The sequence below is a fragment of the Solirubrobacter soli DSM 22325 genome, from assembly GCF_000423665.1.
In the GTDB taxonomy this organism is placed as follows: Bacteria; Actinomycetota; Thermoleophilia; order Solirubrobacterales; family Solirubrobacteraceae; genus Solirubrobacter; species Solirubrobacter soli.
Map to the genome: position 1 here is coordinate 337,335 of NZ_AUIK01000009.1, position 113,904 is coordinate 451,238.

Annotated in this window: 107 protein-coding genes and 1 pseudogene (2 of these 108 running past the window's edge); 58 read left to right on the forward strand and 50 right to left on the reverse strand. The window is 71.8% G+C overall.

Annotation, left to right across the window (positions count from 1 at the left end; translation table 11 throughout):
• Together G569_RS46705 and G569_RS0108690 are read right to left on the reverse strand one after the other, a co-directional pair.
• Window positions 1-162 carry the beginning of an RNA polymerase sigma factor gene (locus G569_RS46705; protein WP_169542101.1) on the reverse strand. The gene continues 324 nt to the left of window position 1, outside the view, so the window shows 162 of its 486 coding nt (coding positions 1-162); it begins with the start codon at window positions 160-162; its stop codon lies beyond the left edge, outside the window.
• Between the two features lie 280 nt (window positions 163-442).
• Window positions 443-1,489, reverse strand: coding sequence for a phosphotransferase family protein (locus G569_RS0108690; RefSeq protein ID WP_037495339.1), 1,047 nt, complete (start codon window positions 1,487-1,489; stop codon window positions 443-445).
• 136 nt (window positions 1,490-1,625) lie between these two features.
• Here G569_RS0108690 and G569_RS0108695 point away from each other — a divergent pair, with 136 nt between their 5' ends.
• From G569_RS0108695 to G569_RS57540, 3 genes are all read left to right on the forward strand, one after another.
• On the forward strand, window positions 1,626-2,972 hold the full coding sequence (locus tag G569_RS0108695; protein ID WP_028063130.1) for a cellulase family glycosylhydrolase: 1,347 nt from the start codon (window positions 1,626-1,628) through the stop codon (window positions 2,970-2,972).
• A 120-nt stretch (window positions 2,973-3,092) separates the two neighbouring features.
• The gene (locus tag G569_RS0108700) at window positions 3,093-3,428 is read left to right on the forward strand and encodes a PRC-barrel domain-containing protein (RefSeq protein ID WP_157591910.1); all 336 of its coding nucleotides are present in this window, start codon (window positions 3,093-3,095) and stop codon (window positions 3,426-3,428) included.
• A gap of 23 nt (window positions 3,429-3,451) precedes the next feature.
• Window positions 3,452-3,925 (forward strand): SixA phosphatase family protein, encoded by a 474-nt coding sequence (locus tag G569_RS57540; RefSeq protein WP_053226060.1) that lies wholly within the window; start codon window positions 3,452-3,454, stop codon window positions 3,923-3,925.
• Window positions 3,926-3,940: 15 nt separating this feature from the next.
• On the opposite strand, the gene G569_RS0108710 is transcribed toward G569_RS57540, so the two are convergent.
• Window positions 3,941-5,065 (reverse strand): M20/M25/M40 family metallo-hydrolase, encoded by a 1,125-nt coding sequence (locus tag G569_RS0108710; protein ID WP_245602453.1) that lies wholly within the window; start codon window positions 5,063-5,065, stop codon window positions 3,941-3,943.
• Window positions 5,066-5,090: 25 nt separating this feature from the next.
• On the opposite strand from G569_RS0108710, the gene G569_RS0108715 reads away from it, so the two are divergent.
• The 6 genes from G569_RS0108715 to katG all read left to right on the forward strand — a co-directional run bounded on the left by G569_RS0108715 (window position 5,091) and on the right by katG (window position 11,914).
• Window positions 5,091-5,948: a DNA-formamidopyrimidine glycosylase family protein gene (locus G569_RS0108715; protein ID WP_028063133.1), complete on the forward strand. Its 858-nt coding sequence runs from the start codon at window positions 5,091-5,093 to the stop codon at window positions 5,946-5,948.
• Window positions 5,949-5,996: 48 nt separating this feature from the next.
• Window positions 5,997-7,208, forward strand: a complete 1,212-nt coding sequence (locus G569_RS46715) for an FAD-binding oxidoreductase (RefSeq protein WP_037495609.1) — start codon at window positions 5,997-5,999, stop codon at window positions 7,206-7,208.
• A 5-nt stretch (window positions 7,209-7,213) separates the two neighbouring features.
• Window positions 7,214-7,945 carry a helix-turn-helix transcriptional regulator gene (locus tag G569_RS0108725; protein WP_157591911.1) on the forward strand — a complete coding sequence of 244 codons (732 nt, stop codon included), beginning with the start codon at window positions 7,214-7,216 and terminating at the stop codon, window positions 7,943-7,945.
• A 65-nt stretch (window positions 7,946-8,010) separates the two neighbouring features.
• Window positions 8,011-9,234, forward strand: coding sequence for a glycine-rich protein (locus G569_RS57545; RefSeq protein ID WP_053226063.1), 1,224 nt, complete (start codon window positions 8,011-8,013; stop codon window positions 9,232-9,234).
• Window positions 9,235-9,279: 45 nt separating this feature from the next.
• Entirely contained in the window at window positions 9,280-9,723 is a 444-nt protein-coding gene (locus G569_RS0108735) for a Fur family transcriptional regulator (RefSeq protein WP_028063135.1), read from the forward strand.
• Window positions 9,716-11,914: a catalase/peroxidase HPI gene (katG, locus tag G569_RS0108740; RefSeq protein WP_028063136.1), complete on the forward strand. Its 2,199-nt coding sequence runs from the start codon at window positions 9,716-9,718 to the stop codon at window positions 11,912-11,914. Before G569_RS0108735 ends, katG begins: the two co-directional genes overlap by 8 nt.
• On the opposite strand, the gene G569_RS0108745 is transcribed toward katG, so the two are convergent.
• Window positions 11,911-12,798, reverse strand: coding sequence for a LysR family transcriptional regulator (locus G569_RS0108745; RefSeq protein WP_028063137.1), 888 nt, complete (start codon window positions 12,796-12,798; stop codon window positions 11,911-11,913). The two genes, katG and G569_RS0108745, sit on opposite strands and share 4 nt — an antisense overlap.
• A gap of 74 nt (window positions 12,799-12,872) precedes the next feature.
• Between G569_RS0108745 and G569_RS0108750 the strand changes: the two genes are divergently transcribed.
• Window positions 12,873-13,385 carry a cysteine dioxygenase family protein gene (locus G569_RS0108750; RefSeq protein ID WP_028063138.1) on the forward strand — a complete coding sequence of 171 codons (513 nt, stop codon included), beginning with the start codon at window positions 12,873-12,875 and terminating at the stop codon, window positions 13,383-13,385.
• On the opposite strand, the gene G569_RS0108755 is transcribed toward G569_RS0108750, so the two are convergent.
• Window positions 13,376-14,797 (reverse strand): MFS transporter, encoded by a 1,422-nt coding sequence (locus G569_RS0108755; RefSeq protein ID WP_028063139.1) that lies wholly within the window; start codon window positions 14,795-14,797, stop codon window positions 13,376-13,378. The two genes, G569_RS0108750 and G569_RS0108755, sit on opposite strands and share 10 nt — an antisense overlap.
• 70 nt (window positions 14,798-14,867) lie before the next feature.
• Between G569_RS0108755 and G569_RS0108760 the strand changes: the two genes are divergently transcribed.
• The 4 genes from G569_RS0108760 to G569_RS46725 all read left to right on the forward strand — a co-directional run bounded on the left by G569_RS0108760 (window position 14,868) and on the right by G569_RS46725 (window position 17,065).
• Window positions 14,868-15,503, forward strand: coding sequence for a winged helix-turn-helix transcriptional regulator (locus G569_RS0108760; RefSeq protein ID WP_028063140.1), 636 nt, complete (start codon window positions 14,868-14,870; stop codon window positions 15,501-15,503).
• Window positions 15,504-15,543: 40 nt separating this feature from the next.
• The gene (locus G569_RS0108765; RefSeq protein ID WP_037495342.1) at window positions 15,544-16,338 is read left to right on the forward strand and encodes a hypothetical protein; all 795 of its coding nucleotides are present in this window, start codon (window positions 15,544-15,546) and stop codon (window positions 16,336-16,338) included.
• Window positions 16,339-16,457: 119 nt separating this feature from the next.
• On the forward strand, window positions 16,458-16,790 hold the full coding sequence (locus G569_RS0108770) for a hypothetical protein (RefSeq protein WP_028063142.1): 333 nt from the start codon (window positions 16,458-16,460) through the stop codon (window positions 16,788-16,790).
• Window positions 16,790-17,065, forward strand: coding sequence for a helix-turn-helix domain-containing protein (locus tag G569_RS46725; protein ID WP_053226064.1), 276 nt, complete (start codon window positions 16,790-16,792; stop codon window positions 17,063-17,065). Before G569_RS0108770 ends, G569_RS46725 begins: the two co-directional genes overlap by 1 nt.
• Here the strand turns inward: G569_RS46725 and G569_RS0108780 are convergent.
• From G569_RS0108780 to G569_RS0108795, 4 genes are all read right to left on the reverse strand, one after another.
• Complete coding sequence (locus G569_RS0108780) at window positions 17,062-18,093, reverse strand: isopenicillin N synthase family dioxygenase (RefSeq protein WP_037495346.1); 1,032 nt, start codon at window positions 18,091-18,093, stop codon at window positions 17,062-17,064. The two genes, G569_RS46725 and G569_RS0108780, sit on opposite strands and share 4 nt — an antisense overlap.
• Before the next feature lie 24 nt (window positions 18,094-18,117).
• Window positions 18,118-20,487: an alpha/beta hydrolase-fold protein gene (locus G569_RS0108785; protein WP_028063144.1), complete on the reverse strand. Its 2,370-nt coding sequence runs from the start codon at window positions 20,485-20,487 to the stop codon at window positions 18,118-18,120.
• A gap of 73 nt (window positions 20,488-20,560) precedes the next feature.
• Window positions 20,561-21,958: an eCIS core domain-containing protein gene (locus G569_RS0108790; protein WP_028063145.1), complete on the reverse strand. Its 1,398-nt coding sequence runs from the start codon at window positions 21,956-21,958 to the stop codon at window positions 20,561-20,563.
• Window positions 21,959-22,074: 116 nt separating this feature from the next.
• Window positions 22,075-25,293, reverse strand: coding sequence for a S8 family peptidase (locus G569_RS0108795; protein WP_028063146.1), 3,219 nt, complete (start codon window positions 25,291-25,293; stop codon window positions 22,075-22,077).
• Window positions 25,294-25,528: 235 nt separating this feature from the next.
• On the opposite strand from G569_RS0108795, the gene G569_RS57550 reads away from it, so the two are divergent.
• The 6 genes from G569_RS57550 (at window position 25,529) to G569_RS0108825 (ending at window position 29,402) form a co-directional block, all read left to right on the forward strand.
• On the forward strand, window positions 25,529-26,731 hold the full coding sequence (locus tag G569_RS57550) for a TP0910 N-terminal domain-containing protein (RefSeq protein WP_053226065.1): 1,203 nt from the start codon (window positions 25,529-25,531) through the stop codon (window positions 26,729-26,731).
• Window positions 26,732-27,238: 507 nt separating this feature from the next.
• Window positions 27,239-27,709, forward strand: coding sequence for a thioredoxin-dependent thiol peroxidase (gene bcp, locus G569_RS0108805; RefSeq protein ID WP_028063147.1), 471 nt, complete (start codon window positions 27,239-27,241; stop codon window positions 27,707-27,709).
• The gene (locus G569_RS0108810; protein ID WP_211232930.1) at window positions 27,687-28,277 is read left to right on the forward strand and encodes a cupin domain-containing protein; all 591 of its coding nucleotides are present in this window, start codon (window positions 27,687-27,689) and stop codon (window positions 28,275-28,277) included. Before bcp ends, G569_RS0108810 begins: the two co-directional genes overlap by 23 nt.
• 36 nt (window positions 28,278-28,313) lie before the next feature.
• Complete coding sequence (locus G569_RS0108815) at window positions 28,314-28,628, forward strand: ArsR/SmtB family transcription factor (protein ID WP_028063149.1); 315 nt, start codon at window positions 28,314-28,316, stop codon at window positions 28,626-28,628.
• On the forward strand, window positions 28,621-29,016 hold the full coding sequence (locus G569_RS57555) for an SRPBCC family protein (RefSeq protein WP_053226066.1): 396 nt from the start codon (window positions 28,621-28,623) through the stop codon (window positions 29,014-29,016). The genes G569_RS0108815 and G569_RS57555 overlap by 8 nt, the downstream gene beginning before the upstream one ends.
• The gene (locus G569_RS0108825) at window positions 29,013-29,402 is read left to right on the forward strand and encodes a VOC family protein (RefSeq protein WP_028063150.1); all 390 of its coding nucleotides are present in this window, start codon (window positions 29,013-29,015) and stop codon (window positions 29,400-29,402) included. Before G569_RS57555 ends, G569_RS0108825 begins: the two co-directional genes overlap by 4 nt.
• 1 nt (window position 29,403) lies before the next feature.
• Here G569_RS0108825 and G569_RS0108830 read toward each other — a convergent pair whose 3' ends face one another.
• The 6 genes from G569_RS0108830 to G569_RS0108855 are packed head-to-tail and all read right to left on the reverse strand — an operon-like array spanning window position 29,404 to window position 37,183.
• Window positions 29,404-29,859, reverse strand: coding sequence for a hypothetical protein (locus G569_RS0108830; RefSeq protein WP_028063151.1), 456 nt, complete (start codon window positions 29,857-29,859; stop codon window positions 29,404-29,406).
• Window positions 29,860-29,916: 57 nt separating this feature from the next.
• Window positions 29,917-32,502 (reverse strand): CocE/NonD family hydrolase, encoded by a 2,586-nt coding sequence (locus G569_RS46740; protein ID WP_084284515.1) that lies wholly within the window; start codon window positions 32,500-32,502, stop codon window positions 29,917-29,919.
• A gap of 34 nt (window positions 32,503-32,536) precedes the next feature.
• Entirely contained in the window at window positions 32,537-32,941 is a 405-nt protein-coding gene (locus tag G569_RS0108840) for a hypothetical protein (protein ID WP_028063152.1), read from the reverse strand.
• Window positions 32,938-33,330, reverse strand: coding sequence for a cupin domain-containing protein (locus G569_RS0108845; protein ID WP_028063153.1), 393 nt, complete (start codon window positions 33,328-33,330; stop codon window positions 32,938-32,940). Before G569_RS0108845 ends, G569_RS0108840 begins: the two co-directional genes overlap by 4 nt.
• A gap of 5 nt (window positions 33,331-33,335) precedes the next feature.
• Window positions 33,336-33,995 (reverse strand): DNA alkylation repair protein, encoded by a 660-nt coding sequence (locus G569_RS0108850; RefSeq protein WP_028063154.1) that lies wholly within the window; start codon window positions 33,993-33,995, stop codon window positions 33,336-33,338.
• Window positions 33,992-37,183: a M36 family metallopeptidase gene (locus tag G569_RS0108855; protein WP_028063155.1), complete on the reverse strand. Its 3,192-nt coding sequence runs from the start codon at window positions 37,181-37,183 to the stop codon at window positions 33,992-33,994. Before G569_RS0108855 ends, G569_RS0108850 begins: the two co-directional genes overlap by 4 nt.
• Window positions 37,184-37,406: 223 nt before the next feature.
• On the opposite strand from G569_RS0108855, the pseudogene pepT reads away from it, so the two are divergent.
• A pseudogene (gene pepT / locus G569_RS0108860) lies at window positions 37,407-38,558 on the forward strand (peptidase T); the annotation flags it as partial.
• Here the strand turns inward: pepT and G569_RS65195 are convergent.
• Window positions 38,518-39,408 carry an EamA family transporter gene (locus tag G569_RS65195; RefSeq protein ID WP_371683459.1) on the reverse strand — a complete coding sequence of 297 codons (891 nt, stop codon included), beginning with the start codon at window positions 39,406-39,408 and terminating at the stop codon, window positions 38,518-38,520. The pseudogene pepT and the gene G569_RS65195 overlap by 41 nt on opposite strands.
• A gap of 21 nt (window positions 39,409-39,429) precedes the next feature.
• Here G569_RS65195 and G569_RS0108875 point away from each other — a divergent pair, with 21 nt between their 5' ends.
• Window positions 39,430-39,924, forward strand: coding sequence for an Lrp/AsnC family transcriptional regulator (locus G569_RS0108875; protein WP_084284517.1), 495 nt, complete (start codon window positions 39,430-39,432; stop codon window positions 39,922-39,924).
• Here G569_RS0108875 and G569_RS0108880 read toward each other — a convergent pair.
• A complete protein-coding gene (locus G569_RS0108880) occupies window positions 39,889-40,329 on the reverse strand; it encodes a hypothetical protein (RefSeq protein ID WP_028063158.1) in 441 nt (146 codons plus the stop codon). The two genes, G569_RS0108875 and G569_RS0108880, sit on opposite strands and share 36 nt — an antisense overlap.
• A gap of 21 nt (window positions 40,330-40,350) precedes the next feature.
• On the opposite strand from G569_RS0108880, the gene G569_RS0108885 reads away from it, so the two are divergent.
• From G569_RS0108885 to G569_RS46750, 3 genes are read left to right on the forward strand one after another with little or no spacing between them, the layout of a single operon-like run.
• Window positions 40,351-41,463, forward strand: a complete 1,113-nt coding sequence (locus tag G569_RS0108885) for an MFS transporter (protein WP_028063159.1) — start codon at window positions 40,351-40,353, stop codon at window positions 41,461-41,463.
• Window positions 41,464-41,468: 5 nt separating this feature from the next.
• Entirely contained in the window at window positions 41,469-42,461 is a 993-nt protein-coding gene (locus G569_RS46745; RefSeq protein ID WP_053226069.1) for a lysylphosphatidylglycerol synthase transmembrane domain-containing protein, read from the forward strand.
• Entirely contained in the window at window positions 42,458-43,525 is a 1,068-nt protein-coding gene (locus G569_RS46750; protein ID WP_053226070.1) for a DNA-3-methyladenine glycosylase family protein, read from the forward strand. The genes G569_RS46745 and G569_RS46750 overlap by 4 nt, the downstream gene beginning before the upstream one ends.
• A 46-nt stretch (window positions 43,526-43,571) precedes the next feature.
• Here G569_RS46750 and G569_RS0108900 read toward each other — a convergent pair whose 3' ends face one another.
• The 3 genes from G569_RS0108900 to G569_RS46760 form a co-directional block, all read right to left on the reverse strand.
• Window positions 43,572-44,033, reverse strand: coding sequence for a hypothetical protein (locus G569_RS0108900; RefSeq protein ID WP_028063160.1), 462 nt, complete (start codon window positions 44,031-44,033; stop codon window positions 43,572-43,574).
• A complete protein-coding gene (locus tag G569_RS46755; RefSeq protein ID WP_037495351.1) occupies window positions 44,030-44,353 on the reverse strand; it encodes a PadR family transcriptional regulator in 324 nt (107 codons plus the stop codon). Before G569_RS46755 ends, G569_RS0108900 begins: the two co-directional genes overlap by 4 nt.
• Window positions 44,354-44,711: 358 nt before the next feature.
• The gene (locus G569_RS46760; RefSeq protein ID WP_053226071.1) at window positions 44,712-45,635 is read right to left on the reverse strand and encodes a LysR family transcriptional regulator; all 924 of its coding nucleotides are present in this window, start codon (window positions 45,633-45,635) and stop codon (window positions 44,712-44,714) included.
• 71 nt (window positions 45,636-45,706) lie between these two features.
• On the opposite strand from G569_RS46760, the gene G569_RS0108920 reads away from it, so the two are divergent.
• Both G569_RS0108920 and argS read left to right on the forward strand, forming a co-directional pair.
• On the forward strand, window positions 45,707-46,675 hold the full coding sequence (locus G569_RS0108920) for an aldo/keto reductase (protein ID WP_028063162.1): 969 nt from the start codon (window positions 45,707-45,709) through the stop codon (window positions 46,673-46,675).
• 10 nt (window positions 46,676-46,685) lie between these two features.
• On the forward strand, window positions 46,686-48,407 hold the full coding sequence (gene argS, locus G569_RS0108925; RefSeq protein WP_084284522.1) for an arginine--tRNA ligase: 1,722 nt from the start codon (window positions 46,686-46,688) through the stop codon (window positions 48,405-48,407).
• Here the strand turns inward: argS and G569_RS0108930 are convergent.
• Complete coding sequence (locus G569_RS0108930) at window positions 48,385-48,798, reverse strand: pyridoxamine 5'-phosphate oxidase family protein (protein ID WP_037495353.1); 414 nt, start codon at window positions 48,796-48,798, stop codon at window positions 48,385-48,387. The genes argS and G569_RS0108930 overlap by 23 nt on opposite strands.
• 79 nt (window positions 48,799-48,877) lie before the next feature.
• Here G569_RS0108930 and G569_RS0108935 point away from each other — a divergent pair, with 79 nt between their 5' ends.
• The 5 genes from G569_RS0108935 (at window position 48,878) to G569_RS0108955 (ending at window position 53,591) form a co-directional block, all read left to right on the forward strand.
• Complete coding sequence (locus G569_RS0108935; RefSeq protein WP_028063165.1) at window positions 48,878-49,759, forward strand: LysR family transcriptional regulator; 882 nt, start codon at window positions 48,878-48,880, stop codon at window positions 49,757-49,759.
• An 86-nt stretch (window positions 49,760-49,845) separates the two neighbouring features.
• The gene (locus G569_RS0108940) at window positions 49,846-50,820 is read left to right on the forward strand and encodes a lysylphosphatidylglycerol synthase domain-containing protein (protein WP_306765001.1); all 975 of its coding nucleotides are present in this window, start codon (window positions 49,846-49,848) and stop codon (window positions 50,818-50,820) included.
• A gap of 35 nt (window positions 50,821-50,855) precedes the next feature.
• Window positions 50,856-51,608, forward strand: a complete 753-nt coding sequence (locus tag G569_RS57560) for a potassium channel family protein (protein ID WP_053226072.1) — start codon at window positions 50,856-50,858, stop codon at window positions 51,606-51,608.
• Between the two features lie 64 nt (window positions 51,609-51,672).
• Window positions 51,673-53,034: a hypothetical protein gene (locus G569_RS0108950; RefSeq protein WP_028063167.1), complete on the forward strand. Its 1,362-nt coding sequence runs from the start codon at window positions 51,673-51,675 to the stop codon at window positions 53,032-53,034.
• Window positions 53,035-53,129: 95 nt separating this feature from the next.
• Entirely contained in the window at window positions 53,130-53,591 is a 462-nt protein-coding gene (locus G569_RS0108955) for a COG4315 family predicted lipoprotein (RefSeq protein WP_084284528.1), read from the forward strand.
• Here G569_RS0108955 and ppk2 read toward each other — a convergent pair.
• The 3 genes from ppk2 to G569_RS0108970 are packed head-to-tail and all read right to left on the reverse strand — an operon-like array spanning window position 53,588 to window position 56,271.
• Window positions 53,588-54,391: a polyphosphate kinase 2 gene (gene ppk2, locus G569_RS46770; protein ID WP_211232932.1), complete on the reverse strand. Its 804-nt coding sequence runs from the start codon at window positions 54,389-54,391 to the stop codon at window positions 53,588-53,590. The genes G569_RS0108955 and ppk2 overlap by 4 nt on opposite strands.
• Before the next feature lie 42 nt (window positions 54,392-54,433).
• A complete protein-coding gene (locus G569_RS0108965; protein ID WP_028063169.1) occupies window positions 54,434-54,892 on the reverse strand; it encodes a hypothetical protein in 459 nt (152 codons plus the stop codon).
• Window positions 54,889-56,271 (reverse strand): hypothetical protein, encoded by a 1,383-nt coding sequence (locus G569_RS0108970; RefSeq protein WP_028063170.1) that lies wholly within the window; start codon window positions 56,269-56,271, stop codon window positions 54,889-54,891. Before G569_RS0108970 ends, G569_RS0108965 begins: the two co-directional genes overlap by 4 nt.
• On the opposite strand from G569_RS0108970, the gene G569_RS62365 reads away from it, so the two are divergent.
• Window positions 56,260-56,436 carry a hypothetical protein gene (locus tag G569_RS62365; protein ID WP_211232933.1) on the forward strand — a complete coding sequence of 59 codons (177 nt, stop codon included), beginning with the start codon at window positions 56,260-56,262 and terminating at the stop codon, window positions 56,434-56,436. The genes G569_RS0108970 and G569_RS62365 overlap by 12 nt on opposite strands.
• 248 nt (window positions 56,437-56,684) lie before the next feature.
• Here the strand turns inward: G569_RS62365 and G569_RS46775 are convergent, their stop codons facing one another.
• The 4 genes from G569_RS46775 to G569_RS46780 all read right to left on the reverse strand — a co-directional run bounded on the left by G569_RS46775 (window position 56,685) and on the right by G569_RS46780 (window position 60,028).
• Complete coding sequence (locus tag G569_RS46775; RefSeq protein WP_053226074.1) at window positions 56,685-57,755, reverse strand: amidohydrolase family protein; 1,071 nt, start codon at window positions 57,753-57,755, stop codon at window positions 56,685-56,687.
• Between the two features lie 37 nt (window positions 57,756-57,792).
• On the reverse strand, window positions 57,793-58,056 hold the full coding sequence (locus G569_RS0108990) for a hypothetical protein (protein ID WP_028063172.1): 264 nt from the start codon (window positions 58,054-58,056) through the stop codon (window positions 57,793-57,795).
• Between the two features lie 3 nt (window positions 58,057-58,059).
• Window positions 58,060-59,145: a lysylphosphatidylglycerol synthase transmembrane domain-containing protein gene (locus G569_RS0108995; RefSeq protein WP_028063173.1), complete on the reverse strand. Its 1,086-nt coding sequence runs from the start codon at window positions 59,143-59,145 to the stop codon at window positions 58,060-58,062.
• Window positions 59,146-59,245: 100 nt separating this feature from the next.
• Entirely contained in the window at window positions 59,246-60,028 is a 783-nt protein-coding gene (locus G569_RS46780; protein WP_211232934.1) for a LysR family transcriptional regulator, read from the reverse strand.
• A gap of 85 nt (window positions 60,029-60,113) precedes the next feature.
• Here G569_RS46780 and G569_RS0109005 point away from each other — a divergent pair, with 85 nt between their 5' ends.
• Complete coding sequence (locus G569_RS0109005; RefSeq protein WP_028063174.1) at window positions 60,114-60,815, forward strand: glutamine amidotransferase-related protein; 702 nt, start codon at window positions 60,114-60,116, stop codon at window positions 60,813-60,815.
• Here the strand turns inward: G569_RS0109005 and G569_RS46785 are convergent.
• Entirely contained in the window at window positions 60,781-61,206 is a 426-nt protein-coding gene (locus tag G569_RS46785; RefSeq protein ID WP_053226076.1) for a CBS domain-containing protein, read from the reverse strand. The two genes, G569_RS0109005 and G569_RS46785, sit on opposite strands and share 35 nt — an antisense overlap.
• 27 nt (window positions 61,207-61,233) lie before the next feature.
• Between G569_RS46785 and G569_RS0109015 the strand changes: the two genes are divergently transcribed.
• The 5 genes from G569_RS0109015 (at window position 61,234) to G569_RS0109035 (ending at window position 66,436) form a co-directional block, all read left to right on the forward strand.
• On the forward strand, window positions 61,234-61,419 hold the full coding sequence (locus tag G569_RS0109015; protein ID WP_028063175.1) for a hypothetical protein: 186 nt from the start codon (window positions 61,234-61,236) through the stop codon (window positions 61,417-61,419).
• Window positions 61,420-61,429: 10 nt separating this feature from the next.
• The gene (locus tag G569_RS0109020; RefSeq protein WP_028063176.1) at window positions 61,430-62,326 is read left to right on the forward strand and encodes a hypothetical protein; all 897 of its coding nucleotides are present in this window, start codon (window positions 61,430-61,432) and stop codon (window positions 62,324-62,326) included.
• 86 nt (window positions 62,327-62,412) lie between these two features.
• Entirely contained in the window at window positions 62,413-64,383 is a 1,971-nt protein-coding gene (acs, locus tag G569_RS46790) for an acetate--CoA ligase (RefSeq protein WP_053226077.1), read from the forward strand.
• Between the two features lie 119 nt (window positions 64,384-64,502).
• Window positions 64,503-64,850, forward strand: coding sequence for a DUF485 domain-containing protein (locus tag G569_RS46795; RefSeq protein ID WP_053226078.1), 348 nt, complete (start codon window positions 64,503-64,505; stop codon window positions 64,848-64,850).
• A gap of 14 nt (window positions 64,851-64,864) precedes the next feature.
• On the forward strand, window positions 64,865-66,436 hold the full coding sequence (locus G569_RS0109035; protein ID WP_028063177.1) for a solute symporter family protein: 1,572 nt from the start codon (window positions 64,865-64,867) through the stop codon (window positions 66,434-66,436).
• On the opposite strand, the gene G569_RS0109040 is transcribed toward G569_RS0109035, so the two are convergent.
• The 7 genes from G569_RS0109040 to G569_RS0109070 are packed head-to-tail and all read right to left on the reverse strand — an operon-like array spanning window position 66,426 to window position 77,041.
• Entirely contained in the window at window positions 66,426-68,156 is a 1,731-nt protein-coding gene (locus G569_RS0109040; protein WP_028063178.1) for a hypothetical protein, read from the reverse strand. The genes G569_RS0109035 and G569_RS0109040 overlap by 11 nt on opposite strands.
• Before the next feature lie 53 nt (window positions 68,157-68,209).
• Window positions 68,210-72,394, reverse strand: a complete 4,185-nt coding sequence (locus tag G569_RS46800; protein WP_053226079.1) for a GH92 family glycosyl hydrolase — start codon at window positions 72,392-72,394, stop codon at window positions 68,210-68,212.
• A 36-nt stretch (window positions 72,395-72,430) separates the two neighbouring features.
• Window positions 72,431-74,110 carry a sodium/solute symporter gene (locus G569_RS46805; protein WP_053226080.1) on the reverse strand — a complete coding sequence of 560 codons (1,680 nt, stop codon included), beginning with the start codon at window positions 74,108-74,110 and terminating at the stop codon, window positions 72,431-72,433.
• Window positions 74,107-74,406 (reverse strand): hypothetical protein, encoded by a 300-nt coding sequence (locus G569_RS46810; protein ID WP_053226081.1) that lies wholly within the window; start codon window positions 74,404-74,406, stop codon window positions 74,107-74,109. Before G569_RS46810 ends, G569_RS46805 begins: the two co-directional genes overlap by 4 nt.
• Window positions 74,403-75,104 (reverse strand): LytR/AlgR family response regulator transcription factor, encoded by a 702-nt coding sequence (locus G569_RS0109060; protein ID WP_028063179.1) that lies wholly within the window; start codon window positions 75,102-75,104, stop codon window positions 74,403-74,405. The genes G569_RS46810 and G569_RS0109060 overlap by 4 nt, the downstream gene beginning before the upstream one ends.
• A gap of 19 nt (window positions 75,105-75,123) precedes the next feature.
• Window positions 75,124-75,876, reverse strand: a complete 753-nt coding sequence (locus tag G569_RS0109065) for an NHL repeat-containing protein (RefSeq protein WP_169542102.1) — start codon at window positions 75,874-75,876, stop codon at window positions 75,124-75,126.
• Between the two features lie 31 nt (window positions 75,877-75,907).
• Complete coding sequence (locus G569_RS0109070) at window positions 75,908-77,041, reverse strand: sensor histidine kinase (protein ID WP_028063181.1); 1,134 nt, start codon at window positions 77,039-77,041, stop codon at window positions 75,908-75,910.
• Window positions 77,042-77,111: 70 nt separating this feature from the next.
• On the opposite strand from G569_RS0109070, the gene G569_RS46815 reads away from it, so the two are divergent.
• From G569_RS46815 to G569_RS0109125, 11 genes are all read left to right on the forward strand, one after another.
• On the forward strand, window positions 77,112-77,786 hold the full coding sequence (locus G569_RS46815; RefSeq protein WP_157591915.1) for a hypothetical protein: 675 nt from the start codon (window positions 77,112-77,114) through the stop codon (window positions 77,784-77,786).
• Between the two features lie 16 nt (window positions 77,787-77,802).
• On the forward strand, window positions 77,803-78,027 hold the full coding sequence (locus G569_RS63725; RefSeq protein ID WP_028063182.1) for an SH3 domain-containing protein: 225 nt from the start codon (window positions 77,803-77,805) through the stop codon (window positions 78,025-78,027).
• Window positions 78,024-79,202, forward strand: a complete 1,179-nt coding sequence (locus G569_RS57565) for an RNA polymerase sigma factor (RefSeq protein ID WP_169542103.1) — start codon at window positions 78,024-78,026, stop codon at window positions 79,200-79,202. The genes G569_RS63725 and G569_RS57565 overlap by 4 nt, the downstream gene beginning before the upstream one ends.
• 162 nt (window positions 79,203-79,364) lie before the next feature.
• The gene (locus tag G569_RS46825; protein ID WP_028063183.1) at window positions 79,365-79,637 is read left to right on the forward strand and encodes a hypothetical protein; all 273 of its coding nucleotides are present in this window, start codon (window positions 79,365-79,367) and stop codon (window positions 79,635-79,637) included.
• Between the two features lie 25 nt (window positions 79,638-79,662).
• Window positions 79,663-80,175, forward strand: coding sequence for an Rv0361 family membrane protein (locus tag G569_RS0109095; RefSeq protein WP_028063184.1), 513 nt, complete (start codon window positions 79,663-79,665; stop codon window positions 80,173-80,175).
• Between the two features lie 335 nt (window positions 80,176-80,510).
• A complete protein-coding gene (locus tag G569_RS0109100; RefSeq protein ID WP_037495368.1) occupies window positions 80,511-81,389 on the forward strand; it encodes an ABC transporter substrate-binding protein in 879 nt (292 codons plus the stop codon).
• Window positions 81,390-82,244: an amino acid ABC transporter permease gene (locus G569_RS46830; RefSeq protein WP_053226083.1), complete on the forward strand. Its 855-nt coding sequence runs from the start codon at window positions 81,390-81,392 to the stop codon at window positions 82,242-82,244.
• Window positions 82,241-82,993, forward strand: coding sequence for an amino acid ABC transporter ATP-binding protein (locus G569_RS46835; protein ID WP_053226084.1), 753 nt, complete (start codon window positions 82,241-82,243; stop codon window positions 82,991-82,993). The genes G569_RS46830 and G569_RS46835 overlap by 4 nt, the downstream gene beginning before the upstream one ends.
• Before the next feature lie 19 nt (window positions 82,994-83,012).
• Complete coding sequence (locus G569_RS0109115; protein WP_028063186.1) at window positions 83,013-83,519, forward strand: hypothetical protein; 507 nt, start codon at window positions 83,013-83,015, stop codon at window positions 83,517-83,519.
• Window positions 83,444-85,369, forward strand: a complete 1,926-nt coding sequence (gene nhaA, locus G569_RS46840) for a Na+/H+ antiporter NhaA (protein WP_245602454.1) — start codon at window positions 83,444-83,446, stop codon at window positions 85,367-85,369. Before G569_RS0109115 ends, nhaA begins: the two co-directional genes overlap by 76 nt.
• 113 nt (window positions 85,370-85,482) lie before the next feature.
• Window positions 85,483-87,081, forward strand: a complete 1,599-nt coding sequence (locus G569_RS0109125) for an alpha/beta hydrolase family protein (RefSeq protein WP_028063187.1) — start codon at window positions 85,483-85,485, stop codon at window positions 87,079-87,081.
• Here the strand turns inward: G569_RS0109125 and G569_RS0109130 are convergent.
• The 3 genes from G569_RS0109130 to G569_RS0109140 form a co-directional block, all read right to left on the reverse strand.
• A complete protein-coding gene (locus tag G569_RS0109130; RefSeq protein ID WP_157591918.1) occupies window positions 87,065-88,405 on the reverse strand; it encodes a hypothetical protein in 1,341 nt (446 codons plus the stop codon). The genes G569_RS0109125 and G569_RS0109130 overlap by 17 nt on opposite strands.
• Before the next feature lie 62 nt (window positions 88,406-88,467).
• Window positions 88,468-89,490 (reverse strand): alcohol dehydrogenase catalytic domain-containing protein, encoded by a 1,023-nt coding sequence (locus G569_RS0109135; protein WP_028063189.1) that lies wholly within the window; start codon window positions 89,488-89,490, stop codon window positions 88,468-88,470.
• Between the two features lie 2 nt (window positions 89,491-89,492).
• Window positions 89,493-92,384 carry a helix-turn-helix transcriptional regulator gene (locus G569_RS0109140; protein WP_028063190.1) on the reverse strand — a complete coding sequence of 964 codons (2,892 nt, stop codon included), beginning with the start codon at window positions 92,382-92,384 and terminating at the stop codon, window positions 89,493-89,495.
• 79 nt (window positions 92,385-92,463) lie between these two features.
• On the opposite strand from G569_RS0109140, the gene G569_RS62370 reads away from it, so the two are divergent.
• Both G569_RS62370 and G569_RS0109150 read left to right on the forward strand, forming a co-directional pair.
• Window positions 92,464-92,706 (forward strand): hypothetical protein, encoded by a 243-nt coding sequence (locus tag G569_RS62370; RefSeq protein ID WP_028063191.1) that lies wholly within the window; start codon window positions 92,464-92,466, stop codon window positions 92,704-92,706.
• 15 nt (window positions 92,707-92,721) lie between these two features.
• Entirely contained in the window at window positions 92,722-94,263 is a 1,542-nt protein-coding gene (locus G569_RS0109150; RefSeq protein WP_028063192.1) for an MFS transporter, read from the forward strand.
• Here G569_RS0109150 and G569_RS46845 read toward each other — a convergent pair.
• Together G569_RS46845 and G569_RS0109160 are read right to left on the reverse strand one after the other, a co-directional pair.
• Entirely contained in the window at window positions 94,214-95,350 is a 1,137-nt protein-coding gene (locus tag G569_RS46845; protein WP_084284537.1) for a sensor histidine kinase, read from the reverse strand. The two genes, G569_RS0109150 and G569_RS46845, sit on opposite strands and share 50 nt — an antisense overlap.
• 5 nt (window positions 95,351-95,355) lie before the next feature.
• Window positions 95,356-96,450 carry a sensor histidine kinase gene (locus G569_RS0109160; RefSeq protein WP_028063193.1) on the reverse strand — a complete coding sequence of 365 codons (1,095 nt, stop codon included), beginning with the start codon at window positions 96,448-96,450 and terminating at the stop codon, window positions 95,356-95,358.
• Between the two features lie 612 nt (window positions 96,451-97,062).
• On the opposite strand from G569_RS0109160, the gene G569_RS66300 reads away from it, so the two are divergent.
• The gene (locus G569_RS66300; protein WP_028063194.1) at window positions 97,063-97,722 is read left to right on the forward strand and encodes a response regulator; all 660 of its coding nucleotides are present in this window, start codon (window positions 97,063-97,065) and stop codon (window positions 97,720-97,722) included.
• Here the strand turns inward: G569_RS66300 and G569_RS0109170 are convergent.
• The 3 genes from G569_RS0109170 to G569_RS46850 form a co-directional block, all read right to left on the reverse strand.
• Window positions 97,715-97,921, reverse strand: a complete 207-nt coding sequence (locus G569_RS0109170) for a hypothetical protein (protein ID WP_028063195.1) — start codon at window positions 97,919-97,921, stop codon at window positions 97,715-97,717. The two genes, G569_RS66300 and G569_RS0109170, sit on opposite strands and share 8 nt — an antisense overlap.
• A 50-nt stretch (window positions 97,922-97,971) precedes the next feature.
• A complete protein-coding gene (locus G569_RS0109175; RefSeq protein ID WP_028063196.1) occupies window positions 97,972-98,277 on the reverse strand; it encodes a hypothetical protein in 306 nt (101 codons plus the stop codon).
• Between the two features lie 168 nt (window positions 98,278-98,445).
• Window positions 98,446-99,573, reverse strand: a complete 1,128-nt coding sequence (locus G569_RS46850) for a GAF domain-containing sensor histidine kinase (RefSeq protein ID WP_169542104.1) — start codon at window positions 99,571-99,573, stop codon at window positions 98,446-98,448.
• 75 nt (window positions 99,574-99,648) lie between these two features.
• Here G569_RS46850 and G569_RS0109185 point away from each other — a divergent pair, with 75 nt between their 5' ends.
• The 4 genes from G569_RS0109185 (at window position 99,649) to G569_RS57570 (ending at window position 108,164) form a co-directional block, all read left to right on the forward strand.
• The gene (locus tag G569_RS0109185) at window positions 99,649-102,156 is read left to right on the forward strand and encodes a hypothetical protein (RefSeq protein WP_028063197.1); all 2,508 of its coding nucleotides are present in this window, start codon (window positions 99,649-99,651) and stop codon (window positions 102,154-102,156) included.
• 79 nt (window positions 102,157-102,235) lie between these two features.
• Complete coding sequence (locus G569_RS0109190; RefSeq protein WP_028063198.1) at window positions 102,236-104,122, forward strand: hypothetical protein; 1,887 nt, start codon at window positions 102,236-102,238, stop codon at window positions 104,120-104,122.
• 33 nt (window positions 104,123-104,155) lie between these two features.
• Window positions 104,156-105,709 (forward strand): acetate--CoA ligase, encoded by a 1,554-nt coding sequence (locus G569_RS0109195; RefSeq protein ID WP_028063199.1) that lies wholly within the window; start codon window positions 104,156-104,158, stop codon window positions 105,707-105,709.
• A 34-nt stretch (window positions 105,710-105,743) separates the two neighbouring features.
• Window positions 105,744-108,164: a transglutaminase-like domain-containing protein gene (locus tag G569_RS57570; protein ID WP_028063200.1), complete on the forward strand. Its 2,421-nt coding sequence runs from the start codon at window positions 105,744-105,746 to the stop codon at window positions 108,162-108,164.
• A 10-nt stretch (window positions 108,165-108,174) separates the two neighbouring features.
• On the opposite strand, the gene G569_RS0109205 is transcribed toward G569_RS57570, so the two are convergent.
• Together G569_RS0109205 and G569_RS57575 are read right to left on the reverse strand one after the other, a co-directional pair.
• On the reverse strand, window positions 108,175-108,582 hold the full coding sequence (locus tag G569_RS0109205) for a nuclear transport factor 2 family protein (RefSeq protein WP_028063201.1): 408 nt from the start codon (window positions 108,580-108,582) through the stop codon (window positions 108,175-108,177).
• A complete protein-coding gene (locus tag G569_RS57575) occupies window positions 108,579-109,238 on the reverse strand; it encodes a lysophospholipid acyltransferase family protein (protein ID WP_053226087.1) in 660 nt (219 codons plus the stop codon). The genes G569_RS0109205 and G569_RS57575 overlap by 4 nt, the downstream gene beginning before the upstream one ends.
• Window positions 109,239-109,266: 28 nt before the next feature.
• On the opposite strand from G569_RS57575, the gene G569_RS0109215 reads away from it, so the two are divergent.
• Entirely contained in the window at window positions 109,267-109,674 is a 408-nt protein-coding gene (locus tag G569_RS0109215) for a VOC family protein (RefSeq protein WP_028063202.1), read from the forward strand.
• Here the strand turns inward: G569_RS0109215 and G569_RS0109220 are convergent.
• The 4 genes in view from G569_RS0109220 to G569_RS46870 are tightly spaced (at most 41 nt apart) and all read right to left on the reverse strand, a layout consistent with a single transcriptional unit that may run on beyond the window.
• Window positions 109,658-110,647 (reverse strand): zinc-binding dehydrogenase, encoded by a 990-nt coding sequence (locus tag G569_RS0109220; RefSeq protein WP_028063203.1) that lies wholly within the window; start codon window positions 110,645-110,647, stop codon window positions 109,658-109,660. The genes G569_RS0109215 and G569_RS0109220 overlap by 17 nt on opposite strands.
• Window positions 110,644-111,828: a hypothetical protein gene (locus G569_RS0109225; RefSeq protein WP_028063204.1), complete on the reverse strand. Its 1,185-nt coding sequence runs from the start codon at window positions 111,826-111,828 to the stop codon at window positions 110,644-110,646. The genes G569_RS0109220 and G569_RS0109225 overlap by 4 nt, the downstream gene beginning before the upstream one ends.
• A gap of 41 nt (window positions 111,829-111,869) precedes the next feature.
• Window positions 111,870-113,447 carry an NADH-quinone oxidoreductase subunit N gene (locus G569_RS46865; protein WP_053226088.1) on the reverse strand — a complete coding sequence of 526 codons (1,578 nt, stop codon included), beginning with the start codon at window positions 113,445-113,447 and terminating at the stop codon, window positions 111,870-111,872.
• Window positions 113,444-113,904, reverse strand: partial view of a complex I subunit 4 family protein gene (locus G569_RS46870; protein WP_037495687.1) — the 3' portion only. The gene runs 997 nt beyond the window's last position; only the last 461 of its 1,458 coding nucleotides appear in the window; the start codon falls outside the window, past its right edge; it ends in the stop codon at window positions 113,444-113,446. The genes G569_RS46865 and G569_RS46870 overlap by 4 nt, the downstream gene beginning before the upstream one ends.

Sequence of the window (113,904 nt, forward strand, 5' to 3'; positions counted from 1 at the left end):
CCAGGCCACGAAGGGGGTGCCGCTCACCCGGTAATGGGTGAGGGCGCGTGGCAGGCGCGCGAAGACCTCGCTGGTGATGTCCTCCGCATCGTGCTCGTCGTGGACGATCGCCAGCACGTAGCCGAAGATGTTGTCCGCGTAGAGCAGGTACAGCAGGCGCAAAGCGTCCTCATCGCCCTCACGGGCCCGGGCCGTGGCGGCGCTGACCAACGCCTCCGCGTCCGGCGGGTGATCGAGTTGACGGCGGCGACGGTATCCAGACCGTGCCGCCGTCGCCTCGAGACGGTCCGCCGCTCGGCGAACCGCCACCTGTCCCATTCCTTGAGAGATGAGCAACCTTGCCCTTGTCCGAAGTTCCCCGACTTTCCTTGCCGGAGTACAGGCAGGGTCCCACTGTCCGTGCTCGAACTGAAGTCAGACATGCGTCCAGTGGACGCCTGTCCTATTCAGGATCCAGGGCGGTGCGCCGAGCGCGCTCGGCGATCTCGGGCACACCGTCTTTGAGGCGATCGAAGAACGGGTCTTCGGTGGTTCCCGCCAGGCGGCGCTTGTAGGACCCTTCGAGGAACACCGCGGACTTCCACAGGGCGAGGGTTGTGTACCAGGTGACATCTGTCATCGATCGGCCCGAACGTTGCTCGTATCTGGTCACAAGGTCGGCCCGTGTGGGAAATCCGGGTTGACGAGTAACAGTTGTCAATGACGCGACGGTGCTGTCCGGGTCGCCGGGCTGCGCGTAGGTCGCGAGCAGGTAGCCGATGTCGGCCAGCGGGTCGCCGATCGTCGCCAGCTCCCAGTCGAAGATCGCGCTCAAGCGATCGCCGGTGAACATCACGTTCCCCAGCCGGTAGTCGCCGTGGACGATCGTCGCGGGACCGGACTCCGGGAGCTGCGACGCGAGCCAGCGCCCGACCTCCTCCAGCGCCGGGATCTCGCGCGTCTTGTTGTGCTCCCACAGCCCGCCGAAGCGGCGCAGCTGGCGCTCGAGGTAGCCGGTCGGCTTGCCGAAGCCCTCGAGGCCGGCTGCCTGCCAGTCGGCGGCGTGGACCTCCACCAGCGCGTCGATGAGCTCCTCGCCGATCCGCGCCGGCTCCATGCCCGCCGGCAACGTCGCTTGCAGCACGACGCCGTGCACGCGCTCCATCACGTAGAACGGCACGCCGAGCAGCGACTCGTCCGCGCAGGTGGCGAGCACCTTCGGCACACGCACGCTCGTCCCCTCGAGCGCCCGCAGCAGCAGCGCCTCGCGCAGGACGTCGTGCGCGCTGGGCGGGAGCGGTGGGCGCGGCGGGCGGCGCAGCACCCATTCCTCGTCCCCGCGCCGGATCACGTAGGTGACATTGGAGTGTCCGTCGCCGACGGGCTCGGCTTCGAGCGGCCCGCTGCCGAGGCCGTGCTCGTCCAGGAACGCTTCGAGCGGCCGCCGGATCAGCAGCGGCGGAAGGTCGAGTGCGGCGGCCTCTTCGTGGGTATCGACGATCGAAGTCACGCCGTTCGATCGTAAAGTGTCAATAAGAGGCGCGACGAACCGCCGCCGGGCGCGTTCAAGTAGTGAGCCGGCATTCCCCCTTACGGCCGGCCCCCAAAATCCCATGCGACGACTGATCCCGATACTTCTCCTGGCCTTGCTGTGGCCCGCGGCCTCCGCCGCGGCCTCCCCGCGCCAGATCGTCACCTTCGAGGCACCGCGCGAGCTGCTGTCCGCGTCCTCGCGCGAAGCCACGCTGGACCAGATCACCGGCTTCGGCGTCACCCACGTCCGGCAGCTCGTCTACTGGCGCGACTTCGCGCCGGACCCGGACTCCAAGACCAAGCCGGACTTCGACGCCTCGGACCCCAACGCCTATCCAGCGGACAAGTGGGACAACCTCGACGGCCTGATCGCCGCCGCGAAGGCCAAGAACGTGCAGGTCACCCTGACGCTCACCGGCCCGGTTCCGAAGTGGGCGACCAAGAGCAAGAAGGACAACTTGACCGACCCGGACCCGAAGGAGTTCGGTGCGTTCGCGACGGCGATCGGCCGCCGGTACGGCGCCGACGTGAGCACCTGGTCGATCTGGAACGAGCCCAACCAGCCGCAGTTCCTCAAGCCGCAGTACAAGAGCGGCAAGCCCGAGTCGCCGAAGCTCTATCGCAAGCTCTACCAGGCCGCCTACGCCGGTCTGCGCTCGACGCCGGCCAACGCGGACGACACGATCCTGATCGGCGAGACCTCGCCGCGCGGCAACCAGAACGTCGTGCACCCGTTGGCGTTCCTGCGCGGGATGCTGTGCCTGGACTCCAAGTACCGCAAGTCGAAGTCCTGCGGCGAGTTGGAGGCCGACGGCTACGCGCACCACGCGTACACGACCAGCGCCGGGCCGCGGTTCAAGCCCTCCGATCGCGACGACGTCACGATCGGCGTGCTCTCCCGGCTGACCGGCGCGCTCGACAAGGCCGCCGACGCGGGTGCGCTGCCCAAGCACCTCCCGGTCTACCTGACCGAGTTCGGGATCCAGTCCACGCCGGACAAGGTCTCGGGCGTGTCGCTGGCCAAGCAGGCCGCCTACATGGCGATCTCCGAGCACATCGCGTACGTGAACCCGCGCGTGGTCGCGTTCTCGCAGTACCTGCTCAGCGACGACCCGCCGCGCTCGGAGGGCTACAAGTACGGCGGCTTCGAGAGCGGCCTGCGCTCCGCCGACGGCAAGCCCAAGCCGGCCTACGAGGGGTTCCGCCTGCCGCTGGCGGTCGAGGTCTACGGCACCAGCGACGTGCTCTGGGGCCTCGTGCGCCCGCAGCGCGCGGTGAGCAAGGTGACGATCGAGCGCAAGCCGAAGGGCAAGGCGTGGCGGGTGCTCAAGACGCTGAACACGACGTCCACCGGCGTTTACAGCGTCAAGACCACGCACCAGAAGGGCCAGACCTACCGCGTGCAGTGGACCGCCCCCGACGGCAAGACCTACACGGGTCCTGCCGTGCAGGGATACTGAGCCCCGCCCCGCCACCCCCCACCGGTCACCCTGGGATAGGGTCCCGACCCCACCCAATTTTCCTGTGTCTAGGGTCCTGACCCGGTGCACTCGCCGTGGTCGCGTTCCGATGTTTTGAGCATGAGGAAGCGTTGGACACGATGGAGCGTTCTGGGTCACGAGGTGATTGACGGGAGCGGCCAGACGGTCGGCAAGATCGTCGACACATGGCCCTTCGACGGCGGCGAAGTGGAACTCGTCGTCGTGCGCCTGGCAGGCGCGTTCGGCGGCCGGCGAATGCTCGCCGTCGAAGACCTGTGGTCGGATGGCTTCTTCCTGCGCACCCCATTCGCCGCGTGGCAGGTCGAGGACTCCCCCCAGCTCAGCCACAGCCGCCACGCCGCCGAGGACCCATACCGCGCCCGCAGCTACTGGCGCTTCGCCGAGCCGGAGACGTTTTACGCCGCCGCAGCGTGATTTGCCCGTAAGCTGAGCGCCGTATGGCGCAGCAGTTGTGGATGCTGCGGCACGCGGATGCCGTGCCGCATGGCTCGAAGCCGGACCCTGAGCGGGAGCTGACCCCGCACGGTCGGGAGCAGGCCGACGCCGCCGGCCGCGCGCTCGCGGCGCTGAACGAGACCTTCGCGGCCTGTTACACCAGCCCGAAGGTCCGCGCCCGCGAGACCGCCGAGCTGGCCTGCTCGCACCTCGGCGTCGAGCCGATCGACGACGACGCGCTCGCCGACGGCTTCAGCCGCGTCGACGCGCTCACGCTGCTCGACGCCCACGACGCCGACGCGCACATCCTCGTCGTCGGCCACGAGCCGAGCTTCTCCCAGGTCGTCTACGACTTCACGGGCGGCCGCGTCGACTTCAAGAAGAGCGGCATCGCCGCTCTGCGCGCCTCGCGCGCGGCCGGCGAGCTGCTCGTGCTGCTGCGCCCCCGCGAGATCGAGGCGCTCGCCCGAACCTAAAGGGGTCAGGCCCCTTTAAGTAAGCGCGGCCAGGATCACGGCGATTGCGACCTCGGCGCGTGGTTGCAGCGACGCCTCGAGGACGAACTCCTCGGGGTTGTGCGCCTTCCCGCCGCGCGGGCCGAGGCCGTCGACGGTGATCGGGATCGTCGCCGCGAAGTGGCTGGCGTCGGACGCGCCGCCGCGTGAGGCGGGCACGATCGGGCGGCCCAGCGCCTCGCTCGCCCGCGCGAGCACCGGCGCCATCGCGGCCTCGGAGTGCATCCCCGGCCAGCGGCGGATCAGCTCGGCGTCGAGCCGCACCTCGTCGATTTCGGCCGGCAACGTGGCCAGCACGGCCTCGATCGCGTCGAGGTCGTCGGCGCGGACGTCGCAGAACAGCTCGCCCGCGCCGGGGACGACGTTGAAGGCGTCGCCGGAGCGCAGCACCGTCGGGACCGCGGTCAGGTGGGCGGGGCCGTGCGGGTCGTGGGCGGCGGCGACCAGCTGGGCGGCCTTCGACAGGGCGAGCAGCGCGTTGCGCCCGCGGTCGGGCGCCGAGCCGCTGTGGGCGCTGCGGCCGGTGGCGGTGACGTGGATCGTTCCCGCCGCCTTGCGGCGCACCACGACGCCCTCGTCGCCGCCGGCGAGCTCGCCCGCCTCGAAGCACAGGCACGCGTCGAAGCCCTCGAAGCGCGGCACGTGGGAGAAGTCGTTCGTGCGCCACTCCTCGTCGCACACGAGCAGCAGCGCGAGCTGCTCGTAGAGCTCGGGGCGCTTGGCGAAGGCGCGCAGCGCGCCGATCGCGAGGATGTCGCCGCCCTTCATGTCGACGCTGCCCGAGCCGAGGAGCTGCTCGCCGACGCGCTGCAGCGGGCGATGCTCCTCGTGCGCGACCACCGTGTCCACGTGGCCGACCAGCAGCGCCTTCCCGCGGCCGGTGCCGTGCAGGCGGGCGACGAGGTCCTCCGCGTGGCCGGGCGAGGAGCACGGGACGCGCTCGATCGTGGCTTCGTCGGGCAGGAGCGCCGCGCACACCGAGGCGCATTCGTTCGCGCCGTGCACGTCGCCGCTCGGGCTCGACACGGCCACGAGCGCCTCCATCTCGCGCGGCGCGCGCTTGGCGATCTCCGCCGCCGCCTCCCTGATCCACGGATCCACCCGGGGCAGGCTAACGTGAACGTTCGTGCCCGAGCTGCCCGAGATGGAGATCACCGCCCGTCGCCTGGCCGCCGAGCTGCCGGGCCAGCCGATCGAGTCGATCCTGACGCCGGGCATCAACGTCCTCAAGACGTTCGACCCGCCGCTGAGCGCCTTGGACGGCGCGCCGTTCACCGACGTGCGCCGGCGCGGGAAGCTGCTGCTGCTCGAGGCCGAGACCGCCTCGCACGGCCCGCTCACGCTGCTGGTCCATCTGATGAGCGCCGGGCGGCTGATGCTCTACGACAAGCGCGGCTCGCTGCGCGACAAGACCTCGCGGGTGCTGATCCGGCTGCCCGAAGACCGCGAGCTGCGGCTGCGCGAGTTCGGGACAAAGCAGGCGGCGTGGGTGAAGGTGCTGACGCTCGACGGCCTCGAAGAGGAGCCGGCGCTGAAGACCCTCGGCCCCGAGGCGTGGCCGGACCCGCCCGACCTGGGCGAGGTCCTGTCGAGCGCGCGGCCGCTGCACTCGCTGCTGCGCGACCAGCAGGTGATCGCGGGGATCGGGCGCACGTGGGTCGACGAGATCCTGCACGCCGCGAAGTTGTCCCCGTTCAAGCGCGGCGATGACCTCTCGGAGAAGGAGGCCAAGGCGCTGCGCGAGGCGATGGTCTCCGAGCTCGGACGGGTGCTCGACGTCTACGAGGACAAGGTCAAGCTCCCGCTGCCGGAGAAGTTCCCGAAGCCGACGCGGGTGCACGCGCAACAGGGCGAGCCGTGCCCGCGCTGCGAGACCGTGCTCGAGGCCGTCTTCTACGAGGACTACGTCATGAGCTATTGCCCGCACTGCCAGACCGAAGGCCGGATCCTCAAGGACCGCCGGCTTTCGCGTTTGTTGAAGTAGTCGGTTTTGTTCAAGACCGGGCGCCCGCTGCGCCCGATCCTGGGCGGCATGACCTTGTTGATGGATGGCGTGGTGCGGCCCGGCGACCCCGGCTGGGACGAGGCCCGGCGCTCCTGGAACCTGGCGGTCGACCAGCGCCCCGACGCGGTGGTCGTGGCCACGAGCGTCGAGGACGTGCAGGCCGTGCTGCGCTCCGGCGCCCGCGTGGCGCCGCAGGCCACCGGCCACGGCTCCGAGCTGCTCCCCGAGCTCGACGGCGCGGTGCTGCTGAAGACCTCGCTGCTGAACGCGGTGACCGTCGGCGGCGGCGTGGTGCGGGCGGGCGCCGGCGCGTTGGCCGGCGACATCGCCGCGGCCGCGGGCGAGCAAGGGCTCGCGCCGGTGCTTGGCCTCGCGGCGGGCGTCGGCGTCACCGGGCTCACGATCGGCGGCGGGACCGGCTGGCTGAGCCGCGCGCACGGGCTGGCGTGCAACAACGTGCGCGCGTTCGAGGTCGTGCTCGCCTCGGGCGACCGGCTGCGCGTCGACGCCGACCACGAGCCGGAGCTGTTCTGGGCGCTGCGCGGCGGCGGGAGCTTCGCGGTCGTGACCGCGGTCGAGCTCGAGGCGCATCCCGTTTCGGAGGTCTCGGCGGGCATGCTCGCGTGGCCCGCGGAGCGCGCGGCCGAGGTGCTCGAGCAGTTCCGGCGCTGGACGTGGGACCTGCCGGAGTCGACCGGCGCGGTCTTCCGCTACCTCGCGGCACCCGGCGGCTCGCCCATCGTGGCCGTCGTCGCCGCCCACCTGGGCCCGCACACCGACGGCGAGCGCGTGCTGGCCCCGCTGCGCAACGGCACGCTCATGGACACGTTCGGCCCGATCGGTCCCGCCGGTCTCGTGCACGTCGCCGGCGATCCCGTCGAGCCCCTCCCGACCCGCGGCGACAGCGTGCTGCTGCGCGAGCTCGACGTCGACGCGATCGCCGGACTGCTCGACGACCTCTCTCCGCTCGGCGCGCTCGAGGTGCGGCTGCTCGGCGGCGCCCTGGGGCGGGCGCCACGCGGCCACGGCGCCCTGGCGAAGCTGGATGCGCCGTTCTCGCTGTTCGCCGGCGGTCCCGCGCCCGACCCCGCGGCCGAGGCGCGGCTGGCGGAGGTGCGCGAGCGGCTGACGCCGTGGGCGAGCCCCGCGCGGGCGTTCGACGCCGCCACGCTGGATCGGCTCCGCGCCGTGCGCGAGGCCTACGACCCCGACCAGCGCTTGGTCTCGGCGTACGCTTGAGCATCGTGGGCGCCTACGTCGAGATCGCTCCACCGCCGGGACTTCGGCCCTTCGTGGAGTGCCTGTGGGTGCACGCACTCGACGCGCCTCGGCCCGCCGACGCCCGGCGGCTGCTCCCGAGCGGCCGGGCCGACATGGTCTGGGGCGCCGGCCTGGGCGTGTACGTCGCGGGCCCGCAGACGCGCTACACGCTGGCGATGGACCTGCCGCGGATGCTCGTCTTCGGTGCGCGCTTCCGCCCCGGCGCGGCGCCGTATCTCCTGCGCACGTCCGCCAAGGAACTGGTCGACAGCACCGTGCGACTCGACGCCATCGACCCTCGCCTGGCGCGACGGCTCGACGACCGCCTCGGCGACGCGGGCGACGCCACCAGCGCCTTGACCGTCTTCGGCGCCGAGCTCGAACGCCGCGTGCGCAGCACCGACCCGCCGTCCCCCGCCGTCCGCGAGGCCGTCCGCATGCTCGACGGCTCGGCGACGGTCGCGGAGACCGCCGCGCGCACGTTCGTGTCCGAGCGCGCGCTGCAGCGGCGCTTCGCGCAGGACGTCGGCTACGGGCCGAAGGTCCTGCAGCGCGTGCTGCGCTTCCAGCGCTTCATGCGCGAGCTGGCGACGCCCCAGATCGGGCTCGCCCGCGCCGGGGCGCTCGCGGGCTACGCCGACCAATCGCACCTCACGCGCGAGACCCGCCGTCTCGCAGGCCTGAGCCCGAGCCAACTCACCGGATACCGGCACTAGCCTCATCGTCCACTCATGAGCCGAGGGGAGGCTCGCGACGGGAGGCGGACCTTGAGGAGGTCGCTGTGCACCGGTTCGGAGTCGTCGCGGTCAGCTGTGCGGCAGCGCTTGCCGCCTATCCGGGCGTCGCGCACGCCACGGGCTTCACCTTCACGGGAAGCGAGCAGGCCTACACGGTTCCGGGTGGCGTGACCCAGGTCACGATCAGCGCGATCGGCGCCGCGGGCGGCATGCCGCCCGCGGGGAGCGGGTTGTCCGGCGGCCGCGGCGCGCAGGTGGCCGGGGTCGTGGCGGTCACGCCCGGCCAGGTGCTCTACGTCCACGTCGGCGGCACCGGCGAGCAGCCGGGCGGCGGCTACAACGGCGGCGGCGCCGGCGGGGTGACGCAACAGGGCGGGATGGCCTGGGGCGGCGGCGGTGCATCCGACGTCCGCACGGTCGCCGAGATGGCCGGGGCCGGCTCGCTCGAGTCGCGCGTGATCGTGGCCGCGGGCGGCGGCGGGTCCGCGGGCATCGCGGCCGGGGGCGGCGACGCCGGCGCGCCGGGCGGGTGCTGCGGGGCGGCCGGCACCGGCCCGGACACGGCTCAGCCGGGAACGCAGACCGCGGGCGGCGCCGGCGGGTGCGGCGGGGCGGTCTGCGGCGCGGCGGGCGTGCTCGGCCGCGGCGGTGCCGGCAGCGCGTCCGGCATGGACGCCGACCAGCGGGCGGGCGGCGGCGGCGGCGCAGGTCTCTACGGCGGAGGCGGCGGCCCCGGGAGCCTGTTGAACACCGGCGGTGGCGCGGGCGGCTCGTCGAAGGTGCCGTCGAACGGGAGCATCACGCTGACCCAGGCCGCCGCGCGCGTGGACATCGACCCGTACACGCCGCCACCGCTGCCAACCGCCACGCCGGTGCCGACCCCGACGGCCACGCCCGCCCCGCCCAAGGCGATGGCGACGACGCTCGTCTTCACGGCCGTCAGCAAAAAGCGCTCGACCCGCTTCACGAAGGTCCGCCTCCGCAACATCCCGGCCGGCTCGACGGTCACGGCCCGCTGCGTGACGTGCAAGAACGGCGGCACCTTCACGACATCGCCCACGCGCGCCGAGGTCGGGCTCAAGCGCTTCCAGCACGTCTTCCCCGTCGGCACCCGCCTGGAGGTCGTCATCTCCAACCCGGCCTACATCACCCAGATCCACACGCTCGCCGTCCGCCGCAACCGGCCGCCGCGGCTGACGACGCTCTGCCGCCCGGTGGGCTCGTCCAGGCCCACGCGCTGCCCGGTTTCGCGGATGTTGCGAAGGTGAGGCTTTTTCTGGATCGATTCCAGAACGTATGCCAGACTGCTCCGCGTGCCGGCGAACTCGGAGCTCGAGCGGATCCTGCGCGGGGCCTCCCTGCGCATCACGCGTCCGCGCGTGGCCGTGCTCGCCGCGGTGCACGACCATCCCCACGCCGACACGCACTCGATCATCGGTCGTGTGCGCGACGAGCTGGGCAACGTGTCGCAGCAGGCCGTCTATGACGTGTTGCAGGCGCTGACCGACGCGGGGCTGGTGCGGCGGATCCAGCCGCCCGGCTCGGTGGCGCGCTACGAGGCGCGGGTCGGTGACAACCACCACCACGTCGTGTGCCGGTCCTGCGGCGCGATCGAGGACGTCGACTGCGCGGTCGGCACCGCACCCTGCTTGACCCCGTTCGACGATCACGGGTTCGTGATCGACGAGGCCGAGGTCGTCTACCGGGGCCTGTGCCCCGATTGCCTAACTCGAGGAGGAAAGGGTTCCCTTGTCTGAGAAGCCAGACGCCGTCGTCGGCGAGATGAACCACCCGGTCGAAATGGCCGGCTGTCCCGTCGCCCACGATCGCGCCCCGCATCCGACCCAGGGTGGGGGGAACCGGGGCTGGTGGCCCAACCGGCTCAACCTCAAGATCCTGGCGAAGAACCCGGCCGTGGCGAACCCGCTCGGAGAGGAGTTCGACTACGCCGAAGCGTTCAAGACGCTTGATCTCGACGAGGTCAAGAAGGACATCGAGGACGTCCTGACGACGTCGCAGGACTGGTGGCCCGCGGACTTCGGTCACTACGGCCCGTTCATGATCCGGATGGCGTGGCACAGCGCGGGCACGTACCGCATCTCCGACGGCCGCGGCGGCGCCGGGGCCGGGCAGCAGCGCTTCGCCCCGCTCAACAGCTGGCCGGACAACGGCAACCTCGACAAGGCTCGCCGCCTCCTGTGGCCGGTCAAGAAGAAGTACGGCCAGGCGCTCTCGTGGGCGGACCTGATGGTCCTCACGGGCAACGTCGCGCTCGAGTCGATGGGCTTCAAGACCTTCGGCTTCGCGGGCGGGCGCCCGGACGTGTGGGAGCCGGACGAGGACGTCTATTGGGGCCCGGAGACCGAGTGGCTGGGCGATGCCCGCTACACGGGTGAGCGCCACCTCGAGGAGCCGCTCGGCGCCGTCCAGATGGGCCTGATCTACGTCAACCCGGAGGGCCCGAACGGCAACCCGGACCCGCTCGCCGCGGCGGTCGACATCCGCGAGACGTTCCGCCGGATGGCGATGAACGACGAGGAGACCGTCGCGCTGATCGCCGGCGGCCACTCGTTCGGCAAGACCCACGGCGCGGCCGACCCGGACGTCTACGTCGGCCCCGAGCCCGAGGGCGCGCCGCTGGAGGCGCAGGGCCTCGGCTGGATCAACTCGTACGGCACCGGCAAGGGCGCCGACGCGATCACGTCCGGCATCGAGGTCACCTGGACCGCCACGCCGACGCGGTGGAGCAACAACTTCTTCGAGAACCTGTTCGGCTACGAGTGGGAGCTGACCAAGAGCCCCGCGGGCGCGAACCAGTGGCAGCCCAAGGACGGCGCCGGCGCGGGCGCCGTGCCCGGCCCGGCCCCGGACTCCGACCGCCGCCCGCCGACGATGCTCACGACCGACCTCTCGCTGCGCTTCGACCCGATCTACGGGCCGATCTCGCGTCGCCTCATGGAGAACCCGGACGAGCTCGCCGACGCGTTCGCCCGCGCCTGGTTCAAGCTCACGCACCGCGACATGGGGCCGATCCAGCGCTACCTCGGGCCCGAGGTTCCGGCGGAGACGCTGATCTGGCAGGACCCGGTCCCGGCCGGCCCGGCCCTCGGCGCCGACGACGTGACCGCCCTGAAGGCGCAGATCCTCGACTCGGGCCTCAGCGTCGCGGAGCTGGTGAGCGTCGCCTGGGCCTCGGCCTCGACGTTCCGCGGCAGCGACAAGCGCGGCGGCGCCAACGGCGCCCGCATCCGCTTGGAGCCGCAGAAGGACTGGGAGGTCAACAACCCGGCGCAGCTGCAGAAGGTCCTCGGCGTGCTCGAGGGCATCCAGGCCGGGTTCGGCAAGCCGGTCTCGCTCGCGGACCTGATCGTCCTCGGCGGCTCCGCGGCCGTCGAGAAGGCCGCTCGCGACGCCGGCGTCGACGTCGAGGTCCCGTTCACCGCGGGCCGCGGCGACGCGACCGCGGAGTGGACCGACGCGGAGTCGTTCTCCGCGCTGGAGCCCACCGCCGACGGCTTCCGCAACTACCTGCGCAAGGGCCACCAACTGCCGGCCGAGTACCTGCTGCTCGACCGCGCGAACCTGCTCACGCTGAGCGCGCCCGAGCTGACGGTGCTGGTCGGCGGCCTGCGCGTCCTGGGCACGAACTGGGACGGGTCCTCGCTGGGCGTCCTCACCGACAAGCCCGGCACGCTGACCAACGACTACTTCGTGAACCTGCTCGACCTGGGCACGCAGTGGACGGTCTCCGGCGACCAGTACGAGGCCCGCGACGCCTCCGGGGCCCTGCGCTGGACCGGCAGCCGCGCCGACCTCGTCTTCGGCTCGAACTCCGAGCTGCGGGCGCTCGCCGAGGTCTACGCGTCCGACGACGCGCGCGAGAAGTTCGTGCACGACTTCGTCGACGCGTGGGCGAAGGTCATGGACCTGGACCGCTACGACCTCTAGGTCGTGCTGAGTGCCGGCCGCTCCGCGCGGCCGGCACCCACCAGCGCCTCCAGCAACGCCGCGGTCGCGGGCGGGTCAGGTGGCTCGCCGTAGGTCGCGGCGTAGACGTGTCGCGCGGCGGGGAGCTGCGTCGCCGTGATCCCCTCGGCGCGGTGGGCGCGCAGAGCCAGGCCCGGCATCGTCGTCACGCCGAGGCCCGCGGCGACCAGCGCCTGCATCAGGACCATGTCGTCGGAGCTGTAGCCGATCCGCGGCTCGAAGCCCGCCTCGTCGCACAGCGTCAGCAGATGGCTGCGGCAGCGCTCGCAGCCCGCGACCCACGTCGCGTCACGGAGCTCGTCCAGCGTGTTCGGCCCGCCTGGCGTGAGCAGATACAGCGGGTCGTCGAGCAGGTGATGCAGGCGGATGCCGGTCGGCTCGGGCTCCGTGTCGTCGTAGCGGAAGATCACCGCGACCTCGGCCTCGCCCGTGCGCAGCAGCTCGATCGCCTCGGGCGGGTGGGTGTCGACGAGGCCGATCTCCAGGCCGGGATGGCGCTCGCTCAGCTCCGCGACGGCCGGGAGCACGAGCGCCTTGATCGCGGAGGCGAAGCCGGCCAGGCGCACCCGCCCCGCGCTCAGGCCGACGTGGGCGGCGAGCTCCGCGTCGGCGGCGGCGATGCGCCCGATGATCTCGGCCGCGCGGTCCGCCAGCAGTTGCCCGGCCGGGGTGAGCCGGATCCCACGGCCCACGCGCTGCAGCAGCTGCGCGCCGGTCTCCGCTTCGAGGCGGGTGATGTGGTGGGTGACAGACGGCTGCGAGTAGTGCAGCTCCTTCGCCGCCGCCGTGACGGACCCGTGGCGCGCGACGGCATCGATCACGCGCAGGCGGTTGACGTCCAGCATGGATCAACTCTATCTATGGGTCAGAACGAAAATCCATATTGGACGTATGAGTCGCTGACCCGCACCCTGTGGTCATGACCGCCACCCAGACCCTCCCCGCCGCCCAGCTCGCCCCGCTCGTGGATGCCGTTCGTGATGCCGTCGGCGCCCACGCCGACTGGTCCGAAACGGCCGAGCTCGTCGCCGAACGGCTCCGTGAGCACCTGCCCACTCCAGAGGTGCTCACGCCGCAGCAGCGCGAAGGCTGGGCCGACACGTACGGCAGCCACACGCTGTGGGTGGAGCCCGACGGCTCGTTCTCGATCATCGCCGTGATCTGGCGCCCCGGCCAGGTGACCCGTGTCCACGACCACACGTCGTGGTGCGTGTTCGGCGTGATCCAGGGCATCGAGCACGAGGAGCTCTTCGACGCCGACCTCAACCTGGTGGGTGAGGCCGACAACCACGTGGGCGACGTCAGCGGCTTCGCCCCGCCCGGCGACATCCACCGCGTGAACAACGTCACGGGCGAGACCGCGATCTCGATCCACATCTACGGGACCGACGTCACGCGGCTCGGCGGGAGCGTGCGCCGCTACTACGACTGAGGCAGCGGCTCCGGGACCGGGAGGCGCAGCTTCCCGAGCAGCCCGATCGCGACGGCGAGGCCGATCGCCGCGAACACGATCGCGGTGGCGAACGCGGACTGGAACCCGTTGGTCGCAGCCGCGAGCGGGTCCGCGCCGTCGGCGTAGGACACCGCGACCGTCGAGACGATCGCGACGCCGACCGCGCCGCCGATCTGGAACGACGAGTTGTTCAGGCCCGAGGCGAGGCCGGCGTCGGACTCGGCGACGCCGGCCAGCGAGCCGATCGATCCGGCGACGTAGACCGCGCCGAGGCCGGGACCGAAGACCAGCAGGCCGAAGAAGATGTCGCCCAGATACGTGCCGTCGACGGACACCTGGGTCAGGAGCAGGCAGCCGAGGCCGGTGAGGATGAACCCGGCCGTGGCGACCGTGCGCAGCCCGCCCTTGGTGGCGATCGCCTGCCCGACGATCGACCCGAGCGCCGCGGTGACCGGCATCACGACCGACGCGAGGCCGAACTTCAGCGGCGAGTAGTGCAGGACGCCCTGCGCGTACTGGGTGAGGATGAACGGCATCCCGAAGGCGAGCATGCCGAGCGCGAACAGCGCGAGGTTGCCGCCGACCAGCGCGCGTGAACGGAAGACCCGCAGCGGCGCCAGCGGGGAGGACGAGCGGGCTTCGATGGCGACGAACAGGCTCACGAGGATCGCCGACGCCGCGAGCAGACCGAGCGTCTGCGGGTCGCCCCAGCCCTGCCTCGGCGCCTCGACGACGGCGTAGACGAGCGCGACGAGCGCGGCGGTGATCGTGATCGCGCCCGGGAGGTCGAAGCTGCGGCCGTGGGTGGTGTCGCGGCTCTCGCGCAACACGGTCGGGCTGAGCGCGGCGACCACGAGCGCGACCGGGACATTGACGAAGAAGATCCACTCCCAGCCGAGGCCGTCGGTGATCGGGCCGCCGACCAGCCACGCGGCGGTCGCGCCGATGCCGCCGATCGCGGCCCAGATGCCGAGCGCCTTGTTGCGCTCCGGACCCTCCGCGAAGGTGGTCGTCACGATCGAGAGCGCGGTCGGGGTCATGATCGCCGCGGCGACACCCTGGATCACGCGCGCCGCGATCAGCGCTTCGGTGGTTCCGGAGAGTCCGCACGCGAGTGAAGCGAGCGCGAAGAGCGCCGTGCCGGCCATGAACACGCGGCGGCGCCCGAGCAGGTCCGCCGCGCGCCCGCCGAGCAACAGCAGACCGCCGAAGCTCAGCAGGTAGGCGCTCAGCACCCACTGCAGGTCGCCTTCCTTGAAGTGGAGGTCCGCGTTGATCGACGGCAGCGCCACGACCACGATCGCCGAGTCGAGGATGACCATGAAGAACGCGGTGCACAGCAGCGCCAGCGCCTTCCAGCGTCGCGGGTCAGGAGATGGGGAGGTTGTCATTGCGCAACCATACGATCTAGTCCTAGAAAAGGAGTACGGCTATCTACACCAGGACTAAACTTGGTCGACGATGCGAACGTACGGCGATGGATGCGGGATCGCGCACGGGCTCGACCTGCTCGGGGAGCGGTGGGCGCTGCTGGTCGTCCGCGAGCTGCTGCTCGGCCCGAAGCGCTTCACCGACCTGCGTGAGGGGCTTCCGAACGTCAGCCCGAACGTGCTGTCGCAGCGGCTGCGCGAGCTCGAGGAGGCCGGCGTCGTCCAGCGCCGCAAGCTCCCGCCGCCCGCCGCGTCGATGATCTACGAGCTCACCGACTGGGGCCGCGAGCTCGAGCCGATCCTGCTGACGCTGGGCAAGTGGGCGGTGAGGTCACCGGCGTTCACGGGCGAGGCGCCGGTGGGGGCGGACTCGGTGATCCTCGGGCTGAGCACGTTCTTCAACGGTGCTCTGGCGGGCGATCTCGACGCCCGCTTCGAGCTGCGGCTGGACGAGCGCGTGTTCTTCCTGCGCGTCGTCGACGGCACGATCGACATCGGCCGCGATGTCCCGGAGGCGCCCGACGCCGTCATCTCGACCGACATCGACACGTTGCGCGCCCTGCTCTGGAACCAGCGCGGGCTCGAGGACGCGCTGGCGGCGGGCGACATCACGATCGACGGCTCACGCGACGCGGTCGTGCGCCTGTTGGCCGTGTTCCCGCAGTGATGCCTGTGCGCTAAGGACATCCAGACGCTAGTGTGCGCGTGTGTCCGACCATCTGGCCCGCATGCTCCTCATCCAGGGCACGGCTCCGTCCAAGCTCGAGACCGCGCTGCTGCATCAGGCGCTCGTCACACGGCGCGTACCCGGCACTCTAAGCGCGAGCACCGTTTGGCAATGCGCGATGGCCGACGGCCAGGTGGCGTTCCACAAACCGCTGGTCCCGATGTCCACCCCGCACCCGCACCTCGGGATGCCCGTGTATGTCTGGTACGGCCATGCCGAGCCTGCGGCGGTTGCGGTCAACGAGGCCGCCGCCTGGCGCCTCGCGCGAGCGCTGGGAGCGCCATACGACACCCTGGTGGCAACGTCCGTCATCCGGTGGCTGCCCGGTGAGCCGGGAATCGCCGCCGACTGGGGATCTCTGACACGCGAGGGTGCCGGTCCGTCCGGTCGTATCGAGCCGCTGAGTACCGGAAGCCTGTGTGATCCTTCGGCGTTCTTCGACTGCCTGATCGGCCAGCAGGACCGGCACGCCGGCAACTTCCGCTTTGATCCGGCGACGGGAATCCTCACGCTGATCGATCACGGATACAGCTTCCCCGGGGGTGCGTGGCGAATGAACGACAGCGCGTTCCTGCGCCGGCGTCATGCTGAGGGTCGTGCTTCGCTCCGGCCGGCCGAGGTCGCCCTGCTGAACCGGCTGCAGGGAGACGCGGTGTGGGCCGAATTGCGGGCAGTGCTGCGCGATGATCAGTTCGACGCCCTCGAACGCCGACGCGGGGCGATGCTCACTCGAGGCGAGTTGCTTCAACCTACGAGCACGGATTTCTCGCCGTGAACTCAGACGAAGGGAACGTATGTTCGTACCGTCAACGCGCCAGCTTTCGGCCTGCCATTGAAACCGATTTACCTCTTGGGTTAACTCATCGCCGATCGGCGTCGATACCTAGGACACGCATGCAGCGCATCACGATCACCCAGTTCGCCTATTCGCCCGCCGCGCAGGACTTCGTCGGCACCGTCACCGGCGTCATCGACTATGACGGGCGCGAGGTCCACCTGCGTCATGGCGGTGAAGCATGGCTGCAGCTGCGCGTGCCCGACCCGACGACCGGGGAATCGCTGGGCGTGGAAGACGATCCGCAACGCTGGGTGGAGCTGTTCCCCTCATTCGTCGGTGGCGGAGACACCGACGTGACCGTCGCGTCGTTCATCCAAGGCGAACGGCCCGCGATGCACGATGTCACTCCGGCTATCGCTGCTCTGGCCGCCGCCGTACACGCTGAGTGATGCCGCGCACGACCACGTCCCCGGTCGACGCGGAAGCGGTCGGCCGGCGCATCCGTGCGACTCGCGAGGCTCTCGGGCTCTCGCAGGCCGCGCTTGCTGATCGTCTCGACGTCTCCCCCGCCTACCTCAACAAGCTCGAGGCGGGGCGGGGGAATCCGACCATCGGCTCTCTCGCTCGCATCGCGACCGCGCTGGGCTGTCGGCTCGCCATCGACTTCGAGCTCATGCAGCAAACCGGGTCGAGCGCGGTCGACGTGCTTGCCGGTGCTCCCTAACCTCGATCGGTTTGCGCTACGAGGTCGGCGTGGTGGCGTGCGGCCACGTCGGGGTGGGCGCGCAGCCGGACCTTCAGGGTGTTGAAGCCGTAGTAGGAGAGGATCGGGTTGTCGGGGTCGGCGCTCGCGCCCCCCGGCGCCTCGGCGGCGAGTGCGGGCGGGAGCGTGACCGGCACGATCCTGGCCTCGAACCTCGGGTTGAAGAAGTAGGCGATCGAGAGGCGCTGGATGCCCTTGGGCGGGCTGACCACCCGGTGAGGCGTGGCGCGGAAGTAGCCGCTGCTGACCAGCTGGAGCAGCTCGCCGATGTTGATCACGAACGACCCCGGCAGCGCGGGGACGGCGACCCACTCGCCGTCGACCTCGGCCTCGAAGCCGCCGACGGTGTCCTGGTGCAGGAGCGTGAGGAAGCCGGCGTCGGTGTGCGCGCCGACGCCCTGGTCGGTCGAGAAGGTCTCGCTCGGCGCCGGGTAGCGGATGATCTTCGTCAGGACCTCGGGCGGGTCGACCAGGTCGTCGAAGTGGTCGGCGGACTGGCCGAGCGCGAGGGCGACCGCGCGCATCAGCGTGTGTCCGGCCGCTTCGACCGCCGCGTTGTACTCGCTGACGACCGTGCGGAACTCCGGCAGGCCTTCCGGCCACAGGTTCGGCCCGCGCAAGCGCAGCCAGTCCGGGTCGTCGGGCCCGATCTCGGGAGCCGGCTGCTCGCGGCCGACGTCGACCTGGTCGCGGAGGTCGCGTCGTCCGTTGGTGTGCTCGGTGCCCAGGCGCGTGTAGCCGCGGAACTGCGGCGAGTGCACGTTCTCGATCTCCAGCCGCTCCTCCTCGGGAAGGGCGAAGAACTCCTCCGCGACCCGCCGGACGCGGGCGATGAGCTCGTCTCCAACGCCGTGGCCGACGAGGTACGCGGCGCCGATGCCGTGGAAGGCGTCGCGCAGCGCCTCGACGAACGCCGCGCCGGTGGGGCCGTCCGGATCCGTGCGGAAGCCGGAGATGTCGAGGACGGGAAGTGGGGACGGTGCGGTCACCGTCCCCAGCTTATGTGTCCCGGCTTACGGGGCCGTCGTCGCGAGCGTGAACGTCAGGGTCCTGGCGTAGGGGCCGGTGCGCAGCGCGTCACTCGCGTTCACCTGTTGCTTGAAGGTGATCGTCACCGCGTCGTTGGAGACCGGCGCGGCCCAGCTCGACTTGCTGAACGCGACCTGCAGCGGCGCCGGCAGCGTGAAGGCGCCGTTGGCGAGATGGCCCGGGTCGCTCACGCTCAGCGTCGCGTCACCCGCCGTGGAGGTCACGGTCGCGGTCGTCGTGGCCGTGTACTCCTTGGCCAGGCCCGGCGTGAACGCGCCGAACGAGGCGGCGCCGCCAAGCGTGAGCGACAGCGTCGCCGGCACGGTGCCGCCGACCTGACCCGGGACGTCGGTCGTCTTCGGCGTCACGGTGAGCGGGTCGCTGGTCTGGGTCGTCGTGTCGTAGCCGAGCTTGGAGCCGGTGACCGCGACCGTGATCGCGTGGCCGACGTCCGCGGTGACCGTCGTGTACGTGGAGCCGGTGGCGATCGCGGCGCCGTCGCGCTTCCACTGGAACGCGAAGGACATCCCGGAGTCCCAGTCGCCGGGGTTGGCGGTGAGGGTCGAGCCGACGGCCTTGTCGCCAGTGATCGTGGGGTGCGCGGGGACGCGGGTCGCGCAACTGTGCGCCGACACGTCCGCCCAACGGTTCCCGCGGGTGGCGCTCAGGTCGGGGTCAGGCTGCCCGGCGGGCGGCGTGTGCGTCGAGATGTAGCTGAGGATGTCGGTGAGCATCGCCTGCGTCGACGCGTACGGCGTGTAGCCGTGCGGCTGGCCGGCGCCGTAGGTGAACGTCGCGTAGCTGGTGCTCCCGCTCAGCCGCTCGACGGTGTCCTGGAACGCCTTCACGCCCTCGTTGAGGTAGTACGTGTCCTGGGTGCCGACCCAGATGTGCAGCTTGTCCCTGAGGACCGGGCCGAGCGTCGCCCAGTGGTCGGTGAGGACCTCGCTCATGTCCATCCCCTTCCACTTGTCGACCGCGCCGTGGTCGATCGCGCCGTCGACCTTGTTCCACGGCTCGAGCGGGTAGCAGTTGGCCCCCTGGGCACCGAAGGCCGCGTTCCAGATGTCCCACTGGCCGACCTGGGAGCGCGTGCGGTTGCCGACCGCGAGCTCGTAGTGGTTCTCGTTCGGCATCGTCAGCGTGACGGTGTCGACCCCGGTCGCGATGTTGTAGTTGTGCGACGACGGGATCACGTCCCCGTTGTCCTCGACGTAGGCGCTTCTGGCGTTGTAGAGGTCGACGGTCTGGTGGGCGTTGAAGTCGAGCGAGTCCGGGTAGCCGGACCAGGCCGAGCCGAAGACGTCCGGCCGGAAGATCATGTTCGCGACGGTGATCCACCCGCCGGTCGAGCCGCCGGTGAGGGCGCGGGCGTACGGCCGCGCGATCGTCCGGAACATCGCGTCGAGCTTCGGGATCAGCTCGTCGTTGATCGCATCGCCGTACGGCCCGAGGTTCGGCGAGTTCACGACGTAGGAGTCGTCGTAGAACGGGTTCTCGGTGCGGAACGAGACGCCGATCATCTTTGGGTTCGCGGGGTCGCGCCACCAGCCGGACAGGCCGGTCGTCGCGGTCTCGCTGAAACCGAACGGGTTGCTCGTCGAGTAGTGACCCTGCGAGTAGACCACCGGGTAGCGCTTGCCCGCGTTGGCCGGGTCGTCGTAGTCCCACGGCAGCAGCACCGTCGCGGCGACATACATGTCCCGACCCCAGAACCTGCTCAGCAGCTCGCTCTTGATCTTGACCTGCTTGACGTGGGCCGACTCGGCCGGGTTGCCCTGCTGGCACGTGCCGCCCGCGGGCACCGTCTGGGAAGGCGTGAGCTTCTCGGCGAGCGTCAGCGCGAGGCTGGTGTCCTGGTTGCGGTCGATCGTGACCGTCTGCATCGCGCTACGCAGGTTCCCGGGCGACGAGAACGGCCGTCCGCCGTCACCGCACGGGAAGTGCATGTCGACGGTCGAGCCGTCCGAGCGGTGCGCGACCTCATACACGTTGAAGAACGCGCGCGCCGTGTACGTGCCCGACGGCAGGTCGTCGAGCGACGCCTTCGGGTATCCGTAGACCCCCTCGAACCCATTCCCGCCGCCGGACAGCGAGACCGACTGCCCGGGCGCGACGTCGGCGATGTCCTTGCCGAAGACGAGCGTTGACCCGGTAGCGCTCACGGAGCTCAGCGGGTCCGCGGTTCCGGGACGGAGCAGCAGGTACACGCGCCCATGCAGGTGCGAGTCGACGACTGCGTTGCCGAACGTGATGTCGGCTTCCAGCGGTGCGGCGGCTTGCGCGGTTCCGGGCGCGGCGAGCAATGCGGCCGTGGCGAGAGCACCCGCGAGCGCGGGGCGGAATGACGGCATCAGGCAGACCCTCCTTCTGCTGTTGCGTAGGACTTGCCCCGCACTCTGTCACGATCGACGCGAGCGACCTCCACTAGGGCTCGTAGGCGACGTTGCGGGCCTTGAGCTCGCGTTCGATGGCCAGGACGTCGAACTGCTTGCCGGCCATGTCGGAGAGCAGGGTCGCGTCGGCGTCGGCGCGCGCGGCCGTGAGCCGGCGGATCAGTTCGGCGGTGCTCAGGGACCCGAGGTCGGATGACTCGATCGGGAGGTCGACCGTCTCCTCGCCGTTCACCGTCGAGCGGTTCCACTGCTTCGCGGCGTCCATGAACTCGGCGCTCGGCGGGCCCTGGCGCACCACGGTCAATGGGTCGAGCGTGACGACGCCGCCCTCGCAGCGGAACCCCCACGCGACCGATCCGAGGTACTTGTTCGCGAGCGCCCCTTCGAGGACGAGCGCCGTGACCTCGAACGTCTTCTCCCACTCCTGTTCGTCGAACTGGCGCCGGAAGGTGGGTTTGTCGGTCAGGATCGCGCGCTGGACGAAGTCCTCCTCGTCCGGCCGCTGCTTGGCCCGGCGGAACCCATGCTGGTTGCCCTTCTTGGTCGCCTCCGATTCCTCGAGCGTGGTCGCGTCCTCGCCTGAAGAGGCGTAGATCGGGCTTGTGTCCGTGCTGTATTGCGACGGCTGGTCGATCGCTCGGCCCGGGTGGCTCGACATCTCCGGAAGGGCCAGTGCCGCATTGGTCGTGCTGACGAAGTGGGGTGTGGCGACGGCGGGGTCCTGCTCGGTCGACTTGAGCGTCCTCACCGTCTGGACGAGCGCGATCCGCTCCGACACGACCGGGTGCGTCGGCTCGAAGTGCAGCGTGATGGCCGCGCCGAACAGGTTGCTGGCGGGGTCGTGGGGTAGCAACGCATAGCTCTTGGTCTCCCAGATGCCGCCGGTCGTCGTCGCCTCGGCGAGCTGGATGCCGCCCGCCGCCGCGACGCCGACGTCGCCCACGGGCCTGCCGGCGGCGACGGCCGCGCCGGCCGCCCGCGCCGCGCGCTCGGCGTCCGTGCTCGGTCCGGTGTCGCACGCCACCCCTTCCGCGCCGCGCCGCTGCTGGACGACGTGCGCGAGCTCGTGCGCGACGAGCTCGTCCGTCGGGGACGCGTCACGGAACGCGATCTGCGTTCCGCGCGCGGCGGCGCTCGCGCCAAGTGCTCCCAGTCCGGCTTCTGCGGCCGGCCCGCCGAGGTAGGCGCGGACGTCGCCGAAGCCGGTGCCGAAGGCCGCCTCCATCGCGCGCCGCCGCGGCACCTCCACCGGCTGTCCCGACGTCGCCTGCGCGAACGCCTCTGACCGCCCGAGCGCGCGGCTGGCCGCCTGGTTTCCGGCTGTCCGCTGCAGCGCGATCAGAGCGGGCGCGGCGAGCGGCAGCTCGGCGCGCTCGGAGTGGGTGAGCGGCAGCGTGTCGTCGTACGCGGCCGCGTGGGCGAACGTCATGCCTCACACGACGGGAGCCCACCGAAACACCTTCCCTCATCGGGGCCCTTGCCATACCCCTTGCGCGAACAGGCCGCGCGAGGTCCGGGGGGACCTCGCGCGGCCGCCGCGATCGATCAGCCGAGCTTGTAGGCGTACGGGATCGTCGTCACCTTGTCCCCGCCCAGCGAGGCGAGGTTGAACGTGTCGACGTCGATGAACCCGCGCTGCACCTTCCCCTTGTGGCCGGTCCAGTTGAACGTGAGCGTGATCGTCCCGGTCTGTCCCGGGGCGAGGCTCAGCGGCGCGTAGGGCGCGTTCGGGTCGACGCTCTGCCGCCACACGTCCCCGCTGCTCGCGGTCACGTTCGTGTCGAACGGGTTGCTGTCCGCGATCCCCACGAGGTCCGCGGACGATCCGGCCGGGACGCCGGTCGGCCCGAAGGGCCCGGTCGGCTCAGGCAGGTCGAAGTAGAACCCCGGAGCGAGCTCCGGCGCGGTCACCCTCGCCGCCGACGCGTTCCCGATCGAGCCGCCGAGCACGTCAGGGTCGCCGGAGAAGTACGAGATCTCCGTCGTGATCGGGATGGTGCCCTTGGCGAGCACGGCGAACGCGTCGGTGTTCGTCGGCACCAGCCAGTTCGGCTGCGCGTTCAGCGATAGAGGCAGCCCGACGTCGTTGGCGCCGCTGCCGAGCAGGATCTGTTGCGTCTTCCCGTTCAACCGGGCATCGGCGAAGAAGTCCTTGCGCACGCTGCCGGTGTTGGTGATCTTGATCGTCGCCGTCACCGGATGCCCGGGCTTCACCACGCTCGGGATGCCGCTGCTCGTCACCGGCGGCCCCGCGAACGTGATCGCGCCGGTGAACGGCTCGCGCAGGTGCTGCCCGGCGACCGGGCCGGACACCAGCAGGGTGAGCGTCCACAGGCCGCCTTGCGGCGAGCCATGGAAGAACTGCATGCTCCGTCCGAAGCCGAGCAGGTTGTCGCTCGCGTCGAAGACCGCGTTGGACTGCTCGGACACCGCCTGGCCGTTGGGGTCCACCAGGTAGCCGGTCAGTTGGTAGTTGTTGTCGGTGAGCTGGAGAGCCGCGTTCAGGGACGGCTCGCCGTTGGGCACGTTGAACTGATAGGTGAACTGCTGACCGGCGTTGCCGGTCGAGCCGCCGCCGGTCAGCGTCCCGGCGAACGTGCCTCCCGCGCGCCCCAGCGGGACGAGCGAGCGGATGATGATCGGGATGCTGCCGTCGTCGGCGCCGCCCGTGCCCATGTGCAGACGCAGGCCCTCGTCACCGGCCTGGCCGGCGCCGACGGTCACGTTGAACGCGCCGGTCTGCCCGGGCGCGAGCGTCTGCGCGGCGGGCGAGACCGAACCCACGGCGTGGAAGGCCTGAGCCTCGTAGTTGAACTGGACCTGCCCGCTGTAGACGGCGGCGTTGTTGACGGTGAAGATCACCGCCGTCCACTTGCCGGCGTTCGGCTTGCGGACCTCGACATGGCCGAAGCCGCTCTGGTCGGCGCCGATCAGCGAGTACGCCGCGACCTGGCCCTGTGGGTCGAACAACGTCTCGAACACCGCCGTTCCCTTGGAGAAGGCGTTCCAGGTGATGTCGCCGGTGAGGTAATCCGCCCCGGGTCCGACGTTGAACGTGTGCACCGCGTAGAAGTCGGTGTTCCCCTCGCCGTCGATGTAGGTCGGCGACGCCGTGGAGAGCGTCACCGCGCCGGTGTCGTCCGAGAGCGGCGTCGGGCGGCCGAGCACCGACGGCGAGACCGTCTGCGGCGCGGTGCCCTCGTTGGTCGCGCGCACCGTGAAGGTGTGCGACTGCCCGGCGTTGACCGTCGCGTTGAGCGACTTCTGATCGAGCAGCAGCGTCTGGCCCTGGTTGGCGCCGCGATCGATCGACTCGGCGAGCTGCACCGCCTTGAGCGTGTTGACGAGACCGGCGCCCTGGCGGTCGGCGGGGGCGCCGAGGTCGGTGGCCGTGCTCGTGATGATCTGCTCGACCTGCGCCGGCGTGGGCAGGCGGCCGCCGTGGGTCTTGGCGTAGGCCTGGAGGACCAGCGCCGCGGTCCCGGAGGTCTCCGGCGCGGACGCGCTCGTGCCGCCGGCCGCCCAGATCGGCGGCGGGTTCGCTCCCTTGTCGATGTCGGCGCAGCCGAAGAACGTCTTCGTGTCGCTGCTGCACAGCGACCAGCCGCGGTCACCCGGCGCGACGACGTCGACCGTGTCGGGGTTGAACTCGTCGATGCCGTCCGAGCTGAGCGCCGTGATGTTGTTGTTCTCCCAGCCACCCGGCGAGAGCTGCGTGCCGTAGCGGGTCGTCTGGCGGTAGACCCGGTAGGTCGTTGTGCCGCCGACGGCGATCACGCCGGGCGTCGTCGCCGGCGAGCCGATGTTGTTGAACGGGCCGGCGTCACCGCTGGACGCGACGACCGTGACGCCCGCGGCCACCGCGGCCTGATCGGCCAGCGCGACCGGGTCGTTCTCGGTGTTCGGCAGCGGATTGCCGCCGATCGACTCGTTGAGGATGTTGACGCGGTCATGCAGGACCGCCCACTCGATCCCCTGCACGATCGTCGAGTCGAAGAAGCCGGCGTTCGGGCCGGAGAGGTTGATCACGGCCAGGCTCGCGCCGGGTGCGACACCGGCGATCTTGATGTTGCAGCCGGGCGGGAGCGGGTGCGCGGGGTTGACGAAGCCCGAGAGGTCGTACGTCTGATTGGCCTGTGAGGCGATCGTCCCCGCGTCGAGGAACGACTCGCGGCCGTCGCTCGGCGCGTTGGTGCCGAAGCCGCTGAAGTCCTGGTAGTCGTAGATCACGTGCTGGCCGTTGGGCCGGATCAGGTCGGGGTTGTTCGGGTCCAGGCCGTCGGCGACGATGCCCACCCGGATGCCGCTGCCGTCGACGATCTGCTCGGCGGCGTCCACGTTCATCACCTGGCGCGCCTCGGGCTCGATCATCGGCTTGCTCGGGTCCGTCGGGCAGATCGGCTGCGAGCCGGTCGACGCGATGTCCGGAACGGCCGCTGGACCCGGGCCGCTGTCGAGCGTCGCGAAGTGGCGGAACGCGTCCGGAACCACCGCCTGGATCGTCGAGTCCGAGCGGAGGTGCTGCGCCTCCGCCGCGGTGATCGACGCCGCGATCGCGTTGACGATGTGGAAGCCCTTGACGCGCGTCGCGTGCACGCGCGCGAGCTGCGCCCGCACCGGCGCCTGGATGACGCTCGCCGCCTTGGCGCGGGCGCTCGCCGCCGTCGCCGTGGCGGGCAGGTTCTTCAACTGGTTCTTGAAGATGATGATCGAGGGGCGTCGCGTGCCGGCCGAGAGCCGCTTGATGTCAGCTCCGCTGAGCACCGTCCGTTTGCCTCGGAAGACGCGGTCGTGCCGCGAAGTCGCAGCGGTCGCGGCGCCTCCGAACGCGAGGATGAAGGCAGCCGTGATTAGCGCAGCCCGACGGATGCGAGATCGCATGCGCAGTCCCTCCAGTCAGAGCGGCCCACCCGCGGGCCGCCTCACCGGTCAGTGTCCTGCAGGTAAATGACACGTCGAGGAAAGCTCTCGCCATGCCGGGAGTGAGATTCTTTCCGTCATGGAGCCGATCGCGGTCACCGCCGCGCTGCTGCGCAAGCAGATCCCCGACCTCGCCTTGCGCGAGGGATCGAGCCTGATGGCGCGCGTGGCCTCGCGCAGCGAGGGCCGCGCGGTGATCGTCATCGCCGGCGTTCCGGTCACGGCGAAGCTGCCGCCCGAGATTCCCGTGGGCGCCACGCTCAGGCTGCAGGTGCAGCAGGTGACGGCGGAGCGGATGACGTTGCGGATCGTGCCGCAGTCGGGGCAACCGAGCCCTTCTCCCCAGCCGGCGCCGGGCGAGCTGCCGGGCCCGGCGACGTACGCGCCACCGGGTGGGCAGGCGGGACGGGCGATGCCGGGCCAGCCGACGATGCCGGGCCAGACCGCGCAGCCGGGTCAACCCGGCCAGGGGGCGCAGCCGGGTCAAGCCGGTCAGGCGGCGCCGTCGGGTCAACCCGGTCAGGCGGCGCAGCCGGGTCAAGCCGGTCAGGCGGCGCGGCCGGGGCAAGCCGGTCAGGCGGCGCAGCCGGGGCAAGCCGCGCAACCCGGGCAAGCCGCGCAGCCCGGGCAAGCCGCGCAGCCTGCTCAAACCGGGCAGGGGGGCGGTCAGGCGGCGCAGCCGGGGCAAACCGCGCAGCCGGCGCAGGCCGGCCAACCCGCGCATCCAGGTGTGGCGGGCGAGGCTGATCAGCCGGCGCAGCCAGGGCAGGCGGAGCGGCCGGGACAAGCGCAGCCGCCCGGACACGCTTCGCAGGCGGAACGGACCGCCCAGCCGAACCAGCCCGTCCAGCCGCCACCGCCGGGACCGGCGCACGAGGCCGCCAAGACCACCCACGCGGCGCAGGCGCACCAGGTCGCGGAGCAGCCGAATCCGGGCCAGGCCGAGTCGACGACGCCGACCCAGTACCCCATGGCGCCGCCGATGCAACTGCAGCCGCCCAAGGTCTCGGTGGGCGAACCCCCCGCGCGACGCCGCGGCAGCGACGGCGAGCCCGCGGACGTCGTCTCGCTCGTGTTCAACTCGCCGACGCTCGGCCGCCTCGACCTTCGCCTCGAGCTGCGCGGGGAGCGATTGCTGGCCGAGGTGACGACGCCGTCGGGTCGCCCACACGCCATCGCCAGCAACCGCGCTGAACTCCTCCGCGCGCAGTTGGAGGCCGCGGGCCTGGAGGCCACGGTGAAGATCCATCCGCGGCAGGAGTCGCTGGATCTCTACGCCTGAAGGACAGCTCCCCGACCCGGGCGGGGGGGTGGCAAGGAAAACTTGACTCAGAGGACGCTTTTCCTGGCCACCCCCAACGCGTTCCTCGCTGCGCGCTTGCGCTTGGCACGGAGGCCGACTAAGGACGTCGTTTTGCGTCCGCAACGCTCGGGCCACGTCGACAAGCAGCCGGGCGATCCGTGACATAGCGTCAGTATGCGCCTCGCAGCGCTCGGCGGCCGAATTGTCGGTGCAGACCGAGCGCGCTGACGAGCGTGAGACGGCAGCAGGGAACATGACTGCTTCGCGCTCCAATGGGACTGATGGCATGCACGGCGCGCCGCGCGAGCTACGCCGGCGCGTTGCGACTGGTCGCGCCGATCTCCTCCGCCGCGGCCGCTCAGCGCTACGCCAGCCCGGCGGCCAACGTGACCATTCTGGGGGCTCGCGTGACCGCTCCCGGCGCACCCAGGACGGAGATCAGACCTCTCTGGCGGCGGGGATTCGGTCAAGTGCAACGATGGTTCGATGCTCGAGACCGGAACCAAGGCCCCTGACTTCACGCTGCCCGACGAAGACGGCAACGACGTCACGCTCGCCGATTTGCGCGGCACGACCGTCGTCCTCTACTTCTATCCCAAGGCCGACACCCCCGGCTGCACCACGCAGGCGTGCGGGATCCGCGACCACCTGCCGGACTACACGGCCGCCGGCGTGCGTGTGCTGGGCGTCTCGCCGGACCCCGTGAAGGCGGTCAAGAAGTTCCACGACAAGCAGGCGCTGAACTTCACGCTGTTGGCCGACGAGGACCACGCGGTGTGCGACGCGTACGGCGTCTGGGCCGAGAAGTCGATGTACGGCAAGACCTACTGGGGTGCCCTGCGCGCCACGTTCATCATCGACGGCGAGGGGACGATCGCGCACGTGATCCCGAAGGCCTCGCCGAAGACGCACGACGACGAGGTGCTCAAGGCGCTTGGGGAGCTCTCCGCGGCATAGGTTTCGGGTCGTCGCGCTCGACGAGATCGATGCGATCCCGATACCGGGCGGCCTGAACTGGCGGCCGGTTCGGGGCGTACTCGGTGTGCGGGCGTTCGGTGTGGCGAGTTTTCACGCCGCGGACGTCGGCGATGAGCTGATCGAGCCGCACACGGAGACCGCCGACGGGCGCGGCCATGAGGAGCTGTATGTCGTAATCAAGGGCCGAGCGCGGTTCGAACTCGACGGCGAACCCTTCGACGCGCCCGTCGGGACGCTCGTGTTCGTTCAGCCCGACGTGCACCGGCATGCGACAGCGGTCGAGGCCGGCACCGAAGTGCTGGCGCTGGGTGGTGAGCCGGTGTTTCGGCCGTCCGGATCGGAGTTCATCTGGCGCGTCCGTGCCGCGCTGCCGGACGTCCCCTCGGCGCAGACAATCGTCGACGAGGGCGACCCGGACAGTCCGGGCGTCACCTACGCGCAGGCGCTGATCGATCATGCCACCCACACGACCAGCGACGCGCTCGCGCGGGCGATCGCGCTCGACCCCAGGCTCGAACAGGAAGCGACACACGACGGCTTGACATGAGCACATATTCAACGCTACGGTTGATCAACCGAGCGGATGAATACGGACCAACTGACCCTCACCTTCACCGCGCTGGCTGATCCCACGCGGCGGCAGATCCTCGCCCGGCTGGCGCACGGAGAGGCCACCGTCAATGAGATCGCCGCGCCGTTCCCGATCAGTCTCCAAGCGGTCTCGAAGCATCTGAAGGTGTTGGAGAAGGCCGGATTGATCGCGCGAGGGAAGGACCGGCAGCTCAGGCCGTCCCGGATCCAGGGGGCGGCGTTGCAACAAGCTGCGGCGTACCTGGAGGACTACCGGGCGTTCTGGGACGAGAGCTTCGACCGGTTGGGTGAGCACCTCGATGGGTGAGATCGACATCCGGCGGGTGTACGCCGCGAGCCCTCAGCGGGTGTGGGACGCGTGGACGCAGCCCGACCAGCTGGCCAAGTGGTGGGGCAAGCGCGGGTGGAACGCGATCCCGGAATCGATCGTGCTGGACGTCAAGCCCGGCGGGACGTTCCGGGTCACGACGGTCGACGAGAGCGGCGAGCAGATGACCAACGAAGGCACGTACAGCGAGGTCGACGAGCCGCACAGGCTCACCTTCGGCCCGACCACCGTCACGTTCACCGACCTCGGGGACGGGCGGACCGAGATCCACTTGACGACGACGAACGAGGCGACCGGCGAGCTGTTCCGGCGGATGAACGCCGGGATCCAGAGCGCGTTCGAGCGCCTCGAGGAGGCCCTGAGATGAGCACGACCACGAAGATCGTCACCGGCGTTGACTTCGTCGGCATCCCGTCCAACGATCTCGACACGGCGCGGGCGTTCTACGAGAACGTGCTCGGGCTCGAGGCGTCCGCCGTGTGGGGCAAGGACGCGGTGGGCGCGGAGTTCGAGACCGGCACGGTCACGATCGCGCTGATCAACTGCCCCGCGCTGGGCATCCCGTTCAGCCCGAACCCTGCGCCGCTCGCGCTTCAGGTGGAGGACGTCGCAGCCGCGCGGGCCGAGCTCGAATCGAGAGGCGTCACCTTCCTCGGTGACGACATCGACTCAGGCGTCTGCCACATGGCCAACTTCAAGGACCCCGACGGCAACGCGATCATGCTGCACCACCGCTACGCGCCGCACGAATGACTCACGTCATCAGCGGGACGAAGTTGCCCGGGTCGTTGGGCGCGTAGGCGACCTGGATCTCCATGCCCGGCTGCCAGTTGGTCGTCACCGGGACGTAGACCTTGCGGGCCTGGCGCCCGCCGCCGAGCTCGACGGCGAGGTGCATCGGGCTCAGCGCCCCGACGCGCGACGAGGGGTTCAGGATCGCCTCGAGCACGCGCGCCCGCGTCTGCGAGATCCGAGCGGCGGTCTCCGCGGCATCCTGCGCCTTCACGCGCCGGCGCCAGATCAGGGCGACGCCGCCCTCGATCAGTCCCGTGACCGCCAGAAAGAGCCCGACGTACAGGAACGCCTCCTGGTCGGCCAGGACCAGCCCGAGCACGACGAAGACGATGCCGAGCGGGATGGAGGTCGCGGCAAGGATGCCGCCGACGAGGCTGACGACGAGGCTCCGGACGGCGGTGTCGGTGCGGATCATGGGCGCGACGCTCGCACGTCGCGCCCGTGACCGCAATCGGGGCTACACCCTGAGCTTTTACGGCGTCGTCGTGCTCAAGGTGAACGTCAGCGTCTTGGAGTACGCGCCCGTGCGCAGCGCGTCACCCGCATCCACGTGCTGGTTGAACGTGATCGTCACGGCGTCGTTGGCGACCGGGGCCGTCCAGACCGACTTGCTGAACGCCACCGAGAGCGGCGACGGCAGCGAGAACGCGCCGTTCATCAGGTGGCCCGGATCGGACACCGTGAGCGAGGCATCGCCCGCCGTCGACACGACGTTGGCGGTCGTGGTCGCCGTGTAGTCCTTGGCCACGCCCGGCGTGAACGCGCCGAAGGAGGCTGGACCGCCGAGCGTCAGCGCGAGCGTCGCCGGGACCGAGCCGCCGACCGTCCCGGACACGGGCACCAGCCGCGTCAGCTCGGACGAGGTCGACGCGACCCACCCGCCCTCGCCGGCGTAGCGGGCGCTGATCTGATGCGAACCTCCGCTCAGCGCCGGAGTCGGCAGCGTGGCGACGCCGTTGACGAGCGGCACCGGCGAGCCGAGCGGCAGGCCGCCGTCGAGGAACTGCACCGCGCCCGAGACGCGGTCCAACCCGGTGAACCCGTCCAAGTCGGCCTTCTGCAGCGCCTCGGCCATCAGCGCGGGCGGCAGCGGCGAGGCGGCCGGGGCGCTGCCGGTGACGGTCGCGACGAAGGACGAGCCCGTGTCGGCGATCGCCGTCGTGGTCGGTTCGCCGCCCGACACGCCCGCCGCCGCCAGCGCCGCCGCGCCACCGACGACCGGCAGCGAGATGCGCGAGTTCTTCAGCGAGAGGGTGATGTTGGCCGCCACGGCGGCGGCGGTCGTGCCGTAGTCGGGGTAGGAGCCGACGATGACCACGGCGAGCCGGTGACCGGCGGGCACCGTGTAGTCGTACGGCAGCAGCGGGAAGCTGAACGGGTAGCGCTGGCCGGCGACGATCGGCGTCGTCTTCGTCCGGTCGGTGCGATGGCCCGCGTCCAGCACGCCCTTGGTGATGCGCCACGCGGTCGCCGTGGTGTCGATCCGCTCGCCGACGTCCTTGTAGCACCCGTTGTCGCTCGCGCTCGCCTGGCCCCAGCACTCCGAGGTGGTGAGCGTCTGGACGCCGTCGCTGGTGCGCGAGACGCGCGCGAACGCGGGGCCGTAGTCGACCAGGATCGCGCCGAGGTGCGTCGCGGTCCTGTCGGCCGACGCGTCGAGTTGCACGACCGGCGTGCCGGAGATGTGCAGCGGCGCCTTCAGCGCCCCCGTGGCGAAGACGCGACGGTTCGCGTTCGCCGTGTCGATCGGGGCGAGCATGCCGGTCGCGTTCGTGTTCTCACGCTGCGTCCGGTTGTCGAGGAACGTCGTCGTCTGGTCGTCACCGGAGATCGGCGCCAACCCGAGCTCGTTGCCGGGCTTGAGGAACAGCTGGGTCGGCTTGGAGCCGGGGACGGGGAAGCCGCCGAAGTCGGTCAGCTTGCCCGGCTCGGTCTCGATCGTCACCTGCGGCTCGTCCATGACACCGTTCTGAACGCCCTGGAGCCAGTAGTCGAACCAGTGGTGGACGGTGTCGACCCACTTCGAGCGCGAGTTGTCGAACGGGTCGACGTGGCCGGTCTGCATCAGCCACGCCTTGCGCGGGATGCCGAGGTCCTGCAGCGCGTACCAGAACCGGCTGAAGTGATCGATGCGCACGTTCTCGTCGCCCATGCCGTGCGTGAGGAACACGCTCGCCTTGACCTTGGGCGCCTCGTCGACGTAGTTGCGGTCCGACCAGAACGGTGTCGTGAAGTCCGCGGTGGCGTCCCCGTCACCCGCGTCGATGGCGTCGCGGAACGGCTTGCAGTAGGCGCGCCGGTTGGCGTCGGTCACGGTGTTGGCGAGCGAGGACACGTAGTGCCCGCCGCGCTGGATGACGCCGTTGGAGCGCGTGTAGTCGTAGTAGTCGTACGGGCCGGACTCGCCGACGATGGTCGTCAGGCCTTCGACGCCGGTGACCGCGGTGGCGGCGGCGAGCGCGCCGTCGTAGGACTTGCCGATCATGCCGGTCTTGCCGTTGAACCAGGCCGGCGCGGGAACGAGGTTCCCGGCGGCGTCGTGCGCGGTGCGGCGGCCGCGGAACCAGTCGATGACCTCGGCCGCGGCGTTGTTGTCGGTCGGGCCCTGGACCGTCGGGCAGCCCGTCGAGTGGTTCGTGCCCGTCATGTCCACGAGCGCGATCGCGTAACCGCGCGGGACGAAGTAGTTGTCGAGGAAGAGCGGCCACTTCTGCAGCAGGCCGTTCGCGTCGTCGACCTTCAGCTGCGACTCGTTGCCGCGCCCGAGCGTCGAGTAGTACGGGCTGTCATCCATGATCACCGGGGCCTTGAGGCCCTGCGCGGTGGCCGCCGGGCGGATGATGTCCACGGCGACCTTGTCGGCGACCCCGTCGACGTCGGAGTCATAGTCCGTGTCGACCCACACGCGATCGCGGATCGCGGTCGTGTAGTCGAACGCCTCCTGCGTCTCGCCGTTCGCGACGACGATCGATGGCGGCGTCTGGGCGCGCGCTGTCGCCGCGCCCGAGAGCACCGCGGCGGCGACCGCCGCGGCGCACAACACCCTGCGTCCCTGCATTTCTCCAGACCCCCTGGATAGACCGGGGCCGAAACTACTCCCGCGAACTCCCGCTGTCGTCCGACTCCGAACGGAAATCGCGCCGCCCGCTTTCGACAGGCTCCATCACGCGGTTCTCACGTTGCGCGCGGGCCATCGCCGCCTCGACGAGCTCGCTCGCGAAGCCGGTCTCCTCGCCCTCGCGCAGGCCCTCCAGCGAGACCAGCACCGCGAGCGCCCGCTCGTTGGGCGCGAACCCCGGCAGCTGCTTGCGCATGAACCGCCCGCGCTCGGTCCGCGGCCGGAACGGGTCCGGATGCCCGAGCTCGGCCTGTGAGCGCGCGAACGCCAGCGCCTCCTCGCCGTCGGGCGGGAGCGCCTCGATGTACGCCGCCCAGTCGTCGGCGCCATGGGCGCGCAGGTACGCGCCCATGCGCCGCAGCGTGAGGACCGCGCTCACTCGGTCCAGAAGTCCGGCAGCTGCTCGGCGTCGCCGAACCCGACGTTGGGCGCGCCGACGGCCAGGATCTCCGCGCCGTCCGGCCCGGCCTCCATGCCGCGGCGGACCGCGGGCGGGATCCGGACCGCGTCCCACGTGGCGAGGTCGACGATCTCGTCCTCGAGCTTGACCCGCGCCGAGCCCTTGACCACGACGTAGACCTCTTCCTGCTGCTTGTGGCGATGCCCGAACGGGACCCGGAAGTTCGGCGCCAGCGTGAAGAGCGTCATCCCCTGGTTGTCGAGCTCGAGCGCCTCGCGGGCGAAGCGCGACTGCAGGCCGTCCGGCATCCCGAACTTCCGCGCCGCGTCCTCGACCTCGCGTAGGTTGCGCTTCGTGTAGTCGGCCATGACCCCTAGGTTGTCACGTTCTTGAGCGCTTCCCGCCGACTCAGGGGCGCCAACTCGTGCGTGTCGCAGTAGGCGATCACGGTCTCCGGCTCGACCCAGGCGTACGCGCGCAGCGCCCACCCGATCGCCTTGCGGATGAAGAACTCCTTCTCGCCCCGGTTGGGCTCGATGCAGTCGGCGAGCAGCGCGAAGTCGGTCTCGCGCTTGCGCCGGACCTGGGCGATGATCGACGCCCGTCGCTTCCACATCACCTCGTCGGTCGACCACTCGCGCAGCACCGGCGCGACCGACGGCAACAGCTCCCCGAGCGGCCCGGCCGAGACCTCGTCGACGAAGTCCCACCACGCGCCGGTCACGATCAGCTCCTCGTAGAGCGGCAGCGCATCGAGCGTGCGGTAGGCGCGGTAGCGGCGGTCCTGCAGCAGGGCGAGGGCCATGTAGCGCTCCTCGCGATGGGTGGCGTCCCGCCACAGCGTCAGGATCGTGTCGCTCCACGCCTCGAAGCCCGCCAGCGGGTGCGCCGCGAACACCGCCCGCGCGAGCTTGGCCCGCGCGGGCTTCTGAACGCCATAGAACGGCATGGCCGACTTCATGTACGCCTGCATGTCCGGCGCCTTCTCCGGATCGGCGAGGCCGGCCAGGCCGCTGCGTATCTCCTCGATCACACGCTGAACTTCACCACCGTCGTCGTCTTGTTGCCCGCCGCGTCCGTCGCCGTCAGCGTGGCCGTGTACTTGCCCTTCCCGAGCCCCTTGGCGGGCAGCGCGAGGGACTTGGCGCCCGGCGCGGCACTGCCGCGGGCCGCGAGGACCTGGCGCGTGCAGGTCCTGACGCCCTTGCGCTTCTTGCCGGCAAGGCACTTGCCGCCCTTCTTGATCCCGGGCGTCGCACGGGTCACGACTGCGGTCACGGTCGCCGGCTCGGACAGCGTGAGCGAGAACGTGGCGCGCTTGTTCTTCCTGCCCGCCTTGGTGAGCTTGACCGTGGCCTTCAGCGACGGCCCGACCGTGTCCGGGACGACCGTCGGCGTCGGGCTGACGGTCGGCACGACCACGACCACGGGCGCGGGTGCGGTCGTGAATGTGCGGTCCCCACCGCCCACGGCGGCGACGCCGCCCTCGCGGATCGCCTCGACGCGGTAGTGGTAGGTCGTGCCGGGCTCGAGCCCGGTGAGCATGGCGGTGCCGGCGACCGCGGCCTTCGCCGCGCCGACGTCCTGCGACGCCGTCGCCGAGCCATACGCCTCGGTCTTGCCATAGGCGAAGCGCAGGCCGGTGGCGCGACCGTTGGGCGTGACCGTGCCGGCGAGCGTCGCGGTGTCGCGCGTGACGTCGCTCGCGTCGCCGGTCGCCGCCGCCGGGATCTCCAGGCCTGAGCACGGGAACTGGGCGCGTGGCCCGTCCGGGCCCCACGCGTACAGCGCGCCGGTGTCGTTCGGCTCGATGTCGGTGATCCGCAGCGTCCAGGTGCCACCGGCGGGCTTGCCGTCGAACTTGTCGAGCCCGTTCGGCTCCTCAGTCCGGTAACGCCCGGTCACGGGTCCGGGGCCTGCGTCCGGGAGCGCGGCCGCGGCGTCGGAGTCGAAGATGACGTCGACGAGGTCGTCGCCGCCCCAATCCTTCTTCGGAGCGAACAGCGTGACGGTCTCGCCGGCGTGCTCGACGTCGATCACGAGGTCGCTGAGGTACGTGTGGCGCAACTCGTCGATGCGGATGTCGACATCCGTGATCGTCCCGCCGGGGGCGGCCTCGAACGTCGCCTCGGTCACGGCGTCGGTCGCCCCGTCGGGCGCGTCGGCGAGGGCCACCGCCTTCTGCGCCCACGGACGCATCCGCACGCTCGCCCGGTCCTGGCGCGAGCCGGCGACGTTCGCCGTGACCGTCAGCGGGACCGTGGTGTAACACGAGTTGGGCAGCCGCGCGGTCAGCGGGGTCGCGTTCGCCGCGGTGCGGCCGTTGCCCAAGAGCGCCCAGGTCGCGGTGCCGTCGACGGGCGTCACGCCCGGATCGGTCGAGCTGAGCGAGCCGGTGACCCCGGACAGGTCGGTGAGACCCGGGGAGAAGAACGGCGCCGAGACCGAGATCCGCTCGCCCGGCTCGAACTTGCCGTCGTTGTCGCCGCCGGGATAGGCGTCGGTGACCGTCATCGGCTCGTCCCAGAGCGAGTCGCGGGGCGCGGCATAGCTCTCGGTGGGGGTCGTCGAGTTGGCGTCGGCCGTGGTCGCGTCGAAGCCCATGCCGCGGGCGCGGAAGACCTCCCAGGCCTTCGCGAGGTAGTCGTCAGGCGCGCCCGGCGCGCTGCGCATCGCCGCGGCCTGGCGCAGGATCGCGTCGCGCGCGTCCAGGAACGACGGGTTGTCCGGTGTGAGCCGCATTCCGCCGGCGACGAGCGCTCGCGCGGCGTCGCTGCCGACCGCCTTGCGCAGGTCCCACAGCGTCTCGGCCCAGACCTCGCCGCCGTTGTGCGGGCCGCTGGCGGGAGGGTTCGCGGTGTCCTTGAGGTCCCCGTACGTGTAGCCGCCGAGAACCGTGGTGAGCGTCCCGTTGCCGTTGCAGGCCGGGGTGGTGCCGGCCGGGTCGACCGGGCAGTCCGTCGGCTTGGCGCGGATGCCGCCTGGCCAGACGTGCTCGGCCAACTTGAGGTCGCCGACGACGGGCGTGTCCTTGAGGCCGCCCTCGGCCACCAGCAGGTCGGTGGAGAAGAAGTCCGCCCAGGCCTCGTTCATCATCCCGCCCTGGGCCGAGCCGAGCGCGCACCCGCCGCCGGCATTGACGATCAGGCGGCAGGCGAGCCCGTGCGTGATCTCGTGGTAGACGATCCCGGCGACGTCGCCGCCGTTGGCGTCCACCTTGGTGAACAGGAACATCTGCATGCGCGGCGCGTTGCCGTCGGACGGCGTCGAGAAGTTCGCGTTGTTGAGGCCCTGGCCGTCGTTGGTCTCCGCGCGCACGTAGTCGCCGTCCTTGCCGGAGCCGCTCGTGTTGACGCGCTGGAAGTTGCCGGACGCTTCGTCGAAGCCGATCGGCGGCTGGGCGAGGTACGTGAGGTAGCGGCTGGTGAGCACGTGCACGTTGGTCGATGCCTGACGCTCGTTGACCATCGACGTGGCGGGTATGGCCGAGTTCCATGAGCAGCCCGATACCGGGGGACATGGCGTCCCGCCCGCGACGATCTGCCGGTCATAGAGCCAGTCCGGACCGCCGTCCGAGTCGCCGCTCTTCGGGATCTGCCGGCGCGTGCCGCCGTCCTCGAGACCCGGCGCCGGGTCCTGGTCGTTGGGGTCGACGTACGTGCGCGCGTACTGGCCCCAAAGGCGGGTGCCGCCGGCGTTCTGGTCGATCCAGCTCGGCGGCATCGTGATCTCGACCGACGGCGTGGTGTCGGGGTCGTTCGGGAAGTAGTTCGCGCGACCGACGCTCGCCGTCAACGACTGCTGCTGGAGGGTCGCGCCCGTCTCGGCGTCGACGACGACGCTGAACGCGTCGCCGTCCTCGCCCTCCGTGTAGACGTCCCACGCCAGGCGGGCACCGTGATCGGTCGCGTACCAGCGCAGCTTCGCGGCCTCGCCGGTCGAGAAGGTGGTGCTCCGGCCGCTCTTGGTGACCTTCGGCGGCAGCGCGAGCCCGCCGGTCTCCAGCCGCGCCTTGCCGAGGCTCCCGAGCGCGGTCACCGACGGCGTCGTGTCGTCGAGCTTGGCGTCGCTGACCGTCGTGTCGTTGACCGTGATCAGCTGTCCATCGCGGTTGACGTGGGCGTCGAGACCGGAGCTGTAGGACTCGAATCCGTCGAGCGTCTGGTTGTACGAGAGGTGCGTGATGCCGTCCGGGCTGACCGACCGGGCCACGAGCCGCATCTGTGCAACGTCGGGCCTGTATGCGCGCACCACCTCCTCGGGTGACGCGTTCGACGGCCCCGTCAGAAACTCCAGATTCGGGGGTGCGGCTTGGCTTGCGGCGGGGGCCACGAACCCCGCCAGGACCACCACTGCGGCCAGCGATCTCTTCACGAGAAGACACTAACCAGCGCCTGAGCGCAGCGTGAACGGGTCAATCGTCGAGGTCGGTACGGTCCCCGGTGTGAGCTTCACGTCGCCCCTGGCCGAGTCCCTGGCCCCCGACCTGCTGGAACGCTTCCAGCGCTACGTCCGCATCGACACGCAGTCCGAGCGCGACCGCAAGCAGAGTCCGAGCACGCCCGGGCAGCTCGACCTCGCGCGGCTGCTCGTCTCCGAGCTCGTGGCGATCGGGCTCGCGGACGCCGCGCTCGACGAGAACGGCTACGTCACCGCCACGCTCGCCGGCGACGGACCAGTGGTCGGGCTGATCGCGCACGTCGACACCAGCCCGGACGCGCCCGGAGCGGGCGTCGAGCCGATCGTCCACCGCGACCATCCCGGCGGGCCGATCGCGTTGCCGCGCGGCGGGACCGTGGTCGAGGTTCCGGCGGGCCACGACGTCGTCACCTCCTCCGGCGACACGCTGCTCGGCGCCGACGACAAGGCGGGCGTGGCCGAGATCATGACCGCGGTCGCCTATCTGGCCGCGCATCCGGAGGAGCCGCGACCGACGCTGCGGATCTGCTTCACGCCCGACGAGGAGATCGGCGAGGGCGCGACGCTCTTCGACGTCGAGCGCTTCGGCGCGGTGTGCGCGTACACGCTCGACGGGTCCGATCTGGGCGAGTTGCAGGACGAGACGTTCGCCGCAGAAGAGGTCTCGCTGACGATCACCGGCGTCGACGCCCACCCGGGCTGGGCGAAGGGCGTGCTCGTCAACGCGGCGCGGATCGCGGGCAAGATCGTCGCCGCGCTGCCCGACGAGCTGACGCCGGAGCGCACGGAGGGCCGCGAGGGGTTCATCCACGTCTACGAGATCGACGCGTCGGGCGGCCGCGCCGTGGTGCGGGCGATCGTCCGCGACTTCGACGACTCCAAGCTCGCCGCCCACACCGCGCTGCTGCGGCGGACCGCGGAGGAGATCGTGGCGGCGCATCCGGGCGCGGGTCTGGACGTCGTGGTCACGCCGCAGTACCCGAACATGCGCCGCTTCATCGAGGAGTTCCCCGAGGCGACCTCGAAGGCCGAGGAGGCGCTGCGCGCGGAGGGCATCGAGCCGGTCCGCACGCCGATCCGCGGCGGTACCGACGGCTCACGCCTCTCGGCGATGGGCCTGCCGACGCCGAACCTGTTCACGGGCGGCCATGAGTACCACTCACCGCGGGAATGGGCGTCGCTGCAGGAGATGAGCGCGGCGGCGGCGACGGTGGTGCGGCTGGCGGCGGCGTGGGCTCGCGATGGAGCGCCACCCCCGCGATGACGAGCGCGATGCCGAGCGCGTCCATGCGTGACGGCACCTGCGTGAGGACGATCAGGCCGACGACCGTCGCGGTCGCGGGGAGCAGCGAGACCATCAGCGCGTAGGCCGCGCGGGTCAGGCGCTTCATCGCGACCTGGTCGGCGACGTAGGGGATCACGCTGCTCGAGATCCCCACGCCGATGCCGGCGGCGAGCGCGACCGGGTCGCTCAACGCCGGCAGCGCGGCCCAGCCCGCGATCGGGGTGACGGCGATCAGCGCGATCAGCATCGCGCCCGCGAGGCCGTCGATGCCGGTCTCGCCGGACGCCTTGTGCGCCAGCACGATGTAGGCGGCGAAGAGCGCGGCGTTGGCGAACGCGAGGCCGACGCCGAGCGGCTCGCCCTCGAGGTGCACGCCGGTCAGGAGGTACACGCCCGGGACCGCGAGGGCGAGCGCCGCGGCGTTGCGCTTGCTGCGAGCGCCGAGTGCGGCGAGGACGATCACCGGGAGGAACTCGATCGCGGCGACCGTCGCCAGGTGCAGGCGGTCGATGGCGGCGTAGAAGCAGCAGTTCATCAGCGCGAGGACGACACCCCACGCGATCACGGTGTGGTTGCGCAGCACGTGCCACGGGCGGCGCCAGAGCGCGAAGACGAGCGCGGCGGCGGCGATCCGCAGCCACGCGACGCCGAGCACGTCGACGCGGGCGAACAGCAGCACCGCGAACGCGGGACCGAGGTAGTGGAAGACGGCGCTGACGAGGAACGGGAGCCTGGCCTGCATGGAATACAGGATCGATGGCTGATGCGCTTCTCGGAATGGCCGATCGAAGCTATTCTCTGGGTCGTGCCTTCGGAGAATGGTGCTTTGGACGCCGTGAACCTTCGATTGCTCGCCGAGCTGGTCGAGGACGCTCGCTTGAGTCAGGCCGAGCTCGGGCGGCGCGTCGGGCTGTCGGCGCCCGCGGTGGCGGAGCGGTTGTCACGGCTCGAGCGCGACGGGGTCCTGCGCGGGTACCACGCCGAGGTCGCACCGGTCGCGTTGGGCTACACCCTCGCCGCGATCCTGCGGATGCGGCCGGCGCCGCGCCAGATCCCGGCGGTCGCGGACGTCGCGCGCGAGACGCCTGAGGTCGTCGAGTGCCACCGCGTGACCGGCGAGGACTGCTTCTACATGAAGCTCCACGTGCGCTCGGTCGAGCACCTCGAGGAGGTCATCGACCGCTTCACGCCCTACGGGCAGACGACGACCTCGATCATCCAGTCATCGCCCGTCGCCCGGCGCGGGCTCCAGCCCTGACGCGATCCGGGTCTCGGCGTCGCGCAGCCAGTCGCGGCTCGCGCGCCAGCCGACGACCTCGGCGTACGCGGTCGCGTCCTTCGTGCCCGCGAACACGAGCCACGGCTTGCGGAACAGCACCCGCCCGATGATCCCCGCGATCAGCAGCACCAGGAAGATCACCAGCTCGATCGCGAGCGCGATCACGTTGAACAGCAGCAGCGCGAGGAAGATCGCGAGGATCACGGCCAGGATCGCGGCGAAGATCGCGCCGACGATGCCGAGGTCGTCGAGGCCGTCGAAGCCGGGCAGGTCCGGCCCGAAGTCGGTGACGTCCGCCTTGCCGATGCGCTGGAAGCGCGGGAACCACTTGCGGCCGAGCTTCCATCGGCGGCCATCAGGCCCCGTGACCGTGCGCCGGAACATGACGTGCCAGGTTAAGGGGCGATGCGCGCTCGCGGGACGCTTCCCTTCTACATCGGTGGCTTCCTCGGGCCGTTCGGCGGCGGTGTCGTCGCGGTGCTCGTGCCGCAGTTGCGCGAGGCGTTCGACGCCACGACGGCCGGCGTCGCCGCGTCGATTCCCGCCTATCTCGTGCCGTTCGCCGCGCTGCAGCTGGTGTCCGGGACGATCGGGGAGCGGCTCGGGCGGCGGCGCGTCGTGCGCACGGGCTACATCGTCTACGCGTGCCTGTCGGTGCTGGCGGCGTTCGTGCCCACGCTCGGCGCGTTCCTGCTCGTGCGGGCGCTGCAGGGGTGCGCGAACGCGTTCCTGACGCCGCTGCTGCTCGCGGGGCTCGCGGATGAAGTGCCGCCGCGCCAGATCGGTCGCGCCGTGGGGACGTTCGCGGCGGTGCAGACGTCGGCGATCGCGCTCGCGCCACTCGGAGGCGGAGCGTTGGGTGCGGTGGATTGGCGCCTGGCGTTCGTCTCGCAGGCGGTCGTCGCGGTCGCGCTGGCGATGATCCCGCCCGCCGACGGCGCCGCGCGGGCGGAGCAGCCGAGCCTGCGCACCGTCTTCACGCGCCGCGTCGGGCTCTTGAGCGCTGCGTCCTTCACCGGATACGCGGGGATCACCGGCGTGGGGTTCTTGGTGGCGGTGCTGGCGGCGGATGACTTCGGGCTCGGGTCGGTCACGCGCGGCGTGCTGCTCGCCGGGTTCGGTGTGGCGGGGATCCTGATGGGGCGGGCCGCGGGCGGCTGGGTCGACCGCTACGGGCGGGTACAGGTGGCGAGCGTGGGGATCGCGGCGTGCGCGGTGCTCGTCGCGCTGCTCGGGATCGCGCCGACGCCGGTGTGGTTGGGCGCGTTGTGGTTCGCCACGGGCCTCGGCTCCACGCTGGTCTGGGCGGGGATCAACACGCTCGCGGTCGAGGCCGTGCCGGACAACCGGGCGGGCGGGACGTCGGTCATCTCGGCGTTCCGCTTCGCGGGCAATGCGGCTGCTCCGTTGCTGTGGCTGCCGCTCTACCACGCCAATCAGGCCCTCGGGTTCGTGGCGGCGGGCGTGTTCGCCGCGCTGACCGCGGCGTTCATCCTCCCGCTGCGCGTGCCAAGGTAGGAAGCGTGCTGATCGCGTCCCTCGGAGACTCCTTCTCCTCGTTCTTCAACGCGGTCGGCGACTTCTTCTCGAACCTGGCGGCCGTCTCGTGGCCGTACCTGTTCTTCGCGCTGGTCCTCTTCACGATCTACCTGACCCTGCGGGCGCGCGCGTCGTTCCACATCCTGCGGGCCGCCTACCCGGACTCCCAGATCGAGTTCCGGCGCATCTGGGGCGCGTACTTCGCCGGCTACGGCTTCAACGCGGTGATCCCGGCGCGCGGCGGCGACATCGTCCGTCTCTTCCTGACCAAGTCGTCCGTACCGAACTCGTCCTATCCGGCGGTGGCCGCCGCGTTCTCGATCGAGTTCATCTTCGACCTGACGATCGCGGTGCCCGTGCTGGCGTACGCGTTCTCGCAGGGCGTGTTCCCGAAGCCGCCGGACTTCTCCCAGTTGCCCGCCTTCGACCTCGCGTTCTTCGCCTCGCACCCGCGCTTCCTACTGTTCCTCTTGACAGTGATGGGGATCGCGGTGCTCGCCGGGTTCGCGCTGCTGTCGGCGCGGGTGCGCGCGTTCTGGGCGCGCGTGCGCCAAGGCCTGACGATCCTGTTCGACCGCAAGCGCTACTTCCGCGAGGTCTGGCTCGTCCAGTTCGCGGGCTGGCTCTTCCGGTTCGCCGCGTTCTGGTGCCTGCTGGAGGCGTTCAACGTGGGCGGGTCGGTGTCGAACGTGCTGTTGGTGCTCGGCGTGAACGCGGTCGCGGCCCTGGTCCCGTTCACCCCCGGCGGGGCGGGCGTGCAGCAGGCGCTGCTGGTGAAGGTCTTCGGCTCGGGCGCGACCGTCGCCGCCTACTCCGTCGGCCAGCAGATCGCGATCGCCGCGCTGACCTTCGGCATCGGCCTCGCCTCGGTGATCTGGATCTTCAAGTTCCGCTCCTTCAAGGAAGTGATCGCGGCCGGCCGCGCCCAGCGCGAGGCCGAGAAGGCGGAGAAGACCGCCGCCGCGGAGCCCGCGTGACGCGGGGCGGCGACGCCCCGGGCGCGGCGGCCGGCGAGGCGGGCGTGCGGGGCGGCGGCGCCGCGGGCGAGGCGGCCGTGCGGAGCGGCGGCGCCGCGGGCGAGGCGGGAGTGCGGAGCGGCGGCGCCGCGGGCGAGGCGGGCGTGCGGAGCGGCGGCGCCGCGGGCGAGCCGGGCGTGTGTAGCGGCGGCGCCGCGGGCGAGGCGGGCGTGCGGGGCGGCGGCGCCGCGGGCGAGGCGGGCGTGCGGGGCGGCGGCGCCGCGGGCGAGGCGGGCGTGCGGGGCGGCGACGCCGCCGGCGCTCGTTTCGCGCGTGTGTTGCGCGGCTCGCCTCCGTTCGACGCGGCGCGGGCCATCGCCTTCCTGTCGTATCGCGCCGTGCCGGGCGTCGAGGACGTCGAGCCGTATCGGCGAGCGTTGCGGCTCACGCACGGCGCCGGGGTCGCGACGCTCGAGCCCGTCGAGGACGGCGTCGCGGTGTCGCTCGACCTCGACGACGCGCGCGACGAGGCGGAGGCGCTCGCCCAACTTGCGTTCGTGCTCGACCTCGACGCGCCGGCGGCCGAGATCGCCGCCGTGCTCGGGCGTGACGAGCGGCTCGGGTTCACGCCCGGGCTGCGGGTGCCGGGGGGCGACGGGGTCGAGATCGCGGTTCGCGCGGTGCTCACGCAGCAGATCTCGGTCAAGGCCGGGCGCACCCACGCGGGGAGGCTGGTCGTCGCGGCGGGTGAGCCGCTGGCGCGGCCGCGCGGCTCGATCACGCACCTCTTCCCGACCGCCGAGGCGATCGCCGCGGCCCCCGACTCCGCGTTCGCGATGCCCGCCCGCCGTCGCGAGACGCTCCGCTCGCTCGCGGGCGCGGACCTGCACGACCTCACCGCGATCGCCGGGATCGGCCCGTGGACGCAGGCCTACGTGAACATGCGCGCGCTGCGCGACCGCGACGCGTGGCTGGGCACCGACCTCGTCGTCCGCAAGGCGCTCGGCCCGCTCGACCCCGAGGCGTGGCGCCCGTACCGCGCGTACGCGGTCGTTCACCTCTGGAATCTCGCGGGGGGTGGGTGACGGGAAGGTCCACACCGGACCTCCATGTCGCCCACCCCCCGGCGCCTTAGAGCGCGGCCGCGCGGCGGATCGACGCGCGTGTGACGTGCGCGGCGACCGCGACGACGGCGAGCATCAGCGCCCAGCGCAGCGTGGCGGTCGAGTCGAGCGCGGCGGCGAGCTGCGCGACGTCCGCGGTGACGAGCCGCCAGAGCCAGAACAGCGTCGCGGCCGCGGCCGCCCGGGCGTCGCGCAGGCCGAGCACGAGCAGCGCGAACGGCACGACGAGCGCGAACGGCGTCAGCGCGGCGAGCACGACGAGGAGCGCCGCCACGCCCGCGCCCTCGAGCCACACCGTCCGGGCGCGGCGCGCACGCAGCGCATAGCCGACCAGCGCGGCGAGCTCCGCTGCGGTCGCCCGCACGTCGGTGGCGCCCTCGCGAGCGGTCGCGACGATCTCGGCGCCGTGCGCGGGATCGCGAGCCGTGACGAGGCGGCCGGCCGCGCGGAACAAGCAGTCGGTGGTCATGCCGTGCGCACCTGCTTCAGCCCTTCGGCGACGAGGCGCGCGTTGTCGGCCAGGCGGCGGCCTTCGGCCTCCAGCAGCGCGATGCCCTCGTCGGTGAGGCGGTAGTAGCGGCGGGGTGGGCCGCCTTCGCTCTCCTCGCGGTCGAGGGCGACGGCGCCCGCGTTCTCCAGGCGTTCGAGTGCGGCGTACAGGGTTCCCGCCCGGAGGGTCACGCGGCCGTCGGACATCTCCTCGACCGACTTGATGATCCCGTAGCCGTGCAGCGGGCCTGGCAACAGGGCCGTGAGGACGAAGAAGGTCGGCTCGCGCAGCGGGGTCACGGCCGGGAAGGTATCACGCTTGACGGTATACCGATGACCGATATAGTCGAGCTATGACCGTTCGAGACCGCGCCGCGCTCGCCGCGCTCGCCGCGCTGCAACTGCTGCACCTGCTGGATGAACTGCGCACCGACGAGGCGGCCGACCTCGCGGGCCTCTTGCTCCGGCCGCAGCCGATCGTGGGGATCGGCGGGGCGCTCGTCGCGCTGGTTCTGGTCCGCCGCGGCAACCCGCTCGGCCGGACGCTCGCGCTCTGGATCGCGAGCGTCGTCGCGCTCGGGTTCCTGCTCTCCCACGGCATCCCGGTGGAGTCGTCGCGGACCAAGCCGTACTGGGGCGACGGCTCCGCCGACGTCGTTCAGTGGCTGGGCGTGAGCTTGGTCTGGGCGGCGTGCGCGGCGGTCATCGCGACCTCGCGCACGATCCCCAAGAAGGCGGCGACCAGCGGCGAGCCGTCACGCTCGCGCCAGGCGAGCGCGATCCGCAACGGGTCGACGTCGGAGATCGGCACCCAGGCCAAGTCGGGCCGCGCGTAGAACTCGGTCATCGAGGCCGGGACGATGCAGTAGGCCGAGCCGTCGGCGACCTGCTCGAGCATCTCCTCGACGTTCTCGTTCTCCGGGCCCCAGCGCGGTTCGCGGCCGTCGGGACGCGGGTTCACCGCCCACCAGTCGACCCAATATCGTGGCGCTCGACGGGTCCACATGATCGGCTCGTCGGTGAGCTCATTCACCGACAGCGATTCGCGGGCCGCCAGCGGGTGCGTCGTCGCGAGCCCCGCGAACCGCGGCTCGATCGCGACCAGCTCGGACTTCAATCCCGACAGGTCGGCGGGGAGCCAGACGAAGGCGACGTCGCACTCGCCCTCGCGCAGGCCGGCGACCTCGCCGCCCCAGTCGTAGCGGCGCGGTTCGACGCGAACGTGCGGGAAGCGGGCGAGGAACCGCGCGCGCGACCGCGTCGAGAGCCGGCCGGCGCCCGCTGCCTCGAAGCCGACGCGGAGCCGGCCCGTCGTCCCCTCGGCGGCTGCCCGCGCGGCGTCGAGCGCTTCGTCGAACCGCGCGATCGCCGCCTGCGCCTCGCCCACGAGCACCGCACCCGCGGCCGTCACCACCACGCCTCGCGACGAGCGTTCCAGGAGTTCGACGCCGAGCTCGACCTCGAGCTTGCGCAGCGCCTCGCTCAACGCGGACTGCGACAGGTTCAGGTCGAGCGCGGCCTGCGAGACGCTCCCGCGCCTGGCGACCGCCACGAAATACCGCAGCTGGCGGATCTCGGCCATCGGTGAAACCGATAGCAGGCCCGCGGCAGGTCCTGTGGGCGAACGCGGCCTGCGAGGGGACGATCAGAGCCATGCAGACCCGGAACCTGAACGGACTGACCACGTCGGCGATCGGCTTCGGCGCGATGGTGCTGATCGACGGCCTGTACGGCCACGCCGACGACGACCGGTCGACCCGCACCATCCACCACGCGATCGACGCCGGCGCGACTCTGATCGACACCGCCGACGCGTACGCCGCCGGCGCCAACGAGCGACTCGTCGGCAAGGCGATCGCCGACCGCCGCGACGACGTCCAGCTCGCGACGAAGTGGGGCATCGTGCACGAGGGCGGGCGGGAGATCCACCACGCCCACGCCCAGCGCATCCTCGTCGACGCCCGCCCCGAGCGCGCCCGCGAGGCGGCCGAAGCGAGCCTGCGCCGGCTCGGGACCGACGTCATCGACCTCTGGTACCTGCACTTCCCCGACCCGGCGATCCCCGTCGAGGAGACCGTCGGCGCGATGGCCGAACTGGTCGCAGAGGGCAAGGTGCGCCATCTGGGGGTCTCGAACGTCACCGCCGAGCAGGTGATGGCCGCCCACCAGGTCCACCCGCTAGCCGCCGTCCAGAGCGAGTACTCGCTCTGGACCCGCGACCCCGAGCGCGAGTTGCTGCCCGTGCTGAAGGAGCTCGGCATCGGGTTCGTCCCCTGGTCGCCGCTGGGAGCGGGCTTCCTGGCCGGCTCCGCGGACCACATCGCCCAAGGCGACTTCCGCGCCAACCACCCGCGCTTCTCGCGCGAGAACCTCGCCACCAACCGCGACCGCTTCGCGCCCCTGCGCGCCCTCGCCGCCGAGCTCGACGTCACCCCCGCGCAACTCGCTCTCGCGTGGCTCCTGCACCAGGCCGAGGACATCGTGCCGATCCCCGGCACCCGCACCGCGAGCCACCTGGATGAGAACCTGAGAGCGGCGGACATCACGCTCGACACGGCCACGCTCGGGAAAATCGAGCAACTCGCGCCAGCGGGCGCTGCCGCCGGCGCCGCGTTGCTCTAGCGTCATAGGGGTGAACGCGGCTCCCAGCCATGCCCTCTCGACGACGCTCGCCGCCGCAATCGAGCGCGTGACCGGCCAGAGCGAGGTCGACCCGCTCCTGGCGTCGTCCCGCCAGCCGGGCTTCGACCTGCAGGCGAACTTCGCCATGAAGCTGGCCAAGCAGCTCGGCGAGCCGCCGCGCGACGTGGCGGCGAGGGTGACGGAGAAGCTCGGCGACGCGGGCGGGCTGCTCGCGGCAGCGGAGGTCTCCGGGCCCGGGTTCGTCAACCTCGCGTTCTCCCCCGAGGCGCTCGCGGCGTGGGCCACGCGCGCGCTCAACGACGCCCGCCTCAGCGTCCCGCCCGCGCAGACCACGCAGACGATCACCGTCGACTACTCGGCGCCCAACGTGGCCAAGGAGATGCACGTCGGGCACCTGCGCTCGACGGTGATCGGCGACGCGATCGTCCGCGCGCTCGAGTTCGCGGGCCACCACGTGATCCGCATGAACCACCTGGGCGACTGGGGCACGCAGTTCGGGATGCTGACCCAGCACATGCTGGACACCGACACCCAGCACCTGAAGGACTTCGAGGCGCTCGGGACGCTCTACCGCGACGCCAAGCAGCGCTTCGACGACGACGCCGACTTCGCCGACAGCGCCCGCCGCCGCGTCGTCGCGCTGCAGGCCGGCGACCCGGAGACGATCGCGCTCTGGCAGGACCTCGTGGACGTCTCGCTCGCCCACATCAACCACCTCTACGCGCAGCTCGACGTCACGCTGACCGACGAGGACGTCACGGGCGAGAGCTTCTACAACGACCGCCTCGCCCCGGTCACCGCCGCGCTGCTGGACGCGCACGTCGCCGTCGAGAGCGAGGGCGCGGTCGCGGTCTTCTCCGAGCAGTTCAAGAACCCGGACGGCTCGCCCGCGGTGCTGATCGTGCGCAAGACCGACGGTGGATACGGCTACGGCGCGACCGACCTCGCCTCGATCCGCTACCGGATCGACGACCTGCACGCCGACCGCCTGATCTACATCACCGACGCGCGCCAGTCCCAGCACTTCCAGATGGTCTTCGCGGCCGCCGAGCGCGCCGGCTGGACGCATGGCCTGCACCCCGAGCACATCTGGTTCGGCACGATGCTGGGCGAGGACGGCAAGCCGTTCAAGACCCGCTCGGGCGGGACGATCCGGCTCTCGGACCTGCTCGACGAGGCGGTCGAGCGCGCCCGCGCCGTCGTCGACGCCAAGAGCCCGGAGCTGCCGGAGGACGAGCGGGACGCGATCGCGACCGCGGTCGGGATCGGCGCGGTCAAGTACGCCGACCTCTCGACCTCGCGCCAGCGCGACCTGCTGTTCAGCTTCGACCGCATGCTCGCCCTCGACGGCAACACCGCGCCCTACCTCCTCTACGCGTGCGTGCGTGCGGGGTCGATCAGCGCACGGGCGGGTGAGACGTCGACCGAGGTGACCGCCCTCGCCGAGCCGCAGGAGCGCGCGCTCGTGGTCAAGCTGTCCGGGTTCGCCGACGTGCTGGTCGATGTCGAGGCGTCGCTCGAGCCGCATCGCCTCTGCAACTACCTCTACGAGCTGGCCGGGACGTACACGACGTTCTACGAGGCGTGCCCCGTGCTCAAGGCGCCGGACGACGAGACGCGCCGCTCGCGGCTCGCGCTGTGCGAGCTCACGGCGGCGACGCTCAAGACCGGGCTCGGCCTGCTCGGCATCACCGTGCCGGCGCGCATGTGAGCTCCTCCACGCGCGCGCCGAGGCGGCGCTTCTCGGTGTCGTCACGCCATTCGCGATCGACGCCGCCGGTCACCGCGAAGCTCGGCTGGCGGTGATCGTCGACGTGCTCGACCTCGATCGCCACGCCGGCGTACTCCGGATCTGACTCCAGCGCGTCGCGGATCACGTGCGCGCGGCCGCGGGCGGTGAACGCGACGTCGCCCTCGGTGAGGACCGTCAGCGCGACGGCGGGGTTCGAGCGCAGGCGGGCGAGCGAGTCGCGCGAACGATGGAGGCTCAGCAGGATCGTGGTGTCGCCGGCGCGGACCGGTGCCGACACCGGGATCGCGTGCGGGGCGGGGTCGACCGTGCTCAGCACGGCGATTGTGCGGCGGGGGATTGGAGGAAGCATGCGTACAGCATCCGCGCCTTCCAGTGATAAGTCCAAGACGCATTCGCGCTCTTGACGATCATGATTCGCTATCAGGCAAATGGAGCTCCGCCAGCTCGCCTACTTCGTCGCGGTGGCCGAGGAGTCGCACTTCACCCGCGCGGCGCAGCGACTGCGGATCGCCCAGCCCGCGGTCAGCCAGCAGATCCGGCGGCTCGAGGCCGAGCTCGGCGAGCAGGTCTTCCTGCGCGACCGCCGCTCGGTGCGGCTGACGCCGGCGGGTGAGGCGCTGCTCCCTCACGCCCGCGCCGCGCTGGCGCAGGTCGAGCTCGGGCGCGAGTCGATCGCCGCGCAGCGCGGGCTGTACAGCGGCCCGCTGGCGATCGGGCTCGTGCACCCGCTGCCGGGGCGCGAGATCGTGCGCACGATCGGCGCGTTCGCCCGCGTGTATCCGGAGGTCAGGACGTCGGTGCACGAGGGGGAGACGGACGCGCTGCTGGCGGGGATCGACGACGGCTCGCTGCACTGCGCGTTCATCGGGCTCGGGCCGGGTACCGAGCCGCCGGCCGACCTGTCGTCGGGGGTGGTCGCGCGTGAGCCGGCGGTGCTCGCGGTGCATCCCCAGCATCGGTTGGCCGCGCGTGACGAGGTCGAGTTCGCGGCGTTGCGCGATCAGCCGTTCGTGTCGCTGACCCACGAGAGCCGGTTGCGCCAGGTTCTCGAGGCATCGTGCGCGCAGGCGGGGTTCGCGCCACGGATCGTGGCCGAGACGACCGACCTCGCGGTCATGGTCCTGCTCGTCGCGGAAGGCGTCGGCGTGGCGCTCCTGCCGCGCTCCGGGCTCGACGGCGCGGAGGGCGTCGTGGCGCTCGACGTGCTCGGTCCGCGCGTCGATCGACGGATCGTGGTGGTCTGGCGAGCTGACTACGTGCCACCCGCCGCCCGCGCTTTCATCGAGCATCTGCCAATCTCAGCGGCATAGAGGGCAGTCAGGCAACTCCGGCACAGGACGAACAGGCAGTAGACGGCCGCGCGATCGCCAAGCGCGCGGGCTTCTTCATTCTCGTCATCGCGGCCGCGGTTGCGCTGATCTGGTCCCTCCCGGGCGTCGACGAGATCCGCGACCGCTTCGCGTCCGCGGACCCGAAGTGGCTCGTCGCCGCCGCCGTCTGTCGCCTGATGTCGATGCTCGGGTTCGTCCGCGCGCTCTGGTCGGTGTTCGACCGCGTGATGCCCTGGCGCCGCGCGCTCGAGCTCGGGCTGGCGGAGCAGGGCGCCAACGTGCTCGTCCCCGCCGGCGGTGCCGGCGGCCCGGCGTTCGGCGCGTTCGTCCTGACCAAGATCGGCGTGCCCGCCGAGCTGGCGGCCCGCCGCCACGCCGCCCTCTTCCTGCTCACGAGCGCGGTGACCTTCGTGGCGATCTTCCTCGCGGGCATCCTCACCACCGTCCACGTCCTGCCTGACGACGTCGGCATCCTGGCGACGCTGCTGCCCGCGATCGGCGCCGCGGTCGTGATCGCGGGCGCGCTCTGGTTCGCGATGAGCGACCCGCCGCACGAGCCGAGCGGCGGCCGCTTCCGCCACCTCACCTACCGCCTGCATCGCTTCGTCCACGGCGGCGCGCGGACCAGCGTCGAGCTCCTGCGCCCGCCGGACCCGCTCCTGATCTACGGCTCCGTCGCCTACTTCGCGTTCGACGTCGCCTCGCTCGCCTGCGTCTTCCAGGCCTTCGGCGGCGGCGCCCCACCGGTCGGCATCTTCATCCTCGCGTACTCGCTCGGCCACGCGGGAGCGTTCATCCCCACGCCGGGCGGCGTCGGCGGCACCGAAGGCGGCCTGATCGGCATGTTCGTCGCCTACGGCACCCCGCTGGATCTCGCCGCCGCCGCGGTCCTCGCCTACCGCGTCTTCCAACTCGGCCTCCCGGCGATCTTCGGCGCGTTCGCGCTCCTGCGAGTCCGCCACACCCTCGCCCACCCACCGCCGCGCGAGGTCGTCGCCGCCCGCTTCGCCGCGGTCGCCCGCGAGGACGAGACCGACTGAGCAGGGGCCGGTGCCGCGGGGGCGAACCTCGCGGGATGCACTGGCGCCAGTTGGAGAACGGACGCGTCACGCACTCGCTCGAGTGGGCGATCGTCGGCCTGGCCCTGCTCGTCATCCCGGTCATCCTCATCGAGGAGTCCCATCCGTCCGCCGCGTGGCGCGCCGTCGCGATCGTGGGCAACTGGGTGATCTGGCTCGGGTTCCTCGCCGAGCTCGTCTTCGTCCTCACCGTCGCACCGCGGCGACGCGCAGCGCTTCGCGCGCACTGGTTGGACGTCGTGATCGTCTTCCTCACGGCGCCGTTCCTGCCCGCGCTCCTCGGGTTCCTGCGCGCGACCCGGGCGATCCGGCTGCTCCGCCTCCTGCGCCTCGCGGCCCTCGCGAGTCGCGCGCTGACCGCGCAGCGGCTGCTCACGACGCGTCAAGGCTTCCGGTACATCGCGCTGGCCACGATCCTCCTCGTGATGGTCACCGGCCTCGCGATGTCGGTCGCCGACCGGGAGGAGTTCTCGTCGCCCTGGGTCGGGATGTGGTGGGCGATCACGACGGTGACCACCGTCGGGTACGGCGACTATGCGCCGCACACCACGGTCGGACGCGCCATCGCCGCGCTGCTGATGATCACCGGGATCGGGTTCCTCTCCTTGCTCACGGCGGCGATCGCTTCGACGTTCGTGTCGCAGGACTCCGAGGACGAGGTGTCCGACGTCGCCGAGGTGCTGGCGACGCTGCGGCGGATCGAGGAGCGCCTCGACCTCCTCGAGGCGCACGTACGCAAGCCCGGGTGACCGCGGAAACCTCAGGGTGGGCTCCTGATTGCGCGGGCGCGCGGGGCCGGTGGAGGATCGCGCCATGCGGATCGTGCTCCTGGTGCTTGCGGCGGCGCTCGCGGCGCCCGCGGCCGCGCGTGCGGACGTGCGGATCCCGCTGCCGCGGACGCTGCGGGGCGCGACGTACGGCGGAGGGCAGGTGCTCTACGCCACGCATCGCGGCGACGGCCCGATTCAGGTGGTCGGCGCGCCGCGGTCCGGGGCGCTCGCGACGCTGCCGGCGTTCTCGCGGGACGCGCTCGTGTCCCTCGCCGCCAACGCCGGCGGGTACCTCGTCGCGGTGCGCGACTTCGAGCGCGAGTTCCTGGCGCAGGGCGGGTACGACGGGTCGCTGCGGACGCTCGTCGACTGCCGCGCCGGCGGTGACCCTCCCGGTGCGGAGCTGACGATGTCCGCCGGAACGGTCGGCTTCGCGATCGCCGGCGCGCGCTGTGGCACCCCGGCCCCTGTCGACCTCGTCGCCCCGGACGGCACGATCACGCCGGTGCCCGGCCCCGTGATCCACGAGGACAACCTCCAACTCTCGTATGCCGAGCCGTTCCTGAGCGTGACCGTGGTCGCCGGCAGCGACGCGGGCACGGTGCGCGTGTTCGACCTCGCCGACGGCACGCACCGCGACTTCCCGGCCGGGTACGCCGGCGGGTCCGCGCTGATCGTGGTGCGGGCCGACGGCACGCTGGTCGTCGCGCCCGGCGACGATGTGGGACAACGCCATCCGAGGGGCCTGTACGTCTGGGAGCCAGGAGCGCCGGCGCCGCGGCTGTTGACCAGGAACGCGGAACCGTTCTGGTGGCCGTTCGCGTCCGCGTCGGAGGTCCTCTACCCACCGAACGAGCCCGTCGACGGCCAGCTCGGTCTTGCGCTGACGCCCTTGGACGGCGGGCCGATCCGCCCGGCCGGCGCCCCCGGGATCGGCGCGCCGCGCGAGGCGCTCGGGCTGGACGGCGCGACGGCGGTGATCGGGAGCTTCTCCTGCCAGGGCGAGCTTCAGGTCACGCTGGTCGAGACGCCGTCCGCCTCGCGGCGACCGTTCGGCTGTCCGGTGCGCGTGACCGGCCGGTCCGCCGCGACGCTCGGCTTCACCTGCCGCAACGGGTGCCGCACGCGCTTCGAGCTCGATCAACGCAGCACGCCCGCCCAGCCGTGCTCGGAGCGGGCGACCAGTGGCGAGATCCCGCCGCCCCATCCGACCTGCGAGCTGCTGGCGACGGTCACCTTGCGGCTCGGCCCGTCGAGCCGCGCTCGGCGCGTGCCACTCCGGCTCACGGATGCCGGACGGCTCGCCCGCAGGCGTCACGTCCAACTCCCCGTGATGCTCGTCATGGACGACAACCATCCCGGTCCCGAGCTCATCGGCGAACCGGATCGCACGCTGCGGTTCTGACGACGCTCAGGCACCAGCCCTGAACCTTTCCCGGAGGCACCCGGAACCTAGGCGCGGGGCCGAACCGCGGTTGGCATGGGGCCGTACGACAGGGAATGTCCAGCTTCAAGACAAACCGACCGCGCAACTTCCTGCTCGCCGCGACCACCGCCCTTGTGCTGTGTCTCGCCGCGGTGGGGGTGGCGCACGCCGCGAGCGCGGCGGTCAAGACCCGGCACGGCAAGCTCGGGACGTTCCTCGTCGACGGGAAAGGGCGGACGCTCTACCTGTTCCAGAAGGACAAGACCTCGACGAGTCGATGCACGGGTGACTGCGCGACGGCGTGGCCGCCGCTGTTGACGACGGGCAAGCCGACCGCGGGCGGGACGGTGAAGAAGGGTCTGCTGGGGACGACCAAGCGCGCCGACGGCACGACCCAGGTCACCTACAACCACCACCCCGTCTACCTGTTCGCGAACGACAAGAAGGCCGGCGACACGAAGGGCCAAGCCGTGCGGGCCTTTGGCGCCAAGTGGTACGTGATGTCCCCGTCCGGGAAGAAGATCGGCGGGTACTAGGCCGCGACGCGCTGCCAGTACCCCTGGTCGATCACCCGGTGCTCGTCCTTGGGCGGGCGCTTGTAGCGGTCCTGCTTGGGCCGCGGCGGGAGGTCGATCGGGCCCGGGAGCGCGTCCTTGTAGGGGATGCGCTCCAACAGGTGGGTGATGCAGTTCAGGCGGGCGGCGCGCTTGTCGTCGGACTCGATCGTGAACCAGGGCGCCTCGGGGATGTCCGTGACGGCGAACATCTCGTCCTTGGCCTTGGAGAACTCGACCCACTTCTCGCGCGACTTGAGGTCCATCGGGGAGAGCTTCCAGCGCTTCAGCGGGTCCTGGGCGCGTTCCTGGAAGCGCTTCTCCTGCTCCTCGTCCGAGACCGAGAACCAGTACTTGAGCAGGATGATCCCGCTGCGCACGAGCATGCGCTCGAACTCGGGGCAGGAGCGCATCCACTCCGCGTGCTCGTCCTTGGTGCAGAAGCCGAGGACCCGCTCGACGCCGCCGCGGTTGTACCAGGAGCGGTCGAAGATCACGATCTCGCCCGCCGCGGGCAGGTGAGTCACGTAACGCTGGAAGTACCACTGGGACTGCTCGCGCTCGGTGGGCGCGGGCAGCGCCACGACGGTCGCACCGCGCGGGTTCAGCGGCTCGGTCAGGCGCTTGATCGTCCCGCCCTTGCCGGCGGCGTCGCGGCCTTCGAAGATGACCACGACCTTCAGGCCCTGCTGTTTGACCCAGTACTGCAGACGGACGAGCTCGAGGTAGAGCTCCTCCATCCGCGCGTCGTAGACATCGCGCTTGACCTTGTTGCCGGCCACGACCCCAGACGGTACTCCCAACGCGGGCGCCGCGTCGCGAAATCAGCGCCGCAGTGTCAGCGCTCTCGCGCCCGCTACCGGGCGCTTGGCCGCCTCCGTTGCGGAGACGGCGAGCTTCAGCCGCGCCGGCCGGGACCGTGACAACGCCCGCCGGGCGGCGCCGGTCAATCCGACGCGGACGGTCGTGGTACCCGCCCGGATGAGCTGCACGCGCGCGGTGCCGAGCGCCACGCCGCGCTTGAGCCGCAGCCGGCGGCTGTCGGCGGCGCCGAGCTGGAGACGCAGGGTGACCGTGCACGCCGCCGAGCACGTCACCGCGACGGGGAGGCCGGAGCGCGCGAGCGCGCCGAGCCGCGGGCTGCCGGGAGCGATCCGAGCGCTGAACGGAGCGGGCGTGGGCGTGGGCGTGACCTGCGGCAATGGGGTCGGCGGCGCCGGCGGGCGCACGATCGTGACGCTGCCGCGCGCGGTCGCGGTCCCGGCGGCGGACGTGGCGGTCACGCGGCAGCGCAGGACCCCGCGCTCGCGGGTGTGTAGGTCTCCCCGGTCGCGCCCGGGATCGTCTCGTCGCCCCACTCCCACTGGTAGCCGACGGCGGTCGGAGCGGGTGTCCACTCGCCCGGCGAGCAGCGCACCGGGTCGCCGGTCAACGCGGTTCCGCCGACGGTCGGCGCGCCGACGTTGAAGGGAATGCCCGCGACCTTCGCCGACCACGCGTTGCCGTCCTCGTCGATCAGCTCGCAGCGGAGGTCGCCACCTCCAGCGCACGCGACGCCCGCCCCTCGCCCCGGGGCCAGCGGGCCGGCGTGCCAGGCGGAGACGCCGCCGGCCGGATCGGTCGACATGAAGACGTGGCCGGAGTAGTCCACGACCGCGCAGAGCGAGACGGACGGGCAGTCGACGTCCACGATCCAGCCGGTCATCGCCACCTTGCGCCACGACCCGTCGCCGAGGGTCACGAACGCGCCGTCCAGGCCACCCGCGACGCACAGGCCGGCGGACGGGCACGCGAGCGCGTAGATCCTGCCCTTCTCGGGCGCGATCGCCCGCGGCGCCGACCAGGTCGACGCGCCGTCGGTGGAGACGAGCACCGCGCCGTCGTGGTCGAGCGCCGCGCAGAACGCGGTCGTCGGGCAGGTCACGTCGAGCACCACCGTGTTCGTGATGCTCGACACCGACCACCCGGCGCCGTCCCACTTCAGCGCCCGCCCGGAGGAGTCCGAGGCCACGCAGAACGTCCGCGACGCGCAGGTGATGCTCGTGATCGTCGCGCCGGGCGTCCCACCGTCCCGCGAGCGCCGCCACCCACCGTCACGGACGTAGAGCGCGCCGAGCTGGTCGCCCGCGACGCAGAAGTCGACCGTGGGGCAGTCGATCGCCGTCATCCACCCGTCGCTGAGGTCCGCCTCGATATGCCAGTCGTCGGAGGCGAGCACGCGGCCTTCGCGGTCGACCGCGTAGCAGCGGGACGGCGCGGGACACGTGACCGCGGCCAGGGGCGTGATCCCGATCCGCGCGAAGGACGTCTTCTCCCAGCCGGAGGCGGGGTCGAGCGACGTCAGGATCGATCCGCGCGAGCTCAGATCGGTCGCGATGCACCACTGCGCGCCCGCGCAGTCCAGCGGCCGCATCATGTACCCGGTCTCGCGCGAGCTCCAGGTCGCCGGCCCACCGGCCGGGTTCTTCGAGGCGTACGTGGTGAACCCGTAGGTCTCGCTCGCGACGCACAGCGTGCTCGCTCCGCAGACGACCTCGTAGTTCTCTCCCTTCGCGCACGTCGAGACGGGCCACTTCGCGGTGCCGCCGGCCGGGTCGGCGCCGTCGCGGTGTAGACGTTGCCGGAGTGGTCGGCGACGATGCAGAGGTCCTTGGCCGGGCACTCGACCATGCCGAGCCGCTCGCTCCCGACGGTGGCGATGCTCCACTGTCCGCTGTACGGGTCGGTCGTCGTGGCGATCGTCCCGAGGTCCCCCACCGCGACGCACAGCGTGTTCGCCGGGCAGTCGACGTCGGTGATCACCCGGTCGTGGATCGGCTGCGAGTAGCGCCAGGAGTCGACGCCGCCGAACGGGCCGGGCGTGACGAAGACCCCGCCCTGCACGTCGACCGCGACGCAGGTCGCCGACGGGCACGACGCCGCGGTGATGTGGCGCCAGTCGCCCGGCCGGAGGTTGTCGATCGGCGTGGGCTCGTCGGCCCAGCGCAGCGGAGTGGCCTCGGCGGGGCCGGCGCAGGCCAGCACGACCAGCGCGATGAGCAGGAACCAGCGACCAGGAATTGCGCGAATCTATGTTCAGCGGTGAGGAGCGTCAACGTAACGATCGTCGAGATCGCTCGACAGCACGGCCGCGGGGCGCGCAAGCACTGAGAGATCCTCGCGCGGGTCGGCGTCATAGGTCACGAGGTCCCCGGGATGCCCGGGCAGGCCGAGCGCGCGGCGCGGGACCACGGTCGCCGCGGCCAGCGCCTGCAGCGGCGTCAGGCCGCCGGTCGCGACCAGCTGCGCGACCTCGCGCCACGTCTCGCCCGCGGGCCGCTCGTCGGAGCCGGCCAGCACGGGCACGCCGAGTCGCAGCGCGAGCCCCAGCAGCTCGCGCATCCGCTCCCGCCACGCAGTCAGGATGCCCTCGGCGGGTGTCCCGGCCAGCCCCGCCAGATGACTCTCGGCGGTCCACAACGTCGGTACCCAGAGCGTCCCGCGCCGTGCCATCTCCTCGACGGTCGCGGCGTCCAGCGACGGGCCGTGCTCGATCGAGTCGACGCCCGCGCGAACCGCGTCCGCGACGGCCGGGCCGGTCGAATGGACCGCCACCCGGGCCCCCTCCGCGTGCACCGCCCGCACCAGCTCGGCCAGCGTGTCCGCGTCGTAGTTCGCGGGCGCCGCGAACCAGTTCCCATCCGGGCCGACGAAGTCGAAGATGACCTTCACCCACTCCGCGCCCGCCTTCGCCTGCGCGACGCCCACCTCGACCAGCCGCTCCTGGACGACCTCGTCCCCGAGGCCCGGGAAGTACCGCCCGGGCGGGACGAGCAGCGTCCGCGCCGCGGTGAACCGCGGGCCCTGGCGATCAAGCAGCCACGGAGCGTCCGGCGCCTGCCCCGTGTCGCGCGCCGCGAGCACGCCCGCCGCGTGCAGCGCCGCGAGGTTCGCCTCCAGCAGCTCCGGGCGCTGGAGCCCGCGCTCCTCGAAGTCCAATGTCGCGTGGAAGTGCGCGTCCACCAGCCCGCCGAAGAGCACGTACACCCCCGGCAGCTCGCGCGCGCCGGCAAGCGGCGTCTCGGAGACGCCGTCCGCGTTCACCCAGAGGTCGAGAGGCGCCTCACCGTCCGGCAGTACGACCGCACGCAGGTGCCAGGCGCTCACGCCCGGACTCTACCCGTGCCTAGAAGGTCGGATGGTTCTAGCTGAGGCCCTGGCGCGCCTCGCGCACGAGGGTGACCGCCTCGGGGAAGACGGTCGCCATGACCGAGCGGATCTGCTGGGCCTGCTGCTCCGTGGTGCCCTGGATGTTCACCCGATTGATCGCGGCGACGGTCATGTCCACCGCCAACTTGATCGCGTTGTCGGCCCACGCCAGCGACTGAGAGGCCTGCATCTGCTCGGCCATCTCCTGCATCCGTCGCTGGAAGTCTGGGTCGTTGAAGAAGCCGCCGAAACCTTCCATGGCTCAACTGTACTGGTGGCAGAGCGAGCGGTCGTGATGCTTGACCCGCGGGCGCTTGGCCTTCTTGGGCTCGGGCAACTCCTCGCCGGCGTCCTCGGCCTCCCAGCGGGAGATCGTCCGGCGCAGCGTGGCGTAGGACAGGGCGCCCGGGGCGATCGGCAGCCAGAAGGCGAAGAAGCGGTAGGCGAGCACCGCGACGATCGCGGTCGCCGGGTTCACGCCGAAGGCGACGAACATCCCGATCATGCCGCCGTCGACGCCGCCCACGCCGCCGGGGAGCGGGAGCGTGTTGGCGAGCATGCCGACGAAGTAGCCGATCACGAGCACGGCCACGGCCGGGGAGTCGCCGAAGGCCTCGAAGCAGGCCCACAGGCAGGCGATGTCGAACGCCCACCACATGATCGCGCCGACCAGGCCGAGATTGCCGCGCTTGATCAGACCGCGGGCGTCGCGGACGCCGTCGCCGATCGGCGAGAGCCACTTCTGGATCTTCGTGTCGCCGCGGCGGACGAACTGCGCGCAGGCGACGATCGCGATCACGACGGCGCCGAAGATCGCGGGCACGATCGTCATCGCGAACGAGCCGCCGCCGGGCATGACGCCCGAGTACAGCCCGACGCCGAAGATCACCAGCGAGCCCATGTAGACGCTGTAGAGCAGGACCATGAAGGTCGTCATGCGGGCGGCGACGTCGCGCGCCTCCATGCCGGACTTCCTCAGCGCCCACGCGGTCAGCGCGATACCGCCGGCGCCGGCTGAGGCGAACAGTCGCGTCGCGGCATGGCCGGCGAGCGTGATCTCGGTGCTCGCCCGCAGGCCGATGCGCGTGCCCCCGCCCTCGACCGAGACGGCACGGAAGAGGATCGCGTGGCCGACGAAGGACAGCGCTTCGAGCACGAGGGCGAAGGCGAGCCATCCGACGTGGCCGTCGCTGATCTTGGTCCAGACATCGGGGAGATCGGCGAGAGCGGGGGCGATGACGACGAGGCCGGCGACCATCACCGCGCTCGCGACGACGAGCACGATCACCTGACGCGCGGAGACGCGCCCGATGGGCAGCGAACGGTCAGGTGTGTCGACTACGGCCATGATCAAGAATGGTGTCGCGCCGCAATGCTCCATTCGATTGGGGGAGCACCACAGACGGAGGTGGGGTTACCCCCCGCTTACGTACTTAATGTAAGCAGCTTCAGCTGCTGAAGTGAAGCAGTTCGGTGCGATGTCGCAGGTCAGGAGCGCGCAGTGCGATGCCGTGATGCACGACACGGCGCGGGAGCAGCGCCAGACCGTGACCGGCGGAGACCAGTTCGAGGAGGCCCGCGACGTCGGCGCCGTCGTAGCGCAGCGCGGGTTTGAACCCCTCGGCGCGGGCGATCGCGGCCAGCTCCTCGAGCGGCGCGCAGACGGTGGGCGCGTCGATCCAGCGCGCGTCGACGAGATCCTCGAGGGTGACGGTGCGGCCGAGCAGCGGGTGGTCCTCCGGCACGGCGACGGCCAGCTCCTCCTCCCACACGTCGGCGACCATCAGACCCAGCTCGGGCAGGTGCAGCGGATCGTTGACCGCGGCGACGCCGTCGACGAACCCGGTGTCGAGCTCCCCCGTGGCCACCGCCCTCGCCACCTCGATCCGCGACCCGACCCGCACCGTGACCGTCAGCGCCGGCGCGACGAGCGAGGCCGCGTGGGCGCAGGCGAGCGGCGTCGTCCCGATCCGCAGCGACCGCGGCGGCCCGTCCGCGACCCGCGCGACGTCCGCCCGCGCCGCGTCGAGGCGCAGGAGGATCGGCTCCGCGTGCTCGAGCAGCCGTGCGCCCGCCTCGGTCGGGGCGACGGGGCGGCGGGTGAGCAGCGGCGCCCCGAGGTCCGATTCGAGCACGCCGATGTGCTGGGAGACCGCGGACTGCGTGTAGCCGAGCTCCTCGGCCGCGCGCGAGAACGACCCGAGCCGGGCGACCGTGACGAAGGTCCTCAAGAATCGCGGGTCCATAAGTGGTTGTGATCAGACTGCCACAGAAGATCGTTGGACGTGATCCTCGAGCCGCGCGAGCATGCGTCACATGGCAACTGCGAAGCTCGCCCTCGTCGGGGACCGGTCCCCGAGCGTCCGCGCCCACGGCCGCATCCCGCTGCTCATCGATGCGCTCCGCCGGCGCGAAGGCCTCGTCCTGGACCCGTACTGGATCCCCAGCAGCGAGGCCGACGACCTGCAGGAATTCGACGGCATCTGGGTCGTGCCCGGCAGCCCGTACAGCGACCCGGACAAGGTCGTCGCCGCCGTCCGGACCGCGCGCGAGCGCGAGATCCCGTTCCTCGGCACCTGCGGCGGCTTCCAGCACGCGATCCTGGAGCTCGCGGAGAGCCTTGCCGGCATCGACACGCCGCGCCACGCGGAGTACGGCGTCATCGAAGGGGCGGTGATCGTGGAGCTGGAGTGCTCGTTGGTCGGTCACGAAGGCCCGATCACGTACACGCCCGGCACGCTGATCCAGAAGATCGCCGGCGTCGACCGCAGCCTCGAGCGCTACCACTGCTCCTATGGCATCTCGCCCGAGTACGTCGCGACGCTCGAAGCGGCCGGCGTGACCTTCGGCGCCCACGACGACGACGGCGCGCCGCGGGCGCTCGAGCTCAGCGGCCACCCGTTCTTCCTCGGCACGCTCTTCCAGCCCGAGCTGGCGGGCGACGGCACCCGCGCGCACCCGGTGATCCGGGCGTTCGCGGAGGCTACGACGGTGCGCGCGGCGTCGCCCGTCGCGTGATCCGCGCCGAGAGCGCCGATGCGCGGTCGCCCGCGCTCGGCGTCAAGTCGTGGAGCGTGACCACGCCCGTGACGATGCCGCCCTCGACGACGACGAGCCGCCGCACGCCCTGACGGGCCATCTTCTCGGCGGCCTCCTCGACGTCCATGTCGGGGTCGGCGGTGATGACGGGGGTCGACGCGTGCTCGGCGACGCGGCCCGCGGGGTCGCGGCCGTCGGCCACCACGGCGATCGCGATGTCGCGGTCGGTGATGAATGCGACGGCGCGCTCGCCCTCGACCAGGACGACCGAGCCGACGTTGCGCTCGCGCATCAGCACCGCGATCTCGCGCAGGGAACGGGTCGGATCCGCGGTGACGACCGATCGGGTCATGACGTCGCGGACCTCCACGGGTGGCGAGTCTACAATCGCCCGGCGGTGGCCTATCGCAGCGCCTCACAACTGGCACGGCAGCGGCGCGTCGAGTCGCTGATCAAGCTCGCCGCGCCCGTGTTGGACGCGGTGCTCTTCGTGGGCGATCGGGTGTCGCGGGTGGCCGGACGCAACGAGCTGCCGCCGGATCCGGTGCGCCGCACAGGGCTTCCTCCGGCCCGCACCCCCTAGCATGAGAGCGGTGACGGCCGAACCCGTACCCGAACCCGCGCTCGCGGACCCGGAACAGCAGCTGGCGTGGGAGAAGCGCCATCGCCCGCGCGCGGGGATCGCGTCGCTCGTGGCCGCGTTCGGTCTGCTCGCGTTCTACGTGCTCCAGCAGATCCTGCAGCGCGACATGCCGAAGGTCAGCGGCCTCGAGACGCTGGTCCGGGCCGCCAAGCCGGGTGACGTCGGCGCGCTGCCGTCGCTGCAGACCGCGTTCTTCGAGTACCTGGACACCAAGACCGCGCTGGTCCTGCTGATCGGGCTCGGCGGCTTCATCGGCTGGATCGGCGTGGCCTGGGCCGTGGGCTTCCTCGGTGTCGCCGTCCGGGCGCGCACGCGGATGAGCAAGTTCGTGCTCTACGTGCCCATCGTCGGCGGCGTCGTGCTCGGCGTGAGCGTGCTGATGTCGCAGATCGGCAGCCTGCAGGTCGTCTCGGAGTTCCTCGACTCCGATCACACCGTCAAGGCGGCGACGGATGCCGACAACTCGCTGATCGTCTACGCGCGGCTGCTCTACCAGCTCGGGACGCTCGCGCTGGCCGTCGGCCTCGTGCTGGTCTCGTTGAACGCGTTGCGCGTCGGCCTGCTCACGCGCATGCTCGGCTACATCGGCATCGCGTCGGGCGCGATGATGGTGCTCTTCCCGCTGCCGATCGTGCAGATCTTCTGGCTCGGCTCCTTCGGCATGGTGCTGCTCGGCCGCTGGCCGGGTGGCGATCTGCCGGCGTGGAAGACCGGCGAGGCGGTGCCGTGGCCGACGCCCGAGCGTCCGCCGCCGCGCCAGCGCCGCGGCGCTGTGGCTCCCCCGCCCGAGCCGGCGCCTTCGAGCGGGCCCGCACCCGCGCGGCGCAAGCGCAAGAAGCGCAACTGAGACGCAACGTCTCCGCATGGAGGATCGTCGCGTGGTACGCCTTTGGGTAAGAAGGCTGAACGCTGACGCGAACCGAGGAGACGGCAATGGCGACCGAAGGTCAGACACTCGAGCAGCAACTCGAAGAACTGCTCGACGTGGAGAAGTTCCCGCCTTCTGACGAGTTCGTCGCGAAGGCGAACATCTCCGACCCCGCGATCTACGAGCAGGGCGAGGACTACGAGGCGTTCTGGGCCGAGCGCGCCGAGGCGCTGCACTGGGACACCAAGTGGGACCAGGTGCTCGATTGGTCCAACCCGCCGTTCGCCAAGTGGTTCGTCGGCGGCAAGCTCAACGTCTCCTACAACTGCCTCGACCGCCATGTCGAGGCGGGCAACGGCGACCGCGTCGCCTACCACTGGCTCGGCGAGGAGGGCGAGCAGCTCGACGTCACCTACGCCGACCTGCACGCGGACGTCCAGAAGTTCGCCAACGCGCTCAAGACGCTCGGCGTGTCCAAGGGCGACGTCGTCGCGATCTATCTGCCGATGGTGCCTGAGGTCGCGGTGGCGATGCTCGCCTGCGCCCGCATCGGCGCGATCCACAACGTCGTCTTCGGCGGCTTCAGCGCCGAGTCGGTGCGGGAGCGGATCGAGTTCTCCGAGGCGAAGGTCCTGATCACGGTCGACGGGGCGCGCCGCAAGGGCAAGACCGCCGCGATCAAGGAGAACGTGGACGAGGTCATCGGCGACCTCGTGGACACGATCGTCGTCGTCCAGCGCGCGAACAACGACGCGCCGATGAAGGACGGGCGCGACCACCTCTACCACGAGCTGCTCGACGCGGCCGACGCCGAGTGCCCGGCCGAGCCGATGGACGCCGAGGACCCGCTCTACATCCTCTACACGTCAGGCTCGACGGCCAAGCCGAAGGGCATCCTGCACACCACGGGCGGCTACCTGACCGGCGTCGCCTACACCCACCAGGCGGTGTTCGACCTCAAGCCCGAGGAGGACATCTACTGGTGCGCCGCCGACGTCGGCTGGGTCACCGGGCACAGCTACATCATCTACGGGCCGCTCGCCAACGGCACGACCTCGGTGATGTACGAGGGCGCGCCGGACTATCCCGGCAAGGACATCTGGTGGGACATCGTCGAGCGCTTCAAGGTCACGATCATGTACTGCGCGCCGACCGCGATCCGCGCGTGCATGAAGTGGGGCGAGGAGCACCCGGCCTCGCATGACCTGAGCAGCCTGCGCCTGCTCGGCACGGTCGGCGAGCCGATCAACCCGAAGGCGTGGCTGTGGTACTGGAAGGTGATCGGCGGCGGCAACTGCCCGATCGTCGACACCTGGTGGCAGACCGAGACCGGCGCGATCATGATCACGACGCTGCCGGGCCTGCTGGCGCCCAAGCCGGGCTCCGCCGGACGCCCGCTGCCGGGCATCGAGGCCGCCGTCGTCGACGACGAGGCCAACGACTCCGGCACCAACCAGGGCTACCTGATCCTCAAACGCCCCTGGCCGTCGATGCTGCGGACCCTCTACAAGGAGGACGACCGCTTCGTCGAGACCTACTGGAACAAGTTCGACAACGCCACCTACGTGGTCGGCGACGCCGCGCGGCGCGACGAGGACGGCTACTTCTGGATCATCGGGCGCATCGACGACGTGGTGAACGTCTCCGGCCACCGGCTGAGCACCGCCGAGGTCGAGTCCGCGATCGTCTCGCACCCGAAGGTCGCCGAGTCCGCCGTGATCGGCCAGGCCGACGAGGACACGGGCCAGGCGATCACCGCCTTCGTCACGCTCGAGGGCGACCTCGAAGGCGACGACGCCCTCGTCGCCGAGATCCGCGACAAGGTCGCCGAGCGGATCGGCAAGTTCGCGCGCCCGAAGCGGATCATCTGGGCCGACGACCTCCCCAAGACCCGCTCGGGCAAGATCATGCGCCGCCTGCTGCGCGACATCGCCGAGGGCCGCGAGCTCGGCGACGTCACCACGCTGCGCGACCCCGACGTGATGGCGCAGCTCGAGGGCAAGATCAAGGAGCGCGACGCCGAGGGCAACGGCTAACCGCTTGTCGCCGGGGCGCGACCGTTCGTCGTGCCCCATCGACCGCTGATCGATTCCCGGTTTCGCGGCATCCGGGCGTGCGTACGGTCACCCCGTACCCGCCGAGGAGGAGAGACGCGATGGTGGACTGGGAAGGCATCGAGCGTTCGGAGGAGTTCCGCGAGCTCGTGAAGAAGCGACGGAGCTTCGTCGTCCCGGCGACGATCTTCTTCCTCGCGTACTACATGGCGTTCATCGTCATCTGCGGCTATGCCCCGGACTTCATGGGCAAGTCGGTCTACGAGGGTCTGACGGTCGGTTACTGCTACGCGCTGACGCAGTTCGTGATGGTCTTCGTGCTCGGCGTCTGGTACCTGCGCAAGGCCGAGAACGAGTTCGACCCGCTCGCCGCCGCGGTGGTCGAGGCGGCGGGTGATGGCGAGACCCGGTTCGACCGTGCGGCGTCGGAGACGGAGGTCGTGCGATGACGCTGCTGGCCGACATCAACACCGAGGCGGTGGTGATCTTCGCCATCGTCCTGTCGATCACGCTCGGCATCACGTACTGGGCGTCGGGCCGGGCGTCGAGCGCGGTCGGGTTCTACTCCGCGGGGCGCCAGATCACGGGGCGCCAGAACGGGCTCGCGATCTCCGGCGACTACCTGAGCGCGGCGTCGTTCCTCGGCATCGCCGGCCTGATCTTCCTGTACGGCTTCGACGGGTTCCTGTACTCGATCGGGTTCCTCGTCGCGTTCCTGACGGTGATGTTCCTGCTGGCGGAGCGGATGCGCAACGCGGGCAAGTACACGATCGCCGACGTGCTGAGCTTCCGCTTGAACGAGACGCCCGCGCGGGCGGCGGCGGCGCTGGGGACGTTCGCGGTGGTGACCTTCTATCTGATCGCGCAGATGGTCGGCGCGGGCGTGCTGATCCAGGCGCTGGTCGGCATCGACTTCTCGCTGGCTGTGATCATCACCGGCGCGTTCATGCTCTGCTACGTGATCTTCGGCGGCATGGTCGCCACCACGTGGGTGCAGATCGTCAAGGCCGTGCTGCTGATGGCGGGCATCCTGACGATGTCGATCTTCGTGCTGGCGAAGGTCGGCTTCAACCCGGTCGAGCTGTTCAACCGCGCCGAGGCGAACACGACCGCCGAGTCGACGTTCTCGCTGTCGCCCGGCACCTACCTGCCCAAGCCGCTGGACACGGTGTCGCTCGGCCTCGCCCTGGTGCTCGGCACGGCGGGCCTGCCGCACATCCTGATGCGGTTCTTCACCGTGCCCAACGCCAAGGCCGCGCGCTCGAGCGTGGTCTGGGCGATGTTCATCATCGGCTTCTTCTACCTGCTGACCACGTTCATCGGGTTCGGCGCGCGCGCCTTCCTGGGCGAGGGCGGCGTCGCGGCGGCGGGCAAGGGCGGCAACCTCGCCGCGCCGAACCTCGCGGCGTTCCTCGGCGGCGGCGAGGGGACCTTCGGCGGCGATCTGTTCCTGGCGCTGATCGCGGGCGTCGCGTTCGCGACGATCCTCGCGGTCGTCGCGGGCCTGGTGCTGAGCGCGTCGAGCGCGTTCTCGCACGACATCTGGTCCTCGATCGTCCGCAAGGGCCAGGACTCCGAGCACGAGGAGGTGCTGGTCGCGCGGATCGCCGCGTTCGCCATCGGCGTGATCGCGATCATCATCGCCGTCATCGGCGGCGCGGGCCTGAACGTCTCGTTCATGGTCGGCCTGGCGTTCGCCGTGGCGGCCAGCGCGAACTTCCCCGCATTGCTGCTCGCGCTGACCTGGCGGCGCTTCAACACGACCGGCGCGATCACCGGCGTCGCGGCCGGCGTCGTGAGCTCGATCTTCCTCGTCATCGTCTCGCCGAAGGTGTGGCCCGGAGCCGACACCGTCACCGGCTCACCGATCGGCTGGGAGCTCTCCAACCCCGGCATCGTCTCGATCCCGCTCGGCTTCCTCGGCTGCTACCTCGGCACGGTGCTCACCCGCGAGCACAAGGCCGAGCGCACCTTCGACGAGTTGTTCGTGCGCTCGGAGACCGGCCTCGGCGCGGAGCGCGCGATCACGCACTGACGGGGGAACCCACGGGGGCGCCGACGAACGGCCACGAGCTCTCCTTCCGCGCCCGTGCGCGGAAGGTCTGCCTCGTGGCCTTCGTCGTGACCCGGTAGACGCCGCTCCGGTTCGCCGTGGCGACCGCGACCGCGCCCTTGCTGCCGCGGATCTCGACCAGGACGCCGCCGGCGGGGATGTGCCCGCCGCGCAGCCTGCCCGAGAACCGCACCCGCGAGCCTTGGCGCTTGGCCTTGAAGGTGCCGCTCGCGATGACGAGCAGCGTGACCGTCCTCCCGCCGATCGTCACGTCGCGACTCGGCCCGGCCGGCGCGACGTAGGTGAAGCGCCCGTCGCGCGCGCTCCCGACCCCGCCGACCCACGACGCCACCGCGCCCGGCACGCGGATGCGGGCGGACACGTCGAGCGTCGCCCCGCCGACGGGCGAGCCGTCCAGCCCGGCGACGCGCCCGCTGATCTCGGCTCGCTTGCCGTACGCGAGCGAGATGGTGCGCTGCGCGAGCATGACGCGCGGGCACGCGCACGCGGGCGCGGCCGGCGCCGGTGCGGCCGGCGCCGCCCCGGGCGCCGGGGCCGGTGCGGCCCGGTCCAGCGTCACCGGAGCGCTATGCGCGGTCGTGGTGCCGCCGAGGTCGGTCGCCGCGATCACCGCGCGAACGGTCTCGCCCGCACCAGCGGTGTAGCGGGCGCGGGTCGCGCCGTCGATGTCGCTGCACTCGGGCTCGCAGCGCTGCCAGCGGTAGGCGTAGGTCGCGTCCTGGCCCGCGAACCCGGACGGCGTCGCGGTCAAAGTCGTGCCCGCGGACGTGACGCGCACCGAGCCGGGCGACGGCGGCGCGTTGTCGGTCGTCACGGTGACCGGGCCGAAGACCGTGCTGACGTTGCCGGCCGCGTCCTCGACGGTCGCGCTCACCGTGTGCGGGCCGTCCTGCACGCCCGCGGTCGCGAACGAGAGGTCCGCGGGCGCCGCCGGCGGGCAGGGGCTCGGCGAGTCGTAGGCGCGGGTGGAACCCGGGAGCGGCGCGCACGAGTCGACCGGCACCCAGCGCGACACGCCGTCGACGACCAGCGCCGCCCGCCGCACTCCCGAGCCCACGTCGGCGGCGCCGAAGGTCAGGCCCGCGGTGCCGTGAAGCGCGCCCGGCCCGGTCAGCGTCCCGGCGAAGCCGCCCGCGGTCGGCGCGACGGCGTCGTCGAGGGTCGCCCAGACCGCGAGCGTGGTCGTGCGCGCGGGCTGGGTCCCGATCTCGCACAGCACCTGCCGGCAGGCCTGGCGCACGACCAGCGTCCGGGCGCCGGAGGGGAGCGCGAAGCGGCGCAGATCGATGCCGAAGTCGATGCCGGAGTCCCAGACGGTCGCGCCGTCGTCGCCGGTCGCGACCTCGACGCGGACGCCGGTGTGGGAGATCCCCGACGCCCCGCCGCGCCACAACAGCTCGGCGATCGTCGTCCCGGCCGGGGCGTCGAGCCGCCAGCCGCCGCGCTGGTAGCCCGGGACGAGCGCGCCCGGCTCCCAGCCGAACAGCGCGAGGTCAGCCGCCGTCTGGCAGGACTCCTCGTGGTGCATCGACGGATGCGGGATGTCGAACGGCCGCCACGGAGCCATGCCCCGGGCGCTGCCGTCCGGTCCGTCGCAGCCATGGACCTGGTACGTCCCCGCGCGGGCAGGGGTGGCGAGGGCGAGGGAGACGAGGACGGCGATGGGGAGGATGCGTTTCATACCTCCCGTAGGGCCGGCGACGGAAAACTATGCGCCGCCGGCCCCACGCACGACTACGGCGTGCTCGTCGAGAGCGTGAACGTCAACGTGATCGCGTACGCGCCGGTGCGCAGCGGCTCACCCGCATCGACGTGCTGCTTGAACGTCAGCGCGACGTCCGCGGCGGTCACCGGGCCGGTCCAGCTCGCCGGTGCGATCTCCACCCGCAACGGGTCCGCCAGCGCGAAGGCGCCGTTGGTCAGGTGCCCGGGCTCGGAAACCGTCAGCGCGGCGTCGCCCGCGGTCGATGTGACCTGAGCGCTCGTCGTCGCCGTGTAGTCCTTCGTCACGCCCGGGGTGAACGCGCCGAAGCTCGCCGCCGGCCCGAGCGTGAGCGCGAGCGTCGCCGGCACGGTGCCACCCACCGCTCCGCCCGCCGACGTCTCGGTGACCGCCGCGCCGTCGAGCGCGACCGCGAACAGGTGGATCGCGGCGTTCCCGCTCGTCGGCGACGACAGCCGGATCCACGCGGCCCGCTTGCCCGCGGCCACCGGCACGGCGATCGAGTACATCGCGGCGTGCGTCGTGTCCGTCCCCGCGGTGGTCGCGCGGTAGGTGGTCTCGAACACCTTCGTGTTGCCCGCCTGCGTGCTCCCGGGTGTCCAGTCGCTGATCGAGAGCGGCGTGTCGGCGACCGTGCCGTCCGTGTAGGCGACCGTGGCGACGGTGTCCGCCGGGCCCTTGATCGCGGTCGCGAGCAGGCCGATCTTCGTCGCCCCCACGTATGGCGGCAGCGCGATCTGCTGGCCGGCGATCTCGACGTTGTCGTTGCCGGGCGCGACGTCGGGCCAGCTGTACGTCAGGCCGTCCGCGGTCAGCTTCGCCCCCGGCGTCGCGCCCACGAGCGCCAGCGCCTCCTTGGAGAACGCGTGCCCGGTCCAGTCCAGCGACGCCTCGGCGTGGAACGCGTCACGGGCGATGCCGGCCTGGTCGCGCAGCGCCTCCAGCGGCTGCGGGCCTCGCTTGTCGAGCGCGAGCGCGAACACGTGGATGAAGCCGGTCGCCGCGGCCGGGACGCTCACCGACACCGCCGTCTTGCCGGGCGTGAGCGGGACCGCGGCGCTGAACAGGTACGCCTTGACGTTCTCGGTCGAGGTCGACGTCGTGCGGCGATCGGTGGTCGCCGCGCGGCGGTTGCCCGCGCTCGGCTGCGATCCGCCGCCACCCAGCGTCCAGTCGCCGAACTGCACCGGCGACAGCGACGTCGAGCCGTCGCTGTAGGTCACGGTCGCGGTCGTCTTGGACGGGCCGTTGGCGGCCGAGCCGAGCAGGCCGATGCGGGTCGCGCCGACCACGTCGCCGAGCGCGATCCGCGTCCCGTCCGCCAGGTAGTTGTCAGGCGAGCCGGCGGCGACGTCCGGCCACGTGTAGTCGAACCCGCCGATCGAGACCTTCGCCCCGCCGGTGATGCCGACGGCGGCCAGCGCCTGCCGCGAGAACGAGTGGCCGGTCGAGTCGAACGCCGGACCCGCCGCGTGCTGGTCGTTGACCGAGCCGACGCTGTTGAACAGCGCCGCCAACGGCTTCGGCTGGTCGACCGCGACCTTCGCGACCACCTTCGGCGCGCCGTCGAGGCCGAGGTCGACGAACTCGGTCGTGCCGAGCGGCGTGTCCGCGGGGGCGCTGATCGTCACGTCCGCGGTGGTCTTGCCGCCCGCCGGGACCGTGAACGGTCCGCCGTTCACCGTGACGTGCGCCGCGTTCGGGTGCAGCGCGACGGTCAGCGGCGCGTCCGTCGTGTTCTGGATCGTCAGCGCGGTCGTCGCCTTCCCGCCCGGGTCGAGCTGGAAGCTCTGCGAGGCCAGCGACGCGATCGCCGGCTGCTCGCCCGCCCGGAACGACGGCGGGGCGGCGGCGTTCTTCCCCCAGTCGGTCGCCGTGGTCGAGAGCGTGAAGTCGAGCGTGTGGTCGCCGGCGACGAAGCTCTCCGGCAGCCACGGCTTGTCCTGCGCCGTGCCGTCGAGCGTCGCGGAAGCGACGTACGGGCCGGTGCCGGAACCCGTGATCGTCAGCGTCTGCCCGCTCCTGCGGTGGACGACGGCCTTCGTGAACAGCGGGCTGCCGAGGACCATCTCCGCGCGGCCCGGGATCATCGGGTACATCCCGAGCGCGGAGAACACGTACCAGGAGGACATCGTCCCGAGGTCGTCGTTGCCGGGGATGCCGCGCGTGGTCGTGGTCCAGAGCGTGTCCATGACCTGGCGCACGACCTGCTGCGTCTTGGCCGGCTCGCCCGACCAGGCGAACAGCCATGGCGCCCACATCGACGGCTCGTTGTTGAGCTCCGGATGCAGGCCGCCCGCGCCGGTGAAGGCCCAGTTGGCGCCGTTGTGGAAGTAGGCGTCGAGGCGCGAGGCGGCCGCCTGGGGCCCGCCCATCGCCGCGAACAGCCCAGCGACGTTGAACGGGACGTTCCACACGTACTGGGTCGGGCTGCCCTCGGCGAAGTCCGACCCGCCGCTCGGGTCGAGGCCCGGCCACGTGCCGTCGGCCGAGCGGTTCTGCATGAACCCGTTGTGCCAGATGTTCTGCCACGACTGCGCGCGGGTCATGAACGTCGTGTGCGTCGGCAGGTCGCCGAGCCGCTGCGCGAGGTCGGCGATCGCGAAGTCGGCGGTCGAGTTCTCGAGCGTCTCGCTCGCCCCGCTCCACGCGTTGGACGGGTTCGGGTAGTAGCCGAGCTTGAGGAACTGGTCCAGCGACGGGCGCTGGCCCTTGGCCGTGTTCATCCAGCCGATGTGGCTCAGGTCTTCGGCCGTGGGGACGGTCGCGGCGGTCACCAGCGACTGCAGAGCACCCTGCTTGTCGAAGTTGGAGCCACCGAACGCGAGCACGGTGTCGACGAACGCGGGCGACGGGTCGCCGGACATGACCGAGACCGCGCCGGAGTTGTGCGTCCAGCGATCCCAGCGCCCGTTGACGTCCTGCTTGGCCTGGTTGTAGAGCGACTGCGCCATGTCGGCGGCGACCGCCGGGTCCAGGAACGACACCAGCTGCACCTGACTGCGGTAGACGTCCCAGCCACTGAAGGTCGCGTACTGCGCCCCCTGTCCGGGCTCGATCGTGTGGATCTTCTGATCCATCCCGCGATAGCGCCCGTCGACGTCGCTGAAGACGTTCATGTGCAGCAGCGAGTGGTAGAGCGCGGTGTAGAAGATCTTCTGCTGCGCCGCGGTCCCGCCGTCGATCTCGATCTGCTTCAGCCGCGTGTTCCACGCGTCGTGGGCGTCTTGCGCGACCTTGTCGAAGCTCGTGCCCGCGGGCTGCTCGGCGTCGAGGTTGGCCTGCGCGCCCGCCGCGTCCACATAGGAGACGCCGACGCGGACGCCCACCTGCTGGTTGGCGAACTGCACGTAGGCGCCGGAGCCCTTGCCGGGCGTCGGGTTGCCGCCCGCGGTGGAGACGCCGCCGGAGGAGCCGCCGTCGTAGCTCGAGCCCCCGCTCGCGGTCTTCGCGCCCGCCGCGACGGTCGCGTCCTTCCACGTCCCGTAGGCGGTGAAGTCGGCGTCGAACTTCGCGACGAAGTAGAGCGTGTAGTAGCTCGTGCGGTCCGGGTTGCCGTCGAGGTTCTTGTTGCCGCAGAAGTTGCCCGAGGTGACGCTGCCGCTGATCGTGCGGGTGTCAGGGTCGACCGTCACGTTCGCGTCGCTCGAGCCGACCAGCCCGGCCGACGTGCGGACGAGCATCGTCTTCTGGCCACTCGCGGGGTAGGAGAAGCGACCCGCCGCGGTGCGCGTCGTGGCGCTCAGCTCGGCCTTGACGCCGTTGTCCATCGTCACGTCGTAGGCGCCGGCCTTCGCGTGCTGGTTGGCGGTCGTGAAACGCGCGCTGTAAGTCGCGTCCTTCACGTCGGCCGTCGGCGACGTGGTGACGTCGCCCGTGTAGGGGAAGAACGGCACGTCGCCCGCGAGGCCGCCGCAGCCCGCGCCGGACACGTGCGCGAGCCCGAACCCGCGGATCCGGTTGACGCCGTCGGAGTAGCCGGAGGAGTTGACGTTCGCGGCCTGGTTGCCGTTCGTCTCGTCAGGGCTGAACTGGACCATGCCGAACGGCGTGTCCGCGCCCGGGAACACGTTGCCACCGTTCGCGGTGCCGATCAGCGGGTCGACGAGACCCGCGGGATCATCGACCGCCGCGCGCGCGACGGCAGGGGTCATCGCCCCCGCCGCCAAGGCGACGAGGAGCAGCTTCTTTATCACTGGCGATCCTTGCTCGAGGAGAGAGAGCGCCGGACGCTATGACCGCCTCACCGGCGCGCTGTAACGCGCGGGTGAACTGTCATGAACTGCCTCGGGCAGGTGGAGCGCGGCCATCAGTGCGCCGACGTCGGGCGCGCGCTCGCGCAGGGACAGCACGACCATCGCGCCGAAGGCGATCGGGACGGAGATCGCGGCGGGCTGGGTGAGGATCGCGCCGAGCGCGGTGTCCTCGCCGAGGTCGGCGATCAGCCCGGCGGCGATCATCCCCGTCGCCGCGCCCGCTCCCGCGAGCATGCCCGCCGCGGCGGCGCGGGCGGTCAGGCGCGGCCACCAGACGCCGAGCAGGAGCAGCGGGCAGAACGTGCTCGCCGCGAGCGCGAACGCCCAGCCGACGAGCACGGAGATGTCGACCTCGCGGGTGGCGAGCGCGAGCAGCGCCGGGGCGACCATGCCGAGTGCCGCCGCGACCCGGAACCGCATCCGCCCGCGTCGTCGCTTCCCCGGCCACACGTCGTGCGAGACGGTGCCGGCGATCGAGACGAGCAGCCCGGAAGCGGTGCTCATGAACGCGGCGAAGGCGCCCGCGGCGACGATCGCGGCGAGGATGTCCCCGCCCAGGCCGGGCCAGGCGGCGGCCGGGACGCGCAGCACGACGGAGTCCGTCTCGCCGGTGACGTAGAGCTCCGTCGTGAACTCGCGCCCGAACAGCCCGTAGACGGCCGGGAACAGGTAGAAGGCACCGAGCAGGCCGAGCACGCGGACCGTCGTGCGGCGCGCCGCCGAGCCGTCCGGGTTGGTGTAGAAGCGGACGAGGATGTGCGGCAGCCCCATCGTGCCGAGGAACGTCGCCAGCAGCAGCGAGTAGATCAGCAGCGGCGACCCGCGGCCCGAGTCGCTCACCGGGCGCGACCACTCGTCGCCGGTCTGCGCGTCGATCCCCGCGGCGACCGGCACCGCCGTGTCCGGCGGTAGGCGCAGAACGCCCGCCGGCACCGTGCGGGTCTCGCCCGTGTCGGGGAACGTCAGCGTCCGCGGCCGGTCGAGCTCGACGACCATCCCGTTCGGCCCCGTCTGCGGCAGCTCGTGGCCGAACAGCGCGGCGCTCGTGGGCAACCCTCCGAGGTGGATCAGCAGCAGGATCGCGGGCAACGCGATCGCGAACACCTTGACCCAGTACTGGAACGCCTGCACGTAGGTCACGCCGCGCATGCCGCCGAGGACGACGTTGAGCGCGACGATCCCGGCGACGATGGCCACGCCCACCCAATACGGCGCGCCGGTCACCGCCCGCAGCGTCACGCCCGCGCCCTTGAGCTGCGGGACGAGGTAGCAGCCGCTGATCAGCAGCACGATCGCCGCGGCGAGCAGGCGCATGTACCGAGCGGGCAGACGGGCCTCGGCGAAGTCCGGGATCGTGTAGGAGCCGAACCGCCGCAGGGGCGCCGCCACGAACAGCAGCAGCGTGAGGTAGCCCGCGGTGAAGCCGACCGGCAGCCACAGCGCGCTGGCGCCGAACTTGAGCATCAGGCCGGCGACGCCGAGGAAGCTCGCGGCGCTCAGATACTCGCCGGAGATCGCGGCTGCGTTCCACCACGGCGAGACCGCCCGCGAGGCGACGAAGAGATCGCTGGTGGTGCGCGCGAGGCGCACGCCATACGTGCCGATCCCGAGCGCGGCGCCGGTGACGCCGATGATCGCCAGGATCGCGAGCGTCATTCCTCGACGAGCTCTCTGAACGCCTCGTCGAGCCCATCGGCGCGGCGCTGCTCGAGCAGGCCGATGGCGAAGAAGAGCGGGAACGGCGGCACGACCACGAGCCAGATCGGCACCGGGACGCCGAGCAGTCGCGCGTCGTGCAGGCTCGGGATCAGGTAGAGGATCAGCGGCAGCGCGCCGATCGCGCCGCCGAAGGCGACCAGCGAGAGGAGCGCGAGCCGCAGCTGCTCGCGGCGCAGTCGTCTGAGGTAGACCGCGGCGTGCGCGCTCGCCTCCGTGAAGTCGGGGCGCGTCAAGAGCGCAGCCTGCGTCTGAGCTCGGCGACCTCGCGGCGGGCGATCGGGAGCTCGGCTCCGTCGGCGAGGTAGAGCAGCGCCGTGCCGTTGAGCTGCGGCCGTACCTCGACCGCGCTGCGCAGGTTCACGAGGAAGCGCCGGTGGACGCGGTGGAAGCCGTGCGCCGCCCAGCGCCGCTCGACCTCGCCGAGCGTGGTCCGGACGAGGAAGCGGCCGTCGCCGCAGACGACCCGCACGTAGTCGCCGTGCGCCTGCAGGTAGAGGACGTCGTCGCGGCGGACGAGCCGCGTCCCGCCGCCCGGGACGTCGACCGCGAGCGTGTCCGGCGCGTCGTCGGCCTTCTCGCTGATCCGCGCCAGCGCCTCGGCGACCCGCCCCCGCGACACCGGCTTGAGGAGGTAGTCGAGCGCGCGCAGCTCGAACGCCTCGACCGCCGCGGACTCGTAGGCGGACACGAAGATCAGCGCGGGCGGGCTCGCGAAGCGCCGCAGCACCCGCGCCAGCTCGACGCCGTCGAGGCCGGGCATGCGCACGTCGAGGAAGACCGCGTCGTAGTGCTCGCCGGTGAGCGCGTGCAGCGCCTCCTCGCCGGACGCGGCCGTGTCCACGTCCGCGACCGCCGGCTGCGCCCGCAACACGCGCGCGAGGTCGTCGAGCGCGGGCCGCTCGTCGTCGACGGCGAGGACGCGAAGCGTCACCCGGCGAGGATAAGCCTCATCAGCCCTGAAGGCGGGCGATTGCCGGGTACGACTGTCCCTGGTCCTCGCGCCCGATGAATTCGTCGTCGTAACTCTGACCCGCGATGACGATCCGGCCGCGGTCGTCGATCGCCACGTGATCCGCCGTGGAGCTGACGATGTTCACGCCGCGCACCAACCCGAGGCGCTTGACGGCGATGCCGCGCGAACCGAAGGATCGGTCGAGTCGCCCGCGCGCGCTGAACCTGAGCACCGCGGCATCGCGCTTGTAGTCCCGCGGATGCCGGTCGCCCGCTGCGACAAGGCGGCCACGGCGGTCGCGAGCGATGGCGTTGATCGCCGCCGACTGGACGATGATCACGCCGCCGTCTCCGAACCGCCGGTCGGGTTGCCCGTCCGCCCGGACGCGGGCGATGAACCCTGCGCGCGAGCCGGCCTGCCCGGCGATGAGCAGCGTCCCGCCTGGTCCCGCGGCGAGCGTGCGGGGGCGGTCCGACAACCAGTCGGGTCCGATGTCAAGACCGAAGCCGGGCAGCTGTCGGCCCTGCGGGTCGAGGGCGGTGAGCCAGTCGTCCCAGCTCAGGAAGTACGCGCTGCCGTCGCGCTTGACCACGATGTCCTCGACGAGTCCGTCCAGGCCGAGGAACACGGTGCCATAACTCGCGTCACGCTCGCCGGTCGGTAGGAAGCGCACAGCGGCGGTCCGCCCTGAGCTCGCGGAGGTGTAGCCCGCGACGATCGCCCTGCCGCTCGCGTCCACGCCGAAACCCACGATCAACAACGTCCGAAGCGGTGAAAAGATGCTACGCGGCGCGGACGCCCGCGCGGAACTTCGGGACGAGCATGCGGACCACGGTTCCCTCTCCCGGCGTGGACTCGACCTCCAACCCGTACTCGGGGCCGAAGGTCGACTGCAGGCGGGCGTGGACGTTCGCCAGCCCGATCCCCGCGCCGCGGCCCGCGAGCGCCGCCGCGGCGTCCTCCTCGCTCATGCCCGCGCCCCCGTCCTTGACGGTCAGCTCGACGTCGACGTCGAGGTCCGCGCCGAGGATCTCGACGCGGCACGGGCCGGGCGCGGACTCGACCCCGTGGCGGACCGCGTTCTCCACCAGCGGCTGCATCGACAGCACCGGGACGACCGCGGTCAGCACCTCGGGCGCGACGCTCACGCGCACGTCGAGCCGGTCGCCGAAGCGGGCCTGCTCCAGTCGCAGGTACTTCTGGACGTAGTGCAGCTCGTCGGCGAGTGTCACGTAGGAACGGTTCCCGCGGAACGCGTAGCGCGTGAACTCGGCGAACTCGGTCAGCAGCTCGCGCGCCTCCTCCGGGCGGGTATGGATCGAGTTGGCGACCGCGGCGAGCGCGTTGTAGATGAAGTGCGGCGAGATCTGCGCGCGCAGCGCCCGCAGCTCGGCCTGGGCCAGGCGCTGCTCCTGCGCGGCCAGGAAGGAGAGCTCGACCTGCGCGGACACGAGCGACGCGACCTCGGTCACCACGCGCGTGTCCTCCGGCCGCAGGCGCCGCTCCGGCCCGTAGAACGCGGCGAGGCGCCCGATCCGCTCGCCTTGGACGAGCAGCGGCGCCACCACCGTGTGCCCGTACGGGGCGGGGCCGTGCACGACCGCGACCCGCTCGGAGTCCGGCAGCCAGTCGCCGTCGGTCGCGGGCAGCCCGTCGGCGGCGAGCACCTCGCCGCCCGCGTCGATCATCACCCCCGCCGCCTGCGTCAGCGCGTGCAGGTGGCCGATCGCCTTCCCCGCCGACTCGCGGGTGAGCCCGCGGCGCAGGTGCGGGAGCGTCGCGGCCGCCGCGTGCAGCGCCGAGCGCACGCCTTCCTCGCCCGGCGCGAGCACGCGTCGCGGCGCCGCCAGCCTGCGCCACGCGAGCGCCGAGGCGGTCAGCACGATGCCGAGCAGCACACCGAGCAGGACGTCCACCCGGCGAGGATACGGCCGCGTCACGACACAAGAGCCGGAACACCCGGGCGCTCACGTCAGTCACACCTACGTGATCCACTCCCGATTCGCGGTCGCCACGGCCGCCGCCGCCATGACCGCCGCGCTCGCGCCCGCCGCCGCGCTCGCCGACACGATCGACACCGACAAGTCGTTCGAGCTGCAGTCGAACACCACCCGCGAGATCGTCGTGCCGATCGACGGCCTCGGCCAGGCCTACAACGTGCTCACCCCGTGCTTCGGCTTCGAGGTCAAGGGTCCCGGGGTCGACCTCGCGGGCGCGAACCTCGAGACGTTCGGCCCCGCCTACCCGGAGGACGCGAGCCTGCCCGACGGCGGCATCCCCGGCGCGCAGCGCCAGCCGGACGGCAGCTTCGTCATCCCCGAGTCCGTGGCGGTGCTGAACGCCGAGGTCCTGCGCATGGGCGCGAACTGCCGCAGCGTCGGCTGGGACTTCTACGGCGCTGACGGCGAGCCGCAGCTGGACGCCTACGGCAACCCGCTGACCTCGAACACCGCGAAGGCCAAGGCCGCCTCCAAGCGCAAGCGCGCCGCGGCGCGCAAGCAGATGAGCCGCAAGATCGTCGGCCGCGCCGCGCAGCAGGGGCCGGTCACGGTGACGTTGGCCGGCCTGCGCGAGCGCACGTTGGTCCTGCGCATCACCACCGGCCAGCTGATCGGGACGACGACGGTCTCCGCGCACGCGCGTGTCCTTCGCCAGAACTAGCGTCATCGCGCTGGTCATGCTCGCCGTCGCCGCCACTCCGGCGGCGGCGGCTGCGGGCAACCGCGAGATCTGCGTCGACAAGGTGTCGGTCTACGACGCGCCCGGCGGCTTCGTGATCGCGTACCTGTACCGGCCGCAGAAGCTCAGAGTGCTCGGCACCGCGCGCCGCAAGGCGTGGTCGCTCGTGCGCTTCGACGACGGCCCGCGCGGGTGGATCCCGACCCGGAAGATCTGTCGGTGAAGGACGCGGAGCTCGTCCGCCGGTTCCGGGCCGGTGACCAGGCCGCGTGGGAGGCGCTGGACCGCCGCTACCGGGGGCCGCTCGAGCGCTTCGCGCGGCGGATGCTGCACGACGTCGCTCCCGGCCAGGTCGAGGACGTCGTGCAGGAGGCGCTGTGGCGGGCGCACCGCGCGCTGATGCGCGACACGCGGGTGCTCGAGCTGCGGCCGTGGCTGTACCGGCTGACGCGCAACTGCTGCCTGGACGAGCGCGCGCGGGTGCGGACGGACGCGGTCGAGCTCGAGCGCGCGGCGGGCGTCGCCGACCGCGCCGACGGGCCGGCCGCCACGGTCGAGCGCCGCGGGGCGCTGCGCACGCTGCTCGACGACGTCTCGCGGCTGCCCGAGCTGCAGCGTCACGCGCTTCTGCGCCGGGAGCTCGACGGGCTCTCCCATGACGAGCTCGCGGCCGAGCTCGGCCTGAGCGCGGGCGCGACCCGCAGCCTCGTGCATCGCGCCCGCGGCGCCCTCACCCGCGCCGCCGAGGGGCGCGCGCTCGGATGCGGTGACGTCCGCTCGGACATCTTCGACGCGCACGACGGCCGTCGCCGTCCCACCGCGCGCACGCTGCGCCACCTCGCCACCTGCCCGACGTGCCGCGCCCTGCAGTCCGCGCTGCGTTCGCAGCGGCGCTCGCTCGCGGCGCTCGCCCCGCCCGTGGGTCTGCTGGCGGCGCTCGGCGGCCTCGGCTTCGCCGGCTGGCAGGCCAAGGCGACCGCGATCGGCACCACGGCGGTCGTCGCCGCGGGCGTCTCGGCCGAGCTCTTCGAGGCCGGCGATCCGTCCCCGCTGGCGATGCAGTCGATCGCGCTGCCCGGCAAGCGGGTCGCGGCGGGCGCGCCGCTCCCCGACGGCGTCGCGGTGGTGCGCGGCGAGGTCCGCTACCCGGACGTGCGCCGGGTGACGCTGTCCTGCCCGCCGGGGCTGCGGCTCGCCGACCTGCTCCCGCCCGAGGGCGGCCGCGTCAGCGCGCACTACGGGGAGACGACCACGATCGGGGCCGACCACTCCGGCGAGATCGTCCTCACGGGCCGGGCACGGGACGTCGACGTGACGGTCGCGGCGCTCTGCCGCCGCCCGGACGCCGGCGGCTCGCTCGTCGACCCGTCCAACGCCTCCACGCGTGATCGCGGATGATGCGCGGCGATGGGCCGCCCGATCCACTGGGCCGTTCCGGGCGCCGGCACCATCGCCCCGGCGCTTCGCCTTCCAGAGCCCGTGGTCGTCGCAGGCCGAGTTGACCGGCGAACAGGCGTCCTGGCTCGACCTCGAGCAGCAGGCGAGCGATACGGTCTCGCGATGTTGCACATCTCACATCACGAGCGAGTCGAAGGGCATCCGCATCGGTGGCATGTGTTCGTGCATGGCCGCGACCAGCCGATCCCGGTCGAGCTCGACCCCGAGGAGCGCCGCAGCCTCGAGCTGACCGACGACGAGATCCACGCGCTCCTGCCCAGCGCGCTGGAGCGCCACCACACCGAGAACCGTGACGACATGCTCCCGGGCGAGGAGTACCACGACGCGACCTGGGATGCCCCGGTCCGCATCATGCAGACGCACTTCAACGCTTGAGCCCGCGGCGGAGTAGTTTCCGCGAATGACGACTGCACCAGAGCCGGCGCCGGACTTCGTACAGCCGCAAGCGCCCACGCCGCCGAAGCGGCGCTGGGGGCGCATCATCCTGATCGTCGCCGCGTCGGTGATCGCGCTGATCGTCGTGCTCATCGTCGGTCTGGTGCTGCTCGTCAACTCGTCGACCAAGGACGCACAGAAGGTGTCCGACCAGCTCGTCACCGCGATCCAGGCCGGCGACGGAGCCAAGGCGTACTCGCTCACCAGTCCGTCCTTCCAGGAGGCGACGACCCAGGCGCAGGTCGCCGAGCTCGCGCAACGCCTCTCCAAGGTCGTCACCGCCGAGAAGCGTTCGCCCGACGGCAAGTCGATCAACGCGAGCACCGACACGGGCAAGATCGCCGTCTTCACCTACACGATGAAGGGCGCCAACGGCAAGCCGGTCTACTTCAAGACCCAGATCCGGGACGAGGACGGCGGATGGCGGGTGCTGAGCTTCCAGAGCTCTGAGAAGGAGCTCAACACCGACGTGGAGTAGCGGGCTAGGTGGGTGAGGGCGCCGCGGGCGCGATGCACGAGGCTGCGGGTCGCGCCCGCGCTCAGGGTTCGTCAGGAACGCGCGCGCCGGCGGAGCGTGGAGGCGCATGTCCGACGCGTTGCCCACCGTGAGCTCCTCGCAGTCTCCGCGCACGAACGAGAACACCCCGTTGTCAGGCGCGGCGCTGTCGAGGCCCGCTCACCGCCGGCGAGCGAGTCGTCGCCCGCGCCGCCGCGAGAAGGATCACGTTCATCCCGCCCCTCAGGATGACTCCCGGCCGTGGCTGACGCGCCGGCTGTCGCATTACGGGAGGGAACCCGCAAATCGGACGCCTGATGACGCGATGGTTCGCGGTCCCGAGCGGTGGGACGCTGCGCCGCATGAACCTGAAGCACCTCCTGATGCCGCTTCTCGCCACCTCCGTCCTGGTCGCCGCCTGCGGTGGTTCCACCGACAAGACGGACGCGCCGACCACGTCCCGGGCCACGCTCACGGTCGCGACCGACGCGAGCTATCCGCCGATCGAGTTCATGGGCGCCGACGGCAAGACGATCCAGGGCATGGACGCGGACCTGGCAAAGGCGCTCGGCGCCAAGCTCGACATGGACGTCCGGATCCAGCACGCGCCGTTCGACAGCATCCTGCCGGGCCTGAGCACGAAGAAGTTCGACGTCGGCATGTCGGGCTTCACGGACACGAAGGAGCGGGAGGAGACGTTCGACTTCGTCACCTACTTCACCGCCGGCACCTCGTTCCTCGTCAACGGCGCCGGTGGGCCCGCGATCAACACGCTCGACGACCTCTGCGGGCACTCCGTGGCGTTGTCGAAGGGCACCACGCAGGTCGACGACGCGACGGCGCAGAGCAAGAAGTGCGCCGCCGCCGGCAAGCCCGCGGTGAGGATCATGACGTTCCCGGACCAGCCGGGCGCGAACCTCGCCGTCATCAGCGGGCGCGCGGAGGTCGGCATGGCCGACTCGCCCGGCGCCGCCTACCAGGCGAAGCTCTCCGGCGGCAAGCTGAAGGTCGTCGGCCAGCCGTACGGCACGGCGCCGTACGGCATCGCGCTGCCCAAGGGCAGCCCGCTCGTCCAGCCGATGCAGAACGCGATGAAGGCGCTGATCGCCGACGGCACGTACGGCAGGATCCTCGCCAAGTACGGGATCGAGTCCGGCGCGATCGCGCAGCCTCTGGTCAACCAGGCCGCGCACTAAGTGGACACGATCGATGCGGTCCCGGTCCGTCGGCCGGGACGCTGGATCGCCGCCGTCGCCGTCGCCCTCGTGGCGGCGGCGGTGGTGCGGTCGGTCGCCACCAACCCGCGGTTCGAGTGGGACGTGGTCGGCGACATGCTCTTCTCCGACCGCATCCTGCGGGGGCTGGCGCTGACGCTCGAGCTGACGGCGATCGCGATGGTCGCGGGCGTGGCGCTCGGGATCGTCGTCGCCGTCGCGCGGATGTCGCCGAACAAGCTGCTCGCCGGCGCGGGCGGCTTCTACGTGTGGCTGTTCCGCGGCACCCCGGTGCTCGTCCAGTTGCTGTTCTGGAACTTCATCGCCGCGCTGTACCCGACCATCGAGATCGGCCCGATCCACGCCGACGCGAACACGCTGATCACGCCGTTCATGGCCGCGGTCCTCGGCCTCGCGCTCAACGAGGCGGCGTACATGGCGGAGATCGTCCGCGCCGGGATCGTGTCGGTGCCGGATGGTCAGACCGAGGCCGCGTCGGCGCTCGGGATGTCGCGGGTGCAGACGCTGCGCCGGATCGTGCTCCCGCAGGCGATGCGCGTGATCGTCCCGCCGACCGGCAACGAGACGATCTCGATGCTCAAGACCACGTCGCTGGTGAGCGTGATCGCGTCGAGCGACCTGCTCTACAGCGCGCAGCTCATCTACTCGCAGAGCTTCGAGCAGATCCCGCTGCTGATCGTGGTCTGCATCTGGTACCTCGCGATCACGACGCTGCTCTCGCTCGGGCAGGCGGCGTTGGAGCGCCGCTACGGGCGCGGCGTCCGCCGCGTGCGGGCCGAGAGGCCGATGCGGCTGAGGTTGGCGGTGGCGCGATGATCGTCGCGACGAACGTGCACAAGCGGTACGGCAAGCTGGAGGTGCTGCGCGGCATCGACCTGACCGTCGAGCGCGGCGAGGTCACCTGCCTGATCGGCCCGTCGGGCTCGGGCAAGTCGACCTTCCTGCGCTGCGTGAACCGGCTGGAGCGCATCCAGGCCGGCCGCCTGACCGTCGACGGCGAGTTCATGGGCTACAAGACCAAGCGCGGCCGGCTGCATGAGCTGCGCGAGGACGAGATCGCCGTCCAGCGCTCGCAGATCGGGATGGTGTTCCAGCACTTCCATCTGTTCGCGCACATGACCGCGCTCGAGAACGTCATCGAGGCGCCGATCCGGGTGCGCAAGCTCCGACGCGAAGACGCCGTCGCGCGCGGCAGCGAGCTGCTCGCCCGCGTCGGGCTCGAGGACAAGCTCGACAGCTACCCGTCGCAGCTCTCGGGCGGCCAGCAGCAGCGCGTCGCGATCGCCCGCGCGCTGGCGATGGAGCCGAAGCTGATGCTGTTCGACGAGCCGACGTCCGCGCTGGATCCCGAGACGGTCGGCGAGGTGCTCGACGTGATGCGCGACCTCGCCGCCGACGGCATGACGATGCTCGTCGTCACGCATGAGATGGGCTTCGCCCGCGAGGTCGCCGACACGGTCGCGTTCATGGACGACGGCCGCGTGATCGAGCTGGGCACGCCCGAGGAGGTGCTCGAGCACCCCGATCACCCGCGCACGCGAGAATTTCTCGCCCGCGTGCTGTGAGTTCTGGGACTCTGCGCGGATGCCAGTACGGACTCCTCTGACCCTCGCGGCCGTCCTCGGCGGCCTGATCCTCCTGCCCGCCACCCACGCGTCGGCCACCACGTGCGACGCGGAGACGACGCAGAACTTCCTGCTCGCGTCCGACGCGTTGACCCAGGACGACATCGACGGCGGCGTGGTGGTGAACCTCGTCCGCTGCGGTGACGTGACCGGCGACGGCGCCTCCGACGTCGTCTACACGCTCTCCAGCGGCGGGACCGCCGGCGACACGCAGTTCGGCGTGATCAAAGGCAACGCCGACGGCACGCTGAGCGGGCGGATCCTCAACAAGAAGGGCTACAAGGTCGGCATCGCCCGGCACAACAGCAAGTCGTTCGATGTCATGCAGCCGTTCTACAAGTCGACCGATCCGAACTGCTGTCCGAGCTCGTTCCGGCAAACTCGGTACACGTGGAACGGGACGCGATTCAAGGCCGGCAAGGCGAAGAAGCTCAAGAAGGCGCCCGCGCGCTTCTACCGGCCGTAGACAACGGCGGGCGGACCGCCTGGGCGCGGAACCTCGCCGCGCCCATCCGCAGCTACCTGCACGACGAGACCGGCGGGGCCGTCGTGCTCGTGGCGGCGGTGGTCGTCGCGCTGCTGTGGGCCAATCTCTCGCCGGACTCCTACACCTCGGTGTGGGAGACCCGGCTGGCGATCTCGATCGGCGACCACACGCTCGCCGCCGACCTGCGCGGGTGGGTCAACGAGGGCCTGATGACGCTGTTCTTCCTCGTCGTCGGGCTCGAGGCCAAGCGCGAGCTCGACCTCGGCGAGCTGCGTGAGCGCACGCGGCTCGCGATCCCGGTGGTGGCGTCACTGGGCGGGATGACCTGCGGCGCGGCCGTGTATCTGGCGCTCAACGCCGGCGGCGACGGCGCGGTGGGATGGGGCGCGGCCGTCTCGACCGACACCGCGCTGGCGCTCGGCGCGCTCGCGTTGCTCACCCGCGGGCGCGCGATCCGCCTGCGCGTGTTCCTGCTGACGGTCGTCGTGATCGACGACCTCGCGGCGCTGCTGGTGATCGCGCTCGGCTACTCCGAGGACATCTCCGTGACGGCGCTGCTCGTCGCCATCGGGCTCTTCGGGGTGCTGATCGCCCTGCGCTGGGCGGGCTCGTGGCGCGGCCCGGCGGCGGTGATCACCGGCGTCGGCATCTGGTTCGCGATGTTCGAGTCGGGCGTCGACGCGGTCATCGCCGGCCTCGCGATCGGGCTGATCACGAGCGCCTACCCGCCGCCGCGCGACCAGCTCGAGCGCGGCACGGAGCTCGCGCGCTCGTTCCGCGAGCAGCCGACGCCCGAGCTGGCCTACGCGGCGCGCGCCTCGCTGGCGTCGGCGATCTCCCCCAACGAGCGCCTGCAGTACCGCCTGCATCCGTGGACGAGCCGCGTGATCGTTCCGCTGTTCGCGATCGCCAACGCGGGCATCGTGATCGACGGCGGGCTGCTCGGGGACGCGATGACGTCGCCGATCACGCTCGGGATCATCGCCGCGTACGTGATCGGCAAGCCCGTCGGCATCCTCGGCGCGACCTGGCTCGCGACACGCATGGGCCGGCAGCTGACCGTGACCTGGCCCGTGCTGGTCGGCGCGGCCGCGTCGGCGGGCATCGGCTTCACGGTGTCGCTGTTGGTCGCGACGCTGGCGTTCAAGGGCGAGCTGCTGGAGGAGGCCAAGTTCGGCGTGCTCGCGACCGCGGTCATCTCACCGGCCGTGGCCTGGGTCGCGTTCCAGGTCGTGCGCCGGCTGCCCGCCGACGTGCGCGCCCGCCAGCTGGGCAACACCGCGGAGACGATCGTCGACCTCGCCGACGACGTCGACCCCGAGCACGACCACATCCGCGGCAACCCGGACGCGCCGGTCACGCTGCTCGAGTACGGCGACTTCGAGTGCCCGTACTGCGGCGCGGCGGCGCCGATCGTTGAGCGGCTGCTGGAGAAGGTCGACCTGCGCTACGTGTTCCGTCACCTTCCGTTGACGGACGTGCACCCGAACGCGCAGACCGCCGCCGAGGCCGCTGAGGCCGCCGCCGCGCAGGGCCGTTTCTGGGACATGCACGACCGCCTCATCACCCACCAGGACGCGCTGGCGCCGGCCGACCTCTACCGCCACGCCGCCGATCTCGGGCTCGACCTCGACCGCTTCTCCGACGACGTCCGCCGCCGCCGCTATGCGCCGCGCGTCGCCGACGACGTCCGCAGCGCCGACGCGTCGGGCGTCTCAGGAACGCCGACCTTCTTCATCAACGGCCGCCGCCACCTGGGCGTGTACGACGAGGCGACGCTCGCGCAGGCCGTCAAGGCCGCCGCGCGGACCGCCGTCGTCCGCACATAAAACTCGTAGAACGCACGGGTTGACACCGGTGAGGCATGTCGAAGATGCTCGGCATGTCTCGATGAGTGTCCAAGGAGGGTCGGATGATCAGGATCGTTCGTTTGGTCGCTGTCATGGCCGTGTTCACCGTCGGGATGGCCGCGCCCGCTGCGGCGCAGGTCGGCCATAGGGTCGAGACGCTCGTCGTACCGGGGTCGACGCAGAACGAGCCCCGGCCGGTCAAGGTGCACCTCTGGTATGCCGCCGAGACGGGGGCGTACAACGCGGCGGCGAAGACGACGTACACCTCCGCGCTCAACGGTGTCCCGCTCGGGCCCAGCTCGGACCCGCTGTCCTGGAGGATCGACGCCGAGGTGGCGCGCGAGACCTCGACGCTCGCGCCCGGCGGCCCGCTGCCCGTGATCGTGTTCTCGCACGGCGCGGTCAACGACCCGATCGACTACGCGTGGACCTTGGAGCTGATCGCGCGCAGCGGCTTCATCGTCGCCGCTCCGTACCACGTCGGAAACACCCAGGACGACGTACGGATCGACGAGGCCAACAAGATCCCCGGCACATCGATCCCGTGTACCGACGGACGTCCTGCTCCCTGCTCGCGCGGCGATGTCCCGCGCAGCCTCCAGGACCGCGCCCGCGACGTCAGCGCGGTCATCGATGCGCTGCCGCGCTGGTTCGGCACCCGCGCGGACACGGCCAAGATCGGCGTGATGGGCCATTCGCGCGGGACGCTCACCGCGCTCAGCGTCGCCGGCGGGAGCACCGCGATCGGCTTCGCCCCCGACCCCCGCGTGCGCGCGATCATGGGGATGGCGATCGGCGCGCGCAACTTCCGCGACATGCTCGACCTCGCCAAGGTGACCGTTCCCACGTTGCTGGTCGCCGGCGCCAAGGACCGCAACACCGCCGCGGCGATCAGCGAGGAGACGATCAACACGCCCCTGATCTCGAGCGCCGACAGGCGCGTCCTGGTCCTGCCCGACGCGGTCCACCGCAGCTTCGACTCGACCTACTGCGCCCAGTTGCAGGCCGGGGGTGGGATCGCCGCGACCAACTCGCGGGCGCGCATGGACGCCTACAACGTCCCGCTGATCGGGTCCTCTGCGCCCGGCGGCATCTCCGGCAAGGCCGTCCACTACTGCGCGGAGCGCTTCCTCACGACGCCGGTCGACATCCGTCCGCAGCTCCTGGCGCTGGCCACGGCCACGCCGAGCTCGGAGTTCCCGCCGGCGCTGAATGACGTCTGCAAGGTCACGACGATCCCGTGCACGGGGATGGACACCGACGCGGTCAAGCAGCAGATCGTCACGCTCGCCGTGGACTTCTTCAGCTCGCGGCTCGCGCGCGCGGCCAACGGCGACGTGGGCGGAACCGTCCCCGCGACGCTCTCGCTGACGCTGGGCCCGAACGCGAGCTTCGGCGCGTTCGCGCCGGGCGTCGACAAGGACTACACGGCCTCGACGACGGCGACGATCATCTCGAGCGCGGGCGACGCGACGCTCAGCGTCGCTCCGACCCCGGCCTACCTGATGAACGGCACGTTCGCGCTGCCCTCGGCGCTGCAGGTGACGTTCTCGAAGTCGACGTGGACCGCACCGGTCTCCAACGAGCAGGTGACGGTCACCTTCAAGCAGCACATCGGGAGTACCGATGCGCTGCGCACCGGGAGCTACAGCAAGACGTTGACGTTCACGCTGTCTACGACATCGCCATAGCGTCGTCCGGCTCGGGTTCCTGCTCGAGCTCGGCGTGCTTCGGCGGCGGAGGCGGTGGCGGCAGCTTCGAGATCGAGTCCTCGAGGTGGCCGCCGCCGCTGTAGCCGGGGACGCCGGCCTTCTGCGATTCACCCGTCAGGCCGGAGGGAGCGGAGCCACGCTTCTTGGCGTCGGTCTCGAGCGAGCCGGTGCCGACGGTCGCCTCGTGGGACCCGGACACGGCCTGGTCGGGCACGTCGTACTGGGCGCGCAACGCCGCCGCGTGGGCGCCGAGCTCGTCCTTGTGCTTGCCGAACCAGCCGTCGATGCGCCCTTTCAGCGAGCGGTCGCCGGCGATCTCGATGGTGACCTTCTTCGTCTTGGGCTTCCTGTTCTCGTCGACGCCGTCGGCCACGTCGGTCTCGTACTTGCCGCCGAGGTTGGTCGCGGTGTAGAGCTCCGAGCTGGAATGCGTGCTGCGCAGCTTGATCGCACGCCGCTTCAGCAGCGCCGCCGGGTTGCTCGACGCCTTGATGCGCACGAGGTCGGCGTCGAGCCACGTCTCCACGAGATCGCCGATGATCTTGGTCTCGTTCGGCCCGTTGATGCCGTCGAAGAGGAACAGCGGCGGCTGGTTGAACCACTCGTCGTCGTTCGCCGGCGCCTTGGCCGTCAGCTTCGTGGCCGCGGCGACCGCGGGGCGGCCGCCGCCGCTGTGGCCGGAGACCACGATCCGGCCCTGGGTGATCGCCGGCACCGAGAGCTGGGACGCCGCCTTCGCGAGCGCCTCGGTGACGTAGGCCTGCGGGTCGGCGATGCCGAACGTCGCCGCGTTGGTCCCCTGGGGCAGCACGCCGACCATGTTGCGGCCGCTGTGCGCGAGCTGCTGCTCGATCCGGTCGACCTCGACGTCGTGCACCGCGCCCGCGGCTCCGCGCGCCGCGTCGTCGGTCTTGCGCTCCCGGTAGCCGAGGTTGCCCATCCCGTGAAAGAACAGCAGCACGTCCGGGTTGGCCTTGACGTCCACGCTGTTGGGGACGACGACGACCGCCTTGCCGGCGGCGCCCTCGGCGCTCTGCGACTTCACGTCCGGGTCCTGGTTGCCCGCGGCGAGGCCCGTGACGGGCACGCGCTTGGTGCCGGCGACGTCGCGCGTGGTCTCGTTCCACCCGCCCGCCCGCGGCGGATCGCCGTCCTTGTCCTTGCGCTGCAGCAGCTGCGCCACCGCGGCATTCCCCGCGCCGCGCTGCAGCGCGAGCACCCGCGCCGCCGGGTCCGGCTTCGGCGCCGGCGCGCGGAGCGACTCCTCAGCCCCGCGCCTCGGGTTCATACGCTCCCGAGTCATCACGGCGCCAGCCTCCCAGATCCCCCCGGGCGCCGGGGAAAACCTAAAGGGGCCTGACCCCTTTAGGAAGTGAGGATGAGCTTGGTCGGGAGTTCCGCCAGGGCGGACTCGGCGTCGTCGAAGCCGACGACGGCGCTCGTCACCGCCGCGGGGTCCAGGCGGCCGTCGGCGATCAGCGCGAGGACGTCGGGGATCAGCGCGCGAGCGTGGCAGCGCCCGGTGTGCAGCGTGCAGCCGCGCGTGTACATCTCCAACAGCGGGAGCGGCGTCGCGGGCTCGAAGTAGATCGCGACGCTCGTGCACGTGCCGTCCGCGGCGGTCGAACGCAGCGCCGTGTGGAGCCCGTCGTGGTCACCGGACGCGTCGACGGTGATCGCGAAGCGCCCGAGCTTGGCGGGCCAGCCGCCGGCGACGGCGATCGGCTCGGCGCCCAACGCGGCGGCCTGCTCGAGCCGGCCGGGATCCGTGTCGGCGTAGGCGACGCGCCCGGCGCCGAGGGCCTTCGCGCACGCCGCCGCGTAGAGGCCGATGCTGCGCGCCCAGCCGCCGACGACGAGGACATCCGCTCCCGGCGCCTGCGCCAGCGGTGCGGCGACGGCGCGATAGCCGTCGGGCACGTTGTCGGCGACGCTGGCGAGCGCCACCGGGTCGAGCCCGTCGGGCAGCGGCAGCAGCATCGCGTCCGCGAACGGCACGCGCAGCAGCTCGGCGAGCGCGCCGCCCCACGCCCCGCCGAGCGGCTGCATCCCGTACGCCGACCCGCGCGGGACGGTGCGGCAGCTGCCGGTGTGGCCGGCCGCGCAGGCGGGGCAGTCGCCGCACGAGATCTGAAACGGCACGACGACGATGTCGCCGGGCGTCACGCTCCCCACCGCGTCGCCGATCTCGACGACCTCGGCGACGCACTCGTGACCGAGCGCGAACGGCTCCGCGATCGGCACCACCCCGGACAGGAAGGCCGCGTCGAGGTCGCACATCGCCACCGCGAGCGGGCGGACGAGCGCCTCACCGTCGCCCTGCAGGCGCGGAGCGGTCGCCTCCGTCCAGCGCACCGAACCCGGCCCCACGATCTCGAGCTGTCGCACGATCAGGGCCTCCGCTGCGCCGACTCGACCGTTCGCGCGAGTTCGGCGCGGGAGGAGACATCGAGCTTGCGGAAGATGTTGCGCATATGGCTCTCCACGGTCTTCAGGCTGAGGAACAGCTCGTCGGCGATCTGCTGGTTGGTGTGGCGGTCGACGACGAGTCGGGCCACCTCGAGCTCACGGCCGGTGAGCGATGCGACGCCGCTGTCGGCCGCCCCGGGCCGGGTCCGGCGGTGAACGGTGCGCCCGAGTTGGCGCAGCTGTTGCTCGGTGGCGCTGCGGTGCGGGAACGCGCCGCGGGCGTCGAACGCGGCGCAGGCCAGTTCGAGCTGCGTGGCCGCGGAGTCCCGGTCGCCGGCTTCGGCGAGGGCCCGCGCCGCGAGCGGGCGGGTGAGGGCGACCTCGATCTCGGCGCCGGCCCGCTCGCCGGCCGCGATCGCGTCGAGCGCGTCGCGCACGGCGGTGACGGGGTCGCCCGCGTCGAGTGCGACCGCGGCGGCGATCCGGCGCGCCCACAGCGTCGCCATCGGGAGCCCGAGCGCGGCGGCGTGCGCGTCCGCACGGGCGGCGATCCCGACGGCGTCGTCGCGCCGGCCGAGGTCGAGGTAGGCGAGGGCGAGGGCCTCGTAGGAGATCAGCCGCCACGCACCCGGGACGGCGTTGAGGCGGTCGGAGGAGGCGAGGACCTCGATCGCGCGCTCGCTGCGGCCCGCGGCGACTGCCGCGCGGGCGACCGCGAGCGCCGCCCAGGCGGACAGGACGCTCTCGTCGAGGCGCTCGATCAGCTCCAGCGCCTCGTCGGCCATCGTCATCGCATCGCGCGCGTCACCGGTGGCCACGGCGAGCAGCGCGCGGTTGCGCAGCATCCACGCCGTGCTCTGCGTGACCCCCGCGAGCCGTGCCGCTTCCAGGCCGGCGTCGAGCACGTCCGCGGCCTCGGCCAGACGTCCGCGCAGCAGGTGCGCCGCGCCGATCGCGGGGATCAGCGTCGGGTGAAGGTGACCGGCGGCCCGCCCCAGGGCCAGCGCCCGCTCGCCGTGGCGGCACGCCTCGTCGTATCGATCCAGGAACGTGCCCGCTGAACACAGGTAGGCGAGCGCGTCGCTGCGTGCGCCGAGCTCGGCGTCGGGCATCGCGGCGACGAGCGCCGAGGCCTCGGCGTACGCGCGCTCGGCTTCCGGGATCCTGCCTGCGACGGCGTGGCCGAGCGTCACCAGCGCCGCGCTCGCGGCGATCAGCGGGCGATCGCCGAGGTCCCGCGCTCCGGCCTGCGCCCGGCGCGCCCACGCCAGGAGCGCGTCGGTGTCGGAGCGGAACAGGGCATCGACGGCGAGCTCGAGCATCAGCGAGATCGCGTCCGCCGCGGTCGGCTCGGGAAGCTCGCCGAGGCAGGCGAGCAGCCGCGCGTGTGCCTCGGCGTGACGACCGAGCAGCCGCTCGACGCCCGCGCACGCCGTGACGAGCTGGACCCGCAGGCCCACCGCGTCGGCCGGGGCGACGGCGATGCACTCCACGAGATCGGCGTGGCTCTCCGCGAGCCGCCCCTGCGCGGCGAGCGCCCGCGCGCGTGTGAGCAGCAGACCGACCCGTTGCTCGGTCGGAGCGTCACCGGGGAGGATGCGCAGCGCCGCCGACAGCCAGCGGGCGGCGCTCGCCGGGGCACGCAGCAGCCCGGCCATGCCGGCCGCCGCCAACACGGCGACCGCGTCCAGGTCGCCCGGGCGGGCGGCGTACTCGACGTGGTGCGCCCGGGCCGCCGCCGGCGCCCCGCGCTCGCTCAGGCTCGTCGCCGCCCGGCCGTGCGCGCCGAGCAGCCACCCTCCCGGCGTGCTCTCGTAGACGGCGCGGCGGACGAGCGGGTGACGGAAGCGGAACCGCCGCGGGACCTCGGTGGACCGCAGGAGGCCGGCCGCGAGCAGTTCGTCGAACGCGTCCATCGCCGCGGGCTCTTCGACGCCGGCGGCGGCGACCGCCACGTCGGCGTCGAACGGGTCGCCGGTGACCGCGGCGCCCCGCAGCAGCCGCTGCGTCTGTGCGGGCAGCAGGCCGACTTCCTCCGCGAGCGAGGCGAGCACCGCCGCCGGAACGCCCGCGGCGTCGGGCACGGACGGGCCTCCGTCGACCCGCGTGCCGTCGGCGCGCGCCAGCTGCTCGAGGTAGAACGGGTTGCCGCCCGACTCCGCGTAGAGCCGCTCGGCGGCGCCGCGGCCGACGCCGTCGCCGAGCAGCTCCCTCGCCGCTTCCCGCGACAGGCCCGCGACCTCGATCCGGTCCAGGCCGCCGTTGCGCTCGGCGCGATCCAGCGCGGCCCGCAGTCGATCCGGGAGCTGACGAGGGCGTGCGGCCAAGACGATCAGGACCGGGCGGGCGGGGGCGCCGCGGACCAACGCGATGACGAGGTCGACCGACGCGGCGTCCGCCCAGTGGACGTCGTCGAGGACGAGCACGAGCGGCCGCGGGGATGCCAGGCGGGAGAGCAGTTCGCGCATCGCCCGGTGCGCGCGGTAGCGCTCGTCCTGCAGCAGTCGCGATCCGCCGCCGCCCACCTTCGACGCCGACGGCAGCATGTGGGCGATCTCACCCAGCGTCTCGTCGGTCAATCCGGCGAGGACCCGCGGGTCGAGGCCCGCGACGTACTCGTCGAGCGCGTCGACGAAGATCCAGAACGGCAGGTCGCTCTCGAGCTCCGAGGCGCTTCCGTGCAGGACGACGCACCCGCGGGCGACGGCGCGGGCGTCCAACTCCGCCAGCAGCCGGGTCTTGCCGATGCCGGGCTCGCCGCCGATCAGCAGCGGCACCGGCGCACCGCGGCCGAGCGCGTCGAGTGCGAGGTCGACGGCGTTCAGCTCGGACGCGCGCCCCACGAGGCGACGGTCGTCGACCTTCGGTCTCATCTGCCTCAGGGTCCCATCAGGGTCAAGATCAGGGTCGCCCGCCGATGTTGCGTCGTCGCGGACGCGTGAAGCTCGAGGAGTGCCCCGCTTCCTGATCCACCACCGCCATCGCCCTGGCGAGTGCGGGATCGCGTTCATCGCCTTCCGCGGACACGAGAGCGTGCTCCGCCACCGCGCGGCGCTCGCCGCGTGCACGTACGGCGAACACGCGATCTGGTGGGTCGTCGAAGCCGCCGACGAGCAGGACGCGCTCGCGTTGCTGCCGTTCTTCGTGGCGCAGCGTTCGACGGTCACGCGAGTGACCGGCGTCGTCTTCCCCTGACCGCAAGGAGAACCCGTGACACCCGTCCCGTATCCGCAGCGCTGGAAGGCGCTCGGCGTCCTGGCGTTGAGCCTGTTCGTCGTGACCGTCGGCAACACGATCCTCAACGTCGGGCTCCCGACGATCCGCGACGAGCTCGGCGCCGGCGCGAGCCAGTTGCAGTGGATCGTCGACGGCTACCTGCTCGTCTTCGCCGGCCTGCTGCTGACCGCAGGGAGCCTCGGCGACCGCTTCGGCCGCCGCAGGGCGCTCGTCACCGGGCTGATCGTCTTCGGGACCGGTTCGCTGCTCGCGACGTTCTCCGACACGGCCGGCGCGCTGATCGCCTCGCGCGCGCTGATGGGCCTCGGAGCCGCGGGGATCATGCCCACGACACTGTCGATCCTGACGAACATCTTCCCCGCCCACGAGCGTCCGAAGGCGATCGCGATCTGGGCCGCGGTCACGGGCGCCGGCATCGCGGTCGGTCCTGTCACGGGCGGGTGGCTGCTCGAGCACTTCAGCTGGAACAGCCTGTTCTTCGTCAACCTGCCGATCGTCGCCGTGGCGCTCGTGGGCGCGGCGGTGCTCGTGCCGGAGTCGCGTGACCCGGAAGCGCCCAGACTGGACATCCCGGGCGCGGGCCTGTCGATCGCCGCGTTGTCGACGATCGTCTGGGCCGTGATCGAGGCGCCCGAGCACGGCTGGGGCTCGCCGCTGATCCTGATGGCGTCCGGGCTCGGTCTCTCGCTGCTCGCGGGCTTCGTCGCGTGGGAGCGGCGCACGCCACAGCCGATGATCGACGTCAGCGTGTTCCGCAACCTGCGCTTCAGCGCCGCGAGCCTGTCGATCACGTTCGTCTTCTTCGCGCTGATGGGCGTCCTGTTCTTCCTCACGACCTACATGCAGGTCGTGCGCGGCTACAGCGCCCTCGGGACCGGCGTGCGGGTGCTCCCCGTCGCCTTCGGCATGGTGATGGCCTCGCGCCTCTCGGTGAAGCTCGTCCGCAAGGCCGGGACCAAGGTCGTCGTCGCCGGGGGCCTGGCGACGGTCGCCACGGCGCTCGCGATGTACACGGGCTTCGACGTCGACACGTCCTATCCGCGGGTCGCCACCGCGCTGTTCCTCATGGGCACCGGGATGGGGCTCGCCATGGCGCCCGCCACCGAGGCGATCATGGGCTCGCTCCCGAAGGCCAAGGCCGGCGTCGGCTCCGCGATGAACGACGTCGTCCGCGAGGTCGGTGGGACGCTCGGTGTCGCGATCCTCGGCAGCGTGCTCAACAGCCGCTTCACCTCGGCGATGACCGGGCTCGCGCCAGAAGGCGCAGGCGACTCCGTCGGTGCGGCGCACGCGGCCGCCGCCCACCTCGACGCCGCCGGCGCCCGGACATTGATCGACGCGTCCAACCACGCGTTCGTCGACGCCATGGCCACGACGGCCGGGCTCGCCGCGGCCGTCGCGCTCGCCGGCGCGGTGATCGCCGCCGCGCTGCTGCCCGCACGCGCCGGCGCGACGCACAGCGGGCTCACCCCCGCCCGGCGGGAAGCGGCGCTCGCCGCGGGACACGCGCGGTAAGCCGCCAGCCGCCGTCCGGCGCGGGCCCTGACTGGACCCGGCCGCCGCGGGCTCCGACGCGCTCGGAGAGCCCGCGCAGGCCGTTGCCGGTGCCCGTGCCGGCGAGCGTCGGCGAGGACGCGGCGCCGCGGTCGACGATCTCGACGACGAGCGCGTCGGGGTCGCCGCGCAGCGTCGCCGACACGGGCGCGCCGGCGGCGTAGCGCAGCGCGTTCGTCAGCCCTTCCTGGACGACCCGGAACGCGATCTGGGCCACGGCGGGGTCGAGGTCGGCGCAGTCGCCCTCGATGCGAAGGGTCGCGTCGAGCCCGGTGCGGTTCGCGCGCTCGACCAGCTCGCCGATCAGCGTCAGGTCGGGCCCCGGCGCGGGCGTCTCGTCGCCCAGCAGCGCGACCAGACGGTGCATGTCCTGCTCGGCCTCGCGTGCCGCACCCGCGATCGCCTCGAACACCTCGCCGGTGGCGGCCTCGTCGACCTGGACGATCCGCTGCCCCGCGCTGGCCTGCACGACCATCACGCTGATCGCGTGGGCGACGATGTCGTGCAGCTCGGACGCGATCTTGGCCCGCTCGTACCGGACCGAGAGCTGCGCGAACGCGTCGCGCTCCTCCTCGAGCTCGCGGTTGCGCTGGGCGAGCTCGGCGGCGACCAGCTCACGTTCGCGGACGGCCCGCCCGGCGAACCACACGGCAGGGATGGCGACCACGAAGATGCCTTCGACGCGGCCCAGCAGCCCCCACCCGGCGGCGGTCGCGGCGAGCAGCACTCCGACCGCCCACCAGCGCGGGTCGTTGCGGCCGGCGACGAAGGCGTGGGCGCAGACCAGCAGGGTCGAGACGACACCGTCGCCGCCTGGGGTCTCCCCGAGCGCGCCGCTCACCACCATCACGACCGCCGCGAACGCCCACGTGGCGCGCGGCCACGGGCGCGATGCCCCGAGCGCCGCGCCGAGGACGATCGCCGAGAGGAACGCCGGGTCCTCGCTCCAGATGAGGGTCGCGGCGGCGGCGCCCGCTGCGCCCGCGGCGGCGATCGCCAGGTCGCGCAACCTAAAGGTGCCTGACCCCTTTAGGTTTTCGCGCCGCATCGTGGTCAGACCGTGACGAGGCTGGGCAGCGACACCACGGCTTCGGCACGGCCGCGCGCCGCGGTCGTGCGCAGCGTGCCGGAGTGCAGCGCGACGCGCTCGCGGGCACGCTCGAACGCCGCTGCGCTGCCGCGGCCGGACACGATCAGCTCGAGCGCGTCGTCGGCGAAGACCACCCGCACCTCGACGTCCGGTGCGCCGTGCAGCGCCTCCAGCAATTGCTCGACGATCCGGTACGCGCTGAGCTCGACGGCCGCCGGGAGCACGCGCGGGCGGCCTTCCACCCTCAGACGGGCGTCCGACCCCGCGCTGCGTGCGAGCAGCGCGTCGAGGTGCGTGAGCGTCGGCTGCGGAGCGAGCGGCGCGGCCTCGTCGTTGCGCAGCACGCCCACGATCGCGCGCATGTCCTCGAGGGTGCGTCGCGACCGGTGCTCGATCTCGGCCAATTGCGCGCCCTTGTCCTCGGCGTCGGACTCGGCCAGCGCGGCGAGCTCGCCCAGGCGCTGGTGCAGGAGCGCGTCGAGCTCGGCGGACAGCCGGGCGCGCTCGTCCGCGACCTGCAGGCGCGCGTTCTCGTCGCGCGCGGTGCGCAGCTCGTCCGTGCGCGCGTCGAGTTGCTCGACCATACGGGCGCGGCTGCGGACGACGAGCCCGAGGCCCCAGGCGGCGAACACCAGCGGGATGGTGATGACGACGGAGTCGGGGGTCGCGCCGCTCGGGCCGTCGGTCAGGCAGATCGCGATGCCGATCGCCTGCGCGAGACCGAGCGCGATCCACCGGTCGGTGTCGCTGAGCCGCGCGCCCGCCGAGAAGGCCAGCAGGCCCATGATCGGGATCGTGAACCCGCAACGCACGACGCCGCCGAAGATCGCCCAGTGCACGAGCAGGCCGGCCAGCGTCGCGGCGGTCGCGGCGAGCGGGGCCTTGCGGCGCCACAGCAGCGGGATGGTGACCAGCAGGATGGGCGCGACGGCCCAGCCCGAGACGTCGCCGTACTGTGCGTCGCCGACCTGGCTGTAGACATCGACGACGGCGGCGCCGGAGGCGAGGGCGGCGATGCCGATGTCCAGCGCGCCGATCCGCTCGCGGGGTGAGGCCATGGACGTGATCATCTCGATCAGTGCTCCTGTCGTAAAGGGGACGCCGAGCAGCATCCGGCGCCTCGCCCTTCGCGCCCTCATCCCGCCGGGTGAACCTCGTCGCGCCCGGCTCACCCCGCCGGATGACACGGCCGGCGGGAGCGGCGAAGATGATCGGCGCCGATGGCCTCCGAGGTGGCGACGATCCTCATCACCGGCTCCGACCGGGAGCACTTCGCGGCGTTGCGCGCGCTGGTCGCCGAGCACGGCGGGCGCGAGGTCAGGACCACGGGCGACGGGCTGATGGTCGCGTTCTCCAGTGCGGTCGCGGCGGTGCGTTGCGCGGTCGCGATGCAGCGGGCGAGCGCGCCGCTGCGGATCGGACTCGCGGCGGGCGAGTGCACCACCGACGGCGACGACCTGTTCGGCACGCCGGTGCTGGTCGCGAGCCGGCTGTGCGACACGGCGACGAACGGGGAGATCCTCGCCGGCGACGTCGTGCGTCAGCTCGGCGGGGCGGAGGTGGCGGCGCTGATGGCGCCCGCCGGGACGGTGCGGCTCGCGGGCGTGGCCGAACGGGTCGCGGCGGCGGAGGTGCGCTGGCGCGACGAGGCGCCGCCGCCTCCGGAACCGCTGCGCGCGATCACGGTCGTCGTCGCCGACGATCAGCGGCTCCTGCGCACGGGCTTCCGCGTGATCCTCGACGCCGAGCCCGACATCACGGTCGTGGGCGAGGCGGCCGACGGCCGCGCGGCCGTCGACGTCGTCATGCGGCGCCGGCCGGACGTCGTGCTGATGGACATCCGGATGCCCGAGCTCGACGGCCTGAGAGCCGCCGAGCGCATCCTCGCCGACCCGGACGGGCGGACCGCGGTCGTGATGCTCACGACCTTCGATCTCGACGAGTACATCTACGAGGCGCTGCGGATCGGCGCCTCAGGGTTCCTGCTCAAGGACACGCCGTCGGATCGTCTCCTGGACGCGGTACGTGTCGCGGCGGCGGGGGAGGCGCTGCTCGCGCCGTCGATCACCCGCCGGCTGATCGCGGAGTTCACCGAGGCGGCGCGGCCGGGCGACGACGGTGTCCCGGCGGAGCTCGCGGACCTGACGGCGCGCGAGCTCGACGTGCTGCGCCTGGTGGCGGACGGCCTCTCGAACACCGACATCGCTGCCCGCCTCGTGCTGACCGAGAACACGGTCAAGAGCCACGTGGCGCACGTGCTGGCGAAGCTCGGCCTGCGCGATCGGGTGCAGGCCGTCGTCCTCGCCTATCAGTCGGGCTTCGTTACTTAGTCGCGTCCTCGATCTGCTTCTGAGCGGCGTCGACCTGGGCGTTGACGTCCTGCTGCGCGTCCTTCTGGTACTGGAGCGACTGGCGCGTGATCTCCTTGGCCGTGTCGTTGGCGTCGTTGGACGCGTTGTTGACGACGACGAGGGTGCCGATGCCGAGGACGGCGGAGATGGCGAGAGCGGCGAAGCCACGGATCATCATTTGGGGTCTGGTCCTTTTGGGGTTCGTGGGCGGAGAGAGAGAAAGCGGGACTACTTGGTGGCGGCGGCGATCTGCTCGTTCGCGGCGTCGATCTGCGCGCTGACGTCGTCCTGGATCTGCTTGCTGTTGGCGGCGGCGTCCTTGCTCGCCTGCTCGATCGACTTGTTGACGCCCTCCTGGACGGCCTTGCTCTGCGCGTCGGCGTCCTTCATGGCCTGCTTCTGGTACTCGAGCGACTGGCGGGAGATCTCCTTCGCGGTCTCGTTGGCGTCATTGGAGGCGTTGTTGACGACGACGAGGGTGCCGATGCCGAGGACGGCGGAGATGGCGAGAGCGGCGAAGCCACGGATGATCATTTGGTCTGGTCCTTGCGGTTCGTGTGGGGGAGTGGTGCGACGGGGCGGAAGACTCCCGTTTTCGCGAACCGCTCATCGTCGGGTCAGCCGGTGAATGGCTGGCGGAGAACCGTCGGACGAGGTCGAGAGAACCACCGTAATGAGCGGGGCCCGTGATCCTTGTCCGTCTTAGAGCGTCTCAGGCAACCGCGCGCGGAGCGTCGTCCCGCGGCCGGTCGGACTGTGCAGGTCGAGGCTGCCGCCGAGCGCCTCGACCCGGTCGACGAGCCCGAGCAGTCCGGTGCCGGCGCCGATGTCGGCTCCGCCTTTCCCGTCGTCGGTCACCTCGACCCGCACCGACCCGTTCTCGCGTCGCGCGGTGACCGAGGCCAGGCTCGCGGACGCGTAGCGGACAACGTTCGTCAGGCCCTCGGCGACGACGAAGTAGGCCGCGGCCTCGACCGCTTCCGCGGGACGTGGGTCGAGGTCGACCGTCACGTCGACCGGCAAGGGCGTGCGGTTGGCCAGCGCCGCGAGCGCGGCGCCGAGTCCGTGCTCGGTCAGCACGGCGGGGTGCAGGCCACGGGCCAGCTCGCGCAACTCGGAGAGCGCGTCCGTCAACTCCGCGATCGCGCCGTTGAGCGACGCGCGGGCGAACTCCGGATCGCGCACGAGCCGTCGTTCGGTCAGCCGCAGCGTGATGGCGAGGGCGACGAGCCGCTGCTGCGCCCCATCGTGCAGGTTGCGTTCGAGGCGGCGACGCTCGACCTGCGCGGCCTCGACGAGGCGTTTGCGGGACGCGGCGAGCTGGTCGCGCGCGTCGGCGTTGGCCAGCGCCAGCGCCACGAGCTCCGCGAACGCGGAGACGCGCGACTCGGCGTCGGGCGGGAACGCGGTGTCGCTGGTGGTGCCGACCACGACCGAGCCCCAGAGCGCGCCCTCGACGCTGACCGGCGCGGCGATCGCGGACCGCAGGCCCATCTCGCGCAGGACCGCGTTGACCGTTCCCGGCCCTCCGAAGTCGTCGATCCGCGCCGGCCGACCGGTGAGGTAGACGCGCCCGGACGCGGTGTCGTCGGTCATTGCCACGCGGTAGCCGAGCGACACGAAGTCCGTACGGCCGTCGGTCCAGGCGCCGACGATCGTCCCGTCGCCCCTGTCGAAGCGGACCACGCTGGCGGTATGCGCGCCCAACAGCCGCCCAACCTCCTCGGCCACGGCCGCGAACAGACGGTCGCGCTCGGTTGCGCTCGCCACCAGCACCGCGATCCGCCGCAACGCGGCTTGCTCGTCGAGCAGGCGGGCGAGATCCGTCATCGACGACATTCTCGTGAAAGCTCAGGGTTCCGTCCCGATTGTTGGACCCGATGTGCGCCCCGATAGTCGGAGGCGATGCCCACCGTCCCGCGCCAGCACGAGACCGAGCGCGAGCGGCAGGGTGACCTTCGTGTCGTCTCGCCGGCGCCCACGCCGGAGCTGCGGCGGCTGAGCCCGGCGGCGATCCTCGCGCTCCAGCGCACGGCGGGCAACCAGGCGGTGGTGCGGCGGGTGGCGGTCGAGCTGCGCCAGGCGCCGCCACGCCCGAAGCTGCCGTCCGCCTCCGACCAGGCATCGCCGGAGAACCGGCATCTGGCCGCGGACATCGACAGCGTCGACGCGCTCGACGACAAGGCGCTGGACAAGGAGCGCGCGGACAACGCCAAGCAGGTCGCCGAGACCGAAGGCGCGGCGCACGCCGCGGCGATGGAGAAGCACGACGCGATCGAGTACGTCGCCTCCCAGCGCCAGCTCGCGGGACCGAAGCTCGACATCAAGCAGTGGCGCTACATCCGCACCGACGAGAGCAAGCGCAGGCAGTTCCTCAACGCGCTGCTCGCCCAGCGCGCGGCCGAGGAGGGGTCGTTCGAGAAGGCGATGCGCGGGCTGCTGATCCCGGACGAGCTGATCGTCGGCGACCTGGCCGTGATCCAGGCCGACGCCGACGCCTTCAAGCGCGAGTTCAAGGGCCAGGCGCGCATCAACGCGGACCGGATGCTGCGCAACTCCAACCAGGCGATCGCGCAGCTGCTGGCGTCCTACGGGATCCCGGCCGACAGCGCGGGGATCGCCGCCGAGCGGATCCTCAAGGGCGGCGGCGTCGCCGAGGAGGCCGCCTCGGTGATCCGCTCGATGAAGGCGCGCTCGGACGACCCGGGCGGCGCGAACGCTCCCGGCAAGACGAGCAACCGGGCGGGCCTGGCCAAGCGGGTCGCGGAGATCAAGGTCCAGCAGCAGGTCGTCCGCGACGCGGCCAAGGCCTCCAACCTCGCCGACATGAACGTGTCGGTGGCGTCGACGCCCAACGACAACGTCGCCCTGGAGCGGCGCCGGACGCTGCGCCGCGAGCGCGACAAGCTCGCCGGGATGTGGATCCAGGCCGAGCGGCTGCATCCGGTGCTCGCCACGTACCGCACCGGCGGCGCCCTCGAGAAGATCGAGCTCGGGACGCTCGACAGCGCGGACGTCGACGTCGAGATGAAGACCGTGCTCGAGCAGGTCCTGCCCAAGGTCGTGAGCATCGCGAAGGCCCAGGCGATGATCAAGAACGGCACGGTCTCGCCGCTGTCGCTCTCGCCGGTGGTGGCGATGACCCGGGCGAACATGTTCGTCCCGCCGGGCTCGGTCCGCGCCGCGCTCGTGGCGGACATGATGGCCGACGCCAAGGAAGGGCAGTCGACCGTGGTGATGCTGCTCTCCTTCGCGCTCGCGCTGGTGACGATGGTGCCCTCCGGCGGCGCGTCGGTCGCGGTCGCGGCGGGCGCGGCGTCGGCCGGGCTCGCGGCCTACACCGCACTGAAGGAGTTCCAGAGCTATGAGAACAACAAGACGCTGATCGACACCGACCTCGACCGGGCGCGTGCGCTGTCGGACGAGGAGCCGTCGCTGGCCGGCTTCGCGATGAGCCTGATCGGCCTGGGCCTGGAGGGCATGATGCTCGTCCACGCCTTCAAGACCGCCGTCCAGCTGCGCCGGATGGCGATGGCGGGCGAGGAGTCCAAGCGCCTGCAGAGCCTGCTGGACGAGCTCAACAAGATCGGCAAGGAGCACAACGCGCCGGAGCTGGGCAAGCAGGTCCTCGACGACGTCAAGGCCGCGCGTCCGAACGTGCTCGACGACGTCAAGGTCCGCCGGCCGCCGAAGGCACCGGACAAGGGCGTGCCGGTCTACAACAGCCACGAGGAGGTCCGCGTTGCGGTCACCAAGCAACTGCTCTCCAGTCTGAAGTGGGGCGACGGGCCGATGCTCTCGAAGGAGTTCAAGCTGATCGACACGGCGCTCGCGGCGAACCCCGGAACGGCCAACGCGAAGATCGCCGGGGCGCTCAAGCACGTCGTCAAGGGGATCCGCGACCCCGAGCTCTACGGCGAGGTCCTGGCCGACGCGTGGGCGCTCGCGAAACGCCCGCCCGGGATGGACATCAACGCGGCGCTGGAGGAGCTGGCGGCCTCAGGCGGAGCCCCTGTCCGCTACATCGAGGCCAAGGAGGGCATCCTCGACGCCCCGGTGTTCTTCAAGAAGTACGGCGGACAGGAGGCGCACTTCATCGATCTTCCGCTGGCCGCCGACGACCACGGCGCGATGACCCACTTGATTCAGGACCTCGTCGTGGACCGCGCGCTCAAGCGCGCCGGGCAGAACATGACCAGCGTCGAGTTCCGCGGGCTGCTGGGTCAGGCCGAGGGCACCGTCGGCTCGGCCAAGTACGCCACCAAGGCGACCCGTACCTTCGAGGCGGGCGAGGACTCGATGAAGACCGGCGACTACATCTGGCGGATGGTCTACGACAACACCGGGGCGGGCCAGATCAACCGGCCCGAGGAGATCGGCAACCAGTTCTTCCTCGCCCTCGGCATTCGCTGACATTACGGGCGGAATCCCGCCAATGTGACGCCTGATGGCCCCACCTCGGGGCCGTCGAGCGCGGGAGAGACTTCCGCGCATGCTCCGTCTCCTCCCCCTTGCCCTGCTCGCGTTCGTGCTGTTCGGTTCCCATCCGGCCCAGGCCGCGGCCTGCGGCGTTCCCGCTTCTCGTGCCGTCTACGAGACGCCTGAGGTCCAGGTCTTCCAGAAGAAGGCCAACCTGATCGCCTGCTTCCGGCCGACCGGCAGGCAGCGCGTCGTCGGGCACTTCCTCCACGACACCGGGACCGACGAGGCGAGCTTCGTCTACGGCGTCCTCGGCGGGCGCTGGCTGCACAAGCAGGACTACGCGACGTTCGCGGAGTCGGCGGACTACCGGATGGACGAGCTTGTCGACCTGCGGACCGGCCAGGTCGCCAAGGCGCTCGTGATGAGCGAGGACGGCGAGAACGAGGTGGTCGCCGTCCCCGGCGCGCTCGTCAGCGCGACGCGCAAGGGCGTGCGGGTGCGGTTCACCGATGGGCGCTCGCAGGTGCTCGACACGGCGCCGGCCGAGGCGCTGGCGGCCAACGGCGCGCGCGTCTACTGGCGCACGCAGGCCGGGCCCAAGAGCGCGGTCGTCGCGGCGCCGGAGAGCGAGCCGGCGCGGCCGCTGCCCCGGGCGCACCGGACCGCGGGCTGCTCGCCGCGCGCGGGCGCACGGCTCGTCCTCAGCGACGGGTTGGTGGTCGTCACCCGCGTGGGTGACGTCACGTACGGCTGCCGGCAGGGCCGCACCCGCAAGGTCGGGGTCGTCACCGACGTCCGCGTCGTCTCCGACCGCGAGGTCGCCTACACGCGCCCGGGCTTCACCGGCGTGCTCGACATCGCGAGCGGGAAGCTGCGCGAGCTCGACGGACCCGGCATCTCCACCGGCTGGACGCTGGTCGCCGGCGGCGACGCCGGCATGCGGGCGTGGTCGGATGACCAGAAGGCGGCGACGACGCTCGCTCCCGGTCCGGTCTCCGACGTGGCGATCAGTGACGGGTTCGTCGCCGGCGTCACCTACTGGCTCGACGCCTCGGGTGCGGTGCAGAGCCACGACGCGCAGCGGCAGGCGATCGCGCGGGCGGCGCAGGCCGGGTGCGGCGTCGCGCCCGGGCGCGCCGTCTTCGAGACGCCCGAGGTGCAGGTGCGCGCGCAGGGCGATGCCCTCGTCGCCTGCTATCGCCCGACCGGTGAGGAGCAGGTCGTCGAGCACGCCGAGCGCGTCGTCGGCCTCCACGACGGCCGCTGGCTGCATGTCGACCACACGCTGATCGATCTCCGCACCGGCCAGAAGGTCGTCGCGGAGAACGCCGAGCTGGTGGTCGCGGGCGCGCTGGTCGGCGCCGGCGCTGACGGCGTGGTCGCCCGCTATCCGGACGGCCGCTCCACGGTGCTCGACACTGCGCCCGCGTCGGCGCTCGGCGCCATCGGAACGCGCGTGTACTGGCGGACCGCGGCGGGGCCGAGCACCGCGCTGCTTCCGCCCGTGAGCCGCACGTCGGCCGCGGCGCCGCCCGCCCGCCGGATCGGCCGCTGCACGCCGCGGCCCGGGGCGCGGCTCGTCCTCAATCAGCCGCCGCTGGTCGTCACGCGCGCGGGTGCGACGACGTACGTCTGCCGCGACGGCCGGACCCGTCGCGTCGGCGCGGCCACGTCCGTCGCCTACATGTCCGATCGCGAGCTCGCCTACGAGCGCCGCGGTCACACCGGTGTGCTCTACGTCGTCAGCGGCAAGCGCCACGAGCTGGCCGGCAGCGGACCGCTGACGTTCACGGCGTCGGCGCTCGCCGCGGCCGATGGCGACGGCGTCCGCCTGTGGGAGAGCGACCGCAGCGAGCCGGTGCGGCCGATCGTCGGCCCTGTCAGCGATGTGGCGCTGCTGGGGAACGCCGTGTTCTGGCTCGACGCGATGGGCTTCCCGCGCTACACGGCCCTTTAGACTCCTCCTCGGTCGAGTGACTGAGGAGGAGCAGTGACCTACGAGGAGGCCGTCGCCAACCACGAGTGGCGAGTCCCGGAGCGGTACAACATCGCCGAGGACGTCTGCGACAAGCACCCGGCCGACAAGCTCGCGATGATCCACGAGCACTTCGACGGCACGGTCCGCGAAGTGCGCTGGGGTGAGCTCCAGGAGCTTTCCAACCGGTTCGCGAACGTGCTGACGTCGCTCGGCGTCGTCAAGGGCGACCGCGTGGCGATGCTGCTGCCGCCGACGCCGGAGACCGCCGCCGCGTTCTTCGGCACCTGGAAGACGGGCGCGATCCTGTTGTCGATGTCGGTGCTCTACGGCGACGACGGCATCCGTCATCGCGTGTCGGACTCGCAGGCCAAGGTGCTGGTCACCAACGCGGCGAACGCCGAGCGCGTCGATCCGAGCCTCGTCGAGCACGTGCTCGTGCTCGACGACGAGGTCTTCGCCGGCGCCTCGGCGGACTTCGCGCGTGTGGACACGCTCGCGGAGGACCCGGCCCAGCTCTACTACACCTCCGGGACGACCGGGCTGGCCAAGGGCATCGTGCACGCCCACCGCTACCTGCTCGCGCACGAGGAGTTCGTCTACTGCCACGACGTGCAGGACGGCGAGCGCTTCCACGGCATGGGCGAGTGGGCGTGGGCGGCCGGCATCTCGCCGCTGCTCGGGCCGTGGCGCTTCGGCGCGGTCCAGCTCGTCTACCAGCGCGAGGGCGGCTTCGACCCGCACAAGCAGCTCGCCTTCCTCAGCCGCCACGAGGTCTCGAACGTCTTCACGACCCCGACCGCGATGCGCTCGATGATGGCGATCGCCGACGCGGGGACCCGCTACCCGCAGAAGTTCCGGATCGTCTGCAGCGCGGGGGAGCCCCTGAACCCTGAGGCGATCCGCTGGTTCCGCGAGCAGTACGGGCTGACGGTGCTCGACTACTACGGGCTCACCGAGTCCTACCCGCTGGTCGCCAACTACCCGTTCATGGAGGTCCGCGAGGGCTCGATGGGGCGGCCGATGCCCGGCTGGGACGTCCAGATCCTCGACCAGGACGAGCACCCGGTCCCGCAGGGCGAGCGCGGCGAGATCTGTCTGCGCGCCCGCTCGAACCCGCACTACCCGCTCGGGTACTGGAACAACGAGGACGCGGCGAAGGAGACGTTCGGCGGGGACTGGTTCCACACCAAGGACGCCGCCAAGTTCGACGAGGACGGGTACGTCTGGTACGAGGGCCGCGCGGACGACGTGATCATCGCCGCGGGCTATCGGATCGGCCCGTTCGAGGTCGAGTCCGCGTGCCTCGAGCACGCGGCGGTCAAAGAGGCGGCGGCGGTCGCGTCGCCGGACGAGCGGCGCGGCAGCGTCGTCAAGGCGTTCATCGTGCTCGCCGAAGGGCATGAGGGAACCGACGAGTTGGTGCGTGAGATCCAGAACCACGTGCGTTCCCGTCTGTCCGCCTACGCCTACCCTCGGAAGATCGAGTTCGTCGACGACCTCCCGAAGACCTTGACCGGCAAGATCCGCCGTATCGAGCTGCGCCAGCGTGAGGCCGAGAACGCCTAAGGGTTCACGCACGCGCGCGCTGCTGCCGCAGCCGGTGGCCCGCCTCGTCGGGCTCTTCGCGCTGGGCGCGCTCGGCGCGTTGCAGTGGCAGCGGCTGATCGGCGGGATGTCGTCCGGGCGGGCGCTCTTGTGGGTGCTGGTGGCGGTCGCGGCCGCGATCGGCGTGCTGGCGTGCGAGCGCATCCGCTCCAGCCGGCTGCAGGTCGTCGCGCTCCCGGCGGTCACGCTGCTCGCGCTGTTCGTCGGCTACTGGCTCTCCGGCGCCGGGCTGGACTTCTTGAAGCCCAAGCACTGGGACGAGCTGCTGTCCGGGCTCGGCGGCGGGCTGCAGGCGCTGGGGACGGTGCGGCTGCCGTACGTGAGCGCCGACCCGTGGCCGCGGATCGTGCTCGAGCTGCTCGGCGCCGAGTTGCTGATCCTCGCCGGCCTGTTGACGTTCTGGCCGCGGGCGAGCGAGCCGCCCGAGGCCCGCGTGCCGTTGACGGCGCCAGACCGCGGCTATCCATTCGTGGCGGTGGCGGTGCTGTTCGTCGTCGTCGTGTCCCCGGTGATCTCGCTGGGCGGGACGACCCGGTCGCTGCTGCTCGGGCTCGCGCTCGCGGCGCTGACCGTCGTCTTCCTGTGGCTCGAGCGGTTGCCGTTGCGGCCCGGGCTCGGCGTCGCCGGGCTGATCGCGGTGGCGCTGTTCGGGGCGCTGCCGATCGCCGCGGCCGCCGATCGCGGCGAGCCGTGGTTCGACTATCGCGCGTTCGCCGAGAGCCTCGGGCCCGACGACCCGGTGCGCTTCTCCTGGACACAGGGCTACGGGCCGATCACGTGGCCGCGCGACGGCAACGAGGTGATGCGGGTCGTCTCGAAGGACCCGCTGTACTGGAAGGCCCGCAACCTCGACGTGTTCACCAACTACGCGTGGACGACGCGCTCGGAGCCAGTCGATCCGCAGGGCGAGGAGCCCTACGCGCTCGACATGCCCGAGGACTGGAAGGACACGCCCGCGTGGACGAATGACATCGAGGTCTCGATCCGGCGCATGCGGATCGCCGACGTCGTCGGCGCGGGGACGACGGTCGACGTCAAGGACGCGTCGCGCGCGGTCGAGCAGGGGACGTCGCCGGGGACGTGGGACGCGCCGATCCCGCTGCGTCGCGGGGACTCCTACACGGCGTCCGTGCACGTGCCGCAACCGACGCAGGTCCAGCTCGCGGACGCCGCCTCCGGCGAGTACCAGCGCGTGCTGGACGAGACGACCATCACGGTGCCGTACAAGCTCGGCGAGGTGCACGAGGTCACCCGCAGCGCGGCGTCGATCATCGCCGGCACCATCGCGGGCCCGGTGACCACGTTCCGGGTGCGGTTCAAGCCGTGGGACGGCGTCGGCTCCGACCGCGTCGACTACCCGGGCACGAACCGCTCGAGCTTCGACGTCGACAAGCAGATGAAGCGCTCGCAGTACGAGCGCACCTGGGCGCTCTCGAAGGAGCTCAAGAAGGGCACCGAGCGCCCGATGGACTACGTCCGCAAGGTCTACGACTACCTGCACCAGCCGGAGTTCCGCTACGTCGAGCGGCCCGCGCAGCCGCCCGCCGGGGTCGCGCCGCTCGACTACTTCCTCAACCAGACCCACGAGGGCTACTGCCAGCACTACGCGGGCGCGATGGCGCTGCTGCTGCGGATGGGCGGCGTGCCCGCGCGGGTCGCCACCGGCTTCTCGCCCGGCGGCTACTCGGCCCGCAAGAAGGCGTGGATCGTGCGCGACACCGACGCCCACGCGTGGGTCGAGGTCTGGTTCGACAAGTACGGCTGGGTCACGATCGACCCGACGCCGGACGGCACGCCCGCGCGCTCGCAGGTCGCCGCCTTGGCGCCCGAGCCCGGTGAGGCGCCGCCCGCCGCCGCGGCCGACACCGGCGCCTCCGATGCCGCCGCCAACACCGAGCGACCCAACATCTCACTGCGCCCGGAGCTCCAGCTGGGGACGGGCGACCCCGCCATCCCGGGCGCGACCGCCGATCAGAAGGGCATCGGCTTCGGGCTCATCCTCCTGGCCGTCGTGGCGGTGCTGGTCGTCGTGCTCGCTGTGCTGCTCTTCCTGCGCCGCCCACGCGGGGCGACGCCGATGGACCGGGCGATCAACGAGGTCGAGAACGCGCTCGAGCGGGTGGGGCGCCCGGTCAGCGTCGGCACGACCATGACCCAGCTCGAGCGCCGCCTCGGCTCGCACTCGCCGGAGGTCTCGGCCTATCTGCGCGCGCTTGCCGCCGGCCGCTACGCCTTGTCGCCGCCGCCCCCACCGCGCGCGGGCCGGCGGGCGCTGCGGCGGGCGCTGGCGCAGGGCCTCGGCTTCGGCGGCGGCCTGCGCGCGCTGTGGGCGCTGCCGCCACGCCTCGAACGCGGCGCCCGCGACCCGCGCTCGCGCACGTTCGAGGTCGAGACGAGCGTCCGCGTCCGCAGCTGAGGCGTGCGCCTCAGGCCTCGACCGCGGGTCCCGCGTGGGCCGCGAGCGCGACCCACGTGTCATCGCGCCTCACCCACACCATCGTGATCCGCATGTCGTGGGCGCCCGGCTCACCCGCGCGTTCGAACTCGTCGTGGACGACGCCGACGAGCACGGCGGTGTCGCCGGACACCACGATCTCGTGTTCGACGAGGTGCTGCGCCCGCCACACGAGCGCACCCGCGGTGTTGCCGGCGACGTAGGCGTCGCGGTCGCGGACGTCGCCGCGCGGCGTGGTGAAGCGGAACTCGGGGTGGTGGAGCGCGCGCAGCGCGTCGGGGTCGCGCGCGACGAGGGCCGCCGAACGCGCGCGGGTGGCCGCGAGGACCGCCGCCCGCGGGCCGTCGCCGCCCGCCCGCGTCTCGCCGCCCGCGCTCATGGCGCCAGCGCCTTCACGGCGTCGGCGATCGTCGCGGCCGCCTCGGCGTTCGCCTCGCGCGTGGGCTCGTCGTTGCGCTCGAACACCAGGGGCGGGCCGTAGGTGATGGTGATCTTCGGCCACGTCCATGGGCGGTAGAGGCCGCGGGTGCCGGAGAGGTGGCAGGGGAGGACGGTCGCGCCGGCGCGGAGGGCGACGTAGCCGACGCCCGGCTTGGGGTCGCGGTAGCCGCCGACGGGGGAGACGCCGCCTTCGAAGAACATGGCGAGGATCTTCCCGCGCTCGAGGAGGGTCTGGGCGGTCTCGAACGCCTCTTCGTCCCACACGCCGCGGCGGACCGGGAAGGCGCCGACGCGGGCGAGCCAGCGGCCCCAGCGGCGGGTGAAGAGGTCGCTCTTGGCCATGAAGCGCACACGGCGCCCCAAGGTGATCGCGGCGAAGAACGCGTCGAGCTGGGAGGGGTGGTTGGGCGCGAGGATGAAGCCGCCGTCCGGGATGTGCTCGCGGCCGTGGAAGCGGATCCGCGTGAGCAGCGCGACGATCGGGGCGAGCGCGGTGAACAGGACGACCTGCAGCCACGGTGTGCGCTTGCGCGTGCGACGGTGGTAGCGCTCGAGCAACGCGGCGGGACGTGGGTCGAGCGGGAACGACTTCAAAGGACGGCCGACCCTACAGAATCCGTATATGGCGATTCCCGTGACCGGTGTGTCGGAGCTCGTGCTCGAAGTGGTCGACCTCGAGGCGGCCGAGGCGTTCTACTCGGGCCTGCTCGGGCTCCCGGTGGTCGACCGCTGGCCTGACCGCGAGGCGATCTGGGTGATGGCCGGCGACCGGACGCGGATCGGCCTCTGGCGCCCGCAGGTCGGACTCGAACGCGGCCGCGGCGGCGTGCACGTGCACTTCGCGATGCACATCGCCGAAGCCGACTACGACGCCGCGGTCGCGGCGCTGCGAGCGCGGGGCGCCGAGGTGGCCGAGCACGAGTTCGGAACGCGTCCGCACTCACGCGCGGCGTACCTCGACGACCCCGACGGCAACGTCGTCGAGCTGTGGACGTGGGACGTCGCCGGGCATCTCAGCCCGCCACGCTGACCACCAGCTTCCCCGCGACGCGGTTGAGCTCCATGTCCGTGTGCGCCTCGACGATGTCCTCGAGCGCGTAGACCTTCGCGATCGGCATCGTCGCGCGCTGCGCCTCGACGTCGTCGAGGAACGCCTGCAACACGTCCGCCGGCAGGTCGCCAGCGTCACCGCCATACCCGGTCAAGAACACGCCTGACGGGATGTCGCCGGTCGGATAGAAGTCCGGCAGCGCCCAGTCGTTGGAGAGCGCGCCGCTGTTGCACACCACGCCGTGCACGCGGGTCGCCTCCAGCGAGTCCAGCAGCGTGGGCGCGCCGATCAGCTCGAGCGTCCGGTCGACCCCATCCGGCCGCAACTCGCGCACCCGTTCAGCGATCTCCCCGTCGTCGATCAGGACCTCGTCCACGCCGATCGCGTGCAGCGCGGCCGCCTTCGCCGCGCTTCGCGTGGTCGCGAACACGGTCATCTGACGCTGCTTGGCCAGCACCGCCATCGTCATGCCGACCGACGAGGTGCCGCCCCGGATCAACACCGTGTCGCCGGGCTGCGCGTCCAGGCCGACGGTGAGCGAGCCGTACGCCGTCTGCAGCGTCTCCGGCACCGCGCCGATCGTCGCCCACGGCAGCCCGCTCTCGAACGCGATCACCTGCGTCGCCGGCACGCACGTGTACTCCGCGTACCCGCCGTCGTAGCGCCGCCCCATCTCGCCCATCATCGCCACCACCTGCGTGCCGACCGCGAACTCCCCGCCCGGACACGCCGCCACGACGCCCGCCGCCTCGATCCCCAACACCCGCGGATACGTCACGGCGGCCCCCGCGAGCCCGAGCCGCGTCTGCAACTCCGACCGATTCAGCCCGAAGGCCTTGACCTCGATCAACACCCACCCGTCCCGAGCCTGCGGGACGGGCAACTCGCGGATCTGCAACGCCTCCGGCGGCCCCGGAGCGTCGAGCACGACAGCGCGCATGGACGACTTCATGCCCCCGACGGTACGCAATCGAGCCGCTTGCCCGCGATCGCACCCCGCTGGACCGTCGCCGAGACCAGCGTCCGGTGCACCGAGAGCTTCTTGCCGCCGAGCCCGAACTCGATGCCGGCCTTGACGTCGACCGAAAGGCCTCGCGACGTGTCGTTGACGTCGGAGGTGAGCCGTTCGATCGTCCCAGACGTCGCGACCCGGTCCAGGAGGGCCCTGCGTGCGGCCCCGATCGGGAACGTCCGGCTGATCGGATCACCGAGGAACGGACGCGCGGCGGCGTAGTTCGCCGGGTCGGACAGGTCGAGGTGGGCGACGGTCTCGGTGAGGCGATTGTCCGAGCGCGAGATCGCGGTGCGCAGGACGAGCTCGCGGGGCTCGCCTCCAGGACCGCGGGTGTACTCCGTCAGCCACTCGGCTTTGCCCGCCTCGCGCGGGGAGGGGAGCAGCGCGACATTGACCTCCGATCCCTCGGCGTTCAGGCGCGAGTAGCGGGTCGACGAGCCGTCGGCGAACCAGCGCCAGCCGATGGCGGCGCCGCCGCCGACCGACACTCCGCCGGCCTGGCCCGTGCTGTCCGCGCCCTTGTCGCCGACGTCGACGACCACTGACCCGCCGGCCTCCCCGCCGGCCTCGACCGACTTCCACGCCGGCGGCCAGCGATCGTCCTCGAACGAGTTCTTCGCCGCGTGCTCGAGAAAGCGCTTCGCCGTCGCCGTGTCGGGGAACAGCCAGCCGCGCGCCGCCATGATCCGCGCCCGGATCGCGCCGTCCGCGCCGACAGCGAGCTCGACGGGTCCGCGGTCGCCCTTCAGCCCGACCCCGCCCGTCAGCCCGGCCGAGCCGCCGCCGCTACGCACCACCGCGACCGAACCGTCCGATCGCCGGGACACGAGCAGCGTCCACTTCGCCCCGAGCTCGACACTGACGATCGTCAGCGACCCCTCGGCGCCGGTCAGGTCGGACTTCAAGGCGCACGGCGCAAGCCCCGCTCTTCGCGCATCTCCCGAAGAGCAGATGTCGCCCCCGACCAGGCAGATGCCATGGCGCAGGGCTTCGGCCACCGAGCGGCCGATGTCAGGGGCGCCCACCGCCGGCGCGGCGACGAGCAACAGCGCCGCCATGAGGGCGACGGCGGCGATGTATTCGAGTGTCGCCTGACCGGCGGTGGGATGCGATCGCACACCCCTCCTAGGAGGGGCGCGCGAAAACTCTCCCCCCGGGGCTACAGCAGCGAGGTGATCGCGTCGCCGGCGTCCTTGGCGACGTTGAGGAGCGGCTCGGGGTAGATGCCGAGGGCGACCGTGACGACCGCGCACACCAGCGCGACGAAGATGACCTCGGGCTGGCGCAGCGTGCGGGTCAGGGCGGCGCCGGGCTCACGGCCCTCGGCGCGCGCCTCGGCGTCGGCCTCCGTGGAGCCGCCCGCGATCACCGGCTGGGCGCGGACCAGCGGAGCGGGCGCCTCGGCGGGCGAGCGCATCCAGACGGCGGCGACGACCCGCAGGTAGTACGCCAGCGAGACGGCCGAGCCGAGCACGATGACGATGCCGAGCCAGGCGTAGCCGTTGTCGACGGCCGCGTTGATCAGGTAGAGCTTGCCGAAGAAGCCGGCGGTCGCGGGGAAGCCGGCCAGCGCCAGCATCGCGATCGTCATCGGCCACGCCAGCAGCGGGCGGTCGGCGCCCAAGCCGTACAGGGTGGAGATGTCGTCGCCGAGGCCGGTCTCGCGCTCGCGGGCGGTGATCACCGCGAACGCCGACAGGTTCATGACGACGTAGATCGCGAGGTAGAAGATGACCGCCGAGATGCCGAGCTGGGTCGTGACGACCACGCCGGCGAGCATGTAGCCCGCCTGCGCCACCGAGGAGTAGGCGAGGAGGCGCTTGAGCGAGGACTGCCCGATCGCGCCCACGTTGCCGACGATGATCGTGATGACGGCGAGCGTCGCGAACGCGGGCGCCCAGGTCGTCGCGGCGTTGATCAGCGCGACGTCGAAGAGCCGCAGCAGCACGCCGAACGCGGCGGCCTTGGTGGCGACGGCCATGAAGCCGGTGACCGGGGTCGGCGCGCCCTCGTAGACGTCGGGCGTCCACTGATGGAACGGCGCGATCGAGGCCTTGAACGCGAGCCCGGCCATGACCAGCGCGACGCCCGTCAGGAACAGCACGTCGTCGGCCATGTCGGCGCCCGCGGCGGCGACGTCGGCGTAGTTCGTCCCGCCCGCTGCGCCGTACAGGAGCGCCAGGCCGTAGAGGAGCGTGGCGGAGCCGACGGACCCGATGATCAGGTACTTCAGGCCGGACTCCAGGGACTGCTCGCGGCGCATGTGCGTCGCGCACAACACGTACAGCGGGATCGACAGCAGCTCGAAGCCGATGAACAGGACGACCAGGTCATTGGCCGCGACCAGCACGACCATGCCGAGGATCGAGGTGAGCAGCAGGGCGAAGAACTCGCCCTCGCCCGCCTCGGCGGCGGCGACCGAGCGCCACGCCAGGAAGACGGCCGCGATCCCGCCCGACAGGAAGATGAACGTCAGCGCGAGCGACAGATTGTCGATCACCAGCGCGTCGGCGACGATCTTCTCGTTCACGTCCCACTGCCAGACGCAGAGCCCGGCGGTCACGCCGAGCGCGACGAGCGTCAGCACCGGCACCACCTGGCGCCGGATGAACGACGAGCGCGCGAGCCCGACCAGCAGCACGACGCACAGGCCGGCCGTCAGCGCGATCAGGGGAGACAGCGCCTCCCAGTTGATGTGCGGACCTTTCACGGTCGCCTGGGCGATCAGACCCGTCATCGCTGCGCCACCGCCTGCACTGTCGTCTTGATGGCCTCCTCACCCGCGTTCAGCGCGAGCTGCGGGTAGACCGCGAACGCGAGGATCGCGAGCACCAGCGGAACCAGCACGAGCGCGTCGCGGAGGGAGATTTCGAAGCTCTGGACCTTCGGCCCGACGCGGTTGTGCATCGAGCGGATGTACATGCGCAGCGCGTAGACGGAGGCGAGCACCACGCCGACCGAGGCGATGATCGCGATCGCCTGGATCGAGTTGAAGACGCCGAGCAGGATCAGGAACTCGCCCGCGAAGTTCGCCGAGCCGGGCATCGCGAGCGTCGCGAGCGCGGCGATCAGGAACAGCGCCGCCAGGACCGGCGCGCGGAACGCGACCCCGCCGTAGTCGCGGATGTCCTCCGAGCCCTCGGCGCGCTCGGCGAGCAGCGCGACGATGAAGAACAGCGGCGCGACCACGAGCC

What these genes read in the sequence shown, in the direction of transcription:
- G569_RS46835 (WP_053226084.1), top strand. Translation starts at nt 82,241, where the DNA reads ATGATCGTCGCGACGAACGTGCACAAGCGGTACGGCAAGCTGGAGGTG.
- G569_RS65195 (WP_371683459.1), bottom strand. Translation starts at nt 39,408, where the DNA reads ATGCAGGCCAGGCTCCCGTTCCTCGTCAGCGCCGTCTTCCACTACCTC.
- G569_RS46795 (WP_053226078.1), top strand. Translation starts at nt 64,503, where the DNA reads ATGGTGGACTGGGAAGGCATCGAGCGTTCGGAGGAGTTCCGCGAGCTC.
- G569_RS0109160 (WP_028063193.1), bottom strand. Translation starts at nt 96,450, where the DNA reads ATGGCCTCACCCCGCGAGCGGATCGGCGCGCTGGACATCGGCATCGCC.
- G569_RS0109185 (WP_028063197.1), top strand. Translation starts at nt 99,649, where the DNA reads ATGCCCACCGTCCCGCGCCAGCACGAGACCGAGCGCGAGCGGCAGGGT.
- G569_RS46845 (WP_084284537.1), bottom strand. Translation starts at nt 95,350, where the DNA reads ATGCGGCGCGAAAACCTAAAGGGGTCAGGCACCTTTAGGTTGCGCGAC.
- G569_RS57550 (WP_053226065.1), top strand. Translation starts at nt 25,529, where the DNA reads ATGGAGCCGATCGCGGTCACCGCCGCGCTGCTGCGCAAGCAGATCCCC.
- G569_RS0109190 (WP_028063198.1), top strand. Translation starts at nt 102,236, where the DNA reads ATGCTCCGTCTCCTCCCCCTTGCCCTGCTCGCGTTCGTGCTGTTCGGT.
- G569_RS46850 (WP_169542104.1), bottom strand. Translation starts at nt 99,573, where the DNA reads ATGACGGATCTCGCCCGCCTGCTCGACGAGCAAGCCGCGTTGCGGCGG.
- G569_RS0109215 (WP_028063202.1), top strand. Translation starts at nt 109,267, where the DNA reads ATGGCGATTCCCGTGACCGGTGTGTCGGAGCTCGTGCTCGAAGTGGTC.
- G569_RS46805 (WP_053226080.1), bottom strand. Translation starts at nt 74,110, where the DNA reads ATGACGCTCGCGATCCTGGCGATCATCGGCGTCACCGGCGCCGCGCTC.
- G569_RS57555 (WP_053226066.1), top strand. Translation starts at nt 28,621, where the DNA reads ATGGGTGAGATCGACATCCGGCGGGTGTACGCCGCGAGCCCTCAGCGG.
- G569_RS57560 (WP_053226072.1), top strand. Translation starts at nt 50,856, where the DNA reads ATGCACTGGCGCCAGTTGGAGAACGGACGCGTCACGCACTCGCTCGAG.
- G569_RS0108825 (WP_028063150.1), top strand. Translation starts at nt 29,013, where the DNA reads ATGAGCACGACCACGAAGATCGTCACCGGCGTTGACTTCGTCGGCATC.
- G569_RS0108770 (WP_028063142.1), top strand. Translation starts at nt 16,458, where the DNA reads ATGCAGCGCATCACGATCACCCAGTTCGCCTATTCGCCCGCCGCGCAG.
- G569_RS46740 (WP_084284515.1), bottom strand. Translation starts at nt 32,502, where the DNA reads ATGCAGGGACGCAGGGTGTTGTGCGCCGCGGCGGTCGCCGCCGCGGTG.
- G569_RS0108935 (WP_028063165.1), top strand. Translation starts at nt 48,878, where the DNA reads ATGGAGCTCCGCCAGCTCGCCTACTTCGTCGCGGTGGCCGAGGAGTCG.
- G569_RS0108875 (WP_084284517.1), top strand. Translation starts at nt 39,430, where the DNA reads ATGCGCTTCTCGGAATGGCCGATCGAAGCTATTCTCTGGGTCGTGCCT.
- G569_RS0108745 (WP_028063137.1), bottom strand. Translation starts at nt 12,798, where the DNA reads ATGCTGGACGTCAACCGCCTGCGCGTGATCGATGCCGTCGCGCGCCAC.
- G569_RS0109095 (WP_028063184.1), top strand. Translation starts at nt 79,663, where the DNA reads ATGACGACTGCACCAGAGCCGGCGCCGGACTTCGTACAGCCGCAAGCG.
- G569_RS0109130 (WP_157591918.1), bottom strand. Translation starts at nt 88,405, where the DNA reads ATGACTCGGGAGCGTATGAACCCGAGGCGCGGGGCTGAGGAGTCGCTC.
- G569_RS0108920 (WP_028063162.1), top strand. Translation starts at nt 45,707, where the DNA reads ATGCAGACCCGGAACCTGAACGGACTGACCACGTCGGCGATCGGCTTC.
- G569_RS0108830 (WP_028063151.1), bottom strand. Translation starts at nt 29,859, where the DNA reads ATGATCCGCACCGACACCGCCGTCCGGAGCCTCGTCGTCAGCCTCGTC.
- G569_RS0109115 (WP_028063186.1), top strand. Translation starts at nt 83,013, where the DNA reads ATGCCAGTACGGACTCCTCTGACCCTCGCGGCCGTCCTCGGCGGCCTG.
- G569_RS0109170 (WP_028063195.1), bottom strand. Translation starts at nt 97,921, where the DNA reads ATGATGATCCGTGGCTTCGCCGCTCTCGCCATCTCCGCCGTCCTCGGC.
- G569_RS0109125 (WP_028063187.1), top strand. Translation starts at nt 85,483, where the DNA reads ATGGCCGTGTTCACCGTCGGGATGGCCGCGCCCGCTGCGGCGCAGGTC.
- G569_RS0108900 (WP_028063160.1), bottom strand. Translation starts at nt 44,033, where the DNA reads ATGACCACCGACTGCTTGTTCCGCGCGGCCGGCCGCCTCGTCACGGCT.
- G569_RS0109040 (WP_028063178.1), bottom strand. Translation starts at nt 68,156, where the DNA reads ATGAAACGCATCCTCCCCATCGCCGTCCTCGTCTCCCTCGCCCTCGCC.
- G569_RS0109100 (WP_037495368.1), top strand. Translation starts at nt 80,511, where the DNA reads ATGACGCGATGGTTCGCGGTCCCGAGCGGTGGGACGCTGCGCCGCATG.
- G569_RS0108885 (WP_028063159.1), top strand. Translation starts at nt 40,351, where the DNA reads ATGCGCGCTCGCGGGACGCTTCCCTTCTACATCGGTGGCTTCCTCGGG.
- G569_RS0109140 (WP_028063190.1), bottom strand. Translation starts at nt 92,384, where the DNA reads ATGAGACCGAAGGTCGACGACCGTCGCCTCGTGGGGCGCGCGTCCGAG.
- G569_RS0108955 (WP_084284528.1), top strand. Translation starts at nt 53,130, where the DNA reads ATGTCCAGCTTCAAGACAAACCGACCGCGCAACTTCCTGCTCGCCGCG.
- G569_RS0108990 (WP_028063172.1), bottom strand. Translation starts at nt 58,056, where the DNA reads ATGGAAGGTTTCGGCGGCTTCTTCAACGACCCAGACTTCCAGCGACGG.
- G569_RS46715 (WP_037495609.1), top strand. Translation starts at nt 5,997, where the DNA reads ATGACCTTGTTGATGGATGGCGTGGTGCGGCCCGGCGACCCCGGCTGG.
- G569_RS0108785 (WP_028063144.1), bottom strand. Translation starts at nt 20,487, where the DNA reads ATGCCGTCATTCCGCCCCGCGCTCGCGGGTGCTCTCGCCACGGCCGCA.
- G569_RS0108755 (WP_028063139.1), bottom strand. Translation starts at nt 14,797, where the DNA reads ATGACAACCTCCCCATCTCCTGACCCGCGACGCTGGAAGGCGCTGGCG.
- bcp (WP_028063147.1), top strand. Translation starts at nt 27,239, where the DNA reads ATGCTCGAGACCGGAACCAAGGCCCCTGACTTCACGCTGCCCGACGAA.
- G569_RS46865 (WP_053226088.1), bottom strand. Translation starts at nt 113,447, where the DNA reads ATGACGGGTCTGATCGCCCAGGCGACCGTGAAAGGTCCGCACATCAAC.
- G569_RS0109205 (WP_028063201.1), bottom strand. Translation starts at nt 108,582, where the DNA reads ATGAGCGCGGGCGGCGAGACGCGGGCGGGCGGCGACGGCCCGCGGGCG.
- G569_RS0108760 (WP_028063140.1), top strand. Translation starts at nt 14,868, where the DNA reads ATGCGAACGTACGGCGATGGATGCGGGATCGCGCACGGGCTCGACCTG.
- G569_RS0108930 (WP_037495353.1), bottom strand. Translation starts at nt 48,798, where the DNA reads ATGCTTCCTCCAATCCCCCGCCGCACAATCGCCGTGCTGAGCACGGTC.
- G569_RS0108790 (WP_028063145.1), bottom strand. Translation starts at nt 21,958, where the DNA reads ATGACGTTCGCCCACGCGGCCGCGTACGACGACACGCTGCCGCTCACC.
- G569_RS0108700 (WP_157591910.1), top strand. Translation starts at nt 3,093, where the DNA reads ATGAGGAAGCGTTGGACACGATGGAGCGTTCTGGGTCACGAGGTGATT.
- G569_RS46825 (WP_028063183.1), top strand. Translation starts at nt 79,365, where the DNA reads ATGTTGCACATCTCACATCACGAGCGAGTCGAAGGGCATCCGCATCGG.
- G569_RS46760 (WP_053226071.1), bottom strand. Translation starts at nt 45,635, where the DNA reads ATGGCCGAGATCCGCCAGCTGCGGTATTTCGTGGCGGTCGCCAGGCGC.
- G569_RS57540 (WP_053226060.1), top strand. Translation starts at nt 3,452, where the DNA reads ATGGCGCAGCAGTTGTGGATGCTGCGGCACGCGGATGCCGTGCCGCAT.
- G569_RS0108880 (WP_028063158.1), bottom strand. Translation starts at nt 40,329, where the DNA reads ATGTTCCGGCGCACGGTCACGGGGCCTGATGGCCGCCGATGGAAGCTC.
- G569_RS46725 (WP_053226064.1), top strand. Translation starts at nt 16,790, where the DNA reads ATGCCGCGCACGACCACGTCCCCGGTCGACGCGGAAGCGGTCGGCCGG.
- acs (WP_053226077.1), top strand. Translation starts at nt 62,413, where the DNA reads ATGGCGACCGAAGGTCAGACACTCGAGCAGCAACTCGAAGAACTGCTC.
- G569_RS0109175 (WP_028063196.1), bottom strand. Translation starts at nt 98,277, where the DNA reads ATGATCATCCGTGGCTTCGCCGCTCTCGCCATCTCCGCCGTCCTCGGC.
- G569_RS0108995 (WP_028063173.1), bottom strand. Translation starts at nt 59,145, where the DNA reads ATGGCCGTAGTCGACACACCTGACCGTTCGCTGCCCATCGGGCGCGTC.
- G569_RS0108855 (WP_028063155.1), bottom strand. Translation starts at nt 37,183, where the DNA reads ATGCGGCTCGTGGCCCGGTCGGTCAGCCCGGACGGCATCACGCACCTC.
- G569_RS0108815 (WP_028063149.1), top strand. Translation starts at nt 28,314, where the DNA reads ATGAATACGGACCAACTGACCCTCACCTTCACCGCGCTGGCTGATCCC.
- G569_RS63725 (WP_028063182.1), top strand. Translation starts at nt 77,803, where the DNA reads ATGCTCGCCGTCGCCGCCACTCCGGCGGCGGCGGCTGCGGGCAACCGC.
- G569_RS0109220 (WP_028063203.1), bottom strand. Translation starts at nt 110,647, where the DNA reads ATGAAGTCGTCCATGCGCGCTGTCGTGCTCGACGCTCCGGGGCCGCCG.
- G569_RS0109005 (WP_028063174.1), top strand. Translation starts at nt 60,114, where the DNA reads ATGGCAACTGCGAAGCTCGCCCTCGTCGGGGACCGGTCCCCGAGCGTC.
- G569_RS0108750 (WP_028063138.1), top strand. Translation starts at nt 12,873, where the DNA reads ATGACCGCCACCCAGACCCTCCCCGCCGCCCAGCTCGCCCCGCTCGTG.
- G569_RS0108845 (WP_028063153.1), bottom strand. Translation starts at nt 33,330, where the DNA reads ATGGCCGACTACACGAAGCGCAACCTACGCGAGGTCGAGGACGCGGCG.
- G569_RS0108950 (WP_028063167.1), top strand. Translation starts at nt 51,673, where the DNA reads ATGCGGATCGTGCTCCTGGTGCTTGCGGCGGCGCTCGCGGCGCCCGCG.